Annotated in this window: 104 protein-coding genes, 1 tRNA gene and 2 pseudogenes (2 of these 107 running past the window's edge); 52 read left to right on the forward strand and 55 right to left on the reverse strand. The window is 49.2% G+C overall.

The window, feature by feature from the left end; genetic code table 11:
* Positions 1–310, forward strand: the final stretch of a protein-coding gene (locus OGX91_RS20980) for a phospholipase D family protein (protein WP_137378516.1). It extends 1,178 nt beyond the left edge of the window; 310 of the gene's 1,488 nt are visible here — the last part of the coding sequence; its start codon lies off the left edge, out of view; the stop codon is at positions 308–310.
* A 20-nt stretch (positions 311–330) separates the two neighbouring features.
* Here OGX91_RS20980 and mdoC read toward each other — a convergent pair whose 3' ends face one another.
* The gene (gene mdoC, locus OGX91_RS20985) at positions 331–1,491 is read right to left on the reverse strand and encodes a glucans biosynthesis protein MdoC (RefSeq protein WP_005129107.1); all 1,161 of its coding nucleotides are present in this window, start codon (positions 1,489–1,491) and stop codon (positions 331–333) included.
* 271 nt (positions 1,492–1,762) lie between these two features.
* On the opposite strand from mdoC, the gene mdoG reads away from it, so the two are divergent.
* The 3 genes from mdoG to OGX91_RS21000 all read left to right on the forward strand — a co-directional run bounded on the left by mdoG (position 1,763) and on the right by OGX91_RS21000 (position 6,121).
* Positions 1,763–3,298: a glucans biosynthesis protein MdoG gene (mdoG, locus tag OGX91_RS20990; protein WP_086523802.1), complete on the forward strand. Its 1,536-nt coding sequence runs from the start codon at positions 1,763–1,765 to the stop codon at positions 3,296–3,298.
* Positions 3,291–5,819, forward strand: a complete 2,529-nt coding sequence (mdoH, locus tag OGX91_RS20995) for a glucans biosynthesis glucosyltransferase MdoH (protein WP_286627251.1) — start codon at positions 3,291–3,293, stop codon at positions 5,817–5,819. Before mdoG ends, mdoH begins: the two co-directional genes overlap by 8 nt.
* Positions 5,820–5,881: 62 nt before the next feature.
* Positions 5,882–6,121: a YceK/YidQ family lipoprotein gene (locus OGX91_RS21000; protein WP_223236914.1), complete on the forward strand. Its 240-nt coding sequence runs from the start codon at positions 5,882–5,884 to the stop codon at positions 6,119–6,121.
* Here OGX91_RS21000 and OGX91_RS21005 read toward each other — a convergent pair whose 3' ends face one another.
* Positions 6,122–6,502, reverse strand: coding sequence for a MysB family protein (locus OGX91_RS21005; protein WP_005129101.1), 381 nt, complete (start codon positions 6,500–6,502; stop codon positions 6,122–6,124). It lies immediately after the preceding gene.
* Positions 6,503–7,169: 667 nt separating this feature from the next.
* On the opposite strand from OGX91_RS21005, the gene OGX91_RS21010 reads away from it, so the two are divergent.
* A complete protein-coding gene (locus OGX91_RS21010; protein WP_040230658.1) occupies positions 7,170–8,501 on the forward strand; it encodes a sensor domain-containing diguanylate cyclase in 1,332 nt (443 codons plus the stop codon).
* Between the two features lie 147 nt (positions 8,502–8,648).
* Here OGX91_RS21010 and mdtG read toward each other — a convergent pair whose 3' ends face one another.
* Positions 8,649–9,866, reverse strand: coding sequence for a multidrug efflux MFS transporter MdtG (mdtG, locus tag OGX91_RS21015; protein WP_199946888.1), 1,218 nt, complete (start codon positions 9,864–9,866; stop codon positions 8,649–8,651).
* 154 nt (positions 9,867–10,020) lie between these two features.
* Entirely contained in the window at positions 10,021–10,941 is a 921-nt protein-coding gene (locus tag OGX91_RS21020) for a Kdo(2)-lipid IV(A) acyltransferase (RefSeq protein ID WP_286627252.1), read from the reverse strand.
* 219 nt (positions 10,942–11,160) lie between these two features.
* On the opposite strand from OGX91_RS21020, the gene trhO reads away from it, so the two are divergent.
* Positions 11,161–12,213 (forward strand): oxygen-dependent tRNA uridine(34) hydroxylase TrhO, encoded by a 1,053-nt coding sequence (gene trhO / locus OGX91_RS21025; protein ID WP_005129091.1) that lies wholly within the window; start codon positions 11,161–11,163, stop codon positions 12,211–12,213.
* A 47-nt stretch (positions 12,214–12,260) separates the two neighbouring features.
* Here the strand turns inward: trhO and OGX91_RS21030 are convergent, their stop codons facing one another.
* The 9 genes from OGX91_RS21030 to mdtH all read right to left on the reverse strand — a co-directional run bounded on the left by OGX91_RS21030 (position 12,261) and on the right by mdtH (position 19,156).
* Positions 12,261–12,836, reverse strand: coding sequence for a YceI family protein (locus tag OGX91_RS21030; protein WP_005129089.1), 576 nt, complete (start codon positions 12,834–12,836; stop codon positions 12,261–12,263).
* A 2-nt stretch (positions 12,837–12,838) separates the two neighbouring features.
* Positions 12,839–13,405, reverse strand: a complete 567-nt coding sequence (locus OGX91_RS21035) for a cytochrome b (RefSeq protein ID WP_005129081.1) — start codon at positions 13,403–13,405, stop codon at positions 12,839–12,841.
* A 261-nt stretch (positions 13,406–13,666) separates the two neighbouring features.
* Complete coding sequence (locus OGX91_RS21040) at positions 13,667–13,780, reverse strand: YceO family protein (RefSeq protein ID WP_003846814.1); 114 nt, start codon at positions 13,778–13,780, stop codon at positions 13,667–13,669.
* Positions 13,781–13,832: 52 nt separating this feature from the next.
* Positions 13,833–14,951: an N-methyl-L-tryptophan oxidase gene (solA, locus tag OGX91_RS21045; protein ID WP_005129078.1), complete on the reverse strand. Its 1,119-nt coding sequence runs from the start codon at positions 14,949–14,951 to the stop codon at positions 13,833–13,835.
* A 254-nt stretch (positions 14,952–15,205) separates the two neighbouring features.
* A complete protein-coding gene (bssS, locus tag OGX91_RS21050) occupies positions 15,206–15,460 on the reverse strand; it encodes a biofilm formation regulator BssS (RefSeq protein ID WP_003036154.1) in 255 nt (84 codons plus the stop codon).
* A gap of 339 nt (positions 15,461–15,799) precedes the next feature.
* Positions 15,800–16,045, reverse strand: coding sequence for a DNA damage-inducible protein I (gene dinI, locus OGX91_RS21055; RefSeq protein ID WP_005129073.1), 246 nt, complete (start codon positions 16,043–16,045; stop codon positions 15,800–15,802).
* 74 nt (positions 16,046–16,119) lie between these two features.
* Complete coding sequence (gene pyrC / locus OGX91_RS21060; protein ID WP_040230667.1) at positions 16,120–17,166, reverse strand: dihydroorotase; 1,047 nt, start codon at positions 17,164–17,166, stop codon at positions 16,120–16,122.
* Positions 17,167–17,270: 104 nt separating this feature from the next.
* On the reverse strand, positions 17,271–17,831 hold the full coding sequence (locus OGX91_RS21065; protein ID WP_040230668.1) for a lipoprotein: 561 nt from the start codon (positions 17,829–17,831) through the stop codon (positions 17,271–17,273).
* Between the two features lie 116 nt (positions 17,832–17,947).
* Positions 17,948–19,156, reverse strand: a complete 1,209-nt coding sequence (gene mdtH, locus OGX91_RS21070; RefSeq protein WP_040230669.1) for a multidrug efflux MFS transporter MdtH — start codon at positions 19,154–19,156, stop codon at positions 17,948–17,950.
* 260 nt (positions 19,157–19,416) lie between these two features.
* Here mdtH and rimJ point away from each other — a divergent pair, with 260 nt between their 5' ends.
* The 4 genes from rimJ to murJ all read left to right on the forward strand — a co-directional run bounded on the left by rimJ (position 19,417) and on the right by murJ (position 23,366).
* Positions 19,417–20,001 carry a ribosomal protein S5-alanine N-acetyltransferase gene (gene rimJ / locus OGX91_RS21075; RefSeq protein WP_005129064.1) on the forward strand — a complete coding sequence of 195 codons (585 nt, stop codon included), beginning with the start codon at positions 19,417–19,419 and terminating at the stop codon, positions 19,999–20,001.
* Between the two features lie 35 nt (positions 20,002–20,036).
* On the forward strand, positions 20,037–20,684 hold the full coding sequence (locus tag OGX91_RS21080) for a YceH family protein (protein ID WP_199946891.1): 648 nt from the start codon (positions 20,037–20,039) through the stop codon (positions 20,682–20,684).
* 1 nt (position 20,685) lies between these two features.
* Complete coding sequence (locus OGX91_RS21085; RefSeq protein ID WP_040230670.1) at positions 20,686–21,609, forward strand: Gfo/Idh/MocA family protein; 924 nt, start codon at positions 20,686–20,688, stop codon at positions 21,607–21,609.
* A 221-nt stretch (positions 21,610–21,830) separates the two neighbouring features.
* Positions 21,831–23,366, forward strand: coding sequence for a murein biosynthesis integral membrane protein MurJ (gene murJ, locus OGX91_RS21090; protein ID WP_005129059.1), 1,536 nt, complete (start codon positions 21,831–21,833; stop codon positions 23,364–23,366).
* A gap of 88 nt (positions 23,367–23,454) precedes the next feature.
* On the opposite strand, the gene flgN is transcribed toward murJ, so the two are convergent.
* The 3 genes from flgN to flgA all read right to left on the reverse strand — a co-directional run bounded on the left by flgN (position 23,455) and on the right by flgA (position 24,927).
* Positions 23,455–23,877 (reverse strand): flagella biosynthesis chaperone FlgN, encoded by a 423-nt coding sequence (gene flgN / locus OGX91_RS21095; protein ID WP_040230671.1) that lies wholly within the window; start codon positions 23,875–23,877, stop codon positions 23,455–23,457.
* A 3-nt stretch (positions 23,878–23,880) separates the two neighbouring features.
* Positions 23,881–24,174: a flagellar biosynthesis anti-sigma factor FlgM gene (flgM, locus tag OGX91_RS21100; protein ID WP_005129057.1), complete on the reverse strand. Its 294-nt coding sequence runs from the start codon at positions 24,172–24,174 to the stop codon at positions 23,881–23,883.
* Between the two features lie 93 nt (positions 24,175–24,267).
* Positions 24,268–24,927, reverse strand: coding sequence for a flagellar basal body P-ring formation chaperone FlgA (gene flgA, locus OGX91_RS21105; protein WP_005129055.1), 660 nt, complete (start codon positions 24,925–24,927; stop codon positions 24,268–24,270).
* A gap of 157 nt (positions 24,928–25,084) precedes the next feature.
* Between flgA and flgB the strand changes: the two genes are divergently transcribed.
* From flgB to flgL, 11 genes are all read left to right on the forward strand, one after another.
* Positions 25,085–25,501, forward strand: a complete 417-nt coding sequence (gene flgB / locus OGX91_RS21110) for a flagellar basal body rod protein FlgB (protein WP_003036189.1) — start codon at positions 25,085–25,087, stop codon at positions 25,499–25,501.
* A gap of 3 nt (positions 25,502–25,504) precedes the next feature.
* Positions 25,505–25,909 carry a flagellar basal body rod protein FlgC gene (gene flgC / locus OGX91_RS21115; RefSeq protein ID WP_005129054.1) on the forward strand — a complete coding sequence of 135 codons (405 nt, stop codon included), beginning with the start codon at positions 25,505–25,507 and terminating at the stop codon, positions 25,907–25,909.
* An 11-nt stretch (positions 25,910–25,920) separates the two neighbouring features.
* Positions 25,921–26,619: a flagellar hook assembly protein FlgD gene (flgD, locus tag OGX91_RS21120; protein WP_040230672.1), complete on the forward strand. Its 699-nt coding sequence runs from the start codon at positions 25,921–25,923 to the stop codon at positions 26,617–26,619.
* 26 nt (positions 26,620–26,645) lie between these two features.
* On the forward strand, positions 26,646–27,857 hold the full coding sequence (gene flgE, locus OGX91_RS21125; protein WP_040230673.1) for a flagellar hook protein FlgE: 1,212 nt from the start codon (positions 26,646–26,648) through the stop codon (positions 27,855–27,857).
* A 20-nt stretch (positions 27,858–27,877) separates the two neighbouring features.
* Positions 27,878–28,633 (forward strand): flagellar basal body rod protein FlgF, encoded by a 756-nt coding sequence (locus tag OGX91_RS21130; protein WP_005129046.1) that lies wholly within the window; start codon positions 27,878–27,880, stop codon positions 28,631–28,633.
* 13 nt (positions 28,634–28,646) lie between these two features.
* The gene (flgG, locus tag OGX91_RS21135; RefSeq protein ID WP_005129045.1) at positions 28,647–29,429 is read left to right on the forward strand and encodes a flagellar basal-body rod protein FlgG; all 783 of its coding nucleotides are present in this window, start codon (positions 28,647–28,649) and stop codon (positions 29,427–29,429) included.
* A gap of 57 nt (positions 29,430–29,486) precedes the next feature.
* A complete protein-coding gene (gene flgH, locus OGX91_RS21140) occupies positions 29,487–30,185 on the forward strand; it encodes a flagellar basal body L-ring protein FlgH (protein WP_003836756.1) in 699 nt (232 codons plus the stop codon).
* 33 nt (positions 30,186–30,218) lie between these two features.
* Complete coding sequence (locus OGX91_RS21145; protein WP_005129044.1) at positions 30,219–31,295, forward strand: flagellar basal body P-ring protein FlgI; 1,077 nt, start codon at positions 30,219–30,221, stop codon at positions 31,293–31,295.
* The gene (gene flgJ / locus OGX91_RS21150) at positions 31,295–32,245 is read left to right on the forward strand and encodes a flagellar assembly peptidoglycan hydrolase FlgJ (protein ID WP_121584801.1); all 951 of its coding nucleotides are present in this window, start codon (positions 31,295–31,297) and stop codon (positions 32,243–32,245) included. Before OGX91_RS21145 ends, flgJ begins: the two co-directional genes overlap by 1 nt.
* A gap of 64 nt (positions 32,246–32,309) precedes the next feature.
* Entirely contained in the window at positions 32,310–33,968 is a 1,659-nt protein-coding gene (gene flgK / locus OGX91_RS21155; RefSeq protein WP_155021310.1) for a flagellar hook-associated protein FlgK, read from the forward strand.
* A gap of 14 nt (positions 33,969–33,982) precedes the next feature.
* Complete coding sequence (gene flgL, locus OGX91_RS21160) at positions 33,983–34,936, forward strand: flagellar hook-associated protein FlgL (protein WP_005129037.1); 954 nt, start codon at positions 33,983–33,985, stop codon at positions 34,934–34,936.
* 78 nt (positions 34,937–35,014) lie between these two features.
* On the opposite strand, the gene OGX91_RS21165 is transcribed toward flgL, so the two are convergent.
* Positions 35,015–36,214, reverse strand: coding sequence for an MFS transporter (locus OGX91_RS21165; RefSeq protein WP_286627253.1), 1,200 nt, complete (start codon positions 36,212–36,214; stop codon positions 35,015–35,017).
* A gap of 111 nt (positions 36,215–36,325) precedes the next feature.
* Between OGX91_RS21165 and OGX91_RS21170 the strand changes: the two genes are divergently transcribed.
* The gene (locus tag OGX91_RS21170; protein WP_040230679.1) at positions 36,326–37,261 is read left to right on the forward strand and encodes a LysR family transcriptional regulator; all 936 of its coding nucleotides are present in this window, start codon (positions 36,326–36,328) and stop codon (positions 37,259–37,261) included.
* Positions 37,262–37,301: 40 nt separating this feature from the next.
* Here OGX91_RS21170 and rne read toward each other — a convergent pair whose 3' ends face one another.
* A complete protein-coding gene (gene rne, locus OGX91_RS21175; protein WP_199946893.1) occupies positions 37,302–40,550 on the reverse strand; it encodes a ribonuclease E in 3,249 nt (1,082 codons plus the stop codon).
* A 699-nt stretch (positions 40,551–41,249) separates the two neighbouring features.
* Here rne and rluC point away from each other — a divergent pair.
* Positions 41,250–42,203, forward strand: coding sequence for a 23S rRNA pseudouridine(955/2504/2580) synthase RluC (gene rluC, locus OGX91_RS21180; RefSeq protein WP_005129028.1), 954 nt, complete (start codon positions 41,250–41,252; stop codon positions 42,201–42,203).
* A gap of 132 nt (positions 42,204–42,335) precedes the next feature.
* On the opposite strand, the gene OGX91_RS21185 is transcribed toward rluC, so the two are convergent.
* Positions 42,336–42,920, reverse strand: coding sequence for a Maf family protein (locus OGX91_RS21185; protein WP_040230685.1), 585 nt, complete (start codon positions 42,918–42,920; stop codon positions 42,336–42,338).
* A 197-nt stretch (positions 42,921–43,117) separates the two neighbouring features.
* Here OGX91_RS21185 and yceD point away from each other — a divergent pair, with 197 nt between their 5' ends.
* From yceD to ptsG, 14 genes are all read left to right on the forward strand, one after another.
* The gene (gene yceD / locus OGX91_RS21190) at positions 43,118–43,639 is read left to right on the forward strand and encodes a 23S rRNA accumulation protein YceD (protein ID WP_003036239.1); all 522 of its coding nucleotides are present in this window, start codon (positions 43,118–43,120) and stop codon (positions 43,637–43,639) included.
* A gap of 16 nt (positions 43,640–43,655) precedes the next feature.
* Positions 43,656–43,829 (forward strand): 50S ribosomal protein L32, encoded by a 174-nt coding sequence (gene rpmF / locus OGX91_RS21195; protein ID WP_003036242.1) that lies wholly within the window; start codon positions 43,656–43,658, stop codon positions 43,827–43,829.
* Positions 43,830–43,951: 122 nt separating this feature from the next.
* On the forward strand, positions 43,952–45,031 hold the full coding sequence (plsX, locus tag OGX91_RS21200; protein WP_071887359.1) for a phosphate acyltransferase PlsX: 1,080 nt from the start codon (positions 43,952–43,954) through the stop codon (positions 45,029–45,031).
* Positions 45,032–45,108: 77 nt separating this feature from the next.
* Entirely contained in the window at positions 45,109–46,062 is a 954-nt protein-coding gene (gene fabH, locus OGX91_RS21205; RefSeq protein ID WP_005129019.1) for a beta-ketoacyl-ACP synthase III, read from the forward strand.
* Positions 46,063–46,077: 15 nt separating this feature from the next.
* On the forward strand, positions 46,078–47,007 hold the full coding sequence (gene fabD, locus OGX91_RS21210) for an ACP S-malonyltransferase (protein WP_149691507.1): 930 nt from the start codon (positions 46,078–46,080) through the stop codon (positions 47,005–47,007).
* 12 nt (positions 47,008–47,019) lie between these two features.
* Positions 47,020–47,754, forward strand: a complete 735-nt coding sequence (gene fabG, locus OGX91_RS21215) for a 3-oxoacyl-ACP reductase FabG (RefSeq protein WP_149691508.1) — start codon at positions 47,020–47,022, stop codon at positions 47,752–47,754.
* 155 nt (positions 47,755–47,909) lie between these two features.
* Positions 47,910–48,146, forward strand: a complete 237-nt coding sequence (gene acpP, locus OGX91_RS21220; RefSeq protein ID WP_000103754.1) for an acyl carrier protein — start codon at positions 47,910–47,912, stop codon at positions 48,144–48,146.
* 85 nt (positions 48,147–48,231) lie between these two features.
* Positions 48,232–49,473, forward strand: a complete 1,242-nt coding sequence (gene fabF, locus OGX91_RS21225) for a beta-ketoacyl-ACP synthase II (RefSeq protein WP_005129014.1) — start codon at positions 48,232–48,234, stop codon at positions 49,471–49,473.
* A 130-nt stretch (positions 49,474–49,603) separates the two neighbouring features.
* On the forward strand, positions 49,604–50,413 hold the full coding sequence (gene pabC / locus OGX91_RS21230) for an aminodeoxychorismate lyase (RefSeq protein ID WP_005129012.1): 810 nt from the start codon (positions 49,604–49,606) through the stop codon (positions 50,411–50,413).
* Between the two features lie 2 nt (positions 50,414–50,415).
* Complete coding sequence (gene yceG / locus OGX91_RS21235) at positions 50,416–51,438, forward strand: cell division protein YceG (RefSeq protein ID WP_040230692.1); 1,023 nt, start codon at positions 50,416–50,418, stop codon at positions 51,436–51,438.
* Complete coding sequence (tmk, locus tag OGX91_RS21240) at positions 51,428–52,069, forward strand: dTMP kinase (protein WP_155021303.1); 642 nt, start codon at positions 51,428–51,430, stop codon at positions 52,067–52,069. The genes yceG and tmk overlap by 11 nt, the downstream gene beginning before the upstream one ends.
* Positions 52,066–53,070, forward strand: a complete 1,005-nt coding sequence (gene holB / locus OGX91_RS21245) for a DNA polymerase III subunit delta' (protein WP_286627254.1) — start codon at positions 52,066–52,068, stop codon at positions 53,068–53,070. Before tmk ends, holB begins: the two co-directional genes overlap by 4 nt.
* Positions 53,071–53,080: 10 nt before the next feature.
* Positions 53,081–53,878: a metal-dependent hydrolase gene (locus OGX91_RS21250; protein WP_149691512.1), complete on the forward strand. Its 798-nt coding sequence runs from the start codon at positions 53,081–53,083 to the stop codon at positions 53,876–53,878.
* 293 nt (positions 53,879–54,171) lie between these two features.
* Positions 54,172–55,605 (forward strand): PTS glucose transporter subunit IIBC, encoded by a 1,434-nt coding sequence (gene ptsG, locus OGX91_RS21255; protein WP_005128998.1) that lies wholly within the window; start codon positions 54,172–54,174, stop codon positions 55,603–55,605.
* Positions 55,606–55,660: 55 nt separating this feature from the next.
* Here ptsG and OGX91_RS21260 read toward each other — a convergent pair whose 3' ends face one another.
* The 8 genes from OGX91_RS21260 to OGX91_RS21295 all read right to left on the reverse strand — a co-directional run bounded on the left by OGX91_RS21260 (position 55,661) and on the right by OGX91_RS21295 (position 68,173).
* Complete coding sequence (locus OGX91_RS21260; protein WP_155021302.1) at positions 55,661–57,439, reverse strand: aminopeptidase P family protein; 1,779 nt, start codon at positions 57,437–57,439, stop codon at positions 55,661–55,663.
* Between the two features lie 15 nt (positions 57,440–57,454).
* Complete coding sequence (locus tag OGX91_RS21265) at positions 57,455–58,909, reverse strand: AMP nucleosidase (RefSeq protein ID WP_005128994.1); 1,455 nt, start codon at positions 58,907–58,909, stop codon at positions 57,455–57,457.
* Between the two features lie 118 nt (positions 58,910–59,027).
* Positions 59,028–60,344 carry a shikimate transporter gene (gene shiA / locus OGX91_RS21270; protein WP_286627255.1) on the reverse strand — a complete coding sequence of 439 codons (1,317 nt, stop codon included), beginning with the start codon at positions 60,342–60,344 and terminating at the stop codon, positions 59,028–59,030.
* A gap of 494 nt (positions 60,345–60,838) precedes the next feature.
* Entirely contained in the window at positions 60,839–61,981 is a 1,143-nt protein-coding gene (locus OGX91_RS21275) for a radical SAM/SPASM domain-containing protein (protein WP_353622682.1), read from the reverse strand.
* Between the two features lie 80 nt (positions 61,982–62,061).
* Positions 62,062–63,675: a bifunctional metallophosphatase/5'-nucleotidase gene (locus OGX91_RS21280; protein ID WP_286627257.1), complete on the reverse strand. Its 1,614-nt coding sequence runs from the start codon at positions 63,673–63,675 to the stop codon at positions 62,062–62,064.
* A 134-nt stretch (positions 63,676–63,809) separates the two neighbouring features.
* Positions 63,810–64,694, reverse strand: coding sequence for a nucleoside-specific channel-forming protein Tsx (locus OGX91_RS21285; protein WP_040230701.1), 885 nt, complete (start codon positions 64,692–64,694; stop codon positions 63,810–63,812).
* Between the two features lie 146 nt (positions 64,695–64,840).
* Entirely contained in the window at positions 64,841–66,403 is a 1,563-nt protein-coding gene (locus OGX91_RS21290) for a bifunctional metallophosphatase/5'-nucleotidase (RefSeq protein WP_137379171.1), read from the reverse strand.
* A 213-nt stretch (positions 66,404–66,616) separates the two neighbouring features.
* Positions 66,617–68,173, reverse strand: coding sequence for a bifunctional metallophosphatase/5'-nucleotidase (locus tag OGX91_RS21295; RefSeq protein ID WP_286627258.1), 1,557 nt, complete (start codon positions 68,171–68,173; stop codon positions 66,617–66,619).
* A 156-nt stretch (positions 68,174–68,329) separates the two neighbouring features.
* Here OGX91_RS21295 and OGX91_RS21300 point away from each other — a divergent pair, with 156 nt between their 5' ends.
* Positions 68,330–69,469, forward strand: a complete 1,140-nt coding sequence (locus tag OGX91_RS21300; protein WP_155021299.1) for a cytoplasmic protein — start codon at positions 68,330–68,332, stop codon at positions 69,467–69,469.
* A gap of 147 nt (positions 69,470–69,616) precedes the next feature.
* On the opposite strand, the gene OGX91_RS21305 is transcribed toward OGX91_RS21300, so the two are convergent.
* The 5 genes and pseudogenes from OGX91_RS21305 to OGX91_RS21325 all read right to left on the reverse strand — a co-directional run bounded on the left by OGX91_RS21305 (position 69,617) and on the right by OGX91_RS21325 (position 74,416).
* Positions 69,617–71,146 carry an aryl-sulfate sulfotransferase gene (locus tag OGX91_RS21305; protein WP_286627259.1) on the reverse strand — a complete coding sequence of 510 codons (1,530 nt, stop codon included), beginning with the start codon at positions 71,144–71,146 and terminating at the stop codon, positions 69,617–69,619.
* A gap of 254 nt (positions 71,147–71,400) precedes the next feature.
* Positions 71,401–71,790 carry a M15 family metallopeptidase gene (locus tag OGX91_RS21310; protein ID WP_048211247.1) on the reverse strand — a complete coding sequence of 130 codons (390 nt, stop codon included), beginning with the start codon at positions 71,788–71,790 and terminating at the stop codon, positions 71,401–71,403.
* On the reverse strand, positions 71,777–72,112 hold the full coding sequence (locus tag OGX91_RS21315) for a phage holin family protein (RefSeq protein WP_075551363.1): 336 nt from the start codon (positions 72,110–72,112) through the stop codon (positions 71,777–71,779). The genes OGX91_RS21310 and OGX91_RS21315 overlap by 14 nt, the downstream gene beginning before the upstream one ends.
* Positions 72,113–73,388: 1,276 nt before the next feature.
* Positions 73,389–74,174 (reverse strand): annotated as a pseudogene (locus tag OGX91_RS21320) (tyrosine-type recombinase/integrase).
* 166 nt (positions 74,175–74,340) lie between these two features.
* Positions 74,341–74,416, reverse strand: a tRNA-Asn gene (locus OGX91_RS21325).
* A 327-nt stretch (positions 74,417–74,743) separates the two neighbouring features.
* Between OGX91_RS21325 and nac the strand changes: the two genes are divergently transcribed.
* From nac to OGX91_RS21355, 6 genes are all read left to right on the forward strand, one after another.
* Entirely contained in the window at positions 74,744–75,661 is a 918-nt protein-coding gene (nac, locus tag OGX91_RS21330; protein WP_005127781.1) for a nitrogen assimilation transcriptional regulator NAC, read from the forward strand.
* 101 nt (positions 75,662–75,762) lie between these two features.
* On the forward strand, positions 75,763–76,713 hold the full coding sequence (gene cbl / locus OGX91_RS21335; protein ID WP_005127780.1) for an HTH-type transcriptional regulator Cbl: 951 nt from the start codon (positions 75,763–75,765) through the stop codon (positions 76,711–76,713).
* 749 nt (positions 76,714–77,462) lie between these two features.
* A complete protein-coding gene (locus OGX91_RS21340) occupies positions 77,463–79,277 on the forward strand; it encodes a hypothetical protein (protein ID WP_286627260.1) in 1,815 nt (604 codons plus the stop codon).
* 50 nt (positions 79,278–79,327) lie between these two features.
* A complete protein-coding gene (locus OGX91_RS21345) occupies positions 79,328–80,254 on the forward strand; it encodes a hypothetical protein (protein ID WP_286627261.1) in 927 nt (308 codons plus the stop codon).
* On the forward strand, positions 80,247–80,705 hold the full coding sequence (locus OGX91_RS21350) for a hypothetical protein (RefSeq protein WP_203033942.1): 459 nt from the start codon (positions 80,247–80,249) through the stop codon (positions 80,703–80,705). The genes OGX91_RS21345 and OGX91_RS21350 overlap by 8 nt, the downstream gene beginning before the upstream one ends.
* On the forward strand, positions 80,702–82,756 hold the full coding sequence (locus OGX91_RS21355; RefSeq protein ID WP_286627262.1) for a hypothetical protein: 2,055 nt from the start codon (positions 80,702–80,704) through the stop codon (positions 82,754–82,756). The genes OGX91_RS21350 and OGX91_RS21355 overlap by 4 nt, the downstream gene beginning before the upstream one ends.
* Before the next feature lie 580 nt (positions 82,757–83,336).
* On the opposite strand, the gene OGX91_RS21360 is transcribed toward OGX91_RS21355, so the two are convergent.
* Both OGX91_RS21360 and OGX91_RS21365 read right to left on the reverse strand, forming a co-directional pair.
* Positions 83,337–84,305 (reverse strand): threonine ammonia-lyase, encoded by a 969-nt coding sequence (locus OGX91_RS21360; RefSeq protein WP_177341212.1) that lies wholly within the window; start codon positions 84,303–84,305, stop codon positions 83,337–83,339.
* Positions 84,306–84,421: 116 nt separating this feature from the next.
* Positions 84,422–85,450: a zinc-dependent alcohol dehydrogenase family protein gene (locus tag OGX91_RS21365; protein WP_286627263.1), complete on the reverse strand. Its 1,029-nt coding sequence runs from the start codon at positions 85,448–85,450 to the stop codon at positions 84,422–84,424.
* 102 nt (positions 85,451–85,552) lie between these two features.
* Here OGX91_RS21365 and OGX91_RS21370 point away from each other — a divergent pair, with 102 nt between their 5' ends.
* From OGX91_RS21370 to OGX91_RS21385, 4 genes are all read left to right on the forward strand, one after another.
* On the forward strand, positions 85,553–86,458 hold the full coding sequence (locus OGX91_RS21370) for a LysR family transcriptional regulator (protein WP_203033946.1): 906 nt from the start codon (positions 85,553–85,555) through the stop codon (positions 86,456–86,458).
* Positions 86,459–86,848: 390 nt separating this feature from the next.
* Positions 86,849–87,793, forward strand: a complete 945-nt coding sequence (locus tag OGX91_RS21375) for an ArdC family protein (protein ID WP_286627264.1) — start codon at positions 86,849–86,851, stop codon at positions 87,791–87,793.
* Positions 87,794–88,096: 303 nt separating this feature from the next.
* Complete coding sequence (locus OGX91_RS21380; protein WP_224294409.1) at positions 88,097–88,876, forward strand: Hachiman antiphage defense system protein HamA; 780 nt, start codon at positions 88,097–88,099, stop codon at positions 88,874–88,876.
* Positions 88,860–92,384, forward strand: coding sequence for a DEAD/DEAH box helicase (locus tag OGX91_RS21385; protein WP_286627265.1), 3,525 nt, complete (start codon positions 88,860–88,862; stop codon positions 92,382–92,384). The genes OGX91_RS21380 and OGX91_RS21385 overlap by 17 nt, the downstream gene beginning before the upstream one ends.
* Before the next feature lie 60 nt (positions 92,385–92,444).
* On the opposite strand, the gene mobC is transcribed toward OGX91_RS21385, so the two are convergent.
* From mobC to OGX91_RS21480, 19 genes are all read right to left on the reverse strand, one after another.
* Positions 92,445–93,191 carry a MobC family replication-relaxation protein gene (mobC, locus tag OGX91_RS21390; RefSeq protein WP_286627266.1) on the reverse strand — a complete coding sequence of 249 codons (747 nt, stop codon included), beginning with the start codon at positions 93,189–93,191 and terminating at the stop codon, positions 92,445–92,447.
* Positions 93,192–93,200: 9 nt separating this feature from the next.
* The gene (locus OGX91_RS21395) at positions 93,201–95,060 is read right to left on the reverse strand and encodes a type IV secretory system conjugative DNA transfer family protein (RefSeq protein WP_286627305.1); all 1,860 of its coding nucleotides are present in this window, start codon (positions 95,058–95,060) and stop codon (positions 93,201–93,203) included.
* A 686-nt stretch (positions 95,061–95,746) separates the two neighbouring features.
* A complete protein-coding gene (locus tag OGX91_RS21400; RefSeq protein WP_286627267.1) occupies positions 95,747–96,049 on the reverse strand; it encodes a TrbM/KikA/MpfK family conjugal transfer protein in 303 nt (100 codons plus the stop codon).
* 60 nt (positions 96,050–96,109) lie between these two features.
* Positions 96,110–97,129, reverse strand: a complete 1,020-nt coding sequence (gene virB11 / locus OGX91_RS21405; protein ID WP_286627268.1) for a P-type DNA transfer ATPase VirB11 — start codon at positions 97,127–97,129, stop codon at positions 96,110–96,112.
* Positions 97,119–98,426 carry a VirB10/TraB/TrbI family type IV secretion system protein gene (virB10, locus tag OGX91_RS21410; RefSeq protein ID WP_286627269.1) on the reverse strand — a complete coding sequence of 436 codons (1,308 nt, stop codon included), beginning with the start codon at positions 98,424–98,426 and terminating at the stop codon, positions 97,119–97,121. The genes virB11 and virB10 overlap by 11 nt, the downstream gene beginning before the upstream one ends.
* The gene (virB9, locus tag OGX91_RS21415) at positions 98,423–99,313 is read right to left on the reverse strand and encodes a P-type conjugative transfer protein VirB9 (RefSeq protein WP_286627270.1); all 891 of its coding nucleotides are present in this window, start codon (positions 99,311–99,313) and stop codon (positions 98,423–98,425) included. Before virB9 ends, virB10 begins: the two co-directional genes overlap by 4 nt.
* On the reverse strand, positions 99,310–99,993 hold the full coding sequence (locus tag OGX91_RS21420) for a VirB8 family type IV secretion system protein (protein ID WP_135770558.1): 684 nt from the start codon (positions 99,991–99,993) through the stop codon (positions 99,310–99,312). The genes virB9 and OGX91_RS21420 overlap by 4 nt, the downstream gene beginning before the upstream one ends.
* Positions 99,986–100,126 (reverse strand): hypothetical protein, encoded by a 141-nt coding sequence (locus OGX91_RS21425; protein ID WP_167878706.1) that lies wholly within the window; start codon positions 100,124–100,126, stop codon positions 99,986–99,988. Before OGX91_RS21425 ends, OGX91_RS21420 begins: the two co-directional genes overlap by 8 nt.
* 89 nt (positions 100,127–100,215) lie before the next feature.
* On the reverse strand, positions 100,216–101,247 hold the full coding sequence (locus OGX91_RS21430) for a TrbL/VirB6 family protein (RefSeq protein ID WP_286627271.1): 1,032 nt from the start codon (positions 101,245–101,247) through the stop codon (positions 100,216–100,218).
* A gap of 71 nt (positions 101,248–101,318) precedes the next feature.
* Positions 101,319–101,594: an EexN family lipoprotein gene (locus tag OGX91_RS21435; protein WP_286627272.1), complete on the reverse strand. Its 276-nt coding sequence runs from the start codon at positions 101,592–101,594 to the stop codon at positions 101,319–101,321.
* Between the two features lie 11 nt (positions 101,595–101,605).
* On the reverse strand, positions 101,606–102,334 hold the full coding sequence (locus OGX91_RS21440) for a TrbJ/VirB5 family protein (protein ID WP_286627273.1): 729 nt from the start codon (positions 102,332–102,334) through the stop codon (positions 101,606–101,608).
* A gap of 22 nt (positions 102,335–102,356) precedes the next feature.
* Positions 102,357–105,104, reverse strand: a complete 2,748-nt coding sequence (locus tag OGX91_RS21445) for a VirB4 family type IV secretion/conjugal transfer ATPase (protein WP_286627274.1) — start codon at positions 105,102–105,104, stop codon at positions 102,357–102,359.
* Positions 105,105–105,115: 11 nt separating this feature from the next.
* Positions 105,116–105,394 (reverse strand): TrbC/VirB2 family protein, encoded by a 279-nt coding sequence (locus OGX91_RS21450; protein ID WP_286627275.1) that lies wholly within the window; start codon positions 105,392–105,394, stop codon positions 105,116–105,118.
* The gene (locus tag OGX91_RS21455) at positions 105,391–106,053 is read right to left on the reverse strand and encodes a lytic transglycosylase domain-containing protein (RefSeq protein WP_286627276.1); all 663 of its coding nucleotides are present in this window, start codon (positions 106,051–106,053) and stop codon (positions 105,391–105,393) included. The genes OGX91_RS21450 and OGX91_RS21455 overlap by 4 nt, the downstream gene beginning before the upstream one ends.
* 71 nt (positions 106,054–106,124) lie before the next feature.
* Positions 106,125–106,358 (reverse strand): hypothetical protein, encoded by a 234-nt coding sequence (locus OGX91_RS21460; protein ID WP_032936876.1) that lies wholly within the window; start codon positions 106,356–106,358, stop codon positions 106,125–106,127.
* Between the two features lie 397 nt (positions 106,359–106,755).
* Positions 106,756–106,965, reverse strand: a complete 210-nt coding sequence (locus OGX91_RS21465; protein WP_095032949.1) for a TraR/DksA family transcriptional regulator — start codon at positions 106,963–106,965, stop codon at positions 106,756–106,758.
* Positions 106,955–107,539, reverse strand: coding sequence for a DUF2857 domain-containing protein (locus OGX91_RS21470; RefSeq protein ID WP_032936811.1), 585 nt, complete (start codon positions 107,537–107,539; stop codon positions 106,955–106,957). Before OGX91_RS21470 ends, OGX91_RS21465 begins: the two co-directional genes overlap by 11 nt.
* Before the next feature lie 61 nt (positions 107,540–107,600).
* Positions 107,601–107,786 (reverse strand): AlpA family transcriptional regulator, encoded by a 186-nt coding sequence (locus OGX91_RS21475; RefSeq protein ID WP_032936812.1) that lies wholly within the window; start codon positions 107,784–107,786, stop codon positions 107,601–107,603.
* Between the two features lie 599 nt (positions 107,787–108,385).
* On the reverse strand, positions 108,386–109,192 hold the full coding sequence (locus tag OGX91_RS21480) for an AraC family transcriptional regulator (protein WP_095032951.1): 807 nt from the start codon (positions 109,190–109,192) through the stop codon (positions 108,386–108,388).
* A gap of 76 nt (positions 109,193–109,268) precedes the next feature.
* Between OGX91_RS21480 and OGX91_RS21485 the strand changes: the two genes are divergently transcribed.
* The 4 genes from OGX91_RS21485 (at position 109,269) to OGX91_RS21500 (ending at position 112,842) form a co-directional block, all read left to right on the forward strand.
* Complete coding sequence (locus tag OGX91_RS21485; RefSeq protein WP_502873382.1) at positions 109,269–111,308, forward strand: FUSC family protein; 2,040 nt, start codon at positions 109,269–109,271, stop codon at positions 111,306–111,308.
* Entirely contained in the window at positions 111,298–111,513 is a 216-nt protein-coding gene (locus tag OGX91_RS21490; protein WP_004899298.1) for a DUF1656 domain-containing protein, read from the forward strand. The genes OGX91_RS21485 and OGX91_RS21490 overlap by 11 nt, the downstream gene beginning before the upstream one ends.
* Positions 111,510–112,373: an efflux RND transporter periplasmic adaptor subunit gene (locus OGX91_RS21495; protein WP_004899294.1), complete on the forward strand. Its 864-nt coding sequence runs from the start codon at positions 111,510–111,512 to the stop codon at positions 112,371–112,373. The genes OGX91_RS21490 and OGX91_RS21495 overlap by 4 nt, the downstream gene beginning before the upstream one ends.
* A 112-nt stretch (positions 112,374–112,485) precedes the next feature.
* Positions 112,486–112,842 (forward strand): helix-turn-helix domain-containing protein, encoded by a 357-nt coding sequence (locus OGX91_RS21500; protein WP_059476402.1) that lies wholly within the window; start codon positions 112,486–112,488, stop codon positions 112,840–112,842.
* Between the two features lie 573 nt (positions 112,843–113,415).
* Here OGX91_RS21500 and OGX91_RS21505 read toward each other — a convergent pair.
* Together OGX91_RS21505 and OGX91_RS21510 are read right to left on the reverse strand one after the other, a co-directional pair.
* Positions 113,416–114,334, reverse strand: a pseudogene (locus tag OGX91_RS21505) (hypothetical protein).
* A 232-nt stretch (positions 114,335–114,566) separates the two neighbouring features.
* Positions 114,567–115,343, reverse strand: the 3' portion of a protein-coding gene (locus OGX91_RS21510; protein ID WP_016530710.1) for an SDR family NAD(P)-dependent oxidoreductase. Its footprint extends 30 nt past the window's final position; 777 of the gene's 807 nt are visible here — the last part of the coding sequence; its start codon lies off the right edge, out of view; its stop codon occupies positions 114,567–114,569.

Raw genomic sequence — 115,343 nt, forward strand, 5'->3', positions numbered from 1 at the left:
AACCTTCAGCATTGATGGCCGCAAAGTTTTCATCGGCTCGCTTAATTTCGATCCGCGCTCAACGTTGCTCAATACGGAAATGGGATTTGTGATTGAGAGTGAAGTTCTGGCGTCATTGATTCATAAACGCTTTATGCAAAGCCAGCGTGATGTGGCCTGGCAATTACGCCTGGACCGCTGGGGCCGGATAAACTGGGTAGATTGTCCTGGCAGCAGTGAGCGGGTAGTGAAAAAAGAACCCGCCACAGGATTCTGGAAGCGGGTTCTGGTGAGGCTGGCCTCTGTATTACCGATTGAATGGCTGCTCTGAACCATGCAATGACAGGCCTGCTATCCGGCAATGGCCTTGTTTTTATCCTGCTTAACGATGGGTTTCCCTGAAAAGAGGAACTTCAGCACCGGTATCCGCAAGTGGATTTCGTACAATATTACCGCAATCCCGACAACAAACAGCAGCCCACAGAGAAAACCCAGCAGATTTGATGTAATGTGCGGTGTGATATAGGCACCGAAAAACAGCGTCAACGGATGATGCACCAGATAGATAAACAGTGATGCATTGACAAAATAGGTGACGCGGGCTGACTGGAAATTCAATAAACGGTGGCCGAGCGAGAAAACGACGTTAACCATCCACAGTCCCATCACCATCGTTATTACGTATTCGGTTTCATACATCCAGGCATCGCCGTTTCCATAGCGTTGATTGAGCAGATAAGCCACAAAAGCGAATGCCGCACCTAACGTGCAGCTGCGCGAGGGCGTTGTGAACAGTGCTTTCAGCTGCGGATTGATAAACGCCAGCGCGCCGAGCATAAAGAACGGCACATAGAACAGCGTTTGCATGACGATAAAATTAAACATGCCATCGCTGAGAATAGACGGGTAGACGATAAAAATTGTTCTTCTGACGGCGGCGTATCCGACGCCAAGCAACAAAAAGATCAACGTCAGTTTTGTCATCGATATCGTGGAAGTGCTGACGCCATCGGGGCTCGTCAACCGGTGTTTCATTTGGCTAAACACCCACATACTCACGGTTGTTAAAACGACAAGGACGAGTAAAAACCACAGATGAGAAATCAGCTCCCATGCCAGCGCGTTGTATTTATCGTATCCACTAAGAGTATGCCAACTGTCGGCTTTGCCTTTCACATATTGCAGCATGATAAATTGCGGCAGCGTGAGTAGTGGGATGGCGGTCAGCATAGGGATCCCCACGCGTTCAACACGCACTTTCCACCACCGCTTTAAGGGGTAGCGCAAAAACAGCATGTATGAAAAATAACCCGAAATAACAAAGAAGACCTGCATGCGAAATGCATGTATGAAATCGTTAAACAGGGTCAATATCCATGACGGTTCTACGCTGTTCACATGCCAGGTATGCGTGGAGTAGATCAGCGAGATATGGAAGGGAATCCCCAACAACATCAGCCAGGCACGGATGGAATCCAGAAAATATTCACGCGGTGGAGATACAGAGCTCATAGACAGTTACGTATTCTCAGACTTTTCGTCTTATCCCTAAGACGAATTATGGTTACATTCGAAGGCAACCCTACACGAAGTCCAACAACCTGTCTCCAGGATAAGCACTCAAAGTGAAAACAGGCAGGCGAACCTGCTTAAACCATGAGCCAGCATACGAACAATACAGGGATTCAGTTGTCGGAATACCCGATTATCCATTAAAATGGATCGGATCAATATAAGCACACAAAGGGGGAAGTGCTTACTAATTATGAAACATAAACTACAAATGATGAAAATGCGTTGGTTGGGTGCAGCAGTAATGTTAACGCTGTATACATCATCGAGCTGGGCGTTCAGTATTGATGATGTTGCAAAGCAAGCTCAATCCTTAGCCGATAAAGGCTACGAGGCGCCAAAAAGTAACTTGCCCTCCGTTTTCCGCGACATGAAATATGCGGATTATCAGCAGATCCAGTTTAATCGCGACAAAGCATACTGGAGCAATCTCAAGACCCCATTTAAGCTCGAATTCTACCACCAGGGTATGTACTTCGACACGCCGGTCAAGATCAACGAAGTTACCGCGACTGCGGTAAAAAAAATCAAATACAGCCCGGATTATTTTAATTTTGGCGATGTGCAGCACGATAAAGACACCGTAAAAGATCTCGGGTTCGCCGGGTTTAAGGTGCTGTATCCGCTCAACAGCAAAGACAAAAACGATGAAATCGTCAGCATGCTCGGCGCCAGCTATTTCCGCGTACTTGGTGCAGGCCAGGTCTATGGTCTGTCTGCGCGCGGTCTCGCGATAGATACCGCACTGCCTTCTGGTGAAGAGTTTCCCCGCTTCCGTGAGTTTTGGATCGAACGTCCAAAACCGACTGACAAACGTTTAACCATTTATGCCCTGCTTGACTCCCCGCGTGCAACCGGGGCGTATCGCTTTGTGATTATTCCAGGCCGTGACACGGTTGTGGATGTTCAGTCCAAAGTCTATCTGCGCGATAAAGTGGGCAAACTGGGCGTAGCTCCGTTAACCAGTATGTTCCTGTTCGGCCCGAACCAGCCATCTCCGACGACAAATTATCGTCCGGAACTGCACGACTCAAACGGATTGTCTATCCATGCAGGTAACGGCGAGTGGATTTGGCGTCCGCTGAATAACCCGAAACATCTCGCGGTGAGCAGCTTTGCGATGGAAAACCCGCAAGGATTCGGCCTGTTGCAACGTGGACGTCAGTTCTCCCGTTTCGAAGATATCGACGACCGTTATGACCTGCGCCCAAGTGCCTGGATCACGCCAAAAGGCGACTGGGGTAAAGGCAAAATTGAATTAGTTGAGATCCCTACTAACGACGAAACAAACGATAACATCGTTGCCTACTGGACGCCGGATCAACTGCCGGAAGCAGGTAAAGAGATGAACTTTAAGTACACCCTGACGTTTACGCGTGATGAAGATAAGCTTCATGCGCCAGAAAATGCCTGGGTGCAGCAGACTCGCCGTTCCACAGGGGATGTCAAACAATCCAATCTCATTCGTCAGCCTGACGGCACTATCGCGTTTGTGGTGGATTTCACCGGCACCGAAATGAAAAAGCTGCCGCAGGACACCCCGATTACCGCGCAAACCAGCATTGGTGACAACGGTGAAATCGTGGAAAGCACCGTGCGCTACAACCCGGTTACGAAAGGGTGGCGTTTGATGCTGCGCGTGAAAGTGAAAGATGCGAAGAAAACCACTGAAATGCGTGCTGCGTTGGCCAATGCCGATCAGCCGTTGAGTGAAACCTGGAGCTACCAGTTACCTGCCAATGAATAAGACAACTGAGTATATTGACGCAATGCCGCTTTCGGATATCGAAAAAGCGGCACTGCCGAAAACTGACATTCGCGCCGTTCATCAGGCGCTGGATGCCGAGCACCGTACTTACTCGCGCGAAGATGACTCACCGCAGGGTTCTGTAAAAGCTCGCCTTGAGCAAGCCTGGCCAGACTCTCTGGCCAAAGATCAGTTGATAAAGGATGATGAAGGGCGTGACCAGCTGCAGGCAATGCCGAAAGCGACACGTACTTCAATGTTTCCCGATCCCTGGCGTACTAACCCGGTTGGCCGTTTTTGGGATCGCCTGCGCGGGCGCGATGTCACACCGCGTTATCTTTCTCGTTTGACGAAAGAAGAACAAGAAAGTGAGCAGAAATGGCGTACCGTCGGCACGATCCGCCGTTATACGCTGTTGATCTTAACGCTGGCGCAAACGGTCGTAGCGACCTGGTATATGAAAACGATCCTTCCTTATCAGGGATGGGCATTCATTAATCCAGCAGATATGATGGGGCAGAACCTGTGGGTTTCCTTTATGCAGTTGCTGCCTTATGTGCTGCAGACCGGTATCCTCATTCTGTTTGCCGTGCTTTTTTGTTGGGTATCAGCCGGTTTCTGGACCGCGCTGATGGGCTTCCTGCAGTTGCTGATTGGGCGTGACAAGTACAGTATCTCTGCCTCAACGGTAGGGGATGAGCCGCTGAATCCTGAGCACCGCACTGCGCTAATCATGCCTATCTGTAACGAGGACGTTGACCGCGTATTCGCGGGCCTGCGCGCTACGTGGGAGTCGGTTAAAGCCACGGGGAATGCGGAGCATTTCGATGTTTACATTCTGAGTGACAGCTACAATCCCGATATCTGCGTTGCGGAACAAAAGGCGTGGATGGAGCTGATTGCCGAAGTGCAGGGCGAAGGACAGATTTTCTACCGTCGTCGTCGTCGCCGTGTGAAGCGTAAAAGCGGTAACATTGATGACTTCTGCCGTCGCTGGGGCAACCAGTACAGCTATATGGTGGTGCTGGACGCTGATTCCGTGATGAGCGGAGATTGTCTGACCGGTCTGGTACGCCTGATGGAAGCGAACCCGAATGCCGGGATTATCCAGTCTTCGCCAAAAGCGTCCGGTATGGACACCCTGTACGCGCGCTGCCAGCAGTTTGCTACCCGCGTTTATGGTCCGCTGTTTACCGCCGGACTTCACTTCTGGCAGTTGGGTGAATCGCACTACTGGGGTCATAACGCGATTATTCGTGTGAAACCGTTTATTGAACACTGTGCGCTTGCACCGCTGCCGGGCGAAGGCTCGTTTGCGGGATCGATCCTCTCCCATGACTTCGTGGAAGCGGCATTGATGCGTCGTGCGGGCTGGGGCGTGTGGATTGCTTACGATCTGCCGGGCTCTTATGAAGAGCTGCCACCGAACCTGCTGGATGAGCTCAAGCGTGACCGTCGCTGGTGCCACGGTAACCTGATGAACTTCCGTCTGTTCCTGGTTAAAGGGATGCACCCGGTTCATCGCGCGGTGTTCCTGACCGGTGTGATGTCCTATCTGTCAGCACCGTTATGGTTTATGTTCCTCGCGTTGTCGACCGCATTGCAGGTGGTCCATGCGTTGACGGAACCGCAGTACTTCCTGCAACCACGTCAGCTGTTCCCGGTCTGGCCGCAGTGGCGCCCTGAGCTGGCTATCGCGTTGTTTGCCTCAACGATGGTGCTGTTGTTCCTGCCGAAGCTGCTGAGTATTTTGCTTATCTGGTGCAAAGGCACGAAAGAGTACGGTGGATTTATTCGCGTCACGTTGTCGCTGCTGCTGGAGGTCCTGTTCTCCGTGCTGCTGGCGCCGGTGCGTATGCTGTTCCACACCGTTTTCGTGGTCAGTGCCTTCCTCGGATGGGAAGTGGTGTGGAATTCGCCGCAACGCGATGACGACTCCACTCCGTGGGGCGAGGCGTTTATGCGTCACGGATCTCAGCTGTTGCTGGGCCTGGTGTGGGCAGTAGGGATGGCCTGGCTGGATCTGCGTTTCCTGTTCTGGCTGGCTCCGATTGTCTTTTCACTAATCCTGTCGCCGTTTGTTTCCGTCATTTCCAGTCGTTCAACGGTTGGGTTACGTACCAAACGCTGGAAACTGTTCCTGATCCCGGAAGAGTATTCTCCGCCGAAGGTGCTGGTGGACACGGATAACTATCTGGAGCTGAACCGTAATCGTTCGCTGGATGACGGTTTCATGCACGCTGTGTTTAACCCGTCGTTTAACGCGCTGGCAACGGCAATGGCTACCGCGCGCCATCGTGCGAGTAACGTGCTTGAAATCGCACGTGATCGTCATGTCGAGCAGGCGCTGAATGAAACGCCGGAGAAACTGAATCGCGATCGCCGCCTGGTTCTGTTGAGCGATCCGGTGACTATGGCGCGTTTACATTATCGCGTCTGGAGTTCACCAGATAAGTATTCTTCATGGGTTAATTATTATCAGGGGATCTCCCTGAACCCACTGGCGCTCAGGAAAAAATAAGCGTGTGAAACGTAAAAATACCGGCCTGGAGCCGGTATTTTTTTATACTGAATATAAAAGTCATGAGGTATCCAGTGCGAATACTCGCTGTGGGAATGATGGTCTTTCTTCTGAGCGGATGCGGCAGCATTATTAGCCGGACGATCCCCGGGCAAGGACACGGAAATCAATACTATCCAGGCGTGCAATGGGATGTCCGGGACTCTGCGTGGCGTTATGTCACCCTCCTGGATCTGCCGTTTTCGCTGGTGTTTGATACGTTGCTATTACCGCTCGATATACACCATGGGCCTTACGAGTAACTATCGTTCATCCCATTCATCGGCTGCGGTCTGGCCTTCTTCTGTGTCAAGGGGAGGCTCCAGTTGAAATTCACCCTCATCCCATTCGTGGAGCGTATTTTCCTCCTGCCATTCCTGACGAATATCAATCTCATCATAGTCGCCATCAAAAACGCTTTGTGCCGCTTCACCGCTCAGCATGGGCAAACATTCGCCTTCGCCATCATCTTCGTCGGCAAAAAACTCAGCTTGCCACATGATATCGCCATCCTGTAGCACGTACTTTTGTACGTTCAGCTGCTGGACACTGGCTTCGTCAGATTCAAGGCCTGAATTCTCAGCCAGAAACTCTTCACGGGCTGCATCAATGGCTTCTTCAAGGGTGGGGTATAAGGCATTCATATTCGCATCCTGATCGCATGGGTGATTGGCTTAATAAAAAGATATAGGTGGTGTGGTGAGAACTGTCAAAGCATTCGTTTATCGCGAAGTTTCAGGTATGCAACGGCTTGAAGCATCAGGTGTTTCTTACCATAACCATACGGTTGTGGTGCTTCCTGGAACAACAAAAAAAACGGGGGAACCCTACCGCCAATACGATTCATGAACAGCAAACCTTAAGTTTTTAAGAATCGGTTGGAGTGTATTAAACTCAAGCCGTTATGACAGGAGCACCATGGGTGAGGATGTTATAGTTTAAACGTGGTGATTAAATAGACTGCAAACCATACTTTATGGCGGGTGAAACAATTATAATTCATACAAAATTTTTTATTTTAACTAGTTGAAATTAAAGGGTAAGTATAAAAATGACGCGTGTGAGTATTACGTCTGAAAGTATCGATGTTTGTTTAAGTTAGATATCCATAAATGATATTGTTAATCATTATGCATGTGGTGACTATATTATATATATAGCGAAGTATAAGAGAGCATCCATAATATTTAATGAATAATAACATGCGTTATAAATAAGATTGTCATTATTAAAAAAATGATAAATTATTAATTTGCAAAAAGTAATGACTTAATATATAAAATGCGAAATAGGATTCTGGTCAGGGCTGTTATGGATAATAGTAATTCAAATAATAGCAGGTTGATGAACTTTTACATTACTTGCTTAGTCAGCTATTTTATTGCTGGCATGTGTCTTTCTCAGTATCAGCTAGAAGTGCAGAGTGTACCTCAAACAACATATTTGATAATCATCGTTGGGTTGTTTTTTCTGTACGGCATAATTTTTCTTTTTATGCTTTTTCAATACCTTTGCAGGAAAGATCTAACATACCTGATGATACTAGGAATGGCATTTCTTAGTAATGATATCTATTTTATAGAAACTATATATATCGTTCAGGATTTAATTAATGATAGCGTTTTGATAGAAAAACGCACAAATGATATCGCTATCTTCTATTATTTTAGGCAAGTTAGTTTTATTGCATTGTTTTTTGTATCATTGAAATCTTATAAAGCGACTTCCACAGTTATTGAGACTAAAGAAAGAGAACCATGTTACATAATTATAGCCTTGTTGATTATGCTGGCAATTGCATCCCTTTCGCATAATTTGTCCAGTTATAACGCTGATGTCACGATTGAAATTACCAGTCTCAAAGCTGACAATAAAACGGTGCACTGGCATATTGGCTATATATATTCACTGATTATTGCATGGGGAATGGTTTTGTTGTATCTGGCAGTGAAAACCAAAATGCATGGTATCTTATGGAAAAGCATCGCGTTACTGTGTTGCTCTGCAATCCTGACGAATGTTCTTCTGTTAAGTCTGGATGAATATAGTATGTATATTTGGTATGTCAGTAGGGGAATCGAAGTTATCAGCACCTTATGTATCATATCTATATTAATGTACAACATGTTCATTATTCTTAAGAGAGAGAAGGATTCAGCAATAAAAGATGCGATGACTAAGATATATAACCGGAAGTTATTCTATAAGGCACTGAAATCATCTTTAGTAAAAGGTGCTGTTTGTATAATGATACTGGATATAGATAAATTCAAACGCATCAATGATACTTATGGCCATCAGGAAGGCGACCGCGTTATAAAAAGCATTGTTGATATTGTCAATAAATCGATCAGAGACTCAGACATTTTTGCGAGAATTGGTGGGGAAGAGTTTGGGATCCTGATTAAGTGTAAAGATAACGCTGAAGTAATGTTTGTTGCGGAAAGAATAAGAAAAAATGTTGAAACTGAAACAGCGGTGCCCAATATATATGGCTTGAAAGAGAAAATGACAATCAGCATCGGTGTATATTGTAGTAAATCTGATGATTATTCTGCTGACAAAGTCGTATCATATGCTGATGCTGCGCTGTATGAAGCGAAAAATTCAGGTAGAAATAAAGTAGTTTACTATAACAGCTAGAATAATATTAAGCGTTATTGAGTGTCATGACGTTTAAAAAAGGTGTGTAGCCAGTACGATCAGAATTGTCACGGAGCTCACTCTGCGTATCCCCCTACATTAATCCAATTGATATGTTGGGGGCCCGTTGAGAATGAATACACCAAATCATCCCAGAACCTGAGATCCCCGGCGGCGCAGACTGTTCCATGAGTAGATTGCGTTAAATAACACAACACCAGCGGTGACGCAGAAGACGGCACGGAAGCCATAATTTGCCGATATAGCAGCTCCCATTAACGGCCCTGTAACGTTGCCGATATCACGAAACGACTGGTTGTAACTAAAGATACGCCCGGCGATTTGGTTGGTTGAGTTATACACCAGCAAGGTCTGTACGGCAGGCAGCAATGCGCCATCAGCGGCACCCAGTAAAAAGCGCAGCACGCCTAGCTGCCAGGGCGTCTGGACGAATGACATTGGGATCAGCAGCAGTACGGAGATAACCAATGCAACGATCAGGATCTTCTCCGGACCAATCCTGTCACCCAATTTGCCGAGCTTTGGTGCACTGATTAAGGCCGCAACACCGGGTACAGAGGCAATCATCCCACTGATAAACGCGATATTGCTGACATTACCTGCAAGCTCCCGTACATACAGCGTCAGGATTGGCGCAATGGAGCCGGTTGCAACCTGAATTATCAGGGTAGTGACAAACAAGCTCAGCACCAGCTTTGGATTCTTTAACGACGTCACGACTTCGCGAACGTGCAGCATCTCTTTCTTGCTCACTGGCTGGAAGCGTTCACGGATAAAAAAGAGAGTCAGAATAAAACAGATCAACAGCACCAGGGCTGTGATGAAAAATACAGGGCGCAGACCATACTGATCGGCGAGTAACCCGCCCGCCAGTGGCCCAAGTAAAGCACCGCTGACGCCGCCGGTGGAAAGTGTCCCCAACGCCCAGCCGCTTTTATTGCGTGGCACCTGGGTTGCGATCAGTGCGTTGGCATTAGGAATAAATCCACCGAGCAAACCCAGCAGGGCGCGCAGGATCAAGAATTGCCAGATATTTTGTGCCAGCCCCATCAGCAGCATGACGATGGCCATGCCCAACGCCGAGCGTAACAGCATGATTTTCCGGCCTTTACGATCGGCCAGTCCGCCCCAGAAAGGTGAGGCAATCGCGGAAAACAGGAAGGTGATACTGAATACCAGCCCTGACCACATATTCAGGGCACTGTGACCCGTCACGCCAAGACTCTCGACGTAAAGGGGTAAAAATGGCATGACCAGGCTAAATGCTGCGCCGGTTAAAAAACAGCCCAGCCAGGCAACGGTAAGGTTGCGTTTCCAGTTTATGGGGACATCAGAGGGTGACATAGCGATCCGCAGTGTGATGCGCTGTTTGCGCTATCGAGTAAATATAAATAAGCAGGCTAATTATGCGCCTGGTTGATAGTTGCTGCAATGCGGATAGCAGTTAAACCTAAAAGGGGAGAGAAGGTGTTGCAGCCCACAGGACTGCAACAAAGACTCAGTACAGAGACGGGGAGCCTTCAGGACGTGTCTTGAAGCGGCGATGCAGCCACATGTATTGTTCGGGGGCCATCATGATGCATTTTTCAACGATTTTATTCATCCAGGCCGCCGTTGTTTCAGCATTGTCCAGCGGTGGTGAACACTCAGGTGGCAGCATGATCAATTGATACCCCTTACCGTCAGGTTTGCGGCGGGGAACAAATGGCACCAGGCAGGCATTCGACATTCGTGACAGCATCCATGTTCCGGACGTCGTCGCAGCCTGTTCAACGGCGAACAAAGGCACAAATACGCTGGCGCGAGGGCCGTAGTCGTGATCCGGCGCGTACCAGACCACTTCACCTTTCTTCAACGCTTTAATCATCCCTTTCAGGTCTTTACGATCGAGCATTGATTTATTGGAGCGCATACGCCCCCAGGTTTGTAGCCAGTCGAGCAGAGGATTGTCGTTAGGACGATACACACCAATTCCCGGCTCTTGTAAGCCAAACTGGCGTGCACCCAACTCGAGGGTCAAAAAGTGCAGACCAACTAACAGGATCCCACGCTTTTGTGCCTGAACGTCCCGGATATGCTCCATTCCGATAACTTCAGTCCAGCGTGATATTCGCCTGTCGGACCAAAACCAGGCCATGCCGGTTTCCATTACGCCCATACCGACAGACTCAAAGTTTTTTACCATCATCTGCTGGCGTTCCTGCTCGCTCATTTGCGGGAAGCACAGTTCCAGATTGCGGGAAACAATCTTTGCCCGACGTTTCATCAAACGTAACGCCAGACGGCCTAATGCGCATCCCAATTTATAGATCACTGGGTAGGGTAACTGTACGATTAACCAAAGGATGCCAATTCCCAGCCAGGTTAACCAATAACGCGGATGCAGTAGCGCAGCCGAAAACTTGGGTAAATTCGTCATGTCTATCCTGTCTTCTAACGACCAATTCCCTGTATTGTCGCATTTTTTTGCGCGTATCTAAAATTTACGACGGGAGAACGGTGATTAAACCATCAATTGTTGTTGCATTTTTATCGTGAAGTATGAAATGTAGCGTAAAATGTGTGGATGTAAATTGGCGAAGTTTGCTTTATCATGCCGGCCGATTTTCATTTTTACTGATTGCAGGATACGTACACCATGCCAGTGTTACACAACCGCATTTCGAATGACGCGCTCAAAGCTAAAATGCTGGCGGAATCCGAGCCGCGCACGACGATTTCATTCTATAAATATTTCACCATCGCTGATCCTCAGCAAACGCGTGATGCACTGTATCAACTGTTCACTACGCTGAATGTGTTTGGCCGCGTATATCTTGCACGGGAAGGCATTAACGCACAAATCAGTGTACCGCAAAGTAACGTTGATGCGTTTCGCCAACAGTTATACGCATTTGATCCTGCGTTATCCGGGTTGCGTCTCAATATTGCATTAGATGATGACGGCAAATCTTTCTGGGTTCTGCGCATGAAGGTCCGTGAGCGAATTGTCGCGGATGGCATTGATGATCCTGATTTTGACGCCAGCAACGTGGGTGATTATCTGAAGGCTGCTGAAGTGAATGCCATGCTGGACGATCCGGATGCGGTGTTTATTGATATGCGCAACCACTATGAATATGAAGTGGGTCACTTCGAAAACGCACTGGAGATCCCGGCAGATACCTTCCGCGATCAACTGCCGAAAGCGGTAGAAATGATGCAGGAGCATAAGGATAAAAAAATCGTTATGTATTGTACTGGGGGGATTCGTTGTGAGAAAGCCAGTGCCTGGATGAAACATAACGGGTTTAGCAAAGTCTGGCACATTGAGGGCGGCATTATTGAGTATGCCCGCAAAGCGCGTGAGCAGGGACTGCCTGTGCGTTTTATCGGTAAAAATTTTGTTTTCGATGAACGCATGGGTGAAAGGATCTCTGACGATGTGATTTCGCATTGTCACCAGTGCGGTATCGCATGTGACAGCCATACCAATTGCAAAAACGATGGCTGCCATCTGCTGTTTATACAGTGTCCAGCCTGTGCGCAAAAGTATAAAGGCTGCTGTAGTGAACTGTGTTGTGAAGAGAGCGAACTGCCGGAAGAGGAGCAGCGCCGCCGTCGCGCGGGGCGTGAGAATGGCAATAAGATCTTTAATAAATCGCGTGGTCGTTTAAATACTAAGCTCGGTATTCCCGATCCTGCGCAATAACACGATGCCGGATGGCGGCAAAAGCCTCATCCGGCATCAATAGGACGTTATTTCTGCTGTACGCCTTCCACCGAGATAATTAATTCGACTTCCTGCGAAGCGGGACCAAGATCGGTGGTAATGTTGAAATCCTTCAGCTTTATTTTCCCTTGAGCTTCAAAACCGGCGCGTGTGCCACCCCATGGATCGCCACCCTGGCCCATCAACTTTGCATCCAGAGTTACCGGTTTGGTGACGCCGTTCAGGGTCAGGTTACCGGTGATATCCAAATCATTGCCCTCTTTCTTCACGCTGGTGGACGTAAAGGTAGCCTGCGGGAACTTGCTCACATTGAGGAATTCTGCACTACGCAGGTGTTTGTCACGTTCGGCATGATTGGTATCAACACTGTTGGTGTTGATGGTGACATTGACTTTATCGGCAGCCGGGTTTTTCTCGTCAAAGGTAAATGTGCCGTCGAAGTCTTTAAATGTGCCGTACAGCCAGCTGTATCCCAGATGCTGAATGCGGAAATTAACAAAGGCATGCTGTCCTTCTTTGTCAATTTTGTAATCTGCCGCTACGGCCGACCCGGTGGTGAATAACAGAGAGGCGAGGGTAAGTCCCAGCAGGTTTTTTTTCATTTTTAAGCTCCATAGTCAGATGACGATTTTCCCAACATGCGATTAAGGGTATCGTCGTTATCGATAAAGTGATGTTTCAGGGCCATTAACCCATGCAGAAGTGATAAAACCACCACGGCCCACGCGAGCCACAGGTGCACGCTACCGGCGATGTCGGCTTGTACGCCTGCGTTGGCAAACGTGGCGGGAACATCGAACCAACCAAATACGCTTATTGCTTTACCGTCTGCGGTAGAGATCAGATAGCCACTGATGCCAATAGAAAAAAGTAGGGTATACAGCGTGAGGTGGCCCAATGCCGCTGCAATACGGGTTAAACGGGAATAGCTTTTCAGCGCGGCAGGGGGAGGGGAAACAACCCGCCAGACAATGCGGACAACCAGTCCCATCATCAGCAACACACCGATACTTTTATGCAGTTCAGGCGCCTGGTGATACCAACCATCGTAATAACTGAGTGTTACCATCCATAAACCCAGAGCAAACATGCCATAGACGGCAATAGCGACCAGCCAGTGTAATGCGGCAGACACCACGCCATAGCGCTGTGGACTATTATTGAATTGCATAAATACACCGTTAGATATTTCAGAAGTGAATGAAAATGGCGCGTAAAAGACATTAATGCAACTAATAAATAACAATGGTGATGATATTTGTTTTTATTTCAATAAAATTGATTAATTAAAGGCGCAATCATCAAATCGTTAGTGTGAGTGGCCATTGAGAAGGGCTTGAAAACAAGGAGTGATGAAAGTTATGTTATTCAGTTTATTGCAATGAAATTAAGTAATTATCAGTTTTTGTCAATTAATGTCAGCGCATATAGATTAGAAGAACATAATATATATGACGTCCATAATCGCCAGCAGCGACCATAAAATAATGTAGAGCATGAAATGCTCGCGAATATTATTAACCAGATAGTGAAAGATGCGGCGCATCAATGTTATTCCTGTCATTAAAAATGGCCTCACCAACGAGGCCATTGATCAATTATCGCTTAAAACGGGACAGCCTGAATGGCGTCAGGTCAAAGGCTGACGGTTTACCCTGGGCAAAATCAGCCGCGATTTCGCCCAGTACGGAAGCAAACTTAAAACCGTGTCCGCTGAGTCCGGTAATCACCAGCGTGTTGTCATGGTCTGGCAGCGTATCAATAATGAAGTCTTCATCTGGCGAGTTATCGTAAGTACAGGATGCGCCATGCAGACAACAGCCGATGCCAGGCAAAATAGCGCGCAGGAATGGGAAGGCTTCAGAACCATCGCTGGCGACAGCGGCAAACGGTTTACGTTCCTCAGGTGAATGAATGACCTGTCCGCCGTTATGCCTGCCAATTTTTAACTCGTCATTTTCAGCCGGAAAACCGTAGTATTGATCGCCATTAGGCAGTTCGCCGGTAAATGCCGGGAATTTGTTTTTGACACTGTAGCGCCCGTCAGCCTGATACCATGCGAATACCTTACGCACCGGCTGTATCGGCAGTTCAGGCAATAATGCCTTGACCCAGGTGCCGGCGCTGACGACAACTTTTTTCGCGTGGTAGTCACCATCGGCTGTTGCAACCGTTACGCCATCATTGTGGTGATGAATTGCCGTGACGGGGCATTTAAACAGCTGCGCACAACCTGCCTCTTCAGCCAGGCGGATCCAGGTTTTAATGGCTAGCTCACTGCGTAAAAAACCGGATTCGGCTTCGAACAGCCCGATATAGTTTTCAGGCACGCGAATTTCTGGCCAGCGAGTCATGATGGCAGTTGCATCCAACTGTTCGACATTGAGCTGCCACTGTTTGGCACTTTGCGTCACGGTCGCTAAGAAGGTCGAATCTGCTGGACCCAGGTTGATAACGCCAGAGCGAACAAAAACAGGCTCTTCATTTTGTGCGGAAAGTTCATCCCACAATGTTTGCGCACGTAGCACCAGCGGAACGTATTTTTCACCTTCGCCATACGCATGACGAATTAATCGTGTATCGCCGTGGTGGCTGCCCTGCTGATGTGGTGGCATATGCGTATCGATCATCAGCACCTTCAGACCGGCGCGAGTGGCGTAGTATCCGGCTGCGGCGCCCACGGAACCGCTGCCAATAATGATTAAGTCGTATTTCATCCGCTTCTCTCTGCAATCGCGATAGTATACCTTAAATAATTCGAGTTGCAGGACAAAACGCCCCGGCCGTTTTGAACAGCGCTTGCGCTGGCCCCGAAGGGGCGAGGCCCAGGGATGGGCCGAGTAATAAAGCCAATGCACATGCAACTTGAAGTATGACAGGTATAGCAGAGTAAATAACTGATCCGGAATATTCAACCTGGAAATAAGAAAGGCACCGTGAAGGTGCCTTTTGATGGGGTGATGTATCAGGTTTAATGTCGCTGATACTCATTTACCTGGTAATCGCCTGATTCAATTTTGGCGATTCCGGCTTCTAATATCGAAATAAATTGCCTGGCAACATCAGTGGTTAACCAGAGCGTTTGACCGACTTCAGTCCCATCCGGGTCCGGACGATTCGGGGTCTGGTAGTGCAAACGCAGCATCAGCGCATCGTAGCTATCAACAGTGCTGATGTCCCACCCTACAAGCGGATGAGTCTGAATGACTTCATTATTCTTTTCCATCATGCCCCCTAATTCGTGTTACTAGACAACGGTTTTCGAGGTTCAATGCGTTTTTTTCTGAAGCAACTTCAGTATATCAATAAATAAGGGTATTCATTGAAAATTTAAAGAGGACGGCGCATAAATTTTTTGTTTTCGGTGTTATATGATTAATAAAACAACATGTTATTCATTTTTTTTTAGCATGTTGTGCAATTATTTTGGTGTTTTGATTAAAAGATAATCAAGGTGTTTAATATAAATTATCTGCTAGCGTGGTGAATGCAAGATTGATTTAAAGGACGCATGTGTAAAAAAGCCGGGGCGACCCGGCAAACAAACATCACTGCATATCATTTTTTATTCGTTGATGAACCAGTCATCCGCGCTTTCCCAGGTTTCCTGTAGGATTTCGCTGATGCGTTCTTTGTCCTCTTTTGTTGCGCCAATAACCGACAGATTGTTGGCCGCGGCATAACGAACGGTAACGTTACCTTCGTTATCCGGAAAATGATGATGAATACGGCGGGAGAGTTCATCTGCCAGCGCGTCGATAGCACCGGCAGGTAAAGGTGAAGTTTTGGCAATAGTGACTTCAATACGCATAATAGCCCCCTGTTGTTTATACTGGTTATTTATACAGTTAACTGCGCCAGTTGACAACAGTGGGCTACACTTTTTTAGCGTTTTACTGACCAGCGTACCGTTTCACCGCCAAGGAACGGCACCAGCGTATCGTTTTCCAACGCGATGTTCTCCGGGACCTGGTGCTCCACGCGTTCCAGCTCAATAAAGGTCTCATTCACCGGCAAACCATAGAACTGTGGGCCATTGAGTGAGCAGAAGGCCTCGAAATGGTCCAGCGCGTTCATCTCTTCGAACACAGTGGCATAGCTGCCCAGCGCGGTCGGCGCATTAAAGCAGCCCGCACAGCCGCAACTGGACTCTTTACGATGACGCGCATGCGGTGCGGAGTCGGTACCCAGGAATGCACGACTGAATCCGCTGGCAACCAGTTCACGCAGCGCCTGTTGGTGAACGTTACGTTTGAGTATTGGCAGGCAGTACAGATGCGGGCGAATTCCACCGACCAGCATATGGTTGCGGTTAAACATTAAATGCTGCGGTGTGATGGTTGCTGCAAGAAGCTCATTGCCCTCGCGAACGTATTCGGCGGCATCTTTGGTCGTGATATGTTCAAACACCACTTTTAGCGCGGTTAAACGCTGACGCAAGGGATCCATCACCGTTTCGATGAAACGTGCTTCGCGATCGAAAATGTCGATATCAGCGTGCGTCACTTCACCATGCACCAACAGTGGCATCCCCAATTTTTCCATGCGCTCCAGTACCGGCATAATGGCATCGACTGAGGTTACACCATGTGTAGAGTTGGTTGTTGCATTGGCGGGATAAAGTTTCGCGGCGGTGAAGACGCCTTCGTTGAATCCACGCTCAAGTTCATTAGGATCCAGCGTGTCCGTTAAGTAGCAGGTCATTAACGGAGTAAAGCTATGTCCGGCGGGTACAGCGCCCAGAATGCGCTGACGGTACGCAATGGCCGCATCAACTGTCGTGACCGGCGGAGCGAGGTTTGGCATAACAATCGCGCGACCATAAATTTCACTGGTATAAGGCACGACAGTTTTCAACATGTCGCCATCGCGAAGGTGAAGGTGCCAGTCGTCTGGGCGGCGGATCTTTAAAACCTGGGATGGTGCAGTCATCAATATGCTCCGGCTGAGGATAGTCTTTTTTGCCGGAAACAAAGGATAAGCGGAAACGTTTTCGTTTGCACGAAAAAAAGGACGCATTAGCGCCCTGTTGTTTATTAATCGGTGAACGGGATAATGATTTCGCCCGGTTTAACCTCAATCCCTTTCGCCAGTTTTTTCGCCAACGCTTCGCCTTTGCTGCTATCTTCACGCAAAATATAGGCCGGTTGCTGGTTAAAGTAATTGCGCAGCGACTGATTTAAGTAGGGCATCAGAGTTTGCAGTACAGATTGCATTTTCTCTGGTGTGACGGTCGCATCGACCACTTCCATTTCTTGCAGATAAATCGCGCCTTTTTCTTTATTGAAGACTGGCAATGCTTTTAACTTCAACTTCATGGTCGCTTTCTGACTACCAAAAAGGGAATTCATATCCAGATTGGCATCGCCTGTCAGAGTCACTTTATTCGGTTCTTCTCGACCAATCTGGCTGGCGAGATTGGTCAGTACGATATGGGCTTCAGCAACGCCAGGCAGACCAATATCTCTCGAGAAGTCGTTATGCTTTGCCAGTGCCTGATTAATCTCTTGCTCGCTAACCGTGTATTGTGTGAGTTGATTACAACCAACCAACAGGCCGCTGACAATCAGTGCAGCAGCAAAAAAAAACTTTTTCATGGGGTTCCTCAACATGATGCTTGTGGCGTAATCGTGACACAAAGCAGCATCCAGCACCAGCGGCCCGGACACCAGCAGAAAAAACTGAAATTGAGTCCGGGACGCCTGGTCAGCTATCAGGCATCAGGTTCCAGCATGCCGCGTGACGGGCGTTTATGGCTAAACTGCCAACCCAGCGCGAGGAAGGTGATAAAGCCGATAATGCCGAGCATCATCCACGGGAGCTCTGGCTGTGACAGTGCTTTACCCATGTCAAACAGCCAGCCGCCACCGATATAACCGATGGCACCGCCGATGGCTAACCCGAGGCGGCTAAAGCCCATGTAACTGCCCCGTGCGCGCGCATTTGCCAACGACGCGCTCAACGTCTCGCGTGCCGGTTCGGCGATGATAGAACCGATATAGAAGGTGCAAATCAGGGTGAAAAGCTGCTGTAAATTCCCGACCAGACCGATGGGCATCATGCTAAGAGACATGATCAGCAGGCCTGCCATCAGCCGATGTTCAAGACGAAAACGTTTTTCACTCCAGCGGGCGATAGGGTAGAGCAGCGTTAAAGAGAGACACGCTTCGATGGCATACATCCACTTCACGGCGGCTGGCGAACCGGCAATGTCATTAACCATAATCGGCAGCATCAACATAACCTGTACCGCCAGCATGTAATACCCCGCCAGCGTCAGGACATAGGTGACAAATCGTTTGTCATGCATCACATGACTCATGCCTTCGCGCACGGGAATCTTCACGGTGGATAGCTTCCATGCCGGAAGCAGCCATGCGTTAAACGCGGCGCACAGAACGAACAAAATCGCACCTGTGGCGCAGACCAGGCGGAAATCGTACTGTAACAGCCAACTGCCGAGTAATGCGCCAACAACGGCACCGGCACTGTCCTGCATCATCAGAATAGAAAAAAAACGCCCGCGCTTTTCCGGGCGGATCAGTTTGACCACCAGTGCCGAGCGGGGCGGGTCGAATAACGTACCGCCTAAGCCGGAGAGGAAACAGGAGAACCACAATAGCCAGGGTTCGTGCGCAATCCCCATCGTGGCGAATCCGGCGGCACGCATCAGCATGCCGGTCACAATCATCGGTTTGGCACCAAAGCGGTCAGCAATTGCGCCGCCAAAAATCCCCAGACCTTGCTGGATAAATTGGCGCAATCCAAGTGCGATACCGACCATCACGGCGGCCCAGCCCATTTGGTCGACGAAACGGATAGAGATCAGTGGGAAAACGACAAAGAAACCCAGCACGACCAGCATATTATCGATGAGCAGGAAATATTTACCCAGGCTCCTTGCCTGCGAGACTTGCGACATTTCCCCTCCAGGGAAAAAACTCGTCACTCGGTGGAGAGTTTAAAAGATAAGCACCTTCTATTCTGCGGTGTCGTTTGCGCTTTTCCCACCCTTGGCGGGACAATATTTTTTTATCAAAAGTCAGTCTTGATAGAGAGTTTTCATCAAAATGTGTGAATAATTCAAAAAATGGCATTTTGCTCTTTTCACACGGTGTATTTGCACAGGTATAGTAATGCGAATTGCGTATTGAAGACGTTACGGGAAGGAGTAGGTATAGAATGTTTGGCTATCGCAGTAACGTGCCAAAAGTGCGCTTAACCACGGATCGTCTGGTCGTGCGTTTGGTGCATGAGCGTGATGCCTGGCGTCTGGCAGATTATTACGCAGAGAATCGTCATTTCTTAAAGCCCTGGGAACCTATCCGCGATGAAAGCCACTGCTACCCCTCTGGCTGGCAGGCGCGTCTGAGCATGATCTCTGAATTTCATAAACAAGGCACGGCCTGGTATTTCGCGCTGCTCGATCCTGATGAAAAAGAAATTATCGGCGTAGCGAACTTCTCGAACGTGGTGCGCGGATCTTTCCACGCTTGCTATCTCGGTTATTCCATTGCGCAGAAGTGGCAAGGGCAGGGGCTGATGTACGAAGCCCTGACCGCCGCTATTCGTTATGTGCAGCGGACGCAACATATTCACCGCATTATGGCGAACTACATGCCACACAATAAGCGTAGCGGCGATTTGCTGGCGCGACTCGGCTTTGAGAAAGAAGGGTATGCAAAAGACTATCTGCTGATTGATGGACAGTGGCGCGATCATGTGCTGACGGCGTTGACCACATCAGAATGGACCCCCGGTCGCTAAGTTTCAGGCGCACGGCCTGAATAATGGAGAAGACGATGAAATACGAATTAACCGCCACCGAAGCCCGTGTGATTGGCTGCTTATTAGAAAAGCAGGTTACTACACCGGAACAATATCCCCTTTCCGTGAATGGTGTGGTGACCGCGTGTAATCAAAAAACCAACCGTGAACCGGTGATGAATCTATCGGAAGCCGACGTGCAGGATCAGCTTGATAACCTGGTAAAAAGGCATTTTCTGCGTACGGTGAGCGGCTTTGGTAATCGCGTGACCAAATACGAACAGCGGTTCTGTAATTCAGAGTTTGGCGATCTTAAGCTTAGCGCGGGTGAAGTGGCACTGATTACCACGCTGTTACTCCGTGGCGCTCAGACACCGGGTGAATTGCGTAGCCGCGCATCCCGAATGTATGAGTTCAGCGATATGGCGGAAGTGGAGTCGACGCTGGAGAAGCTGGCGACCCGGGAAGACGGTCCTTATGTGATTCGCCTGGCGCGTGAACCTGGGAAACGAGAAAGTCGTTATATGCACCTGTTTTGTGGCGAGGTTGATGAGTTACTCGCCGCGGCAGATGAACCGCAGGCGGCGCCTGGAGATTTGCAGGCGCGTGTTGAAGCGCTGGAAACCGAAGTGGCAGAGTTGAAACAGCGGCTCGATTCGTTATTGGCACACCTGGGAGACTGACGTGGGAAAATTGCGTATTGGCGTAGTCGGGTTAGGAGGCATCGCGCAAAAGGCATGGTTGCCTGTGTTGGGTGCATCTGTGGACTGGACGCTGCAGGGCGCATGGTCCCCCTCGCGGGAAAAAGCGCAGCGTATTTGTGAAACCTGGCGAATGCCATACGTTGATTCCGTACAGAATTTAGCGGCAACCTGCGATGCTGTTTTCGTTCATTCCAGTACCGCCACTCACTACGCCGTAGTGAGTGAGTTGTTGAATGCCGGCGTTCATGTTTGCGTGGACAAGCCGCTGGCAGAAAATCTGCGCGAAGCTGAACAACTGGTGGAGCTAGCGGCGCGGAAAAAACTGACGCTAATGGTTGGATTTAATCGCCGCTTTGCGCCGCTGTATCAGGATCTAAAGGCGCAGTTGGTCAATGCGGCGTCTGTCCGTATGGACAAGCACCGTACGAACAGCGTCGGGCCGCACGATCTGCGTTTTACGCTGCTGGATGATTACCTGCATGTGGTAGACACCGCGCTGTGGCTGGCAGGAGGAAAGGTTCAACTTAATGGCGGCACGCTGTTAACAAATGACATCGGTGAAATGCTTTATGCTGAACATCATTTTTCTGCCGATCAGCTACAGATAACCACCAGTATGCACCGCCGTGCTGGTAGCCAGCGCGAGTGTATCCAGGCCGTGACGGAGGGTGGCTTGATTGATGTAACGGATATGCGGGAATGGCGCGAAGAGCGCGGGCAGGGGGTGGTACATAAGCCCATTGCTGGATGGCAAACTACGCTAGAACAACGTGGGTTTGCCGGATGCGCACGCCATTTTATAGCCTGTGTACAAAATCAGACGGTTCCTGAGACGGCGGGCGAGCAGGCGATTCTGGCGCAGCGTGTGGTTGATAAACTGTGGCGGGAGGCGATGGCGGAATAACCCCCTGTAACATCTGGCGGTAGTAATTCACGGTAATCCAGGTACTATATGCCCACTCAAAAAACACCTCTTTTCAAGCTATAGACCAGTTTGTCAGCCTGATAAGACGCTTTAGCGTCGGCATCAGGCCCTGCGACATTGCCGGATGAGGGCTCAACGCCTTCTCCGGCCAATGGACTGGCTATGCGGGGTTCTGCCTCAGAGTCTGGAATACAACATAGATGAATTTATTAAAATCGCTGGCAGCCGTCAGCTCGATGACGATGTTCTCACGTGTGCTGGGTTTTGCGCGTGACGCGATTGTCGCCAGAATCTTTGGCGCAGGGATGGCGACCGACGCCTTTTTTGTGGCATTCAAACTTCCTAACCTGCTGCGCCGCATTTTTGCTGAGGGAGCGTTCTCTCAGGCGTTTGTACCGATTCTTGCCGAATACAAAAGTAAGCAGGGCGAAGACGCCACCCGCGTGTTTGTCGCCTATGTTTCTGGTCTATTGACGCTGGCGCTGGCCGTCGTCACGGTGGCCGGGATGCTTGCTGCGCCGTGGGTGATAATGGTCACCGCGCCAGGGTTTGCTGATACTGCAGATAAGTTCACACTGACCACCCAACTGCTGCGAATAACCTTTCCTTATATTTTGCTGATTTCGCTGGCCTCACTGGCTGGTGCAATCCTTAACACATGGAATCGCTTCTCCATTCCAGCGTTTGCGCCGACGTTTCTGAATATCAGCATGATTGGTTTTGCGCTGTTTGCCGCGCCTTATTTCCATCCGCCGGTGCTGGCGCTGGCGTGGGCTGTCACCGTGGGCGGTGTGCTGCAACTGGTTTATCAGCTTCCACATTTGAAGAAAATTGGCATGCTGGTACTGCCGCGTGTCAACTTCCGCGATGAAGGTGCGATGCGCGTCGTGAAGCAAATGGGGCCGGCGATCCTTGGGGTCTCTGTCAGCCAGATTTCTCTCATCATCAATACGATTTTTGCCTCGTTTCTGGCCTCCGGCTCGGTGTCATGGATGTACTATGCCGACCGCCTGATGGAGTTTCCGTCCGGTGTTTTGGGGGTGGCGCTGGGGACAATCCTGCTGCCGTCACTGTCCAAAAGTTTTTCCAGCGGTAATCATGATGAGTATTGCCGCCTGATGGACTGGGGGCTGCGCCTGTGCTTTCTGCTGGCGTTACCCAGTGCCGTGGCATTGGGGATCCTGGCGAAACCGCTGACGGTGTCGCTGTTCCAGTACGGAAAATTTACCGCGTTTGATGCGGCGATGACCCAGCGCGCGCTGGTGGCGTATTCGGTCGGGCTGATTGGTATTATCGTCGTGAAAGTATTGGCGCCTGGTTTTTACTCGCGTCAGGATATTAAAACGCCGGTAAAAATTGCCATTGTAACGCTGATTCTGACCCAGGTGATGAACCTGGCGTTTATCGGGCCGTTGAAGCATGCCGGACTGTCGTTGTCGATCGGTTTGGCGGCGTGTCTGAATGCTTCGCTGCTCTACTGGCAACTGCGCAAACAGAAAATATTCACCCCACAGCCGGGCTGGGCCTGGTTCCTGACGCGTCTGCTGATTTCAGTGCTGGTGATGTCTGCTGCGCTGGTAGGGATGCTTTACATGATGCCGGACTGGTCACAGGGGACAATGGTGTGGCGTGTGATGCGTCTGATGGCGGTGGTGGTCGTGGGAATCGTTGCCTACTTTGCCGCTCTTGCTGTGCTGGGCTTTAAAGTGAAAGAGTTTGTTCGCCGGACGGCGTAATGGACATCCTATGCCGGATGGCGGCGCAACGCCGCATCCGGCCAACAGAATAGCGTTGCCTGATAAGCACAATGCCATCAGGCAATGATCAAATAGAGAATTTTTTCCCGCCGCGATGTGCCGCAGAGGTCTGGCCGTTTGCGCCATACAGCGTCGGCTCCTGGTGCGGTTTCAGCACTTGAATTGCCTGTTGATTGCGTTCGATCTGCCCTTCGAGCAGCCAACCATTGTGTTGGTTGAGATCGCGCAAATGCTGTGTCTTCTTCGTGATTGTCTGCCAGCGCTCGGCAATCTCATCATTGGCGCTGCGCGAGGCATCATTTTCCAGGCGGCGCTGCTGTTCCAGATAATCGAGGGTGGCCAGCAAAGAACTTTTTTCTTCTGTAATTCGCTGTAGCTGGCTACCGTTGATCTGCCCTGCAGAAAGCTGATGCTGCTCAGCATCCATCACCGTTTTCAGGTCATTGAGGACGGCCGTCATCTGATCAAGTATTTCTGACAAACGAGTCATACTTTATTTACTCTGTAGGTAGCTCTGTGCCTCGCGGATCAGCGAGTCGGCAATTTTTCCGGTATCCATTTTCAGCTCGCCGTTACGGATCGCGGTTTTCAGCGCTTCGACACGTTCCATGTTGATGTCATTGGTGCCGGGCTGCATCAGTTTGGCCTGAGCGTCACTCAGCATTACGCTGGTGCTGTTTGTCGTCGCTGTTTTTTCCTTCCGCGCTTTTTGTACCGGCGAGTCGCTGGTTTCGCGTGGCTGGACAGTGCTTACTGGCTTCAATGGTGAGGTACGATCAATACTCATTTTTTCTATCCTCATCGAGGGGTTACGCTATAGCGACCCGCTTTAATCATTGGTTGATTATCTATCGGCACTCGCTAAAAAATCTTTAACCTATTATAGGTTAATAAGAATATTCCCATCAGAATCGACGATTCCACTCACCACCTGACCAGAAATCATCCGCACCCGTGCGTTTTGCGCGACGGCTGCATTGTTGAGCGCTTTACCTTCGGCATTGACCCGAAAGCCGTCTCCGTTGGCGATAACCATCACGCGTTGACCCGCTTTTATCCGCCACGCCTGGCGCAACATTGTGAGCTGGATTGGCTGACCGGGAACCAGGTCGCGCAGGCTCACGGCATCCTGAACCTGATTAACGTCCAGTACGGCGCGTGGCGGCAGTTGATCCAAACGACCACGTTTTAGCGTTACGCTGGCCGCGTTCAGTGCGCTTCCTCGGGCAACAGGGGCCGCTGCGACAACATAGTTGCCGGTGGCTTGCACCGTGACCTGCAGGTAGCGCTTTTCATTGGCGCAGCGGGCCAGTACGTTCACGTTACCCCACAGTTTCGCACTGCCGGACACGCTCAGCGCAGGCTGGTCACAGCTGGGCTGCAAGTTTGGCGGCGTACGGACAGTGACGACCACCTCATCGCTAAACCCGGCCAGGCGCTGGGAAAACCACGCGGTTAACTGCGAATTCAGGTCTTGTGCCAGCGTCATAGGGCTGAACAGCAGTGCTGCCACAACTATTCCACGTTTAAACGTTTGCATCAAAACCTCGCGCTTTTTCAGGTAGTGGCAGGATTCTACCTGTGTGACGCAGTCATCAACGCAACAAATAGCGACGCATTTTGCGTTTATTCCGGCGATAACGCGCGCGTGATGGGATTTAAGCTGTCGGCTGAATTTTGTCATTTGCGGAGGAGATATGCTCGATAAGCTCGACGCCGCCTTACGTTTTCAACAGGAAGCGCTGAATTTGCGCGCCCAACGCCAGGAAATATTAGCGGCCAACATTGCCAATGCCGACACGCCAGGGTATCAGGCGCGCGACCTGGATTTCGCCAGTGAATTAAAAAAAGTCATGGTGCGCGGGCGGGAAGAAACGGGCGGTGTTTCGTTGACGCTGACCTCTGCACAACACATTCCTGCCCAGACTGTCTCGGCTCCTTCTACGGAGTTGCTCTATCGCATTCCTGACCAGCCGTCTCTGGATGGCAACACGGTGGATATGGACAGGGAGCGTACGCAGTTTGCGGATAACAGCCTGAAGTACCAGATGGGGCTTACCGCGTTAGGTGGGCAAATCAAGGGCATGATGAACGTGCTGCAAGGAGGGAACTAACCCGTGGCGTTGCTCAATATTTTTGATATCGCAGGTTCTGCGCTGACGGCTCAGTCTCAGCGTCTGAACGTGGCTGCCAGCAACATGGCGAACGCCGATAGCGTGACCGGACCTGATGGTCAGCCGTATCGCGCAAAGCAGGTTGTTTTTCAGGTCGATGCAGCGCCAGGCGCAGCAACCGGTGGCGTAAAAGTTTCTGACGTCATTGAAAGTCAGGCGCCGGACAAGCTGGTTTATGAGCCGGGCAATCCGCTGGCGGATGCGAATGGCTACGTAAAAATGCCGAATGTCGACGTGGTCGGCGAGATGGTTAACACCATGTCTGCTTCACGCAGCTATCAGGCAAACGTTGAAGTGCTCAATACCGTAAAAAGCTTGATGCTTAAAACGCTGACGCTGGGCCAGTAAAGGAGGCGCACATGTCCGTTGCTGTAAAAATGAATGACCCGAGTACGTCGGGTGTTAATGCTGCCACTGGCAAAAGTTCGCTGACAGGGAGCAACGCGGCCGATCTGCAAAGCAGCTTTCTGACGCTTCTGGTCGCGCAGTTGAAAAACCAGGATCCGACCAACCCGTTGCAAAACAATGAGTTGACTACCCAGTTAGCGCAAATCAGTACCGTAAGCGGCATTGAAAAATTGAATACCACGCTGGGATCGATCTCCGGGCAGATCGATAGCAGCCAGTCGTTGCAGGCCAGTACTCTGATTGGTCATGGCGTCATGATCCCGGGAACCACCATTCTGACCGGTAAAGGTGCGGAAGAAGGGGCAACGACGACCACGACACCGTTTGGCGTTGAGCTGCAGCAACCGGCAGATAAGGTTACCGCAACCATTACCGATAAAGACGGCAAGGTGGTACGCACCATTGATATTGGCGGGTTGAAAGCGGGCGTTCACACCTTTACCTGGGATGGCACCATGACGGACGGCACGGATGCGCCGAGCGGTTCGTATAACGTTTCGATTGCGGCCAGCAACGCCGGAACGCAACTTGTGGCGCAGCCTCTACAGTTTGCGCTGGTGCAGGGTGTTATCCGCAGTAACGGCGGTAATACGCTGGACCTGGGCACCTATGGAACCACCACCCTCGACGAAGTACGGCAGATAATTTAAGCCTTCACACTTATCAGGAGTAAGTCATGGCCTTTTCACAAGCGGTCAGCGGTCTGAACGCTGCAGCGACCAACCTCGATGTCATTGGTAACAACATCGCCAACTCCGCCACCTACGGTTTTAAATCCGGCACGGCATCCTTTGCCGACATGTTCGCCGGTTCTAAAGTGGGTCTGGGCGTTAAAGTTGCGGGTATTACCCAGGACTTTACCGATGGTACCACCACCAACACTGGACGTGGCCTGGATGTGGCTATCAGCCAGAACGGTTTTTTCCGTATGGTTGACAGCAATGGTTCTGTTTTCTTCAGCCGTAACGGTCAGTTCAAGCTCGATGAAAACCGCAATATCGTTAACATGCAGGGACTGAAACTGACGGGCTATCCGGCGACCGGTACGCCGCCGACAGTTCAGCAAGGTGCGAACCCAGGGCCGATCACGATCCCTAATACATTGATGGCGGCACAGGCAACCAGCAAGGCCTCAATGCAGATCAACCTGAACTCATCGGATAAAATCCCGACAACGACAAAGTTCGATCCGAAAGATGCTGACAGCTATAACAAAAAAGGCCCTGTTACCGTTTATGACAGCCTGGGCAATGCCCACGAAGTTAACGCCTATTTTGTAAAACAGCCTGATAACAAATGGGCTGTCTATACCATTGATAGCAGCGATCCGAAGGCTGCTGTACCAACCGCACCAACGTCCACGCTGGAATTTGATACCAATGGGGCGCTAACCGGCGGCGGTACATTCAATATCACCACAGCTGCGCTCAATGGCGCACCTGCCGTCACCTTCGCAATGAGTTTCCAGAACTCCATGCAGCAGAACACCGGTGCAAACAACATTGTTGCCACTAACCAGGACGGCTACAAACCAGGCGATCTGGTGAGCTACCAGATTAACAATGACGGTACCGTAGTCGGTAACTACTCCAACGAACAGAAACAGGTTTTGGGACAGATCGTGCTGGCAAACTTTGCCAACAACGAAGGTCTGGCATCTCAGGGCGATAACGTCTGGGCGGCAACGCAGGCCTCCGGTGTGGCACTGCTGGGTACCGCGGGTACGGGGAACTTCGGCAAACTGACCAACGGTGCGTTGGAAGCCTCTAACGTGGATTTGAGTAAAGAACTGGTGAATATGATCGTCGCTCAGCGTAACTATCAGTCGAATGCGCAGACCATCAAAACCCAGGATCAGATCCTTAACACACTGGTCAACCTGCGCTAAGCGCCTGACGGGATGGCTTAATGGATCACGCAATATATACCGCCATGGGCGCGGCCAGTCAGACGCTGAATCAACAGGCGGTGACGGCCAGCAACCTGGCAAATGCCTCCACACCGGGTTTTCGTGCTCAGCTCAACGCGCTGCGTGCGGTTCCCGTAGAAGGGCTTTCGCTGCCAACGCGTACGCTGGTGGTCGCCTCCACGCCTGGAGCTGACATGACGCCAGGCCAGATGGATTATACCTCCCGTCCGCTGGATGTGGCTTTGCAGCAGGATGGCTGGTTGGCTGTGCAGACCGCTGATGGCCGCGAAGGATACACCCGCAATGGCGCAATTCAGGTGAGTCCAACCGGTGAACTGACCATTCAGGGACATCCGGTGATTGGCGAAGCTGGGCCGATAGCGGTACCGGAAGGGTCGGAAGTGACTATCGCCGCTGACGGAACGATTTCGGCGCTCAACCCAGGCGATCCCGCGAATACGGTGGCGCCAGTAGGACGTCTGAAGCTGGTTAAAGCGACGGGAAGTGAAGTGCAACGTGGTGATGACGGTATGTTCCGTCTGAGTGCGGCAGCGCAGGCTACCCGGGGACCGACACTGCAAGCCGACCCCAGCATCCGCGTGATGTCGGGCGTACTGGAAGGCAGTAACGTCAAACCGGTTGCGGCGATGAGCGATATGATCGCCAGCGCTCGCCGTTTCGAAATGCAGATGAAGATTATCAGTAGCGTGGATGATAACGCGGGCCGCGCCAACCAACTGCTGTCGATGAGTTAATACAGGACATTTTATGATCAATTCATTATGGATCGCCAAAACCGGCCTGGACGCGCAGCAAACCAACATGGATGTGATTGCCAACAACCTGGCAAACGTCAGTACTAATGGTTTTAAACGCCAGCGTGCGGTGTTTGAAGATCTGCTGTACCAGACGATTCGCCAGCCTGGCGCTCAGTCTTCTGAACAGACAACGCTGCCGTCTGGTTTGCAGATTGGTACCGGTGTGCGTCCGGTTGCGACCGAACGTTTACATAGCCAGGGTAACCTGTCGCAGACCAACAACAGTAAAGATGTGGCGATTAAAGGCCAGGGGTTTTTCCAGGTCATGCTGCCAGATGGCACGTCAGCCTATACCCGTGATGGCTCTTTCCAGGTGGATCAGAACGGTCAGTTGGTAACGGCGGGTGGTTTTCAGGTGCAGCCTGCAATCACTATCCCGGCTAACTCGCTCAGTATCACTATTGGGCGCGACGGGATTGTCAGTGTCACCCAGCAGGGTCAGGCTGCTCCAGTTCAGGTAGGGCAGCTCAACCTGACGACCTTCATGAATGATACCGGTCTGGAAAGTATTGGTGAGAATCTGTACACCGAAACGCAATCGTCCGGTGCACCGAACGAAAGCACGCCGGGGCTGAACGGTGCGGGCCTGTTGTACCAGGGTTATGTGGAAACCTCTAACGTCAACGTGGCGGAAGAACTGGTCAACATGATCCAGGTTCAACGTGCTTATGAAATCAACAGTAAAGCGGTATCGACCACCGATCAGATGCTGCAGAAACTGACGCAACTCTAAAGTGACGTCCGGTGGGGTGAAAGCCTCACCGGCGTACTGATTTTGAAGATGAAGGCAATGCGAAAATACGCGCTTCACCCATACCCGATTTTGGCCCTGCTGGTGGTTTCACTGACAGGATGCGCCTGGATCCCGGCCACTCCGCTCGTGCAGGGCGCGACGACTGCCCAGCCAGTTCCAGGCCCGACGCCGGTGGCGAATGGATCAATATTTCAGTCTGCGCAGCCGATTAATTATGGCTACCAGCCGTTATTTGAAGACCGCCGTCCGCGCAATATTGGCGATACGTTGACTATCGTATTGCAGGAAAACGTCAGCGCGAGCAAAAGCTCCTCGGCGAATGCCAGTCGTGATGGCAAAACTAACTTTGGGTTTGACACGGTACCACGTTATCTGCAGGGGTTATTTGGCAACGAGCGTGCCGACGTAGAGGCTTCTGGTGGCAACTCGTTTAACGGTAAAGGCGGCGCGAACGCCAGAAATACCTTCAGCGGTACGCTGACCGTAACGGTCGATCAGGTACTGGTGAATGGCAACTTACATGTCGTGGGTGAAAAACAGATCGCCATTAATCAGGGCACTGAATTCATTCGCTTCTCCGGGGTGGTTAACCCGCGCACCATCAGTGGCAGTAACTCCGTACCGTCAACGCAGGTTGCGGACGCGCGGATTGAGTACGTCGGCAACGGCTACATCAATGAAGCGCAAAATATGGGCTGGTTGCAGCGTTTCTTCCTTAACTTGTCGCCGATGTAAGCGAGGTCTCCAGTGTTTAAAACTTTTGTTGGAATGGTACTGGTGTTGGTAACCGCCTTCGCGCATGCCGACCGTATTCGAGACCTGACCAGCGTGCAGGGCGTGCGGGAAAACTCGCTGATTGGTTATGGGCTGGTGGTCGGGCTGGATGGTACGGGTGACCAGACTACCCAGACGCCATTTACGACACAAACGCTCAACAACATGCTGTCGCAGTTGGGGATCACCGTGCCCACCGGCACCAATATGCAGCTGAAAAACGTGGCAGCGGTAATGGTCACCGCGCAGTTCCCGGCCTTTGGTCGTCAGGGGCAAACCATTGACGTGGTGGTCTCTTCCATGGGGAACGCTAAAAGCCTGCGCGGCGGTACGCTGCTGATGACTCCGCTGAAAGGGGTCGATAGCCAGGTATATGCGTTGGCGCAGGGGAATATTCTGGTTGGCGGTGCAGGCGCGGCTGCGGGTGGCAGCAGCGTGCAGGTAAACCAGCTCAATGGCGGACGTATTACCAACGGCGCGACCATCGAACGCGAATTACCCAGCCAGTTCGGCGGTGGTAACACCATTAATTTGCAGCTGAATAATGAAGATTTCACCATGGCGCAGCAAATTACCGACACCATTAACCGCTCGCGCGGTTTTGGCAGCGCAACGGCGCTGGATGCCCGGACGATCCAGGTGCGGGTGCCAAGCGGCAACAGTTCGCAGGTGCGCTTCCTCGCCGACATTCAGAATATGGAGGTGAACGTCACGCCGCAGGACGCGAAGGTAATTATTAACTCGCGTACGGGATCGGTGGTCATGAACCGCGAGGTAACGCTGGACAGCTGTGCCGTGGCGCAAGGCAACCTGTCGATTACGGTTAACCGCCAGGCGAATGTTAGCCAGCCGGATACACCGTTTGGCGGTGGGCAAACTGTAGTGACGCCACAAACGCAGATCGATCTGCGCCAGAGCGGTGGTTCGTTGCAGAGCGTGCGTTCCAGCGCCAACCTGAACAACGTCGTACGTGCATTGAATGCGCTGGGGGCAACACCGATGGACCTGATGTCTATCCTGCAATCCATGCAAAGTGCGGGTTGTCTGCGCGCCAAACTGGAAATCATCTGATGATTGGTGATAGCAAACTGCTGACCAGCGCAGCCTGGGATGCACAATCACTGAACGAACTGAAAGCGAAAGCGGGTCAGGATCCGGCGGCAAATATCCGCCCGGTCGCCCGCCAGGTTGAAGGGATGTTCGTGCAGATGATGCTGAAAAGTATGCGCGAGGCGTTGCCAAAAGACGGTGTCTTTAGCAGCGACTCCACGCGTTTATACACCAGCATGTATGACCAACAGATCGCCCAGCAGATGACCGCAGGAAAAGGTCTGGGGCTGGCAGAAATGATGGTCAAGCAGATGACGCAAGGACAGGGGCAACCTGCGGATGATGCGCCGCAGGTACCGATGAAATTCTCGCTGGAAACGGTGACCAGCTATCAAAATCAGACGCTGACGCAACTGGTGCGTAAAGCGATGCCCAGAACCACAGAAAGCAATGATGAGCCACTGTCGGGTGACAGCAAAGACTTCCTGGCTCAACTTTCGCTGCCGGCAAAACTGGCCAGTCAGCAGAGTGGGGTTCCTCATCATCTGATTCTGGCGCAGGCTGCGCTGGAGTCCGGGTGGGGGCAACGACAAATTCGACGGGAGAATGGCGAGCCGAGCTTTAACATTTTTGGTGTGAAAGCCTCGGGAAGCTGGAAAGGGCCGACCACTGAAATCACCACCACCGAATACGAAAACGGTGAGGCGAAAAAAGTGAAAGCGAAATTCCGTGTTTATAGCTCTTATCTTGAAGCACTGTCGGATTATGTCGGTCTGATATCCCGCAATCCGCGTTACGCCGCGGTGACCGGTGCCGCGACCGCTGAGCAGGGTGCCCAGGCATTGCAGAATGCGGGTTACGCCACTGACCCTAACTATGCGCGCAAATTAACCAGCATGATCCAGCAGCTAAAATCGATGAGCGAAAAGGTGAGTAAAACCTACAGCACGAACCTCGATAATCTCTTTTAAATAGCTCAAGTCTGCTGACCTGCTGCCGATAATACCGAGTATTGAAGGATTACAAGGAACCTCCATGTCCAGCTTGATTAATAACGCGATGAGTGGACTCAGCGCAGCGCAGGCCGCGTTGAACACTGCCAGTAATAACATCTCCAGCTATAACGTTGCCGGCTATACCCGACAAACGACAATTATGGCGCAAGCGAACAGCACGCTGGGTGCGGGGGGCTGGGTCGGCAATGGTGTCTATGTTTCTGGCGTACAGCGTGAGTATGACTCATTTATCACTAATCAGTTACGTGCGGCGCAGAACCAGAGCAGCGGCCTGACGACACGTTACGAGCAAATGTCAAAAATCGACAACCTGCTCGCCAGCAAAACCAGTTCGATCTCAACGTCGATGCAGGGCTTTTTTACCAGCCTGCAGACGTTGGTGAGTAACGCAGAAGATCCGGCGGCGCGTCAGGCACTTATCGGTAAAGCTGATGGCTTAGTCAATCAGTTCAGAACGACGGACCAATATCTACGCGATCAGGATAAGCAGGTCAATATTGCGATTAAGGCCAGCGTCGATCAAATCAACAACTATTCGAAGCAAATTGCCAGCCTTAACGACCAAATCTCCCGTTTGACCGGCGTTGGCGCGGGTGCATCACCGAACGATCTGCTCGATCAGCGCGATCAACTGGTGAGTGAGCTGAACAAGATTGTCGGCGTGGAAGTCAGCATTCAGGACGGCGGCACCTATAACGTGACTATGGCGAATGGCTATTCGCTGGTGCAGGGCAGCAATGCTCGCCAACTGGCCGCTGTACCTTCCAGCGATGATCCCTCTCGCACGACTGTCGCTTATGTTGACGGCGTGGCCGGAGAAGTTGCCATCCCGGAAAAGCTGATCACGACCGGTTCGCTGGGCGGGCTGTTGACGTTCCGTTCGCAGGAACTCGACCAGACGCGTAATACCCTTGGTCAGTTGGCCCTCGCTTTTGCTGATGCGTTTAACACGCAGCACAAAAAAGGTTTTGATGCCAACGGCGACCCGGGCAAAAACTTTTTCGATATTGGTGGCCCGGCAGTCCTTAGCAATACGAAAAATAAAGGGACCGGTGCGCTGGACGTTAAAATGACCGACAGCTCGTCGGTGCAGGCCACAGACTATAAAATTACGTTTGATGGCGTTGACTGGCAGGTGACCCGTCTGGCTGACAATACCAGCTTTAAGCCGACGGTCACTGACGGAAAAATGTCGTTTGATGGGCTGGAAATCACCGTCAAAAATGGTGCGCTGGCGAATGATAGCTTTACGGTGAAACCCGTGGGTGACGCCATTATTAATATGAAAGTGGCGGTGACCGACGAGTCGAAAATCGCCATGGCTGAAGTGTCCAAAAATGACACTGACCCCAATGTTGATAAAGGAAAAAGCGATAACCGTAACGGTCAGAAATTGCTGGATCTGCAGACCAAGGCAACTATCGGGAATAAAACCTTTAACGATGCTTATGCTACGCTGGTGAGCGATGTCGGCAACAAAACGGCGACCTTAAAAACCAGTAGTACCACGCAAAACAACGTGGTCACGCAGCTTTCAAATCAGCAACAGTCTATTTCCGGGGTTAACCTCGACGAAGAGTACGGGAATTTGCAGCGTTATCAGCAGTATTACCTGGCCAACGCTCAGGTACTGCAAACGGCGAATTCACTCTTTGATGCACTGCTGAATATTCGTTAAGGGAGAGGAATTCAATGCGTATCAGTACTCAGATGATGTACCAGCAGAATATGCGCGGCATCACCAACTCTCAGGCTGAATGGTTGAAATTTGGCGAGCAGATGTCAACGGGGAAACGCGTGAACAACCCGTCTGACGATCCGATTGCCGCATCACAGGCCGTGGTACTTTCACAGGCCCAGGCGCAGAACAGCCAATATACGCTGGCGCGCACTTTCGCGACGCAAAAAGTGTCACTGGAAGAGAACGTGTTAAGCCGGGCGACGACCGCTATTACCGCGGCACAGGAAAAAATTGTCAATGCTGGCAACGGTACATTGAGTGATGATAACCGGGCATCGTTGGCAACTGATTTGCAAGGGATCCGCGATCAGTTAATGAATCTGGCGAACAGTACCGACGGTAATGGTCGTTATATCTTTGGCGGCTACAAAACGGAAGCCCCGCCATTTGCCCAGACTGATGGTACCTATAGTGGTGGAACTCAAAATATCACCCAACAGGTCGATGCCGCTCGGTCAATGGTGATTGGTCATACCGGGGATAAGATTTTTGACTCGGTGACCAGCAACGCGGTTCCAGAGCCAGATGGAAGCAAGTCAGAAACGAACTTATTCGTCATGTTGGATACCGCTATTGCAGCCCTGAATAAGCCGATTGAAGGCGATGATGCGGCTAAAGAGGCAGCCAAAGCCGCCATCGATAAATCCAACCGTGGTCTGAAGAACTCACTGAATAATGTGCTGTCTGTTCGTGCTGAACTCGGTACGCAACTCAGTGAACTTAGCGCTCTGGACTCGTTGGGGGCCGATCGCGCGTTGGGTCAAACACAACAGATGAGCAATCTGGTTGATGTTGACTGGAATGCGGCGATTTCTTCGTATGTTATGCAGCAGGCTGCGCTACAGGCATCGTATAAAACGTTTACCGATATGCAGGGAATGTCACTATTCCAGCTCAACCGGTAACAATCCTTTTTGAAACATATCATGAAACTGGATATGTTTGTCTGCCCGCTCCACATACACCCCGGAGCGGGCATTTTTTTAGGCTGCAGTTGTCTGGCTAACAGGTAATTTACCGGTCAGTCTAATTACCAGCGCAACAACGCCGCTGAAAGTGGTCAGTGTCACCACGCCTTCCCAGTTTGCCAGCGCATAGACCTGACTTCCGAGTACAGAACCCAGCGCCATGCCGATAAACACCAGGGTAAATAGCAACGCATTCAGACGACCTCTTGCCTGAGGCTCCAGGCTATAAACCAGGTTCTGGTGGGCGACCAGGCTGGATTGCAGTCCGAGATCAAAGCCTATCGCTGACAGGGCAATCAGCAGCCACTGCCCCTGTACTGGCAGGGCCGGAAGCAAGAACATCAGTGCAAATGAAAGCGTGACTAACAGCGCGCCCAACTGTGTTACCCGTCCGGCACCTACTTTATCTGCCAGATGACCTGCCATAGGGGCTGCCAGCGCCCCGGCTGCCCCTGCAATACCAAATGCTCCCGCTATCGCACTGCCCATGTGGTAATGCTCAGAGAGCATAACCGCCAGTGTTGACCAGAAGGCGCTAAAGGCAATGGACAGGAAGCCCTGTGCCAACGCCGCCCGGCGTAGTGCAGGATAACGCTGCCACAGTTGCGCCATGGAGAACATTAATGCCGGATAACTCAGCGTGGAATGGACCGTAAAGCGGGGCAGCATTTTCCACATCAGTACGGCAATCACGGCAATACTGACAGCGGCAAGTTGATACATTTCCCGCCAGCCATAGGCTTCACCTACCAGCCCGCTGATGGTCCGCGAGAGTAAGATCCCCAGCAGAAGACCGGTCATGACGGTACCCACTGTCTTTCCCTGCTTGCCTTCAGGCGCAAGGATGGCTGCGGCCGGCACGATATCCTGAGCCATGGTCGCTGTCATCCCCATCAATAAGCTAACCAGCAGTAGCGAATGCAACTGACCGGTAAAGCTGCAGGCCAACAGCAGCGCGGCAAGAGAGACGCTTTTTAGCAGGATCAATGTCCGGCGGTCATAACGGTCGCCCAGCGGCAACAAAAACAAAATGCCCAGCGCGTATCCTGCCTGGGTGAGCGTTGGCACCAGCCCCATGCCGGTGACGTCTAAGGCCAGGTCCTGACCCATCAAAGGTAAAAGAGGCTGGGCATAATAGATTGCGGCAACGCTGAACCCAGCGCCCAGTGCCAGAACAAAAATAACCCAACGGGAAAGTGCGGTGTGTGTGTTCACAAATGATTCCTCAATCACGGGATGTGCGGTTATTTTTATCCTTCAACAGGTAGCACGGTAGCGAGCGCAGTGGTAAAACAGTTATACGTTACACGTATGAATAATGACTAAATGATAAAAACTGAACGTATAGATAGGGTGGAATTGATGCGCACGTTTGTGCGCATCGTCGAGGCCGGTTCGCTTTCAGCGGCGGCAAAGCAAATGGGCACCACCCAGGCAACCGTCAGTCGGCGGTTACAATCCCTTGAGACGCTGTTGGGCGTTAAGCTGATTATGCGTACCACCCATGCAATGAAGCTGACTGATGATGGTGAGCGAGGGTATCAGCATGCCAAACACATCATTGATGCCTGGCTGGCGCTGGAGGACGGACTGAACATCACGGAGGATGAGCCGGTGGGGACGTTGCGGGTTCGGGCACCACATGCGTTCGGCCAACAACAACTCCTTGAACCGCTTCTGCAGTTCCTTTCCCGCTATCCACAGTTATCCGTTGAGTGGATGCTGAATGATAAGACCGTTGATTTTCTCAGCGACAATATCGACTGCGCTATCCGGGTTGGGGCTGAGGTTGATCCTGCTACGGTCTCGGTTTTACTGGCTGAAGTTCCCCGTAGTATGGTGGTGAGTCCCGCATTGCTGAAACAGTATGGTGAGCCTTCGCATCCGGAGCAGTTATCCGCGCTGCCGTGGATTGCCGTGAACACGTTTTACCAACACAGCGTTTCGTTACTGAATCAATCGCGTAATGAACCGGTCACTCTGAATATTTCACCCAGATTAAGCACCGACAGTATTTATGTTGCAAGAAATGCCGCCCTGGCAGGATTAGGTGTGACGATTGTGTCGAGCTGGATGGTCGAGGAAGATATTGCCAGCGGACGCCTGGTTGCGCTGCTACCCGAGTGGCATGCGGCATCGTTGCCTGTACATTTGGTCTACCCCTGGGCGCGCTACTATCCGACCCGATTACGCAAATTTTTAGCCTTAATGAAGGATGTCATGCCGCAGCTGACGGGGATGAAAGGCGTAGAACAGATATAAAAAAGCCGACCCGAAGGTCGGCTGTGATGTTGATTATGATTTACTCAACGGGCTGCGGGCGCGTTGCAGGCGCGGTCGCCTGGTGTGTGGCGCTGTGTCCGCCTGCAGCACCTTTGCCTTCAAAGGCGAATGCCGGGCGCTGCCACTCGCTATGACGCGGCGCTTCAGGCACATATTCCGGAGCCGGAGCGCGGGTCATCGGTGCGGTCGCATGGCTGTGAAGATGTTCTGCGTCAACGCGGGTTGCGACAGCGTCAGATTCAACGACTGCAGTTTCGACGACAGGTGCTGCAACAACTTCCTGCGGCGCAGCAATCTCTTCAACAACTGGCGCTGTTTCCACAACTTCGGCAATCTCTTCAACCACTTCTGGCTGGGAAATAACAACCTCTGCAGGCTCTTCAACAACCGGCGCAGTCACAACTTCAGCCACAGGTTCGGCTTTCGCAGCGATCTCTTCGGCAACCGGTGCGTCAGACTCAGCGATAATTTGCGGTTGCTGCTCGACCGGAGTAGCAATAACTTCCGGATGCGTGGTTTCAACAACGACGGCCTGCGTTTCCGCTACGCTAACATCAGGTTGCACGACGTTTTGCTGTACAGGGACATCCGCAATGTGCTCAACGACAGCGGCGGCGGCTTGAGGCTCTACTGCCACAGACGCATTTTGTTCCTGATCCAGTTTCTGTTCGCGCTGTTCTTCAACCTGCATGTCCTGAGTGCGGGCAACAGGGTAGCTAATCCAGACTTTGCCGGACGCTAATTCCGGAGAAGCACAGGCAACCGTTAACGGCATCGGCGACTGAACCGGATAGCGTTCGTCACGATAGCGACGACGACGCTGCCCGCTTACGCGCAGATGGCGAGGAGAACGACGCGAGCGACGGGGCATACCGTTATTATCGCGTGCTTCGTTGTTGTCCTCTTGCTCTGGTGCAACGACTACGGGTAAATCGACTTTAGCCAGTTCGGTACGTTGAGCCGGGGCGGACTGTTCAACAGGTTGAGCAACGGCGGTTTCAGCAACAATCGCTGCAGTCGCCACTTCGGCTTCAACCGGCGCGCTGTCGGTGAATCGAACTTTCTGATTCAACTGACGCTGTTTACGACGAGTTTGCGGCTGACGCACGCGTTCTTCCTGCTCGGAATCCTGCGCAGGCTGTTCAGCCAGGTTCAGTTCTTTAACTTCCTGCTGTGCCTGACGTTTGTCATCGTTGCGACGACGGTTGCGTTCGCGACGCGGGGCCTGCTGCTCATCACCAGATTTCGCTTTGTCTGCGACGTCAGTGGATTGCTGGCGGTTATCGCGTGCTTCCGCATTTTGCTGCTGTGACTGACGACGGTTACGGCGGTTATCTTCACGGTTTTCGCCGTTTTCTGAACGCTCATTACGGTTGTCACGGTCACCACGGTTGTCACGATTATCACGACGCTCGTTACGATCGCGACGATTGTTCTGACGCGGTTTGCGACGATCCTGCTGGCGTTCCGTTTTCTCTTCAGCTTTCGGGGCCGGTTGTTCAACCGGTTTCACTTCTTCACTGCTGCCAAAGATGGACTTCAGCGCGCCGAAGAAACGGCTAATCAAACCCGGCTGTGCAGCGACAGGTGCGGTCGCAGCAGCAGCTTTAGGCGCGGCAGCTTTCACTGCTGGTTCCTGCAGTGCAGGGGCCGGCGGAACATCAGGCATCGCGAAAGTGGCGAGTGCCGGTTGTTCAGGTTGCTTACGCTCGACGTATTCTTCTTCCGTCGGCAACGCCATCGCTTCTTCGTGCAGTTTCGGCAGCAGATAGCTCAGAGTTGGCGTCTCTTCCCCTTTGCGTACACGCAGTACGGAATAGTGCGGCGTTTCCATCTGATCGTTTGGCACGATCACACAGCGCACACCGTTCTGACGCGTCTCAATGGCATTGACCGCAGTACGTTTTTCGTTGAGCAGATAAGACGCAATGGGTACCGGGACGATCGCGTGAACTTCCTGGGTATTCTCTTTCAGCGCTTCTTCTTCGATCAGGCGCAGAATGGAGAGCGACAGCGATTCGTTGTCACGCACGGTACCGGTGCCGGAGCAACGCGGGCAGACGTGGTGACTGGATTCACCCAGTGACGGGCTCAGACGCTGGCGGGACATTTCCAGCAGACCGAAGCGAGAAATATGGCTGATCTGAATACGCGCTCTGTCCTGACGAACGGCTTCACGCAGACGGTTTTCTACCGCTCGCTGGTGGCGAACCGGGGTCATATCGATAAAATCGATGACGATCAGGCCACCAAGGTCACGTAAACGCAGCTGACGCGCAATTTCATCGGCAGCTTCAAGGTTAGTGTTAAACGCCGTTTCTTCAATATCGCCGCCGCGAGTTGCGCGTGCGGAGTTGATATCGATAGCTGTCAGCGCTTCAGTGCTGTCGATAACGATTGAGCCGCCGGAAGGCAGACGCACTTCACGTTGGAAGGCGGATTCAATCTGGGATTCAATCTGGTAGTGGCTGAACAGCGGGATTTCACCGGTGTACAGTTTGATTTTGCTGCTGAAATCCGGACGACCCAGCGCAGCGATGTGCTGACGCGCCATCTCCATCACTTTCGGGTTATCGATAAGGATTTCACCAATATCCTGACGTAAATAGTCACGGAAAGCACGAACGATGACGTTGCTTTCCTGGTGGATCAGGAACGGGGCAGGGCGGCTTTCAGCCGCTTTTTGAATGGCTTCCCAGTGTTTCAGACGGAAGCTCAGGTCCCACTGCAGTGCTTCGGCCGATTTGCCGACACCTGCGGTACGCACGATAAGCCCCATGCCATCAGGCAGTTCGAGGCTTGCCAGCGCTTCTTTTAATTCGGTACGGTCGTCGCCTTCAATGCGACGAGAGATGCCGCCCGCACGCGGATTGTTCGGCATCAAAACCAGATAGCTGCCTGCCAGACTGATAAAGGTTGTCAGTGCTGCGCCTTTATTTCCGCGCTCTTCTTTATCTATCTGAACGATAACTTCCTGACCTTCACGCAACACATCTTTAATGTTGGGGCGGCCGTGGGAACTGTAGTTTGCGGGGAAATATTCGCGGGCGATTTCTTTTAACGGGAGGAAACCGTGACGTTCAGCTCCGTAATCAACAAAAGCAGCTTCCAGACTCGGTTCAATACGGGTAATTTTACCTTTATAGATGTTGGCTTTTTTCTGCTCGTGTCCAGGACTTTCGATATCCAGATCGTACAGACGCTGCCCATCTACAAGGGCGACACGCAACTCTTCCTGCTGAGTCGCGTTAATTAACATTCTTTTCATCGTAACTTACTCATTATTCTTACATTGACGACTAAGCTGCGGGCAGAGAAATGCCTTTCCGGGTGTGAACCGATGGCCTCGTGTCTATTCGCGTCGCCAACCTCACGGTTATCGTCAGCTCAAAGAGGCGCAGAGTGTCGGTTGCCTGTATTTCATGCGGAAACACAGCGCAATTATCAGGGGAACAGTCTGGGTATTACTCTCCAGAGAAGCTTCCATTGTGCTTGTCGTCTTTCACGCTGTTGGTGCGTTGGCTTCATCTTCTCACCCCAGACACTTACAGGAGTAAGCTTCTGGTGGTTCCCAGACTTGCCGCCTTCCTACAACGCGAAATCCATAGAGCACTTACCGGTAAGGACTGCAACCCGCAGCCCGCTAACTGCCTGAAAGATCAATACGTCTTACGCCATTGCTGCGTTGATGATCGGTCGGGCAAAATTGGGTCATTCCGGAAAAGTTCTTGTTTTAACAAGATTCAACACGGAAACAAGACCATTATTCCACTGCTAACCTTGTTATAGCAAGATGACTTTTGCCATTTATCACCCGGTTACTCACAGTTTTTACACTTCCGCCTGGTGATTGCTTTAATAACCACCAAATCGGTTATGTCAAACTTAAGTAATCGGGTATAGCAGTTAATATAAGCATAGAAAAATGTGTGGCGCGAATCTTGATGGCTATTTAAAATCGGCCCCCATGAAAACAGAGACTCCAGCCGTAAAAATAGTTGCCATTACTGCCGATGAAGCAGGGCAACGCATCGACAACTTTTTGCGCACCCAGCTCAAAGGCGTGCCGAAGAGTATGATTTATCGCATTTTGCGTAAAGGCGAAGTGCGGGTGAATAAAAAACGCATCAAACCCGAGTACAAACTTGAAGACGGGGATATTGTGCGTATTCCGCCAGTGCGTGTCGCTGAGCGTGAAGAAGAAGCGATTTCTCCGAATTTGCAGAAGGTCGCTGCGCTGACTGATGTCATTTTGTATGAAGATGACCATATTCTGGTGCTTAACAAACCTTCTGGCACCGCCGTCCATGGTGGCAGCGGATTAAGCTTCGGCGTGATCGAAGGTTTACGTGCCTTACGTCCGGAAGCGCGTTTCCTTGAACTGGTGCATCGTCTGGACCGTGATACCTCCGGTGTGTTGCTGGTCGCCAAAAAGCGCTCGGCGCTGCGTTCACTGCATGAACAATTGCGTGAAAAAGGGATGCAAAAAGACTATCTGGCACTGGTAAGAGGTCAGTGGCAATCGCATGTCAAAGCTGTGCAGGCACCTTTGTTAAAGAACATTCTGCAAAGCGGCGAACGTATCGTGCGGGTAAATCAGGAAGGAAAACCGTCGGAAACCCGTTTTAAAGTGGAGGAGCGCTATGCGTTTGCCACGCTGGTACGTTGTAGCCCGGTAACCGGTCGTACTCACCAGATCCGTGTGCATACGCAATTTGCCGGACATCCGATTGCTTTTGATGACCGCTATGGCGACCGTGAGTTCGATAAGCAACTGACGGGTACGGGGTTGAACCGTCTGTTTCTGCACGCTGCTGCGTTGAAGTTTACTCATCCTGGTACGGGTGAGGTTATGCGGGTTGAAGCGCCGATGGATAATCAGCTGAAACGCTGCCTTGAGGTATTACGCAGCAAAGCCTGATGCGCGTTGCGATTTTATCGCGTTAAACCCGTAGGCCGGATAAGACGTTTACGTCGCCATCCGGCATCTTTCCGCCTGATGGCGCTGCGCTTATCAGGCCTACTTGATTACGCCTGTACAGCAGTTCTTTAATCAGGCGTTCAGCGGGTTCATCTCTTCCCGGCGCAGCATCTGACACAAGGCGATCAGCGGCAAGCCAATCAGTGTGTTAGGATCGCGGCCCTCCAGACGCTCGAAGAGTGCGATACCTAATCCTTCACTTTTAAAACTACCTGCGCAGTGTAACGGGCGTTCTTTACGCACGTAATCTTCAATCTCCATTTCACTTAAATGGCGGAAATGGACATCGAACGGTTCAACTTCGGTTTGTAGATGACCGTTAGCTGAATTATAAAGCGCCAGTCCGGTGTAAAAAGTGACAATATTTCCACTGGCTTTGGTTAATTGTTGTCTGGCGTTTTCTTCCGTTAACGGCTTGCCGGTTATTTCACCATCAAGAACACAAATTTGATCAGACCCAATTATCAAATGTGATGGAAACCGATGGGCAAGGGATTGCGCTTTTTCCTGTGCCAGGCGTAACACTAAATGCCGGGGTGTTTCGCCGGGTAAGGGGGTTTCATCAACCTCTGGGGCTGCGCATTCAAACGGGATGGCCAATTTTTCGAGCAAAGCGCGACGCCAGGGAGAGGTAGACGCAAGAATAAGTTGAGGCATATTTTTTCTCCCGCATATAGCGTAATGATGAGAGCCATTTTAAACTATGAACTTCGTCCTTCAAGCTGGCTGCGATGGCTTGTCGTGATCGATTTTAAGTCGATGACCCGCAATGTGTGCGAATTATTGGCAAAAGGCAACCACAGGCTGCCTTTTTCTTTGACTATATGACGTTACAAAGTTAATATGCGCGCCCTATGCAAAAGGTAAAATTACCCCTGACTCTTGATCCGGTTCGTACGGCTCAAAAACGCCTCGATTATGAAGGTATCTATACTTCTGATCTGGTTGAGCGCGTCGCCGATTCTGTAGTCAGTGTGGACAGTGATGTGGAATGCTCCATGTCGTTCGCTATCGATAACCAGCGCCTTGCCGTTATAACCGGTGATGCAAAGGTTTCGGTTACGCTCGAGTGTCAGCGTTGCGGGAAACCGTTCCCACTTCATGTTCACACAACATATTGTTTTAGTCCTGTCCGTTCTGACGAGCAGGCTGAAGCACTCCCGGAAGCGTATGAGCCGATTGAGGTTAACGAATTCGGTGAAATCGATCTGCTTGCAATGGTTGAAGATGAGATTATCCTCTCCTTGCCGGTAGTTCCGGTGCATGATTCTGAACACTGTGAAGTGTCCGAGGCGGACATGGTCTTTGGCGAATTGCCTGATGAAGCGCAAAAACCAAACCCATTTGCCGTATTAGCCAGCTTAAAGCGTAAGTAATTGAGGAGTAAGGTCCATGGCCGTACAACAGAATAAACCAACCCGTTCCAAACGTGGCATGCGTCGTTCTCATGACGCTCTGACCGCAGTCACCAGCCTGTCTGTAGACAAAACTTCTGGTGAACAACACCTGCGTCACCACATCACTGCCGACGGTTTCTACCGTGGCCGTAAGGTAATCGCTAAGTAATCACGCATGACTCAATGGGTTTCCCACTTCGGTGAGAAACACAGAGAGTACAAGCGTGATGAAGCTTAGTGAGGCTTTCCCCGGGTAACTGGGGAAATACCTAACCGGGCAGCGACGATACCTTGACACGTCTAACCCTGGCGTTAGATGTCATGGGGGGAGATTTTGGCCCTACCGTGACAGTGCCTGCAGCATTGCAGGCACTGAATTCTAATTCGCAACTCACTCTTCTTTTAGTCGGGGATCCCGATACAATCACGCCATTACTTGCCAAAGCTGACTTCGAACAACGTTCACGTCTGCAGATTATCCCTGCTCAGTCAGTTATTGCCAGTGATGCCCGGCCCTCGCAAGCTATTCGCGCCAGTCGTGGAAGCTCAATGCGTGTTGCCCTGGAGCTCGTGAAAGAAGGTCGAGCGCAAGCCTGTGTCAGCGCGGGTAATACGGGCGCACTAATGGGGCTTGCGAAACTCTTGCTCAAACCCCTTGAGGGTATTGAGCGTCCTGCGCTGGTCACGGTTTTACCGCATCAGCAAAAGGGCAAAACGGTGGTGCTGGATTTAGGCGCCAACGTGGATTGTGATAGCACGATGTTGGTGCAATTTGCCGTCATGGGTTCCGTGCTGGCAGAAGAGGTGGTTGGCATTGCCAGGCCTCGCGTTGCGTTACTCAATATCGGCGAAGAAGAAACTAAGGGTCTCGACAGTATTCGGGATGCTTCTGCTGTGCTAAAAACAATCCCTTCTATCAATTATATCGGCTATCTTGAAGCCAATGAGTTGCTGACTGGCAAAACTGATGTGTTGGTCTGTGACGGCTTTACAGGTAATGTCACATTAAAGACGATGGAAGGTGTTGTCAGAATGTTCCTTTCACTGCTGAAATCTCAGGGTGAGGGCAAAAAACGGTCGTGGTGGCTGCTGTTATTAAAACGTTGGTTACAAAAAAGCCTGACAAGGCGATTTAGTCACCTCAACCCCGACCAGTATAATGGCGCCTGTCTGTTAGGATTGCGCGGCACGGTGATTAAGAGTCATGGTGCGGCCAATCAGCGAGCATTTGAAGTCGCGATTGAACAGGCAGTGCAGGCGGTGCAGCGACAAGTTCCTCAGCGAATTGCCGCTCGCCTGGAATCTGTATACCCAGCTGGATTCGAACTGCTGGACGGTGGCGAAAGTATCAACTCACGAGTGCACAGGTAACAGTGCGACTGAGGGTGCTGTCAACGTACCAGTGATTTGCTCGTGGCGGTATATAACCAAAAAGTGACTGAGCGTACATGTATACGAAGATTATTGGTACTGGCAGCTATCTGCCTGAACAAGTGCGTACTAACGCCGATTTGGAAAAAATGGTCGAGACATCTGATGAGTGGATCGTCTCTCGTACAGGTATCCGCGAACGCCATATTGCTGGGCCAAATGAAACCGTTGCGACGATGGGCTTTGCCGCCGCGAACCGTGCACTTGAAATGGCCGGTATCGACAAAGAACAAATTGGTCTGATTGTGGTTGCTACCACGTCATCAACCCACGCATTTCCAAGCGCGGCATGCCAGATCCAAAGTATGCTGGGGATTAAAGGCTGTCCGGCATTTGATGTTGCTGCAGCCTGTGCGGGTTTTACCTATGCACTTAGCGTTGCCGATCAGTATGTAAAATCCGGCGCCGTCAAACATGCGCTGGTTGTCGGGTCGGATGTGCTGGCGCGCACGTGCGATCCAACCGACCGTGGAACGATCATTATTTTTGGTGATGGCGCGGGTGCGGTTGTACTGAGTGCATCAGAAGAGCCGGGTATTATCTCCACCCATTTGCACGCTGACGGTAGCTATGGCGAACTGCTGACGCTGCCTAATGCCGATCGCGTGAATCCGGAAAACCCGATTCACCTGACGATGGCGGGTAACGAAGTATTTAAAGTTGCGGTTACCGAACTTGCTCATATCGTTGATGAAACGCTGGAAGCAAATAATCTCGACCGTTCTGCGCTGGACTGGCTGGTGCCACATCAGGCAAACCTGCGCATTATCAGCGCAACAGCGAAAAAGCTGGGTATGTCGATGGATAATGTCGTCGTCACGCTGGACAGACACGGCAATACGTCCGCTGCCTCCGTACCGTGCGCGTTGGACGAAGCCGTCCGGGACGGGCGAATTAAAGCAGGGCAGTTGGTATTGCTTGAAGCCTTCGGAGGTGGATTCACCTGGGGCTCCGCGCTGGTTCGTTTCTAGTATAAGGATTTTAACATGACGCAATTTGCATTTGTGTTCCCCGGTCAGGGCTCTCAAACCGTTGGAATGTTGTCTGATATGGCAGCAAGCTACCCAATTGTTGAAGAAACTTTTGCTGAAGCCTCAGCGGCGCTGGGCTATGATCTGTGGGTTCTGACTCAGCAAGGTCCGGCAGAAGAACTGAATAAAACCTGGCAGACGCAGCCAGCGCTGTTGACGGCATCTGTCGCGCTGTATCGCGTATGGCAGCAGCAGGGTGGTAAAACACCTGCGCTGATGGCAGGTCACAGTCTGGGTGAATACTCTGCGCTGGTGTGTGCAGGTGTTATCAGTTTTGCTGATGCCGTGCGCCTTGTTGAACTGCGTGGCAAATTTATGCAGGAAGCGGTTCCGGAAGGCACTGGTGGCATGTCTGCTATCATTGGTCTGGATGATGCTGCTATCGCGAAAGCGTGCGAAGAATCTGCTGAAGGTCAGGTGGTTTCACCGGTAAACTTTAACTCACCGGGTCAGGTGGTTATTGCCGGGCACAAAGAAGCTGTAGAGCGTGCAGGTGCAGCCTGTAAAGCTGCTGGCGCTAAGCGTGCTCTGCCGTTACCGGTTAGCGTTCCATCTCACTGTGCGCTAATGAAGCCTGCAGCCGAGAAACTGGCTGTTGAACTGCAGAAAATTACCTTTAACACGCCGACTGTTTCCGTTGTGAACAACGTTGACGTGAAGTGCGAAACCACTGCCGATGCTATCCGCGATGCGCTGGTTCGTCAACTTTACAGCCCGGTTCAGTGGACTAAGACCGTTGAATTTATGGCATCTCAGGGCGTAGAGCACCTGTATGAAGTCGGTCCGGGTAAAGTCCTCACCGGTTTGACGAAACGTATTGTTGACACCCTGACTGCTTCGGCACTGAATGAGCCGGCGGCGATGTCTGCGGCGCTAGAGCAATAAAAGAGGAAAACCATGAGTTTTGAAGGAAAAATCGCGCTGGTTACCGGTGCAAGCCGTGGCATTGGCCGCGCAATTGCTGAGACACTCGTTGCCCGTGGCGCGAAAGTTATCGGTACTGCAACCAGCGAAAGCGGCGCGCAGGCCATTAGCGATTACTTAGGTGCAAGTGGCAAAGGTCTGATGTTGAATGTGACCGATCCTGCATCTATCGAATCAGTTCTGGGAAATATTCGTGCAGAATTTGGTGAAGTCGATATCCTGGTCAATAATGCCGGGATTACTCGTGATAACCTGTTAATGCGCATGAAAGATGACGAGTGGAACGATATCATCGAAACCAACCTGTCATCTGTTTTCCGTCTGTCAAAAGCGGTAATGCGAGCTATGATGAAAAAGCGTCATGGGCGTATTATCACTATCGGTTCTGTGGTTGGTACCATGGGAAATGCGGGTCAGGCTAACTACGCTGCGGCGAAAGCGGGTCTGATCGGCTTCAGTAAATCACTGGCGCGCGAAGTTGCGTCTCGTGGCATTACTGTAAACGTTGTTGCTCCGGGCTTTATTGAAACGGACATGACGCGTGCGCTGTCTGATGATCAGCGTGCGGGTATTCTGGCGCAGGTTCCTGCGGGTCGCCTTGGCGGCGCTCAGGAAATCGCCAGTGCGGTTGCATTTTTAGCTTCTGACGAAGCAAGTTACATCACAGGTGAGACTTTGCACGTCAACGGCGGGATGTACATGGTTTAACCACGATTGAAAAATATTTGCGTTATTAGGGTGAATGGCCTCAAAATAGCGCAAAATCGTGGTAAGACCTGCCGGGATTTAGTTGCAAATTTTTCAACATTTTATACACTACGAAAACCATCGCGAAAGCGAGTTTTGATAGGAAATTTAAGAGTATGAGCACTATCGAAGAACGCGTTAAGAAAATTATCGGCGAACAGCTGGGCGTTAAGCAGGAAGAAGTAACCAACAATGCTTCCTTCGTTGAAGACCTGGGCGCAGATTCTCTTGACACCGTTGAGCTGGTAATGGCTCTGGAAGAAGAGTTTGATACTGAGATTCCGGACGAAGAAGCTGAGAAAATCACTACCGTTCAGGCTGCCATTGATTACATCAACGGCCACCAGGCGTAAGTGAACATCTCCAGGCGGTCATTCGACCGCCTGAGTTTTATCTTTTTTCCCACTTGAATTATTTTTCCCTCCCTGGAGGACAACCGTGTCTAAGCGTCGTGTAGTTGTGACCGGACTGGGCATGTTGTCTCCTGTCGGCAATACCGTAGAGTCTACCTGGAAAGCTCTCCTTGCCGGTCAGAGTGGCATCAGCCTGATCGACCATTTCGATACTAGCGCCTATGCAACGAAATTTGCTGGCTTAGTAAAGGATTTTAACTGTGACGACATTATCTCGCGCAAAGAACAGCGTAAGATGGATGCCTTCATTCAATATGGAATTGTCGCTGGCGTTCAGGCCATGCAGGATTCTGGCCTCGAAATTACGGAAGAGAACGCTCACCGTGTTGGCGCCGCTATCGGCTCCGGTATTGGCGGTCTCGGTCTTATCGAAGAAAACCATACCTCTCTGGTAAATGGTGGACCGCGTAAGATCAGCCCGTTCTTCGTTCCGTCGACGATTGTTAACATGGTGGCGGGTCATCTGACCATCATGTACGGCCTGCAAGGGCCAAGCATCTCCATCGCCACGGCCTGTACTTCAGGCGTGCACAACATCGGTCATGCTGCGCGTATCATTGCATACGGCGATGCGGATGCGATGGTTGCGGGTGGAGCAGAAAAAGCCAGTACACCGCTGGGTGTGGGTGGTTTTGGCGCAGCACGTGCGCTGTCTACGCGTAATGATAACCCGCAAGCGGCAAGTCGTCCGTGGGATAAAGAGCGTGACGGTTTTGTGCTGGGCGACGGCGCAGGTATGGTGGTACTGGAAGAGTACGAGCATGCGAAAGCACGTGGCGCAAAAATCTATGCTGAAGTGGTTGGTTTTGGTATGAGCAGCGATGCTTACCATATGACATCACCTCCGGAAAATGGTGCAGGTGCTGCACTGGCGATGGTCAATGCGCTGCGTGATGCGGCGATTGAGCCTGGTCGTATTGGCTATGTCAATGCGCATGGTACGTCCACACCAGCAGGTGATAAAGCAGAAACCCAGGCCGTGAAATCGGTGTTTGGGGATGCTGCACGTAGTGTGATGGTCAGTTCAACCAAATCCATGACCGGTCACCTGTTGGGTGCAGCGGGTGCGGTAGAGTCTATTTTCTCTATTCTGGCGCTGCGCGATCAGGCTGTTCCGCCAACCATCAACCTGGACAACCCGGATGAAGGTTGTGACCTGGATTTCGTTCCGCACGAGGCGCGCCAGGTTAGCGGTATGGAATACGCACTGTGTAACTCCTTCGGCTTCGGTGGCACCAACGGTTCTGTGATCTTCAAAAAGATCTAAGCGCCAGCAGGTGACTTACCAGGCTCTAAGAGAAAAGGCCCGCTTGTCGGGTCTTTTTTTATTCAGTTTTCAGTCCTTGTCCTGGGTGACTCATCCTGCCAAACTAGCGAACCACGAATAAGGAGCCACTATGTTCTTAATTAATGGCCGTGAGCAGGATATGCTGGCTGCAAGCGATCGGGCGATGCAGTTTGGTGATGGCTGCTTTACCACTGCGCGTATTACCGACGGCGAAATTTGCTTTTTTGCAGCGCATCTCCAGCGTTTACAGGACGCATGCCAAACATTGTTTATCCCCTTCGATAAGTGGTCAGAACTGCAAGCTGAAATGGAAAAACTGGCTGCAGGGCATGCACGTGGCGTACTGAAAGTGATTATCAGTCGTGGCAGTGGCGGTCGTGGTTACAGTGGAGCAAGCTGTCATGAGCCGACACGTATCCTCTCCGTCTCTGTTTACCCTGCACATTATGATAGCTGGCGAAAGCAAGGTATCGTGCTGACGTTAAGTCCTGTTCGCCTGGGGCGCAATCCGATGCTTGCCGGGCTTAAACATCTGAATCGACTTGAGCAGGTGTTGATTCGCTCTCATCTTGAGCAGACGGACGCCGATGAGGCGCTGGTTCTTGACAGCGAGGGATGGGTTACGGAATGCTGTGCGGCTAATTTGTTCTGGCGAAAAGACAGCGTGGTTTATACGCCGCGGCTGGATCAGGCCGGCGTGAATGGCATTATGCGACAATTCTGTATCCGGATGCTGGCACAATCGACGTTCAGTATTGTCGAAAAGTATGCCGGATTGGAAGAGGTTATGCGGGCCGATGAAATCGTCGTCTGTAATGCGTTAATGCCTGTTATTCCCGTGCGTGCTTGTGGTAACACGCTGCTGTCTTCGCGTTTGTTATTCGATTTTTTAGCCCCACTTTGTGAGCACCCGAATTAGTCATGAAAAAACTGTTACTCGTTGTCCTGTTATTGCTGGTTGTGCTGGGCATTGCCGCGGGAGTGGGAATGTGGAAAGTTCGCCATCTGGCGGACAGTAAGTTATTGATCAAAGAAGAGACGATTTTTACGCTGAAAGCGGGGACGGGCCGTCTGGCGCTAGGGGAACAGTTGTATACGGACAAGGTTATCAATCGCCCGCGCGTGTTCCAGTGGCTGCTGCGTGTGGAACCCGACCTGTCGCATTTTAAAGCCGGAACCTACCGTTTTACGCCCGACATGACGGTGCGGGACATGCTACAACTGCTGGAAAGCGGTAAAGAGGCGCAGTTCCCGTTACGCCTGGTTGAAGGGATGCGCCTGAGCGATTACCTGAAACAGCTGCGCGATGCGCCGTATATCAAACATACGCTGAGTGATGATAACTATGAGACCGTCGCCCAGGCGCTGAAGCTGGAAAACCCGCAATGGGTGGAAGGCTGGTTCTGGCCAGATACCTGGATGTATACCGCGAATACCACCGACGTGGCGTTGCTAAAACGTGCGCATCAGAAAATGGTTAAAGCGGTGGACACCGTCTGGGAAGGGCGTGCTGACGGCTTGCCTTATCAGGATAAAAATCAGTTGGTCACCATGGCCTCTATCATTGAAAAAGAAACCGCGGTTGCCAGTGAGCGCGACCAGGTGGCTTCAGTCTTCATTAACCGCTTGCGTATTGGCATGCGTTTGCAAACCGATCCAACGGTGATTTACGGGATGGGGACACGGTATAATGGCAAATTATCGCGTGCGGATCTGGAAATGCCGACTGCCTATAACACTTATACCATCACAGGTTTGCCGCCGGGTCCGATTGCCATGCCTGGCGAGGCTTCGTTACAGGCCGCAGCGCATCCGGCCAAAACGCCGTATCTCTATTTCGTCGCTGACGGTAAAGGCGGCCACACGTTTAACACTAATCTTGTCAGCCACAACCGCTCCGTGCAGGATTATCTGAAAGTGCTTAAGGAAAAAAATGGGCAGTAACTATATCGTCATCGAGGGCCTGGAAGGCGCCGGAAAAACTACTGCGCGTAATGTGGTGGTTGAGACACTTGAGCAACTCGGGATTCGCGACATGGTATTTACCCGCGAACCCGGTGGGACGCAGCTTGCGGAGAAATTAAGAAGTCTGGTGCTGGACATTAAATCGGTCGGCGACGAGGTGATTACCGACAAAGCCGAAGTCCTGATGTTTTATGCCGCGCGCGTCCAACTGGTTGAAACGGTGATTAAGCCGGCGCTGGCAAAAGGCCGCTGGGTTATTGGCGATCGTCACGATCTGTCGACCCAGGCCTATCAGGGCGGCGGCCGTGGCATCGATCAACACATGCTGGCAACCCTGCGCGATGCGGTGCTCGGCGATTTTCGCCCGGACCTGACGCTCTATCTGGATGTAACTCCAGAAGTCGGCTTAAAACGTGCCCGTGCCCGTGGCGAGCTGGATCGTATCGAGCAGGAATCTTTTGATTTCTTTAATCGCACCCGCGCACGCTATCTCGAACTCGCCGCTAAAGACGCCAGCATTCGTACTATTGATGCTACGCAGCCGCTGGAGGCTGTAATGGCTGATATCCGTAATACCATCACCGAGTGGGTGAAGGAGCAGGGCGCATGAAATGGTATCCATGGTTACGACCGGATTTTGAAAAACTGGTAGCCAGCTACCAGGCGGGTCGTGGTCACCATGCGTTACTGATTCAGGCGTTACCCGGCATGGGTGACGACGCGTTGATTTACGCGCTCAGCCGCTATTTAATGTGCCAGCAGCCGGAAGGACATAAAAGCTGCGGGCACTGCCGTGGCTGTCAGTTGATGCAGGCAGGTACACACCCGGACTACTATTCGTTGCTGCCGGAAAAAGGCAAAAGCACGCTGGGTATTGATGCGGTACGTGAAGTCAGCGAGAAGCTGTATGAGCATTCACGCCTTGGCGGTGCGAAAGTGGTGTGGATCCCGGATGCCGCTCAGTTAACCGATGCCGCCGCCAATGCCTTGCTGAAAACGCTGGAAGAACCGCCCGCGCTGACCTGGTTTTTCCTCGCCAGCACAGAGCCGGCAAGATTGTTAGCGACGCTACGTAGCCGCTGTCGGTTACATCATCTTGCTCCTCCGGCAGAATCGTATGCCATATCCTGGCTTGCCCGCGAAGTGACGGCATCTCAGGAGGCGCTACTGAGCGCATTGCGGCTGAGTGCCGGATCGCCCGGTGCGGCATTAACGTTGCTACAAGCCGAAAGCTGGGCGCACCGGACCGACTTCTGTGCGGCACTGGCGAACACATTGCAGTCCGACGACTGGTATATCCTGTTGGCGGCACTCAATCATGAGCAAGCTGCGACCCGTTTACACTGGCTGGCAACGTTGTTTACAGATGCCCTCAAACGCCCGTATGGTGTGGCACATTTAACTAATCCTGATGCTCTGGCGTTGATATCGTCAATCGCTGAGCGGTTATCCGTCGCGCAGATACAGGCGATACTTGGTGATGTTTGTCACTGTCGTCAGCAATTGCTTAACGTGACGGGCGTAAACCGTGAACTGGTATTAACCGATCTTATTCTCCGTACTGAGCATTATCTGCAACCAGGCACCACGCTGCCTGTTCCCCATCTTTGAGAGAGACATTATGTTTTTAGTCGACTCGCACTGTCATCTTGATGGCCTGGATTATCAATCTCTGCATAAGGACGTGGATGACGTGCTGGCGAAAGCGGCCGCACGCGATGTGAAGTTCTGTCTTGCCGTTGCCACCACGCTACCGGGATACCGCAGTATGCGTGAACTGGTTGGTGAACGTGACAATGTGGTTTTCTCCTGCGGGGTGCATCCGTTAAATCAGGACGAAACCTATGACGTTGAAGACCTGCGCCGTTATGCCGCTGAAGAAGGCGTTGTCGCGATGGGGGAGACCGGACTGGACTATTTCTATACGCCAGAAACCAAGGTGCGCCAGCAGGAATCATTCATCCACCACATTCAGATTGGCCGTGAGTTACACAAGCCTGTTATCGTACATACCCGCGATGCGCGTGCTGATACGCTGTCGATTCTGCGCGAAGAAAAAGTGACGGATTGTGGCGGCGTACTACACTGTTTTACAGAGGACAGGGAAACTGCGGGTAAATTGCTGGATCTCGGATTTTATATCTCGTTTTCTGGCATCGTCACGTTCCGTAATGCTGAACAGCTTCGTGATGCTGCGCGTTATGTTCCGCTGGATCGTTTGTTAGTTGAGACTGATTCCCCATACCTTGCGCCCGTACCGCATCGTGGAAAAGAGAATCAGCCAGCCATGGTTCGTGATGTCGCAGAGTACATGGCCGTATTGAAAGGTGTTGCCGTTGAAGAACTGGCGCAAATCACCACAGATAACTTTGCCCGCCTGTTTCACATCGACGCCTCTCGCCTGCAATCAGTCCGCTAACTGAGTTTTTTTAAAGCTCGTAATTAATAAATAAAGCGAGTAAAGTTCACCGCCATTAAATGGGCGGTGAATAACCAGTTGGAAACATTCAGATACTCAATTTATCGGAATGTGCGAGTTTTTCGGCCATCCAAAGCTGAATTGTGATAGCCGTCAAACAAAAACGAACTGAATTATTTTACTCTGTGTAATAAATAAAGGGTACTTAGATACCCTGTCCACGGCGAGGTTCTCCCCCCTCGCCAATGCGTGAGAACGTAGAAAAGCACAAATACTCAGGAGCACTCCTAATTATGTTTAAGAATGCATTTGCTAACCTGCAAAAGGTCGGTAAATCGCTGATGCTGCCGGTATCCGTACTCCCGATCGCAGGTATCCTGCTGGGTGTCGGTTCCGCTAACTTCAGCTGGCTGCCAGCCGTTGTATCGCACGTAATGGCAGAAGCAGGCGGTTCTGTTTTTGCGAACATGCCGCTGATTTTCGCTATCGGTGTTGCGTTAGGCTTCACCAACAACGACGGCGTATCCGCTCTGGCATCCGTTGTTGCTTACGGCATCATGGTCAAGACCATGGCTGTTGTTGCGCCGCTGGTTCTGCATTTACCTGCTGAAGAGATCGCCGCTAAACACCTTGCTGATACGGGTGTTCTCGGGGGGATTATCTCCGGTGCGATCGCAGCGTATATGTTCAACCGCTTCTACCGTATCAAATTGCCTGAGTATCTGGGCTTCTTTGCCGGTAAGCGCTTCGTTCCTATTATTTCTGGTCTGGCTGCCATCTTCACGGGTGTGGTCCTGTCCTTCATTTGGCCGCCGATCGGTACTGCTATTCAGACGTTCTCCCAGTGGGCTGCATACCAGAACCCGGTCGTGGCGTTCGGTATCTACGGCTTCATTGAACGCTGCCTCGTGCCGTTTGGTCTGCACCATATCTGGAACGTTCCATTCCAGATGCAGATCGGTGAATACACCAACGCTGCAGGCCAGGTTTTCCACGGCGACATCCCTCGCTATATGGCAGGTGACCCGACTGCGGGCAAACTGTCCGGTGGCTTCCTGTTCAAAATGTACGGTCTGCCGGCTGCCGCTATCGCTATCTGGCATTCTGCAAAACCAGAAAACCGTGCGAAAGTGGGCGGTATCATGATCTCCGCGGCGTTGACCTCGTTCCTGACCGGTATCACCGAGCCGATCGAGTTCTCCTTCATGTTCGTGGCACCGATTCTGTACATCATCCACGCGATTCTGGCTGGCCTGGCATTCCCAATCTGTATTCTACTGGGTATGCGCGACGGTACATCATTCTCCCACGGTCTGATCGACTTTATCGTTCTGTCCGGTAACAGCAGCAAACTGTGGCTGTTCCCGATTGTCGGTATCGGTTATGCGATCGTGTACTACACCATTTTCCGTGTGTTGATCAAAGCGCTGGACCTGAAAACGCCGGGTCGTGAAGATGCGACTGAAGACAACAAAGCGGGCGCGACTGGCGAAATGGCACCGGCCCTGGTTGCTGCGTTCGGCGGTAAAGAAAACATCACTAACCTCGATGCGTGCATCACACGTCTGCGCGTCAGCGTTGCTGACGTTGCCAAAGTGGATCAGGCTGGCCTGAAGAAACTGGGTGCGGCGGGCGTTGTGGTCGCGGGTTCTGGTGTTCAGGCTATTTTCGGTACCAAGTCCGATAACCTGAAAACTGAAATGGATGAGTACATCCGTAACAGCTAAGCAGTAAGACGTTGGGGAGAACTAAGGCAGCCTGCGGGCTGCCTTTTTTATTGCATTAATTGGCCTGAACGCGTATCGGCGCCGTCGCCGCGAACAGCCACGGGCGCGCGTCGCTGCCCACGCGTGGCGATAGCGTTTCTCTGACCTGTTGATGGTAATCATCAATCCACTGCTTTTCAGCCTCACTCAGCAGATGCAGCTCAACCAGATTCAAATCAATCGGCACCAGCGTCAGCGTTGAGAAACGACAGAAGCCAGGGCGACTGTTGATAATCTCCACCTGATTCTCAATGCGGATGCCATATTGTCCAGCCAGATAATAGCCCGGTTCGATGGTGATAATGTTACCTGCCACCAGCGGCCAGGGATTTACTTTTTTTGCAATACGATGAGGCTGCTCATGGATCAGTAGCTGGTGGCCAACGCCGTGTCCTGTGCCGTGGTCAAAATCCAGACCCAACTCCCAAAGCGCCCGACGGCTAAACGCATCCAGTTGATGACCCTGCGTGCCGCTGGGGAATTGCAATGAGATCAGTGATAAAAACCCTTTCAGCACGGCGGTGTAATGCAGTCGCCGCTGCGGTTCCTGTGGACCAAAGGCGAGTGTTCTTGTTGTATCCGTAGTGCCATTTTGATACTGGCCGCCGGAATCATTCAGGTACATTGCCTGTGTGGTGATGGGCGTGTTTGTTTTCTCGCTGGAATGGTAATGACACATCGCCGCATTGCTGGCAGAGGCGGAAATCGTGCTGAAACTTTGCTCGATAAATCCTGGCTGCTGCTGGCGAAACGCCAGCTGTTTGGCTTGTGCTTCCAGTTCAGTGACAGGATTACCTGCTGCCTCGCGCAGAGGGACCTCATGCGCCAGCCAGGCCAGAAAGTTTACCCATGCGGCGCCATCCTGTTCATGGCATTCCCGATACCCTGCCAGCTCAACATCATTTTTATGCGCTTTCATTAAGGTAATGGGGTCAGGGGCCCATAAGACGTCACCGCCGTGTCCTTCAATAGCAAAGCGCAGCGCGACCGGGGCGTAGTCTTTATCAACGAGGAAGCGTTTTCCTTCCGCCAACTGCTGGCAGCGCGCAAGGAAACTCTCTTGCGGGGCCAGCGTGACCGTCTCCAGCAATGATGCGGGCAGTTGCTGCGTCTTATTATTATCAACAAACCACTCCAGTTCGCCGCTGCGATGGAGCAGGGCAAACGAAAAAGGAACCGGAACCATCGCAAGATCGGCTCCACGGACATTGAGTAGCCAGGCGATGTTATCCGGCAGCGTAATCGCCAGCACGTCGGCCTGATACTGAGTCAGTTGCTCTACTATTCGTTCGCGCTTATGTGTGCTGCTTTCGCCGCTTATCTCAACGGGCATTTCACGAATAACACCACTGGGGGCGGCTGGACGGTCGAGCCAGATCTGGTCGAAGGGATCGCGTTCCATCGGAACCAGTTTGCAGTGGGTGGCCGACAGTGCTTCAAATTGGCTGTTGACCATCAGCAGAGGTTCAAAGCCGATACGCGCACCAGAGGTGACGTAAGCCTGCAAGTAGTCGGCCAGAGGTTCATCGTGTAAATGATGGATTTCAAAATCATCGAGAGAGACTTCGTTACGCACCTGGACCTGATAGCGCCCATCGACAAACATCAGCGCGCGATCGCGAAGTACCAATGCAAGACCCGCGGAACCGCTAAAACCAGTGAGCCAGGCTAGTTTATTGTCGTGCGGTGTGCAATCTTCGCTCTGATGAGCATCGGCGCGGGGAACAATCATGCCATCCAGTCCCTGCGCTAACAGCAGACTGCGCAGGGCGGAAAGGGGAGTTGAATTGTGCATAGTTACCTTCAGGCCTTAACGGAACGGCGGTTCGTTGAATGTACGTAATTTGCGGGAGTGCAGCCGGTCGCCTTCGGCACGCAGCCGGTCGATAGCCCGGATGCCAATTTGCAGGTGCTCAGAAATGGCCCCTTCATAAAAACGGTTGGCCTGACCAGGCAGTTTGATCTCACCGTGGAGCGGTTTATCGGAAACACACAGCAGCGTGCCATAAGGGACGCGGAAACGATAGCCCTGGGCTGCAATGGTGGCACTCTCCATATCAATAGCGACGGCACGACTGAGGTTAAAACGCAGTGCAGAAGCGGAATAGCGTAATTCCCAGTTACGGTCGTCGGTGGTGACGACGGTGCCGGTACGCAGCCGCTGTTTAACCTCTTCACCCGGCATGCCGCTGACTTCTTTGGTCGCGTCATACAGGGCGCGTTGTACTTCCGCAATGCTCGGAATCGGAATATCCGGCGGCAGTACGGCATCCAGTACATGGTCGTCACGCAGATAAGCGTGGGCCAGAACATAGTCGCCAATCGCCTGGCTTTCTCGCAGGCCGCCGCAGTGACCAATCATCAACCAGACGTCAGGACGCAGCACGGCCAGATGGTCGCAAATGGTTTTGGCGTTAGAGGGGCCGACGCCGATATTAACCAGCGTGATCCCCTGACCGTCGGCGGTGATTAAATGCCAGGCGGGCATCTGGTGTTTTTTCCACGCCAGATCGGAGATGGCCTCTTCCGGTGCTTCGGTTTCCGCGGTGATCCAGATCCCGCCCGCGCATGACAGCGCGATATAGGGGCTGTCCGGGTCAAGGATTTGGCTGCAGCCCCAGCGCACGAACTCATCGACGTAGCGGGTGTAGTTAGTGAACAGCACAAACGGCTGGAAGTGTTCAACCGGCGTTCCCGTGTAGTGACGCAGTCGCGCCAGCGAGAAATCGACTCGTCGCGCGTCGAAGTGCGACAACGGGGAGAACTCCGCCGGATGATAGGTACCGTCGGCTGTTTCATCACCAATCTGTGAAAGCTCGGTGGTTGGGAAATGGCGCGTCAATCCGGCACTCATCGAGCGGTCAAGCGTGAGTTCAGAACCGTCAATTACATACGGATAGGGAATTTCATGTTGCGACGGCTCGACGGAAATATGCGCATCATAATCCTGATACAGCAGCGTCAGTTGTTCTTCAAGATAAGGGCGAAAAAGCGACGGGCGGGTGATGGTCGTGGTATAGCAGCCTGCATGGGTAAAACGGCCATATGCGCGCGTTTTCGGTGGGTTTGTGGCACTGCCATCCCAGGTGACACAAAGCGATGGGTAAACAAAAAGACCGTTTTGGCGGGCGATGTCGTCAGGGAGCGTCCCTGTTTCAATATACTTACCAATGGCGCTACGCAGAGCCTTCACCGACTGTTCGTACAGCGCGTCCAGTTTATCCAGTGCCTGAGCAGGTGTCAGGCTGGAGCCCTTATTGTTCATGTCTGTCTCCTTGTTCCACAGATGTACTGCTCTCCCGATAGTATGTCACAGGAATGTGAAACAAAAGTCAGACGTTGAGGAAGATTATGCGAAGACCCGATGGCCTTCGCACAAAGGTTTACGCGTGTTGCTTATCTCTCATCAGCATTGCGGTGACGGCCGAAATAAGGCATCCGGCCATCAGGTAAATGGCCACGCTGTGCCAGTCGCCACCGGAGAAAGTCACTAATGCAGCGGCAATAAAAGGCGTAAAACCACCGCCGACAACGCTGGCAACCTGATAACCCACGCCCGCGCCACTGTAGCGATAGCTTGCGCCAAACAGGCCGGTAAACATAGGCTGCTGTACGCAGACCACCATATCGTGCGCAATGTTGGCCAGCATAATCGCGAAGAACACTATCCAGAAGAGGGACTGCGCTTCCAGGGCCATGAAAAACGGGAAGGCGCTCAGCGTACCGACCAGGGCACCGATAATGTAGACCCGGCGGCGGCCAAATCGGTCGGCAAGCCAGGCGAAGCAGGGGATGGTCAGGCAACTCAATCCACCGACTAGCAGCCCGATATTGAGAAAAAGTTCGCGCGGTAGCCCCAGATTTTGCGTGGAATAATTCAGGGCAAACGCGGTGACGATGTACATGGTCAACAGTTCACACAGGCGCAGGGCGATAATTTTCAAAAATGCCCCTGGGTGCCGGGCCAGCGCTTCGACAACCGGCAGGCGTTTTTTGGTTTGCGTCTGCTGTTGTTTTTGCTGTTCAAACTCTGCCGACTCTTCCATTCGGTTACGCATCCATAATGCGCCCAGAACCAGCACAATGCTGAACAGGAACGGGATGCGCCAGCCCCAACACAGAAACTGCTCATCGGTCGTTTGCGAACTGATTAGCGAAACCAGTCCTGTCGAGAGCAGCAGGCCGACGCCATAACCCACCTGAACGCCGCTGCTGTAGAATGCTTTTTTGTTTTTTGGTGCACTTTCGACGGAGAGTAGCGCCGCGCCGCCCCATTCACCGCCAACGGCGAATCCCTGAATGGCGCGCAGCGTCACCAGCAGAACCGGGGCCCACCAGCCGATGGTGTCAAAAGAGGGAATAATACCAATCAACGCTGTGGCAATGCCCATCATCCAGACGGTGAGCATCAGCATTCGTTTGCGACCCAGGCGATCGCCGAAGTGACCGAAGATCACCCCGCCTAACGGACGGAACAAAAATCCGACGCCAAAGGTGGCAAATGCGGCAAGTGTACCCATCGCCGGGCTGACCTGCGGGAAGAACTCGCGATTAAAAACCAGCGCGGCGGTGATGCCATAAAGCAGAAAATCATACCAGTCGACCACGGCACCCGCGAAGCTGCCGAGTGCGGCACGTCGGGCACGGTTAAGCGATGAGGTGTCCTGCTGGGGACCCGTGGAGGTGAGGGTGGAATCCATAGTTATCCTGTCTGTACTGTTTTTTAATTATTAGTCTTGGAGTTAGGTTACGCACATTGCAGTCGAGATATAAACGACTGTAATGAGACTACCGCGACAGACGAGAAGATAAAACGATTTTATCCCTTACAAGAGGGCAAGATGAAAAATAAGACGATTGAAGAAATTAATAAGCAAAAAGCCCGCTTAAGTTTCCTTAAACGGGCCTCTTAAATTTGGATCCTCTGACTGGGATCGCCTTAGTCATTAACTGGCTGGGAACTAGATCAGAAATCTTGTTTTGTCAAGACCATCAGAATGACCACCATTTGTTTGTGGGGATGCAGGGTGTTGTGAAGTAGCGGATGAATTACATTGATTTATGTTAGCAGTTCCGCGAACACTAAAACGCCTACTTCCGGGATTAATCAAATCCCGGACGCTAAAATAGCCCTGGTATTGCAAAATACTGTCGGTGCGGCTGTTTCATCCATCACCACGTATTGAGAATCATGTCAGGACAAATACTGACGAATATCGGAAGGTGCATAGTTTTGTTCCCACAAAGCTTTCATCATTAACATATAGGGCTCAATATAAGTGAAAAAAACCTGATAGCTTTCGCAAAAATAATTGAGCTCCGGGATGCCGCGTTCAGAAAGCACAACGCGATCTTTTGGGCAACCGCCATGGCAGGCAAATTTCACTTTGCAACTCATACACTCTGCTACCAGTAGCGGCTTGTTCTGCTCAATTATTTGATTTTCAGTGCTTTTTAGCATCGTAGTTATAACAGGTTGATGGTTGTTACTCAGCAAAGTTTTTGGATTAACCAGGCAATCGCACTCGTACAAATCATCGTTTATTTTCGATGCTAACACGCTATCACCAAAGAGCGCAAAAGCACAGGTCGGTGCAGGCAACCCACACCACGCAGCGAAAGCGTGCTCAAAAATGGGGATTTTAATTGTTCCGATATCCAGACGTACCCAGCTGTAAAAAAGCGTTTTTAAAAAAGTCCCTAATGCCGCGGGCGTAAGGCTTCGTGCATCCACACCACCTTGCGTAAGAGGTTCAAGTAAGGGGATAAACTGCATGTGGCGACTGCCAAGATTCTTCAGATAATGATAGAGTCGCAACGGGTTCTGGCTATTCATGGCGTTAATGACAGTCCGCGTACTAAATTCAAGATCGTGTTTTTGCAGCAACCTCACGGCCTCTTCAATCAGATGATATAGAGGTTTACCAGAAGTCGTTTTGCAGACACTGTCTTGCAACGAAATATCGTCATCCACTGCAATACTAATCAGAAACTGATTTTTCTTGAATAGCTCACACCAGCTATCATCCAGCAGAATGCCGTCGATTAGCAATGTGTTGATAATGTTTTTACCTTGTGCAAATTGCTGTTGCAGCTCGATAACTCGTTTAAAAAAGTTAAATCTGTCAAGCGTTGGTTCATTTCCCTGCCAGGTAAAAATCACATCGCCAGTTTCCTGGGTATCAATTTGCTGGCGAATAAATAGTTGAAGCGTCACATCATCTATATCCATACCGTTCGGGCAAGGTTGCGCCTTGAAGCAGTACGTACAACGTGAATTGCAGGATGCACTGGTGGGGGGTGTCATCACATGGCAATTTTTCATTATCGTTTTCATCACTTTATTTTTATTTGTTTTGTAATATGCAAGGAAGTGATGCAATCCATAAAATGGATTGCATCATCAATATTTATCTTTTATTGCTTAATAACTTCGACTCGCATTTCATTAACTTGTGCAGGAACGATTTTGTGCCCTGATTTCAGATAGTCAATCACGACATCGGACATATTATGCCCGGCACGAACTTGCACATTTTTACCTTCTTTAAAGGCCAGAAAACCATCCCCTCCCAGCGCAAGGAATGTTGTCGTTGCTACATGATAAGTCTCCGTGTCCACAATCGCTTTGCCATTGATAGTGAGAGATGCTATTCGCTGGCCGACTGGTTTTTGCGGGATATAATGCATTTCAGCACCCTTTGACATTTGTAGTATGCCATTCGTGAGTGATGCTCCATGTTCCATCAGATTACGTAAATCCTTGCCACTGAGATCCATCTCTGTAAGCTCATTCTTGAAGGGGAATGTACTGGTAATGTCGCCAAAGGTAATCGAGCCAGCATTTATATCCGCGCGTAAACTGCCGGAATTAATCAGTGCGATCTGTGCTTTCGGTGCAGCAACCAGCATTGCATCCGTAAACAAGTTACCAAGTTGTGAGGATTCACCATAGGCACGGGTTAACATGATAGGTGACTCACCTACTGGTTGGCGCACGATATCTGTAAGTTTTTTATTCCAGCCATCGATAACTTTCTGGGTTGTTGGATCAGGTACCCATTCATCAGCATAAATTGTTTTCAGTTCGAAGCTTTTTACTTCATGAGTATTAGTTGCTGGGTTAACATCGAGTACCAGTTTACCAATGTCAATACCGCCACTGTCAGTAGAAAGAATTAACGTGTTCCCAACTTTGATCGGTTCTGGTGTCCCTACGTGAGCGTGTCCGGTGATGAGGATATCAAGCCCTTTCACTTGGCTTGCTGTCTGAATATCCTTATCCAGCGCACGTCTGACATCTGTATTACCAATATTGGACTGGCGTGCCGGGACACCTTCGTGAACGAGAGCAACGGTGATATCAACTTTATCACGTAACTCATCCAGGTAGTGCTGCAGATATTTTACCTCATCACGCGCTTCTATCCCCTGGTTTTTAAGGGCTGCGGCTGATTTATCAAAACGATTGTTATTATTGTTATCGAGGCCCTGTATTGAGAGTTCTGAAATCGTGTCATTAAATGCAAACACACCGTGCAGCCCAATAACACCAATTTTGACACCATCTTTTTCCAGTATAGTATAGGGCTTGTTCCAGAAAGGTATCTCGCTGTCTTTATGGAACACATTCCCTAACAGAACAGGGAAGTTCGCCTTACTTAACTGGCGCAAGAGGTTATCCCAGCCATGGTCAAACTCATGATTACCGATGGATACCGCATCAAAGGGCATAGTCCTCATAATATCAATTATTGCCTCCCCCTTGGTTAAACTGCTGATATATGGTCCGGTAAAATAGTCTCCAGCATCAAAATAAAAAGTGGATTTATTTTTTGCTTTTTCCTGTTTAACCATGGTAGTGATATTTGCCCAGCCGCCGATATCTCGTTTACCATCTGCGATATACGGGAGTTTGTAGCTATCAACATGAGCATGGAGATCATTGGTGTAAATAATAGTGACATCTTTGGCATTCGCCCAGAGCGAGAGTGTCGATAGAATACCCGCAGCAATTATTTTCATCTTCATAATTAGTTCCTTTTAGGTATATAAAGTATGACATTTAGATAAAAGGTTCATGCATGCCCATGAACCTTTTACCATTTGCAGTCGAATCAACTATCTCTTAAAAAATCGATGACCAACCACTTTATTTGTTTTAATTAAAACGTGTAGCCCACGGATAAATAATATGCCCATCCTGTTGAATCTATAGAGACTGCTCCTCCATTGGTATTAAATGCTTTACTACCTTCTTCAAATTGTCCACCATGATAGAAATAACGGAAGCTCGCACTGTAACTCCAGTGAGGATAAACTAATGCCAATACATTAGTGGTTACTATCGAGCTATTGGTTCGAGAGTAAAATTGTTGCTTGCCACCTGATTTTTCTTTTAAATCCGAACCGAAATCAAAATTAGTAAAACCTACATAATTTAACTTTCCGCCCCAAAACTGAGTAATTGGAATAACATATTTTAATTTAAAACGATATCCATCCCACTCGTTTTCATTGGCAGCGTTATAATTATTTCCCTGATATTTCGCATAGATATCTGCAGATAAAGACATCGGCAATCCAGTGTCAATATCAGTACCTAATCCCATGTACCAGGTACTCTGACGTTGTCCTTCATTACTACCTGCATCATAGATATAGTTGTGGGCAAAATACCATTCTTTAAATGGACCAAAACTTAAGTCGAGTCCTGTTAATTTATCGATGCTAAAACGAGGTTCTATTTCCATAAAAAATGGAGAACCATTATCCCAAATACCTTTGTCGTTAACATTTCCTAAACCGAAAAACTTAGGTAAATCTGCATAACCATAGAAATCGAACCAATCCTTATGCGCCCATGCTCGATATTCTGGATATAAATCAGCTCGTTTTTGTGGCCCAAAGCGTGTAGAGTTGCTTCCCACCAGGTTAATACTTTGATGCCACCAGTCTGACAGATATTCATCATTTCCTGTCTCTGCAAGTGTTACCATTGGTAATGATAAAAGTGTTCCCAATAAAAATACTTCATTCTTCTTTAACATAAACAGAATCCTTCTGTTGAGGTTTTTTTAAAATGCCATCTTTAAAAAGAAAATGTAAATAATTCCCAGTATAAAAATAGCATTATATGTTTTATATATTTAAAATGCAGTTGGGCAAAAATATATCTGTCGCTAATTAATTGAGATTATTTAGCCGAGCTTACATCAACCACCCTCATTTCCAGATCCGGTTTTAATGGGCTACTGGACTTAATGTAATCAATGATTGACTCTGAAGAACTGGTGCTGTTAATAGTTTTGACATTCGTGCCGTTTAAGAAAGCTTCAAACCCATCACCACCGGTCGCACAAAATGAATGTGTAACAACCCGATATGTTTTGGCAGGCTCTACAGGTTGGTTATTAATGGTGAATTTAACAACCCGCTCACCCAACGGTTTTTTACTGTCATATACAACATGGACACTTTTTGACACCTGCAAAACCCCGTTGGTAAGGTTAGTGGCGTGGGTCATTAAATTAATAAGATCCTTTCCGGTAAGATCCATTTCGACAAGATCGTTATTAAACGGGAAGGTCGTAATTACATCACCATATTTCAATTTTCCCTGTGGAAAATCGGCACGCAACCCACCGCTGTTTTGTAATCCCAGGACGGCATCTGGTGCTTTGGCCATCATGGCGTCGAGAACTAAATTACCCATCGGTGAGGATTCACCGTAAGCACGGGTGAACGGTGCCGTTGTCGATCCAATAACCTGGTCGGTGATGCTTTTCAGTTTAGTATTCCACACATCAATCCTGGCCTGGACCTTTGGATCGGGCTTATATTCATCAGCAAATACAGTGATTAACTTGCCGTTATAGCCATCAATTTTTTTAGTCCTGGGGTTAAAGTCCAGGACTAACTTACCAATATCGGTACCATACGCATCTGTTGAAACAACAAGTGTGTCATTGACTTTAATCGGCTCTGGTGTACCCACATGCGCATGTCCAGTGATAAGTACATCAATACCTTTAAATTTCTTTGCGGTATCGATATCGGCCTGCAGCATTCTGGCAACATCTTTATTTCCATAGCTTGACTGACGCGCTGGTGTCCCTTCGTGGATGAGTAGCACGATGATGTCGACTTTACCCTTTAATGCATCAAGCCCTTTTTGAATGTAAGGCACTTCATCACGAGCCTCTGAGCCAGCGTAAGCCTTAGCTGCAATAGTGTCATAAAACGCAAATTTTCCATGTACTCCGATTACGCCAATTTTTATGCCGTCTTTTTCGACAATTGTCCAGGGTTTATTCCAGACAGGTTTATCACTATCAGTATAAAAAACGTTGCCCAGTAAAACTGGGAAGTTCGCTTTTGATAGCTGCTTAACCATATTTTCGACGCCATGGTCAAATTCATGGTTCCCCACCGACACAGCATCAAAAGGCATGGTATTCATAATATCAATAATTGCTTCGCCTTTGGTTAAGGTGCTTATATATGGACCAGTAAAATAATCACCCGCATCAAAGAAAAATACATCTTTGCTTTTTTTCTTGGCATCATTAACGATGGTTGCAATGTTAGCAAAACCACCTACGGCTCGGTTTTTATCAACGGCGGGGATTTTTCCCGGGGAAACATGGGCATGTAAATCGTTGGTGTAATAAATAGTCACATCCTTTGCACTAATTGGTGCAGCTAACGTTGCGGATAAGCACAATGTAATCAGACTAAGTTTTGTTATTATTTGCATAACTAGTTTTCATTTGGTTATATAAAATTTAGTGGTGCTTTCAAAAGGATTCATGTGAACACATGAATCCTTTTTCATCTGCGGTTGAATCAATAATGCTCAAATAACTAATGTTCTAGCGCTTTATTTGATCTTTGCTTGTTAATTTACAGGCATCGATGCCGTTGTGATTAAGCCAGATAATTCTGTTTCACTAAATAATCTAAAAGGAGATTATTTTTTCACATCAGCAACGCGCATACCTTTGATCTGTTCATCCGTGATGGTGTTGCCTGCTTTGAAATAATCAATCACCGCGTTAGAAACATAGTAACCGCCTGTTGTATTACGCGATTTACCCTCAGTAAATGTGGTAAAACCATCGCCACCATCAGCAAGGAAGCTCTGGGTGGCAATATGGTAAACCGTCGCATCCTCAATTGGTTTGCCATTAAGAGTCAGTTCGGCGACCCGTTGGCCGATTGGTTTACTACTGTCGTACTTCATTTCCAGGCCTTTAGATACCTGCAAAACGCCATTAGTTAAACTTGCGCCATGTTCCATCAAGCTACGCAATTGTTTACCGGTGAGATCCATCGTTGCCAGCTCGTTGGGGAACGGGTACACACTGATGACTCCACCCATAGTAATCGCGCCCGCCGGTAACTCAGTGCGGATGCCACCTGAATTAGTTAAAGCCAGTTGTGTATTTTTACCTGCTGCCGCCAGCAAAGCATCCGCAGCCAGATTCCCTAGCGGAGCCGATTCGCCATAGGCGCGTGTCAATTCAACCGACGACTGTCCCACTGTTTGTTGCACCACTTCATCAAGTTTCTTATTCCAGTTGTCGATCACCGATTTCGTTTGTGGATCGGGCTTCCATTCATCTGCGTAAATGGTTTTAAGCTCGAAATTTTTCACCGTGAAGTTATGCGGCTTATTTTGGTAATCCAGCACAAGTTTACCCACATCAATACCGCCGCTATCGGTCGAGAGGATAAGTGTATTACCTACTTTAATCGGTTCCGGCGTACCGACATGTGCGTGTCCGGTAATCAGAATGTCCAGTCCTTTAACTTGGCTTGCGGTCTTGATGTCTTTATCCAGAGCACGACGTACATCGGTGCCCCCTATACTGGACTGACGGGCTGGTGTTCCCTCATGGACAAGCAGCACGGTCAAATCGACTTTACCTTTCAGTTCGTCGAGATAGCGCTGCAACCACTTAATTTCATCCCTGGCTTCAATACCTACGCGCGTCGCCGCAGAAACGGTATCATTGAAGGCAAACACGCCGTGCAAACCAATGACGCCAATTTTCACGCCATCTTTTTCGATGATGGTATAAGGCTTATCCCAGAATGCTTTGTCGCTGTTCTGATAAAATATATTGCCCTGTACAATTGGGAATTTCGCCTGGCTAAGCTGTAATAATGTATTATCCCAGCCATGATCGAATTCGTGATTTCCCATTGTAACTGCATCAAATGGCATTGTATTCATAATATCAATTATTGCCTTTCCCTTCGTCAGGCTACTGATATATGGACCGGTAAAATAATCTCCAGCATCAAAAAACCATGTTGCTTTACTTTTTGCTTTTTCCTGTTTAACCAGGGTTGTGATATTTGCCCAGCCACCGATATCGCGTTTTCCGTCCGCAATATAGGGAATCTTATAAGGTTCTACATGAGCATGCAGATCATTGGTATAAATGATGGTTATATCCTTGGCGCAAGCCCAAAGCGGTAGCGTCAACAGAATGCTTGCTGCAATTACTTTCACCTTCACAATCAGTCACCTTTAGTTAGTTAAAAAATTATCAAATTACGTTTAGGATTGTTTTTATATGTGAAAATATTTACATGATGTGTGATTTTTTTCACAAAAGTAGTCTGGAGTTACTCGCTAAAATCAACGACCTGTTTAAATCGTTGGTGACTTAAATTGACTCAGTTTACGATCAATACCTGTAAATCGTATGGTTGCCGCAATTTAGGGCAACCCATATGGGCATGTGCAGATTTCAGTTGGCCAGACTACAGACTGGGATTTCCTGCATTACACTGTCGAGCATGCGGGAGTTATCCCCCGCTGTTTGATGAACAGCAATTTAATGAATGGCTGTCTGTTCACTTAAGTGCCTATGCTTCAGAAAACGGTCATTTTTGTCCTGAATGTTATCGCAAAGAAATTATTTGTTATGGTCATAACCCACAGGGAACACAGCGCGTTCAATGCCGAGTCTGCAGAAAAGTCTGGACGCCCAAACAGCAAGAACAAAGAAAAATAGTCCCCCCAGAACGAATTGAAACTGTTTCACTAGTTGTGCCGTTCCAGGGGGGCAGTGCAGAACAGAAACTGTATGTTCTACTCAGTTTTGATGCCGTCTGCGGTAATGTTCTGCATATCTCCACAAATTTTACTCAGCATTATGTTGGTGAGACTTTACGGTATCGCTGGCACGGGAATGCTGAGCCTGATTTGCATCATAGTGATATCGTAAATCGCGTTGATATGCGCGAGACGCAATTCCTACGTAGGAGTCAGTTTGATGAAATTCAATATGGAAGTGCGATTCTCAAACGCAACGCCAGAGGTGCTATTCTGCGTCCTGTTATCACGGCTCACGGGCATTTTCGAGTACTGAACATCTTTTTTCCTAAGGTAAAGAAGCATGTTATTTCACACGAATGCTTTCTTCGGGGAGCCGTCATTACTGTTTGGGCAGAACTGTTTCGCCAACGGCAAGGTGAGCTTTGGTTTATAGAAGAGGAAATAAATGATAGTGATATTTATGTACCCTGGAGTTTTCAGAGAACAACACAGCATGGCTGGTGGCAGAATCAGTGGCAGCTTTGGGAGCAGGGAAAAAACCGTAAGATGGTTTGCCCGTTAACAGGTGGTGATAGCCGTAATGCTAAAATGCTCTCTTTGACGGCCAGCAGACATTTTATTCACTGGTTATATAAACAAGCGGATTTTATCCATAGCACCAAATTATCAGCAGGGAGCGTAACGCAAACGTTACTTTCTCTGGCGCATGAATATAACGGTAAACTTACAATAGCGCCTTCTGACGATTAGTATCATCGACAGTTTTCAATAGCAAAGGTGTTGTATATATTGTCAAGGGTTCATGTAGATACATGAACCCTTTTAACATATGCAGTTGGAACAAATAGTTTTTAAAACATGATGTTCAATTGCTTCTGTTTTTATGATTACATCATTTTACAGATTAACAGTAACTGATGCTGTAGTGATTAATTCAGATAGCTCCGTATCTTTAAATAATCTTGTACGATAGCCCTCACCTGGGAATTGAGGTGCGCCATCAGGAAGCGCGATGACATCGTAGATACTGGCAATCATATTGCCGTTCACATCGGAGATAAAGAATGAACGGGCATGGTTGGTGAAAATAGAGAAGTAATCATCATGGTCAAAAACATTACCCATAAAATCAGTCCACTGGACGATAGGGGTTGTTGGTGGTTCGATAGGTGCTTGAATTTCCAAAGCTGTTTTTGCCGCCATGTCTACAGCATAGAATAGAATACGAGCCGGAGGCGTTGAATAGGCATCGGTTGTTGCATTGTCATTAATCGGGCGAACAACAGAATTTCCATCAGCATCAAGACAAGATCTATTATCAAAGACAGATAAAACAAATTTACCTACGGTAGGGTCGATATATTCTGCAAAGGCACTATTGTTCGTGATACACACAGTATGAGCACCATTCTCAAAGTGAGTAATACCGGAGTTATCAATATGAATAGTGTCTGGATTTACCGGAAACTGAGGGTTGAAATTACCGGTGTCGAGCGCCCACAAGATACTACCATCAACAATAGAGATGCCAAAGGTCGTGCTCGTTGAACGGGAATGCACAATAACTGCTTCCTCATTATTTGGACTACTGGTAATCCATGACAGCGAGTTTAAATGAATATCATTAGGGGTGCTGTTATTTAAGATTTGAGAGCCGCTATACTCGCTAGTATAATTTTTTGCCCAAATCATTTTCCCAGTCTGATCGTTGAATTTCATGACTAGGGAATCCTGGCCCCGCGTATTGGTTATCCGATTAGGAATGTCGTTACCAAACATATAGACATCGCCTGCGGAGTCCCAGACTAAATCGTGAGTGTTTGAGTAGTGATTGCCATCAGAATCACGCATATCGAATTCAAAGATGACATTACCAAGAATGTCAATTTTGAAAAAGCGGCGACCGTACCACGACATATCTTCATCAGTACCAGTGTAGATGTAACCATTGTGAATTCTCAACGGCTGGAGATGATAAAGCGATACAAAGTTAAAGCGCAGGTCACCATTTTGGTCGTAACCACGGCCAGTAGATTGCATTAACCAACTATTGCCCCATACAGATGTAAATAACACAGGATCTGTTTGTTCAATATCGAGATGGAAGATAACCGACTTGTCATAAACCTGATCTACCGTGCTAATAGAGAATGGTTGATTGAAAACTTCAGCTCCAGTTTCATCCTTAAACACAACCTGGACGTTGTTTGCATATTGTGCATAAAGGCCAATAACAGGGATTTTTATGGTTTGAGAGACACCATAAATCAGATCCGATGTATACGTAAAATCTACGCTGGTTGAACTGGTTGTCCTTTTTGATACAGTGTAAGAATAGCTTACTGGTGTATCTGAGGTAAAATAAATATATGCAGCGAGCTGATTATCGGCTGGTGCAAGTTCAGTTTTAACATAAGTAATTGTCATGATTTTATTCCTTTTGGGTTGATTCAATAAAATATAGATGCGATTTTCTATCAGGGCATAAATGTGTCGATAATAAAAACAGCGAGAAAATAAATGCCTGATTTATAACTTAGTGTTGTGGTAATTAAAAACTGATTTTTATTATAACCCTCCTTTTGTAAAATAGCTGTCTAAACGGGAGTGAGGTTAATCACCCTGCCAATGTTGGTATGTCGTATTATCCGTTTGAGTAGGTCTGCTAAACACGGTAGATGCTATTCTGGGTACATTTTTCGTGAGAGTTGAAAATGAACGCCATCCTTAATTTCCGCCCAGTTACCCCCCCATTCAACGTCAATAGCTAGCTCTTTGGCTGCCTGAAACACAGCCGTTGCAATTGTCTGGTAATGCTTAAACTCCCATGATGCTGTACCGTTTATGACTGCGAATATATCGACGGCGTGTCCCGTTAAATGCCTGCTTTTTGACGTTAATGATTTTCCTGATGCCAATAACTCAAGCTGCCTCTTTTGGTTTCTTAACCCTTCTGAAATACCAAAATCGATAGGTGATAATTTCAATGCTCTTCTCATCACATCAGAAAGATCCTTATGTACGCCTTTAAGATTCTTTTCAGATGTTTTACTGAATTCATGATTTATCATTGCTATCTCCAGAAATTTTTTTCCAGTAATAATTAAGGGCAACAACGCCCATTGCACCTGATATACCGCTGATTGCAAGCGTAGTATGAAATACTGTTCCAAGACTTTGTGACATCAATCCAGAAAGCACGCCGGTAAATCCTGATACTATAATTTGTGCTAACGCCGAAAATAAATTTCTTCCCGACCGGCCAGATTTAACGTCAAGGAGATATCTAACAAAACCTCCCCACGCGCCGAATAATATTATGTAAATCCAGCTAAAAAATGCATTTGATGATGGGTCTTTCCATGGCAAAATAATTACCTCCAAAGATTGCATAAGTAAAAAAATTTATCGCATGATGAGATCATTCTCTTGCAATAAAACTATATGCTTTGCTATGCAGTAAATAATAAACATTGAGTACCCCAGTTTTGTGATTAATGTCACACGGAATGCAATTAATAGTCTTTACCGATCGATTTTTGATAAACGATAGTTCTATGTTATTTATATTGATGATTATATTTATTAACGGAATGCATAAGAGGGGCAAGCGGGAGAAGGGGCAACGTATCCTTCAAAAGGCGTGTCAGATGCGGGAATGAGTGCTGGAACCCCGAAAGCAGGGGCTGTGTGTGAAAGATCGCGGATTCTGGTGCAGGTTTACGGTCACGCGGCAGCAAATGCCTTACGGTAAATGCAGGCCGCAGCCCATAAAGTAAAAGGCGCTGAAATTCAGCAGGTATAAACTTGCCGGAAAATCGTAGAATTTTCAGTTGTGTGAAATGAGTGCTGGTGAACTGGCGCGGTTAAAAAATCTATTGAGTGTGAACTTCGAGCCTCCGCCGCGGTGTCCTGCGACCCAGTGTTTGCAGAGGCCTGCACCGGTAAAGGGATCAACCGTCCTGACGGAACAGGTGCTTCTTTCAGGTTGTGAAGCAACGGGAGCTGTCTACGACAGCATAGGGCAAGAGGGTGATTACAACCGTTTTACACGGATGAAAAGAGGAAACCTTTTTTTCGGGAATTGAGTTGTTTGTAGATTTTTTCGCAATTTTATGAATGACAGTCTGCCGCGCTTCGCTTGTCTTTTCCCGATCTTCCGCCAGCAAAGCTGACAGAAGATCGGGCGAGTCGGTTTAGCTCTGGCTATATTCCGGCTTACGATAACGGGACGGCCAGATTTGTTCTGGCGTAACACCTAACCAGGTACCCGGTTTTGCAGGTACAGCTAAAAGATACCGCGATTAGCCGCCAACATAAAGAGACACTCTGGAAGGCCGATCGCAGAAAATAAAAAACCCTGCTGGTGAGGCAGGGTTCTCTATTTTTCGCTCTCAGGCTGCGGATGGCGACCTAAGCGGCGTTGCGTGATAATACAATCCTGGCAGATGTAATCCTGCACTGACAGGCAGTGTAAGGGTAAGATGCAGGCGTTGCGCTCCTTTCAAAAGGAGAGCGAATGGACACACTAACGCGTAAGCTGGTTGTGCTCATTGCCGTACTGGAGCTGTTACTGGCTCTGCTGCGGTTGATTGATCTGCTGAAATAATTCACGGATTGAAACGTACTTAAGGGGAGACACCCGTTTACCCTTTAATAACCCGTTGTATTACGACACTTTTTTCAGCCTACTGGCAAACTGATAGGGTGAAATATATCCGCCAGTATTTGCATCAAGATAATCAGCCCACCACTGCATCATCGCGATCCGTTCTTCCAGATATTCAGCCTTATGAATATAGGCCGCCCGCACGCTGTTTCTTTCCTGATGGCTCATCTGCTTTTCAATGGCTTCTTTGCTCCACAACCCCGACTCACTCAGCGCACTGCACGCCATCGTCCGGTTTGATTTGATTAACTCCTTTTCACCGCATAGCGCATGATCTCGGTGACGTAGTTTTTCAGCTGCGCGGCTTTCTCCAGAAAGCCCTTGTTTTCCACTTTGTGCAGGGTAAATAACAGCGTTTCCGTGGTGATATGATCGATGAGGCTGTCCTCCGATATCCGGGAAAACATACATTTCCAGCCTGCGCTGGATGGTGTTCGCATAATGTTCAGACCAGCGCCTGTGTTCACCGTGCCAGTTCATGGCGATCTGGCGGAACGTATGACCGTTTTTCTTTTTCTGCTGTGCGATTTTCTTGTCAGCGGAGGGATCGACCCCCTCACGTATTTTCGCCCGCGCGGCATCACGTAACTGTCGCGCTTTAAACAGGGACACATCCGGGTAGGGGCCAAAGGCGAGTTTTTTCTCTTTGCAGTCGATGCGATACTTCATATACCAGAGTTTCGAGCCGTTAGGTTTGATCAGCAGGTACAGTCCTGAACTGTCTGCCAGTTTGAAGGGTTTTTCTGTGGGTTTAGTCTTGCGGATAGCGGTATCTGTTAATGCCATAGCGGGCGGCTCTATTTTCTCACCGAACCGTGAGGCACCCGATTAAGCCCCAAAAAAACTATGGGTGTCAAGAAACCCGGCAATCCTTCTCAGGGCAGCCGGGTAAAGATAAGTTCTTGTTTTTTATGCGTTTCAGGACGTATAGGAACGTCATGAAACTAAAATTTGGCTCCTCTGACTGGACTCGAACCAGTGACATACGGATTAACAGTCCGCCGTTCTACCGACTGAACTACAGAGGAATCGTTTGAACGAGGCGCATATTAGCGGGGGCGATGGGGGTTGTCAAAGGGGGAAATGAAATTGTGTGTTCGTTTGCTGACAAATTCAACAAAGCGGCGATCTTTCATGCTTTTTTAGACATTTGCCCCATTCTGGTGCGTGTCTACCTCTTGTGGGGCAGCCCGGATAAAGGCGGAATCAATAGAAGCGATCACTTTCCTGCGCCATCCCTTACTTAACGGGAGCTTAACATTAAATAATCGTCTACAGATGAAACTGGCAAGCATCTTGCAACCCTGAGTTTCATGACTGCCAGCATGGGTTCTGGTATTCCGACAGGAGGCAAAATGAACTTCAGACGACTGAAATACTTCGTAAAAATCGTCGATATTGGTAGCCTGACCCAGGCAGCGGAAGTATTGCATATCGCTCAACCCGCGCTGAGCCAGCAGGTTGCTACGCTGGAGGGGGAATTGGATCAACAGTTGTTGATCCGCACCAAACGCGGGGTGACGCCGACGGAAGCTGGGAAAGTACTGTACACGCACGCCCGGACAATATTACGTCAGTGTGAACAGGCGCAGCTTGCGGTTAATAATGTAGGGCAGACCCTGAGTGGACACGTCTCTATTGGCCTGGCACCTGGCACTGCGGCATCATCAATTACCATGCCGTTATTACAGACCGTCCGCGCCGAGCTGCCCGATGTACTGGTCTATTTGCATGAAAACAGCGGGGCGGTGCTGAACGATAAACTGCTCAGTGGTCAATTAGATATGGCGGTGCTCTACGAGCGTTCGCCGATTGCGGGTATTTCCAGTCAACCGTTACTCAAAGAGGATCTTTTCCTGGTGGGGACGCGCGAATGTCCAGGGCCAAGTGTCGATTTAACGGCAGTTGCGCAGATGAATTTGTTTCTGCCACGGGATTACAGTGCGGTTCGCCTCCGTGTTGACGAAGCCTTCTCACTGCGCCGCTTAACGGCCAAAGTAATAGGTGAAATTGATTCTATCTCCACCCTAACGGCCGCGATTGCCAGTGGTATGGGGGTGACGGTTTTGCCTGAATCGGCAGCCCGGGCATTATGTCATGCAGCGAATGGCTGGATGGCGCGGATTACAACGCCCTCCATGAATCTGCCCCTCTCGCTTAACATGTCAGCCAGGGGCAGTTTGACACCACAGGCTCAGGCGGTGAAAGAGATCCTGTTGTCGCTGGTTAGCCGTCCGGCACTGGAAAACCGGGAGCTACAGCTGGTGAGTTAGACCTTATTCCAGCCAGGAATAAGATGCAGGTTTTTATTATTTGTTATGCCGGGCATCAGACTTTAACAATAGCGTAATGTTTGATGTACCCGGAGCGAAAAGTGAATTTCCAGCAACTTAAAATAATCCGCGAGGCGGCCCGTCAGGATTACAACCTGACGGAAGTCGCGAATATTCTTTATACCTCGCAGTCGGGGGTAAGTCGGCATATTCGCGAACTTGAAGATGAACTTGGTATCGAAATTTTTATTCGCCGTGGTAAACGTTTACTTGGCATGACCGAACCGGGGAAGGCGTTGCTGGTGATCGCTGAGCGTATTCTTAATGAAGCCAGTAATGTTCGCCGACTGGCGGACCTGTTTACCAATGACACGTCTGGCGTGCTGACCATTGCGACCACACACACGCAGGCACGCTATAGTCTGCCTGCGGTGATCAAAGCATTTCGTGAGCTCTTCCCGGAGGTTCGCCTGGAGCTTATCCAGGGGACGCCGCAAGAAATTGACGTTCTCCTGCAAAATGGTGGCGCTGACATTGGTATTGCCAGTGAACGACTCAGCAGCGATCCGCTGTTGGTGGCGTTTCCCTGGTTTCGTTGGCAGCACAGCCTGCTTGTTCCACACGATCATCCATTAGTTAAGGCTTCCCCGCTTACGCTTGAGTCTATTGCTCACTGGCCACTCATTACCTATCGGCAGGGTATTACGGGGCGCTCACGTATTGATGAGGCATTTGCGCGTAAAGGGTTGGTGCCGGATATTATCCTCAGTGCACAGGACTCGGATGTAATTAAAACGTATGTAGCGCTGGGGCTGGGAATCGGACTGGTGGCGGAGCAATCCAGTGGCGAGCAGGAGGAGGGGACGTTAACCCGCCTTGATACCCGGCATTTATTTGATGCGAACACCGTTTGGCTGGGGCTCAAACGCGGTCAGTTGCAGCGCAATTACGTCTGGCGATTCATCGAGCTATGCAACGCAGGTTTATCTGTGGAAGAGATTAAACGCCAGGCGATGGAGCCTGATGAAGTGATGATTGATTATCAGATATAAAGCAAAAAGCCTGCTTAGTTTCCTAAGCAGGCTTCTTAAATTTGGCTCCTCTGACTGGGATCGCCTTTGCCAGTAAGTTGCTAATTAAAAAGCTAATCCTAGATTCCCTTCTTGTCAAGACCACCAGAATGACCACCAATCGAAGCTCGTTAAATAAAACTGATTTGAGTGGTCTTGATACGCTCCTTGCCCATACCTGCCAATGGCAGTTGAGATGGGCGTCTTGGCGTCAGAAGGGGCTATTGCTCACATTTTAATGTGATGCGCTAAAGGGGCAGGAAATTTACAAATGTAAATCGCAGATTGCGATTTGCTTGTTAGAGCACGTCTGGAAACCGCGACTTTTACGTTAATCTGAAAATTTGTGGCTATGCTGGCAGATAATTATTCAGAATCACTGCTCATCTGAATGAGAAGGATGAGTTGCTTTATGTTAATGATTTTAAAGTAAAAATATTATTTTTTGAAAAGAACACTAGGTTACCCACCATAATAGCCATGCCTAGATATGGCAAGTTAGGAAAAGGTGACTTATGATTATCGATTCATGTCAAGAGGAAAAATCTTAAAACACCCATTTATACAGAAGGAAGTATCATTTATTTTTATTTGATAGAGTTTTAATATGATTGCAAAATTTGTTCAATTGTTATAATTGATTAAGAAGCTTATATGGTATAGCCTAAAATTTGACTTTTAAGGAGTAGTCGCTACATCTCACATCAGTAACTTATCAGGAAGGTATTTTCATGATTGAACGGTTAGAACTTACAAAAAACGTCCAATTTTATGATCTGATAATCCCTCAAGATAATGAGGAAAGAGTCATAACAGATAATGAAATAATTAATATTCTGAATTCTGCTGATGATAATATTGAACCTGGTAGCGATTATTTGATCAATAGCTTTCGAGTTTCTGATATTTTAATTGATTCTAATTTAGAATTTATTTATTCTTTGAGGGTATTCCCAACACTTAAACCTGTTTATTTTATGGGGGAGGTTGAGGGAGGAGAACGATATTATGATAAGATATATGCCTTTATATTAATATTGGAGTTTGGGAATAGTTTAGCGATAATTAGAAAGAGTTGTGCAAATATATCCGATAAATTAGATAAAGATTTCAACTTGATAACTAATCATTCCTTAATTGGAACGTTTAATGATTCAGATGTTTCTTTTCAGAAAATATCAACAAGAAACATTACTATCTCAGACAAAGCGATAAGGAGCCGTTCATTTGAGTCTTCAGATCTCAAAGGTTCTTTTTCAACCCATGCTGCTGGTAGAGCTATACCCTATTATTTAAAGCTGCGTCAAGGCTCAACTATTAAAACCATTTCAGGTAGTGGAAGATTGGTTGAATCTTCACAAAGAATCAGGTTCGATGAAATTGCATCTTGGTCCTATAATCAACTCTGTCTTATAAGACAAGGTGGTGGCATTAAGGATTTCTTAAGCAATTTTGCTCAACAAAAAGATCTTAATGAAGTGATGGGGTTGACTCAACCTAATGCACTTCTAATTGAAAGTACGGCTTTATACGAAAAGATACAATCTGAAGATTTAAAAATTAAATATAAGTTACCTAACGGAGAAGATTACTTTCTTTCACAAAGGAAACTTAATAAGCTTTTTTACGAGCTAGAAAAAGTTTATGAAATAAATGATGACTTGACTCTTCGCTCGACAATTGGCGATGCCAGAATAAAAAGAAATAATAAAACTCTTACAATAGAGTCAAATATTCTTAGGAAATTGAAGGTTCAATCGAAAGGCAAAGAAGTCACAATGCAAAACTTTATCTTCAAAAATGGTTTTTATAGTATAACATTTAAAAACCCTAACTATATGTACTTTATGGGGAATTGTTTTGAAGATACATCAGGGATTTCAGAAATAAATAGTATTCTAGATCTTCTTGTTCCTGTGAAGAATATGGAGACAGTTAGTAGTGAGAAGGGTAAATTTACAGCTATGAGTGATAAGTTCTCAACTGATTCAATGTTTGATTTAGTTGAGAATGTCCATAAAGATGATGATTATATTTTTTGTGACGACTTAGGAAATGAGTGGGCAGATCATATTACATTTAATAAGCAAGATTCCTGCATTAGTTTTATACATTCAAAACACGGCTCAAAAACCACCTCTGCAAGCAAATTACATGATGTAGTAGGTCAAGCGATAAAAAACTTAGGCTATATGTACTTTAGTACCTCAGATTTTTTACAAAAATTTAGAGTTAAGCTAAAGAAGAATTATGTGAGTAATAGTAAAAATGGGTCAACTAGGACAAGAATAAAAAAAATAAGAAAGGGCGATCCTAAAAATATTAAAATTTACCTCGATGATTTATCGAAAGATGTTAAGTTGCATAGAAAATGTATATTAAGTTGCTCATTCATATCTAAAAAAGAGATTGAATATGAGTTAAAAAAATTGAAGCGTAAGCAAGCAGTTAAGCCACATGTAATACAACTCTTATGGATATTATCCTCGTTCTCACATGCTGTCAAAGAAGTGAATGCCGTACCATTAATATATTGTTTGGATTGATTTTTTATTACTGGAACTGAACAAACTATCTGAGATAGTGAGAATATATAATGTTTAATAGTAGATTCGGGCCTTTTGATGGAAGTAGTTGGGAAGCTCTTTGTCAGCAAATATTTAAACGTAAATATCAGGAAGACGATTATCAACCAATACCTGCTTCGCCTGGAGATTTTGGCCTTGAAGGATTTACCCTCAAAACAGGTTGGGGATTTCAATGTTATTGTCCGGATAAACATTATGAGAGAAGTGAACTTTATGAGAAGCAACGCGACAAGATTACAGCAGATTTAGGTAAGCTAAAAACTTATCAAACTGAACTCTTGGCCCGTCTTGGCTCTACCCAACTCACTCACTGGGTTTTTGTTACGCCAGAATTTGATAGAAATAGCTTAATTTCTCATGCTCGAACGAAGGAAGAACTAGTTCGCAGCTGGAATCTACCTTTTATTTCTGATGATTTCACGATTCTATTATATGACGGAGATAATTATATAATAGAAATTAATGAAATCCGATCTGCTTTGGGTGAGTCATTGATATTTGATGATGTTATTCCTGTTTTAGCTGAACTTGAAAGCACTGAGGAAGAATATGAAAAAAACATCAAGAGAAAATCTATTAAAAGACTTTCTATAAAAAGCGAAGCTTCAAACTTCACTAATAGAGTTAATGCTCTCAGTCAACACACATTAGAAAGCTTTTTATCATGTGATGGTTATTTTAGACGCATTGAGTCAACAGCTCCGGCAATATACGTAAGGTTGGTAAGATTAATTAACGAGTTTGAGAATTACGTTGTTGAAACATCTTATACTTGGACAGGAACTGCAGAAGAGTTAACTTTAAAGGTTCGAGATTCCCTTGAGAAAAAAATCAAGGCCGATCTTTCTCCCGAATTTGATGAAACAAATGCAAGTAAGGTCTCTCGCCTGATGACTGCTCGATGGCTTGCAATCTGTGAGCTTGATTATGACTAATGAAAAAACACAGTTAAATTTTATACGCCGTTCATCTCCTGTTTTAGTAGAACATCGGCCATTATATAAGATCGGACTATTGGTACTGATATTATATGTTTCTTCTAGAGGTGGGAAATCTAGTCTCTTAAGATTGCATTTATTTAACTGGGCTTTAAAACAAGAAGAAAGGCAACAGTTATTATATACTGCCTCCGAAATAAAAGATTTGAAGGTCTCTGCTTGGGGGTTTGATCCAGCATTTGCAATAGCAATTAGATATGCGGTTGCTGAAGGGCTTATTAGTGAAATTCCTTCAGGCTACAAAATTACAAATATTGGTATTTCTCTTGTTAAGGATATTCTTACAAAGAATGATCTATTAGAAAAAGAGAAACTTTTTTTTATGAAAGTAGGAAAGAATATTACTGAAGCAATGGTGACAGCTGTAGCGAATAGTTGGGAGGCATGATGATTTTTAGAGGATTGAAATTAAGAGCAATCACGGCCAAAGGAGACTTTGGTTTTGACGTGATTTTTGGGAGAAATTTAAATATTGTAAAAGGAGGAAACTCAAGCGGTAAGAGTACATTAGTTAATACTTTATTATATGGTTTTGGTATGGAAGAGCTTATTGGAGGAAAAGGCATTCGTACACTCCCTTATGCCGTCAAAGATTATGTAGAGTATGACGGTGGAAAAGTTCAGATAATTTCATCAGAAGTTCTTCTCGAAATAGAGAACAAAAATGGAGATGTAGTAACTTTACGGAGAGCAATAAAAGATCAGGTTCGTGATAGCAAGTTAATAGAAATTTTTCCTTGCTCGCATCTGATAAAAAATGAAGAATTAAATAACGCATTAGCGACTTATATTCATGATGCAGGTGGAGCCAAGTATAAAGAGGGGTATCATTATTTCTTGGAAAAATTTATTGGTTTTTCACTGCCAGAGGTCTCGACTACTGGTGGTGGGGAATCTAAGTTGTATATTCAAACTATTTTCTCTGCATTGCTGGTTGAACAAAAAAGAGGTTGGACTGATTATATTGCTAATATTCCATTCTATGGGATTCGTGATGTAAAAATCCGTGTTGTGGAGTTTTTACTTGGACTTGATGTGTTCAAAACCAGCTCCATAAGAAATAGGCTTAATGCAGAATTTTCTGAAATATCAAGTGAATGGAGGAAAATAACTGACGAATTAAACTGGGATGCTTCAAAACTTGGTTTCTTTCTTGATGGAATACATCGAACTCCGTCAGGTCTATTCAATGCTGACTCGGTATTAATTAAGCGAGTTATTGGTAACAGTAATATCACTATTGATGAATATATGGTTCAATTACGTGATGAGCATACAAGATTATCGAATTACATAAAAAGAGGAAATTCTGAGTCAGGTAAGGAGTTATTGAATGAAATAAATAAAGTTAGCGAAGAGTTACAGGATGTTAGCGTTCTTTATGAACGAACTAAAACAAGTATTAATACTAATCGTGCCTCTTTAAGAGAATATGAAAGGTTGCTTTCGGAAACAGTCGAGGATCTTGAACGCAACAAAGCTGCTGCAAAATTAAAAGCACTTGGAGCACAGCATGGTCTAAAAGTTGCGAGAGATCATTGCCCAACATGCAACCAAGAGATAGAGGATAACTTACTGACGAGTATTATTAGTGGTCCACAGATGGACTTGGCTACAAATATTAATTATTTAGATAGTCAAGGGCGAATGCTCAAACGTCAGATTGATGGAATAAAAGATATTATTCGGAATTTAGAGGGGCGATATAAAGAGTTATCATCAAAAATTTCTGAAAAATATGAATATTTGCACGCTTTGAGGAATGACGTTAGAACCGGCGACTCAGATGCTAAGGCTGCAATTCGCAGGCAGGTCCAGATAGAGGTTGAAGTGGAATCAATTGATAAATATAAACTTAAAGCTACTTCATTACTCACGAAACTTGAAGTGGTTTTAGGTGAGTTTATAGTAAATGAAAATGCTCGTAAAAATCTACCTAAAAGTTCATATTCATTGGAAGATGAGAAACGCATTAGAATTTTTGAAAGGCAATTCCGAGAAAATGCAGGTTCATTTGGTTACGAAAGTGCTCCAATTGAAGATATTGAATTGAGTCGTGACAATTTGGTGCCATGTCTTTCACAGCTTGAATTGAGAGAAATCAGAAGGTCAGATATTAAAGCGGATTCCAGTGCGAGTGATTTTGTTCGCCTTATATGGAGTTACCTCCTTGCACTCTATCAAACGTCAAATCTTTCATATGTATTGGGGAATCATCCTGGAGTTTTAATGTTTGATGAGCCGGGACAGCATTCTATGGCCGTAAGTAGTCAACATGCTCTTTTACAGAAATTAGCAAGTCTATCGAACTTGCAAAGTATTATTGCTGCTTCCTTTGATGAGTCTGAAGCGATTTTTAACGAGGCAACTATTAACGTTAGCTTCAACCTTATTGAATGGGATGGTAAATTAATAGGCCCTGTTGGTAGTCATGTCTAGGTTTAAATTTAATATTTATATGCTTATATGGCAATCGTTATTTCCCTTTAGTCACCAAAGAGTAATGATTTCTGGGTGACTATTTTAATATGTTTGAAGAATATGTTGTTGTTAAACCAGATTGTAGCTGATAGCATTATTATTTGAATGGATGCATATGTGGTGCTCTTGGTGTCCGTTTTATTTAACTTGTGTATATTCAATGTGTGCTAAAGACATCCGATTGATATGATAAATATTGTATGGGTTTTTATTTTATCAGTTAAAGTTCCGGAAAGAGACCATAAAAGAAGTTAGAATGAAAATTTATTCCAGCAGGTAATCATATTACTACCTACGAAATCTGGCAACCCTCCTGACCCTTTTCACTGATTCAGAGAAAGGGGCGTTATGCAGGGGCAAGTTTTTCCTCCTGTGCGCTTTTCGTTCCTGTATCGGCTTCCGGTTAATCGTTTCCCGGCCCAACCTGTTCCGCAAGCAACTGTATTAAAGAAGGCAGGGTAAATATTATCTGCGGGTTGTTTTTTTATCCGGCAAAGATGAATTACAAGATAGAGCTGACTGTTTTAATACGCAAGATTTAATTAACATCTGTATTTTTTACCCAGCCATTCATCTCTTGGAGTGTAACGTTACCACCACATATGATGAGTCCCATGACTGCATCGCTAGGCATGTCGGGTATGACAGAGAGTACTGCTGGAATGAGTGTCCCTGCAGCGGGTTCAACCCATTGCCTGGCTTTCTCGCCAAATAAAATCATTCCTTGTATGGCGTCGCTATCGGACACCGTGATGACCTTTTCAATGTAGCGCTGCGCGTGTTCCAGCATGAGTAGGTCAATCACAGGGACGCCAAGGGTTGAAATGGCAGAAGTGATATCCACGTTGACGGGGTTTCCTGCATTCAATGCCTGGTACATCGAACTGGCTCCCTCCGTTTCCACTCCCCATATCCGGATGTCTGGGTTACGGGATTTGAGTACCGTCGCAATGCCTGCCAGCATTGCACCGCCACCCACCGCAACAAATACATCGGTCAATGAAGGACAATCTTCCATCAGTTCGAGTGCAAGGGTTCCATATCCTTCCGCGACCAGTGTGTCGCTACAGTCATCGATTATATGGTATCCCTGCTCTGCAAGTTTTCTGGCTCGTTCAAATGCGGAACTGACATCTTCTTCAAGAATAACGGTGCTACCGGAATGGCGTATTTTTTCAATGGATGAGGCCGGGGCGTTTTTTGGCATAATCACGGTCACGTTTATATCAAGCGCTTTGCCCGCTTTTGCCACTGCGATACCAAAGTTCCCGCCACTGACGGCAGCGAAACGGTAATCTTTCAGATTACCGGAAAAAGCGGAAAGCAGGTTCAGCACTCCTCTGGCTTTAAACGAGCCGCCAGTCTGCAAATTCTCCAGTTTGAGAAAAACCGTTCTTCCCAGCATATCCGACAATCCCGGAGACAAGACTGTGGGGGTTCGAATGACCGATTTTTTAATCCTTTCGGCAGCGGCGATAATCGAAGACAGAGTAATGTACGCGGTCATCAGTATGTCTCTCATTGAAAGCGAATGGGTAAAAAGACCATTGGAAAATGAGGAGGACAATGTCCCCCTGCATGTCATACGTGATAGTAAACTTTTTCTATTTACATCCCAAATGCCTAACCTATTCGGATGACGATTTTCCCGAACGGGCCTCTCTCCAGGTGCGTGAAGGCTGCTCCCGCGTCAGAGAAATTATATATTTTATCAATCACCGGTTTAATCTGATAGCGGTCTACAGCCTGACATAAATCTTCAAGAGACCGTCGGTGACCCACAGTAATCCCCTGAATAACCGCTCTTTTAAGCATCAGGGGAACGGCAGGAAGAATGATCTCATTGCCTTTAAGGAAACCAATCTGAGTAATCCTGCCTCCCGGCGCAAGGGCATCCGCAGACTGGCGCAAATTATCCCCGCCGATAAGCTCCAGAATATGGTCAAATCCACGCCCTCTGGTTAGTTCAGCAGCCCGCAATGACCATTCCGGTGTCAGACTGGTGTTGATTAAACCTGATGCCCCAAGCGCCTTTGCACGCTGTAGCTTTTCTTCACTCCGGGAGAGAACGGTCACTTCCGCGCCCAGAGCCCGCGCCAGCTGGAGCCCTGCCAGCGCTACGCCGCCGGTTCCCTGGACCAGCACCCGCTGTCCCTTTCTGAGATTTCCTGTTTCCACCAGCGCGAACCAGGCCGTCAGGGCCGCAACCGGCAGAGTGGATACCTCCACATCACTCAGTGAGTCAGGAGAGGCGACAGCCACATCTTCGTGGAGTATGACATATTCAGCCAGCATTCCGGGTAGCGGACCGCCCAGTGAACGGCCATGATGGACCATGTCCTCCGGCGCATCGCCGTCCAGCCACTGCGTCCAGAAATTTCCTGTGACCCGGTCTCCGGTACGAAAACGGGTCACGCCGGGTCCTGCTGCGAGAACAACCCCCGCCATATCTGAAACGGGTGTGAAAGGCATTTCCGGCAGGTCAGGCAACAGTTTCCCCTCCAGCACCAGTTTATCCCGGTAGTTAAGGGAGACCGCAGAGACTTTAACCAGCAACTCGTTATGCTCTGGTTCCGGCAAAGGCACGTCTGTCAGGTGGAGGTTTTCAGTGCCGGAAGACGACAACTGCCAGCGTTTCATCATTTGAGCCATAGTGTTTTCTCCAGTAAGTTGGAAAAATCATCTTATTAACAACAATACGGCGTGTATCACGATATAAAGGAATGATATTTCCTCCCCAATGGAGACAATTGAATGGCATTCATCCTGCATTCTCAGTTACTCAGCATGGCCGCTTTTGTGCATACGGTGGAGACAGGCAGTTTCACCGCTGCCGCAATCCGGATGGGCGTATCAAAATCGGCTACTGGTAAACATGTCGCCCGTCTTGAACAACGGCTCGGCGTTAAACTGCTGAACCGTACCACCAGAAGCATCAGCCTTACCGAAGAGGGTGAGCTGTATTACCGGAGCTGCCTCAGGGTTATGGACGAGCTTGATGAAACTGAATCTCTTCTGGCGTCCCGTAAAAAGGTGGTGTCAGGTACGCTGCGCATCAGTCTCCCCGTCTCATATGGCCGGATTTGTGTCATGCCTGTCCTTGCAACGCTATGTTCTGAATACCCGGAGCTTAAACTGGATATCACGTTCACCGATCGCCGGGTGGACCTCATCGAGGAAAATATCGATCTTGCTGTGCGACTGGGTGACACAGGAAACTCTGCCAGTATTGCCGGGCGAAAAATTGCCACTCAGCGTTCTGTTATTTGCGCTTCTCCTGCATACATTAATCGTCACGGCCTGCCTGGCAGCGCAGAAGAGCTGCTTTCTCATACCTGCCTGGGCTTTTCAAGGGATGGCAGAGTATTGCCCTGGAAAGTGCTGGATGAAAATGGCCGCATGGTCCTGCTTGAACCCACTGTCCGTCACATTGTCAGCCACGGGGAAGCATTGCGGGATGCGGCTGTCGGAGGGATGGGGATTGCTTTCCTGTCAACATGGCTGGCCGGAGACGAAATCGCTAAAGGGGAACTGATGATTATACCCGTTACGGCCCCCAAGCATGATGCTCCGGTTACGGCGCTGTGGCCTGTTTCAAGAAACCTCTCACCCAGGATCCGGGTGGTGGTGGATAAGCTGTACGCGGAGCTCAATAAATAGACAGTCGGGGCCCGGTTGTGATTGATGCCGGAACGAGACAATTTAAGAACAAACCGCCCCCCGGTTAGCAGGATCGTCTCGTCCGGCAGCAAAGCATGCTAACACCTACATGAAGTTCCTCTCAGTGCCAGTTTCCGACTCAACACCACCAGTCTGCTTTTCACCACTGCGAAGTAAGGGGCTCTACGTCCGGCTATGCAGAGTCAGATTTTTTCTCCCGCGTGCTTTCCGTTCCCCGTATCTACTTCCTGTTAATCGTTTCCCAACACAACCCGTCCCGCAAGGGTGAAGTGCACGCATTCTGCGCCCTTGCGGGCCGGAACGATGCCGGGAAAGCGAACCGTCAGGCGATACGAAGACGAAAATCACACCACTGACGGAGAAAAAGCCATGACGATTTCCCTGCATAACCAGACTACCGCCCCTAACACCGCAGCGGCGACCAGCGTATCCCCGCTGGACCCGTCAGGCTCCTCAAAAACGAAATTTTCTAGAACCAGAACAGATATTTATCAGACCGTAACCGACAGTATCATTGCGGCGCTTGAAGCGGGTGTTAAACCGTGGTTCTGCCCGTGGCAGCGCGTACCGGGTATGTCTGGTCTGCCTTCCAATTACGCCACCGGCGTAGCCTACAGTGGCATGAATATCATGTTGCTGTGGAGCAGTGCATCAAAACAGGGGTTTAGCGATTCACGCTGGTTGACCTACAAACAGGCACAGGCAGCAGGTGGACAGGTTCGCACGCGTGAACTTGGCACAACAGCCATTTTCTACACCACACTGGAGAAGGAAAACGACGCCGGAGAAGTTGAACATATCCCGATGCTGAAAACCTTCACCGTGTTTAACGTTCAGCAAATCGACGGCCTGGCCCTGACAACGGAAACCGTCAGCCCGGAAGCAATCTTTGACCCGTTGCCGCAGGCTGAAAACCTGTTCAGGAAGAGCGGCGCAAACATCATTGAGAAAGGACAGAACGCATTTTTCAGCCCTTCAACTGATGAAGTATGGCTACCGGAGCGCCGTCTGTTTTCAGATGCGGCTAACTTCTATGCTACCGGCCTGCATGAGCTTGTCCATTGGAGTGGGGGTAAAAAACGCCTGAACCGTGAAATGAAAGGGAAGTTTGGCAGTGCGGATTATGCAGAGGAAGAACTTGTCGCGGAGCTGGGAAGTGCCTTTCTGATGGCGGATCTTGGCATTGAGGGAGAGGTACAACATGAAAGCTATATTGCTTCCTGGCTGAAAGCGCTGAAAAACGACAAGCGTTATATTTTCAAAGCGGTCAGCGCAGCCTCTAAAGCACATCGTTATTTGATGGACAAAATCTGAGCCGCAAGGTCTCAGGGCCGCAAAGGAGTGTGGCTTTCCGTGCTGGGATAGGCTTAACCGGTAATGCTGTAGAGGTATGAGTGAGACGGAGCGGAGTCGGAACGAGCACCGAACAATCATACCTCTACAGCGGAATAGTGCATTCTATGCGTTGGTTATGGTGTCTGGCATTAGAACTTCTTTTAAATCTGAGAGTTGAAGCTCTGAAGTTATGTTGATCGGACGGTTGACAATAAGATATTCTGGTGTTTCTCCCTCCTTGGTTCCGTACTTCCAAAAAGAAGACCATATAGAGGAATTAGTATGGCAAATTTCGAGGACTGGTGTGATTCGACAGAGCGTAATATCAGCGACCATTATTTGCAGTCAATAACGGCCAGGGATGCCGAGTTTATGTTCGGCGTTCAGGTTATGGCCGCGCTAATACCTGAACACTATGCGTCACCAAGAAATATTGCTAACGCATTTGAAGCTCTAGGTAAACCGGGGCTGGCGGCATACATTGCTGGAAAATTGCCTGAAACGAAACAGATTCGTTCCGGTGATTTGGGTGAGATATTTGCAACTGAATGGATAAATGCACGTAGCAATGGCTATAAAACGCCTATAAAAAGATTGCGCTGGAAAGATCATCGCAATATGTCGATGCGTGGTGAGGACGTCATTGGTATCTACATAGATCAGTCTTCTCAACAACTTTTTTTCCTTAAAACCGAAGCGAAAAGTCGCGCCAAAATGACGGGAGAGGTGGTTTCTGAAGCCCGCGATAACTTGAATAAAGAGCAAGGGCTGCCATCTTCACATGCCCTAATGTTCATAGCAGATCGCCTGAATGAACAGGGTGAGGAGCTTTTGGCTAAAGCGATCTTAAATGCAACGCTTCGGCAAGGAATTGTTCCTGGATGCGTCCGGCATCTTATCTTTCTGTTATCGGGCAACTCTTCAGAAACTATGCTGACCACTTCAATTGAAAAGTATACAGATCAAAATAATCAGTGGGGTGTTTGTCTAAGAATTGCTCGCCATGGTGAGTTTATTGCCGCAACTTTTGAAAAGGTGATTAGCGATGCCAGCAACAGCTGATGAAATTATCGAAGCTATTAAGGAAGCTTCAGCTGTAGGTTTTCGCGGGCGCCTGATTGCACGCGGGCAAGCCCGGTCGGTGATCTGGCGAGACGGTGACTTGCCGCCGGATGCACCGGAGTTTAGCGCACTGCTCAGTCAGGACCTTCAAGGCTATGCTTATGCTCTAATCGATCTCGGCCTTCGTCTTCGAGAACTTAATGGAGACGACGCCTATGTGCGAATTGCTTTTGAACAGGCCGGAACCGCACTCGAGTCGGCTATTGCTAAAGGAAAACGCGACAGCCGGGATACGGATTTTCACTTCGTAATGGCTGCTGCAAGCTATCACCTTGCGCATCTTTCAGCACGAGCCTATTCGTTACTCGCAATGGTTGGTCAGGATGATAATTTTTCACCAATAGAAAGGGCTCTTACACAACTTATCCGGCGTGATTTGCGTACTCTGCGCGATAATGCGTTGGGCTTTCGGCTCAGAGGTGATGGCAGTGATGTGAAAATTACTGAAATCCTCCAGGCTCGCCTAAACTTGCCGCAAGACGAGAACGGTGCCAGTGAGTCAGAGGAGGACATCCTTTTTGATGGGCTTGATTTGGCACTGACTGACGCCTATATGTCGGCCATTTCTCTCTACCTTCTCGCTGTAGAAAGGGGAGAATCACGTTTGCTTTCCAAGGCTATTGAAAAATTAAGAATTAGTCTAAGTATATGTGCTCAGTTTAATATGCTACCCCAGTGGTGGCTAAACTTTATTACCATTCATCTGTTATCTGACCTTTGGTCAGATACATTCCATGAAAGATTGCCACCGGTTCCAGTTGGTGGTGACGCTGCTGAATGGCCCGCGCTTCGGGAACTGTTTATTGCACTGCTTCAAAGACGACCTCGAGCCGAAATTGATCTCTGGCCATCGCAGAGAGAGGCCGCCGGACGCTCTGTTAATGACAATGACGATTTGGTTGTTTCGTTGCCAACCAGCGCTGGAAAAACTCGTATTGCTGAATTGTGTATTCTTCGCTGTCTGGCGGGTGGCAAGCGTGTTGTTTTCATCACCCCGCTTCGTGCGCTTTCTGCACAAACAGAAGCCACTCTCTCCAGAACATTTGGGCCGCTTGGGAAAACAATATCAATGCTGTATGGCAGCATTGGCGTAAGTGGTATGGATGAGGATGCAATTCGCCAGCGTGACATCGTCGTCGCCACGCCTGAAAAACTTGACTTTGCTCTCCGGAATGACCCGTCAATTATTAATGATGTAGGACTTTTTATTTTTGATGAGGGGCACATGATTGGGGCCGATGAACGAGAGGTTCGCTATGAAGTTCAAATTCAACGGCTGTTGCGCAGACAGGATGCCGATACGCGCAGAATTGTCTGCCTCTCGGCAATTCTACCTGATGGTGAGCAACTCGATGATTTTGCCGGTTGGCTCCGTCGTGACAAGCCCGGAGGACCAATCAAAAATAATTGGCGACCGACCCGCTTGCAGTTTGGCGAGGTCATATGGTCCGCTCCAGCAGGTCGGCTTAATCTCAGTGTCGGTTATGAGGCGGCTTGGGTATCGCGTTTTATCGTCAGCAGACAACCGCCAAAGGTTAAATTACCTAATAAAAAGCAGCGAACAAAAATGTTTCCCTCTGATAACAAGGAGCTCTGCTTAGCGACAGCCTGGCGTCTAATTGAAGATGGACAGACCGTACTTATCTACTGCCCACTTCGCCGGAGCGTCGAACCGTTTGCCGAGACAATTGTCGATTTGCATCAGCGCGGACTACTGCCATCTTTATTTGATGCTGCCCCGGACATTCTGGATACGGCTATCTCGCTGGGAGAAGAATGGTTGGGGGCACACAGCCCGATACTTGCCTGCCTACGGTTGGGCGTGGCTCTTCATCATGGCGCATTGCCTACGGCTTACCGCAAAGAAATCGAACGTTTGCTGCGAGATGGGGTACTTAAAGTGACGATCTCATCACCGACGCTAGCACAAGGTCTTAATCTTTCGGCAACGGCTATCGTCATGCATTCTCTTCATCGGAATCGCGAGCTTATCAAAGTGTCCGAGTTCAGAAACGTCATAGGCAGAGCAGGGCGCGCATATGTAGATGTTGAAGGGCTGGTGATTTATCCAATATTCGATAAAGTAAATAAACGCCAGACTAACTGGCATACCCTCACATCTGACACGGGGGCCCGTGAGATGGAGAGCGGACTAATACAGCTTGTCTGTGTGTTATTGATTCGCATGCATACACGGCTTGGTGGGGATTTAAAAGCACTCACTGAATATGTGACCAACAACGCCGTAGCGTGGGAATTTCCAGAAATTATGACCGAATCTCCGCAAGAAAGAGATATTGCGCAGGCCATCTGGGAAAAACAACTTTCAACGCTTGATACTGCTATTCTGAGCCTTCTTGGTGAGAATGATATCCCGGATGACCAGATTGAAACTGCTCTTGATGACATTCTTCAGTCTTCACTTTGGCAACGCAGTTTGCAGCGTTATAGGGATGAGAATGAACGGATTTTGCTGAAATCGGGACTCCTGTCCCGCAGCCGCTACATCTGGCAGCGCTCAACGGCAGCAGGGCGCCGGGGGTATTTCCTGTCGGGGGTAGGACTTACAACCGGGCTACGACTTGATGCTATTGCCGCTAAGGCCAACCAACTATTGATTGATGCGAATGCGGCTATAATGGGCGGTGATGCCGAAGAGGCAATTGCTGCTATCACTGCGCTCGCTGAAGAGGTCTTTACCTTCTATCCGTTTATACCCGATCCATTGCCTGGCGACTGGAGAGGTATTTTACGTTCCTGGCTATTGGGTGAAACCATGACTAACGTCGCGAATACGCAGGCGTCTGAAACGCTTCAATTCGTCGAGAATGGGCTGGTGTATCGACTTCCGTGGGCAATGGAGGCTATTAGGGTACGTGCAACAGCTAATGGAGACCTCATAGGTGATACAGATACCACGCTAGACGATTATGAGTTAGGTTTTGCGGTTGCTGCCGTTGAAACAGGTACCTTGAGCCGTTCGTCTTCACTGCTTATTCAGGCGGGTTTTAGCTCCAGGCTTGCAGCCATAAAAGTGGTTACAGACACTACTGCAGATTTTCAATCCAGCCAGGAGCTTAGAAGGTGGCTGAACTCTGAAGAAGTGATAAGCCACACGGATAATCATGACTGGCCTACACCTGAAACCAGAGTGATGTGGCTGGAATTCTTGGGTAGTCTCAGCCCCAAAGGCAGCCAGGTTTGGAGTCGTCATCGTTATAACGGAATGGTGGACTGGAGAGCTACTCCGGCAGTGATCGGCACACCATTGCAGCTTTACACTGTTGATGGTATTCATCACGTACTGGCTGATGATGGCACTCCTCTGGGAAGTATAAATGGCAGAATTAACACAAACAGAAGAGGTCTTCTTAGAGTTGAGGTGGATGATGAGAATGGTCGTGCCATGTTCGACTATTTAGGACCGGACGACTTTATTTCTACCTGATTTCTGGTTAGAGCGACTTGTGATTGGTGCATGCATCTGGCGTAATCGGTGAGACCGTAGCTATATATTGTTATCCAAATTGAGCCGTTGCAACTCGTCGAGCGTGTAGACGCGGAAGACATTCCGGTGGCGGGTTTCCAGCGGGATGTGCTGATGGTTAACGATAACGTGTCTGATGCTGTCAAACAGCCGTTCAAGGCCGCGCTTTTTCTGCGGGTCCGGCACGATATAAAAAACGTAAATCCAGTCTTTCCGGGTCCGGGCCAGTAAATGGCTTGCGATGATTGACTGGTAGCGAGCTCTGGTTTTCAGACGGCGCTCGGTCTCAATGGCGATCACGGTTCCGCAGGGGAGAGTGATCAGCCCGTCTGGCCGGTGATTGACCTGATAACGGCTGAGGAAGGTCGTGCGATCGCCGTTTATCCAGCCGGACGCGCCTTTTTGCTCAAGGATGATCCGTGCCGCCTGATTATCAAGGTGATGTTCCAGTGTCCAGCCGGTAATCTTTGAAGGCTCAAACCGTGCGGGGAAAAGCGCATCGTCGGGGGTTAACACAACGGCCAGTCCGTCACTGGTTATGCCCCACAATGAAATTTTTATCGTGCGTGATACCAGGACATGCTTTTGTATTAACCCCATTCTCTCGACTTTTGAAAGAAGGGTATAAAGCGATTTATGATCCCGGAAACCAAATAGCAGCATCAGCGTTTTAAAATCGCTGTAGGTCTCTTCTTTCAGGAAGTTCAGCAGTTGTTTTATTTTTTCTCTGTTTCGCGTCTGACGCTCTTGATATGTCGAAATCAGCATAAGCGCTCCTTAAAAATCCAGCGGGGACAGGTGTTCTTCCTCATCAGGTTGGGGCTTTGCCGGTTTGACTTCGCTTCCGTTGAAGAAAAGATCCGGGTGCGTTGTCATTACATCTGGTATGGCTGGTTTATCATCCTCGTCAAAATCCAGTGCGATTTTCACCGGTGCCGCCGCTGCGGCAATGTCAGGGGAAACCGAAAAGATTTTTAGCTGACGCTTTCTGACCTTGATTGGCGAAATCAGTGAAGCAGAAGGAAGCGTTTTTGTCGTAAAGATAAAGCTGACAAAATCAGGCAGGTTCAGGATCATATTGCTGTCAATAAAAAAACGCTCGGCCTGGCGAATGGTACGCTCACTGTCGATGGTTTCCGTCAGCATATTATCCGTTTTAGCCTTGCGGAGTTCGTCATCCACCAGAATAGTGCCTGACATTCTTGCCACCCATTCCGCCGTATCCGGATCCATAACCCGATAAACCAGTTTGAATTTGGCATTTTCAACGACCGCACCGACAACGGCATCGCCTTTCAAATCTGCCGGGCAGTCTTTTAAATCGGCAATGGACTGGTGATCCATAATAATATGCACGCCTTTATCCCGCGCCGCGCCTAAACCTTCCAGCGCTGGCCTGGATAAATGGTATTTCAGTTCGGAAAGATAAACAGCAATGGGGTGGGGTACGTCTGTTACACGGTCGCGCCTTTCTGCCAGCTGGTACAGACGTACCAGTAGCATGCGCTGTGCGGTAATAATTTTGCTGTTTCGCATGGAGCCGATAACATAACAGCAGCCACCTTCATCAAATATTTTTTTGAGTGAAAAACCCTCCGGTGAATTAATGGCATTGAGTAATGCCAGTTCCTCAATTTTCCCAAAGAATGCTTTGATTTTTTCGGCAATACCTTGCACGTAATCACTGTTATAAACATCCCGGATTGTTGCCGATGGATTATCGCTGAAAAATTGTGCGGCCATACGGGCGGCTTTCCGGTCATCGATCCGATAAAAGTCAGATTCCTGACCTTTTTCCGCCAGACTGAAACCTGCAACGAACAATTCTTCCAGTTCATCAGGCGTAATATCTTCAATCAGGTTTAGCTGGTATTGCTGTTTTCTCAGGTCAATTAAGGCAAAGGGTTTTCCTGCATCCTCGCAGGCTTTCCGGTAAAGGTGTGGAGCCCATTCATCATCCTTGGGGTCCATAACAAACACACCTTCACCGGCCAGAATACTTTGATAAAGCAATATCCCTGCAGCTACCCCTTTACCAGCTCCGGTGGTGCCGATAATATCCGCGTGCTGTTTCTGCCAGTCATTTAACGGGAGATACATTGGTTCGTTTTCCCTGTCCATGCCAGTAAAAATACCTTTATTCAGGTCGATATAATCCAGCGGATCATAATGCAGTGTTTCCGGCAGCAGGGACTTTACTGTGCGGACATCGGTGCGCAATTCCCGTTCAAGGGTGGTTTTTTTAACAAGGCGTTTCTTTATTTTGTCCAGTTCCGGCGTGAATCCCCGGCGAAGCATGATATGAAAAATAATCCCGGTCACAGTGAAAGCAATCCGTACTGACCAGGCCAGTACCGTATTATCACTGGTGAGTCTGGTCTTATACAGCCACTGGAAGGACCCGATAACTATCGGAGCCAGTGTGCCGGAGAGAAAACACAGCAGGGAAAAAGCGATAATCAACCTTTTCCATAACGGGGCTTTCTGCCGTTCATCGCTTTTCATCGACGCAAAAAACGGCATCGTCAGCCCCGCTAATAACGCCAGTATCAGTTGTTGCTGTTGCATAAAAGCGAGCAGCGCCAGCATCCCGTTCACTATCGGCGACAGTGAAGCGGCAAGCTTATTTAAAATCATCATGCCTCCTTCGTCAGCGATTCGCCCCATCAATTCGCCCCACGGTGTCGGGCGAAAAGGCGGGGCGAGCGTATGGGGTAAAGAAGGTGGCCGCAGTGCGGCCATGTGCCGGTAAGCATGCTTCCCGGTACGAAACGGCGTGCGCCTGTACATGCGGGCAGGACGCCCTTATTGCCCGTCGCATGGGGGTAATGTCGTGGCTGAACGCTGCGCCAAAACCCCCAGGGTCAAAGGCGGCACACCGTCGCCCGCTACGCGCGACCACCCCCTTTAAGACGGTCGCTTTCGCCTTTTTCTTCCCTTTACTCGTTCCTCGTAGCGGGAATAAAAGGGAAGCTGACCTTTAAAGAGGGTGGTCGCACCACGCTACCGGCTTTTGGCCGGAGACTTAGCTGCGACGGTGTGCGGGGCGATGCCCCCCAAATAAATCGCTGTCGTGGGCGACAGCTTTTCGCTCGCTGGGGCGGCGAAATTTATCCGGCTCCCCCCGGCCTGCAAAATCCGCGTGGGCGCGGCTGTTTGCAGGTGAGGCGCGGTGCCTGAATTATTTTCGCTCCTTAACCCGCGAAAATATTTCTGTCCGCTGCCTCATTTTTACGGCCCCTGTTTCTTCGCTCCTTAATCCGCGAAAAACAGAAGCCGTAAAAACCTGAAAACCGTCACGCTCTTTGCCGGTCTCGCCAGTATTAACCACGAACGCGGCCATATTTACTGATGATCTGATCGATAGTCGCCGGGTCTGCCGAATCACATTTAAGTAAAAACGATTTTCTGGCATCGGCCGTATGGTCAGGAAGAAAGCCGTGTTTATTCTTTTTCATGATATTAAAGAATGCCCGTTCAGCGGAGTGACATTCACTGCCGCCGCTGTTTCCCGTTGTTTTACCGTACATGCATAAAACCACTTCGCATGCATCAGCGGCCATTGCGGATGTTGTACATGACGCAATAACGCAGAACAATAATACGGAGGATATTGCTTTTTTCATTTCAGTTACCATTATGATTAATGAAAGGTTACGTATCCTGGGTAATGTTATTTGCCGGAGTTATTTTCTGAATGTTTCTTTCATGCTGTTTAAATGAACTGGTTTGAAGTAAATGTCGCGCATCCGGCGCACATCGCCGTGTATATCAATACTGACGATGACATCAATGCTTTTAAGTACCTTGCGTAACAGCACATCGAAAGGAATGTTCCGACAGTCCGGGTTTTCATAGCAGCGGTCAATGATCCCTTCAATGCATTCTTCCGGGCTGCCCGCATGCAGGGAGGTAATTAATCCCTCATGCCCGGAGCCGACAATTTTCAGCGCGTCCCACGCCTCCCTTCCACGAATTTCCGCCAGTAATATCCGGTCAGGGTTCATACGATAATTAGCCCGGATCAGCCTGCCGGGCGTGACAATGGCGTTGTCCCCGGCATCCGCAGGGTAAAAAAGATGAACATAATTGGCGTGGTGATAAAAGCGGATTTCGGGATTGTCCTCAATTGTAACCAGCCGGAGATGCGGCGGAATATAATGCAGTAGTGTTTTCATATAGGTGGTTTTACCGGAGCCGGTTTCACCCACAATAAAAATTGTTTTGCCGTATTCCACCGCCTTTTCCATAAAGCAGGGAATATCTCCGCTGTGGTATAACCGGATCAGTGCATTATCCTGACTTTCCGTATTTTCCTGACCGGCCACGCGCTGATAAAATCCCGCATCAATCCATGACTGATGTGTTTTCCGCTCAAACGAGGGTTTGCGTAACGTAATGGACACCGTGTTACGCTCACAGGCCGGGGGTATAATCGTCTGAATACGCTCGCCGGATTCGAGCGTGGCCGACAGTATCGGTGACGTATCGTCAATATTATCGTCATGCCAGGACGCCAGCGCTCTGGCAAAGGCGTAACACTGACGCAGCGTGACCGGGGATTCACGCTGCTGCCATGCCCCCTTTATTTTGGTGTGCAGTTCCCCCGGTCGGTTAATCGCGATTTCGGTCAGCCCTTCGACTGGCAGATAATCACCGAACAGCTGATTTTTCATAAAATCCAGTGACAGGTTTTCAGCGCTCATACCATTTCTTTTTCAGCCGTAGTTGATAAACAGAGGAAAAATCAATATCCGTGCCGGTCATGATGCCGATCACGTCACCCTGGTTCAGGTACATCGTGGGCGGGATACTGATGCTGTTTTCCAGCGTCGTTTTCGCCATTTCCGCCGTGGCGGCGCGGGTGTTTTCGGTATAGTCGGTATTGCGGTCTTTACCCGGCGCGGCCTCTGATGCCGCTGCCGCCACGTCCTGCACGGTACTGAGCATCAGGGCGTTGCCGAAACGCTCCCAGAAATGGCTGTCGATCCAGCCTGCGATCCCTGCCTCACCGAGCGGGCCGGTGGCCTGCGTATCGGTGAGCGGGATTTGCAGGCTGCCGGGCTCCGGCGTGCGCAGCTCCGTCCACAGCACAAACATCCGGCTGCGCCCGTGTTGCAGTGCGCCTGTGCGGTAGACGCCACGGGCGACTGTTCCTGCCGGGATCAGCTTCACATGGTTACTGGCGCTCCAGACATTCTCACCGATCAGGCAGGAGATATGACCGCCAACATCGGATACGAAGCGCCGCATCATCGAACACGGAATATAGCGGTCCACTGGGATATAGAGATCGGGATCGAGGCCCAGCCGTCTGACACCGGTGACGCGGGCAACGCCCGGATTGTCGTTGTTATTGCTGCCTGCCGGTGCTGTCGTATCCGGGCAGCGCAGGCGTCCATCTTCGCCACTGACCAGTACTGACTGACAGGATGTGTACGCCGTGGAGGCTGACGGTCTGCCCGACGTTTCCGTGTTGCTGCGCACTCCGCTTCGGGACGTGCGTGTATTGTCGCCTGACCCTGTACTACCGCTGTTCAGCCCGTCTGCCAGTGCTGCCGCCTTGTTCAGGGCGGGCGGCCCGGGCGGCAGATCTGGAGTGGCCGGAGCGCTCTGACTGGCAGGGCCTGCGCTTTCCTGCCTCCCTGGCCCGTACAGGCCAAAGGGGTTACTGTCCATGCCCAGATTCTTACGTTCCTGCTGCACCGTCCCGGAGGAGGGCGACGGCGCGGTGTCAGATTCTTTCTCATCACCCCTTTTCAGGGCGCTGAGAAGGCGATCGCCGCCGGATGCCAGCGCGATGACCAGGACCAGACTCAGCAGGCTGACGATCAGTGTGCGGCGATCGGACGCTTTACGGAAACGGGTCACTTCCGGCTGGCCGGGCGGCGTTTTCTGCTCCGGCTCCTGATATGCCATTGCCGCGCGGGCGCGTTCGCGGGCTTCTGCTTCCCGTTCTGCGGTGGTTTTTTCCGGTTCGTCCGGGAAAGATTTGTCGGTCATTTTGCCTCCAGCGTAACGGACGGCGAAACGGTGTCACTGCTGGTCAGTGGGATACGCCCGAATCCGTTGTTTTCGATCCCCACCACCGAGGTACCGTAACGCAGAACCAGCTGCGGCGATGCCGGAACCGCCATCACGGTGTAGTTGCCCTGTTTAATGGTCCGGGGCGTGACCGCCTGCTCCTGACCATTAACCACCCGGAAAACTGAAGGCAGGGTTTTTGTGGGGGAAAAACCGATATACGCAAAACGACCGTCATCCCAGGTAAAGTCCGGGGCGATGGCGGCGGAACCGGCGGCCACCCGTTTTGTATAGCGCCAGTTGCGCGGCGTGGTGGTCTGCCCGAATGCCGCCGCTATCCGCTGCCGGTCCAGTGTTTCCTGCTGATGTTGCTGACGGGCGGCGCTGGCGGCGGCTGACTTTTTCCGCAGTTCGTCGGGATAGCGGTAGCGGATAACAAAGGCCTGAGCGGGCGAATCTTTATCCAGCACGTTCAGCTCCAGGCTGTAATCGCGCTTCGATGTCACCACGAACAGATTGGTTTTCCAGTCTTTTGCCGTCGGCAGAAACACCTGGCTGACGTTGTTGCCGCTGGCATCCGTGACCGGCTGGGTAATCGGGTTCGGGCTGACGCCCACCCGGTTATCGCTTTTCGTCACGGTCCAGCCTCTGGGAAAACCCGCCTGCGCATCGATAACGGTTTCATCATCGTCAAACACCAGCATGGTGACGTAGCCGGGGCGGGTACTGACGACCGTGGCGTTCTGGTTGTTGTATGTGACGTTCTGCATCCGGCTGTCATACGCGCTGCCGCGCGGTGTCGCTGCGCTCCATGCCACGCATGACATCATTAAGCCAGAGAGGAGCAGGGTATGTTTCAGCATCATTCCCCCCTCAGCTCTTTGTCGCGCTGGTAGCTCGTGACGATAAAGCCCAGCGGGTTCACTTCGCGCTGGCTGTCGGTCAGTTGCCGGTGCGGGACGTAGCGGTAGGTGAGGCGGATATTCCAGACATCCGTTTTCACGGAATTATCAGCAATACGGCGGATAGCGCGCTTGATACGCAGGGTTGCCAGATTATCCGGCCCGGTGGCAGGCGCATGTACATTGGAAATAATGTCGATATCAACAACATATTCCGCCTTGTTAAAAATCACGTCCGGTGCCTGGTCGCCGTTAAACCCGTCCAGATAGTCCCGGTTCACGCTGTCGCTGTTAAATAACTGCACGTCGTCATAATCACGCTGGAGGGAGAAATAATTATATCCCTCGCGGAGTCTGACATAGTGTGCTGCCAGTGAATGCGCCAGCGCTTTTTCAGATGAAATATCCCGCTCCTTCACGCGGGTCATATATTCATAGCGACCGGTCTGTTTATCCACTGACCATAATTCAGTGTCGGTGGTTTTAAGCGGCAGCAGGATAATAATGGCCGCAATCGCCATTGCGGCCAGAATCAGTCCGGCAGCAGCCACCCGCCAGGCGGTTTTTCGGGAACGCTCTTCCTTTTCCAGCAGGATGGATTCAAAAGAGCGGGAAACATTAACAATGTTTTGAATATCAGACATGGTGAGTCAGCTCCTGAATGATGGCGGGGGAATTCACTGGCTCGGGTTCGCCGGATACCGACGGGAGGTCGCCCTGATGCCGTGCGCAGCCCGTGAGCGCGCACAGCATCAGAAGGATGATGCTGAATTTCATGGAAGCCCCTTATCGTATGGATGCAGGAATGCCCCACCGGTGGCGCAGGCCACGGCGTGACGGGGAAAGGAAATTAAGGATCGGGAGGATTAACGGTGACGCTGCCGGTTCAGGCGTTTCATACTTTCGATGGCGGCGGCGCGTTTCTGCCAGGCACTCACGGTTTTAACCGCGCCTGCGCCGGTGAGTCTGCCGGTCGCCGCGGCGACGGCCATGCCGCCTTTCGCAGCCAGGCGGGCACCACCCTTTACACCCGGACCGGTGAGGTCGGCGGATTTCTTTGCCAGTCCGCTCAGGCCACTCATGGCTGCACCCTGCAGCACCGCCTGTACGGCGGCCCCGCTGAGTGCGCTGGCGAGCTTCGCGGAGAACCAGACCACCACACCTGCCGCTATCCCGGCCAGCAGGCACTGCGCCGCCAGCGTGACCATATTGGTTTCAGCGGATGTTTTTGTTGCAGCATCCAGTATCTTATTCAGGTAATTAATGGCAATACGGATGGATAAGGCAGAAAACATGATCGTTAATATTGCCGCGAAAATTGTTTTCAGCCAGTTATCAAACATCGGTTTAAGAAAACCGTACAACAGGCAGAAAATAAAGAGCGGCGCGGTGGTTGTCATTAACAGGATGGTGATTTCAGCGAGCAGGTTCACAAAGGTGGCAGCCAGTAACAGAACGATCGCGCCGCCCCATACCAGCACTTCGGCAAAGCCACCATTCAGTTTGACGTAAGTCGAGGTGTCCATACTGAACAGTGTCTGCCCCAGTGTCTGTGCCTTTTCCCAGACGGTATCAAGCAGCGCCCAGACGTTATCATTGCCGCTGACACCGTCTTTGAGTCCCTGGATAGCCGCTACCGCCATATCCAGCCAGCCATCCCGGTTTAACGCAAAGGTGGTGATCAGCAACATTCGCCCCACATCCCAGACGACATCTTCAACCGGGGCCCGGAGTTTGCCAGCCAGTGTCTGATAACCGCGATACAGTATAAATAAGGTAAAAGAGCTGACGATGATGACGCTGATCATCGTACCGTAAGTGGAAGACTGACCTTCCAGTACGGCATTCAGTCCATCCATGATGTTTTTGTCCATACCCACAAAAATACCACCGGACATGGTGCCTCACCTGATATATAAAGAAAGGAAATAAAAAACAGGGAGAATTCCCTGTTTTGGCGGAGGAGATATTACTGTGTGACGGATTTTCTCTTTTCGGCTTCCTGTTGAAAGAGTGTCTCAAATTTTTCTTTTATTCCGGGCTTGCCAATTTGAGCGAACGTAATGGCAGCCCGTTGAGCAAACTCGCAGTTATCGCTTGCCTCGCCATCCTTAAGGCATTGCGTATAAACCGCATAAGTTTCGTCAGGATGCTGCTTATACCAGGCCTCGGATTTGGTTTCCTTGCAGCCGGACAGTAATATCACGCCTGAGAGTGTGCATAAGGTGAATAAGGATCTGAGCACGGATAACCTCCTTATAAATTATTAAGGTCAGCAACAGGAGCCGTTAGCTGCTGCTGTTCAAAGGCTTTCTGTCTTTGCTGTTCCAGCAATGTCGTTCGCTGTTCAGCCTGTCTGACAGACATCTCCCACTGATTCGTCAGCGCATTTAACTGTACGCTTTTCGCCGCGATGGCGTTAGCCAGATCCTGAGACTCTTTCGAGTCCTGCGCATTCGATATACGGTCAGATAAGTCTGATATATCGCTGAGTGTGTTGTTTATCCTGTTTTCAACCTCAGTGGTATTCTCAATCACCATTGCCTGATTGAGGATCATTTGTTTGCAACTGTCGGCCAGGGCCTGAGACTTTATTCCTTCCTGTTCCTCGCTGCATACGCTGAATGATTTGTATTTATTGTAAAGGTTTTGCAGTTCAGCAGAATATGAGCTGTTTTGCGTGGTCAGCAGATCATCCAGTGAAATACCGCTCTTACGGAGATTATCAATATCGGTTTTCAGGCTTCGGGCATCGCTGAGAAAGCCCTGAATATCCCGCACGCCAGTTGCAGTAGCTAACTGTTTTTTATACGCATCAAGTTCACTTTTATAATGGGTAACCGTATCCTCCCATTGCTGTAATTTCTGCATCCACTGGTTAATGGATTCGGTATTTTGCACGGCGTCGAAAACCGGTATTCCGGCGCTGAACGCCTGCGTCGAGAAAAATAACGATAATGCCAGAAAGGTATATCTGGTACGCATATCAATGACCTCCGTATGAATATCAGATTGCCCGCTCAAGGAAGGTTTCTTTCCATTCATCAGGTCGCATGCCGTCCTGATAAATGGCATCGAATATTTTCAGGTTGTCCTCACTGCCGCTGAGGAGCCGGGTGAGTTTACCCAGCCCGGACAGATCCATTTTTGCCATCGCCACAAACGGGCGGGTTTCCCCGGCCCGCAGCGGTGTTTTCAGGATGACCATATAATGCTCGCCCGGATCCAGGTTTCTGACCGCCTCATAAACGCTGTCCGGCACTTTCATTTTCTCCACGTAATCTGCATAGCTGGCTTTCGGATTGGCGAGGAAAATCTGGGTACCGCACTGCTCAATAATCGCCGGGGCGATGGGGTGTTTGACGATTTCATCCGGTGACTGTGTTGCCGGGATGAAGATACCGTTCAGCTTGCGGATGACTTTCAGCATATTGAGCGAGAATCGGGAAAATTCGACATCGGCCAGCCAGCGCCAGAACTCATCCATAAACATCACCAGGCGGCGACCGTCCAGCAGGCTGGTCACACGGTATAGCAGGTAAAAGGTCACGGGGCCGCGTATATCGTCATCATCCAGAAATTCGGTGCCGTCGATACCAAAGTTATCGACATCGCTGATGGTGAAAGTATCAGCCTCGTTATCAAACACCCAGCCGAACTCGCCCCCCTGTGCCCACTGTTTCAGGCGAATACGCAGCCCGTTGGTGCGGGCGTCTGTGGTCGGCGGCTCCGGCAGCACTTCCAGCAGCCGGGTGATCCCGAACCGGCGGTACTCCGGCGGATAGTCCAGCATGATGGCGTCAACGGCGGCACTGATCCGCTCCTCATCGCGCGGATCGAGCGGCTTACCGTTGCGGCGGCACAGCATGCGCACCAGCCGTTTGATGAAACGGATGTTCCGGCGGGTTGGCTCCAGCGCAAACGGGTTGAATCCGGTGGGCTCGCCGGTACGGATGCGGAAATAACGCCCGCCCGCCTGGCGGATCGCCATCTCCGCCGCCCGATCCTTATCGAAATACACCGTGGTCAGCCGTTTGAGGGTGGCAGAAGGCGCAAATGTCGCCGGGTTGCGGTACTTCTGCATCAGTTGTTGCATGACCGTCATCAGCAGGGTTTTGCCGGAGCCGGTTTTCCCGATAATCGCCGTATTCCCCGGCGTTTTCTCACCGGTGTCATCCCGCCCGGCCTGGCTGTCGTGAAGGTTCAGGTAATACCCGCCACCGCCGGGCGATGTGAGGATGGCGATGGATTCCCCCCACGGATTGCCGCTGCGTTTGTGAGGATGGAAGTTATGCAGGCAGGCCATATCGGCAAAATTCTGGCTGCTGACGGCCACCAGTCGGGGACGCATCGTATAGACCCCCGGCAGTTGCGCCAGATATGCGGCGGGCAGTGACAGGGTGGAGAGCGTCGTCATAATACCCAGATCGGCGAAGGGCTGAGCCAGAACGTTAGTGTCCTTCACCACCTGTCCGGCACTGTCTGAGGAGATCAGCAGGGAAAAATGGAATTTCCCGCACGACACATGCCCGGACTGGAGCAGGTCGCGCAGGACAATCAGCTCTTCGCGCTGGGAAATCGCGTCATCGTCCGCTGAGTTCAGCCGTTTTTCCGCCAGGCGGATATGATGCTGCGCCTCATCCCGAGCCATGCAGGTAAAGGACTGCGTCAGAACATACTCGCTTTCGGCGTACAGCAGCGAATCCAGCATGCCGGTGTGGGTTTCCGGGGAATAATCCTTAATCTCCAGACTGCGGAAGAAGCGGGAACCGCTGACCGTCTGGCATTCACCGGTGTCGGTGGTGAAAAACACGTCCGGCGTGCTTAACGTTTCATAAAACGGCGAGCGCGTTACGGCCACTTTCTGCCACTGGCCGGTGATCAGGCGGTGGAAGAACGCCAGTTGTGAGGAATATACCCGCCCGTTTTCTTCATATATCCCCAGCGGCGTTGCCATATAGCGGGATAATGAAGATCCCAGTGCTTCACAGTATTCCTGCATGATTTTGAGCGCGTCATCCAGAGCTGGCTGGCGTTTACCGTGCGATTGCGCTTTCATGGTTTTTTTCTCAATCGCAGAGAACGGCGCGTAGCAGACGGTGAAAAACAGCCGGTGCCGCCAGAACGGTTTTTCTTTTACCGGCTGGTAATACCGCCGGGTCACGTCATCAGAAAAGGGTATGCCCGAACAGGCTTCAAAAGCATCATGGTATTTTTCACGGAGCCGGTGAATATAAAATGTTACCGGCAGACCTTCATACGAGCGGATAATATTGTTCAGATGCGTGGCCATCAGGGTCAGGTGATGTTCTTCTTCACATTCAAAGACTGTACCGCCCAGTTCCCAGGTGGCAACCAAATCACGGTGACGGTTTCTGATGACGTAAGGGTGAATATGGGAGGAATACGGAATATATTTATCCAGCGTAATACGCTCGTTTAATTTCATTTTCTGAATAAACTCCGACACATCAACATTATCGTACTGGTTTGCCAGAAGGGCATTCGCGCCAAAATGGGTATTGGTGAAAAGTCGCCCACGGGTTTTAAATGCCAGCCAGAGCAGACTGAAATAATGAATATCCTTCCGGGCTTTATTTTTCATTTCCGCCCAGGCCGGGATCAGCAACAGTGCCAGGTAATAGCTGACATAGACCGCCAGCAGGACGATGGCCCCGCTGACGAGAACGAACGGCACAAGAGGAATACCCATAATGGCGGCAGGCCGCGTGAGCGCTTTATTCAGCGTAGCCATCGTTACCTCGCTTATGACGCCCAGTAGGCACCGAAGCCGGACGCGCCGACAATCAGGATCGCGCCGATGATGACGTTACGCATGTCGTGCAGGCTCTTGCCGTCGAAAAGTACCTTGTAGCCCACCCACATGGTCGCCAGCGTGATGGTGACGGCGGCCAGTCCCAGCAGGCCGGTCGAAGTATTGCTCAGTGTCTCACTGGCCTTGTTAAATCCGCTGTCCGCCGCCAGCAGCGGGGCAGGCAGCAGCACGGAAGCAACAACGGAGTAACGGCGTTTACGCATGATCATTTATCCTCATCAGGGATAACAGGGATAGCGCCGCGAATGACGGCACCGGGATAATGTAGAGAAGTCAGGACCGGCGCAGTGGCACCGACAGGCTCGCCGCGCAGCACAACGGCGGGATAACGGACAGAGGGCTGTACACTCCGGTCAGGGGCACGGTGCCGGTCTTCCCGCGTGGACGGGACGACATAGCCAATGCGCTGTACGTAGCTGGTCTGGTTAAAGGCGGATTCCCGTCGCTGTCCGGTTTCAAAGTTGCCGGAGTAGTAACAACTGAGTGCTCGTTTCAGGGTGCCGCCGCGCCGGTAACAGTCGGCGAGAATGCGCTCAAATACCGACAGATTGACGCAAGGGTTAAGCAGGTCGCTGGCCGTGACGCCGTAATGGCGGAAATTGGTGCTGGTGATTTGCATCAGTCCAACAGAGTAACGGCGGCCCTGAGCCATCAGGCGGCGAAGAATATGCTCTGCCTCTCCCCGACTGGCTGGCTGGTGAGAATTAACGTGTTTATCGCCGGAAGATTCTCCGGAGTTCGGAACAATCTCGGCAATGGCATACGGGTTAAAACCGGATTCCACCCGCGCCACGTCGAGTGCCGTGGACGGATGAATGCTGGCGGCGCACTGCATGGCCGCCGCCAGAAAGGCAGTGGTGGAAAGCATGATGGCCTCAGAAAGCAGACAGCATGCAGGGTCTGCAGACGCTGCATGCTGTGGAGTCAGAATCAAAGGGATTACTGCGCGGTTTCGACAGGAGCCGTACTCTGCTGCGGACTGTTTTCCTCGCGGGGTTCCAGCAGGACTAGTTTGCCGGAGACGGCAATACCGGGCGTCAGGACAATATTCAGACCGGCTTTACCGTGGTGAGCAAAGGCAACGCCGACTTTTGTCCAGTATGTATTTTTCTCGCCCTGAGTATCCGGCTGACTTTCCTGGGTAACATATGCATAATAATCGGGTTTTCTCATGATGAGCCCCTTTAATAAAATGGTAGAAAATAATATTTTTTCGATCACGTCCCGATTCTGCATTCCGGTTTTAACGGGTCAGCGAGAACATTCAGCGGCACCCTGAATTGTGGTTTTGTGACAGCCCGTCCCGTATTATTAAAGAGCAATACCCGGCCCGGACGAATTAACGTCCATTAGGGCAACCATTCTGTAATGGCGTGTTCAGCATGAGGGGTCTGGATCGAGTCATAAACGATAAACTCAAAAAAAAAATGAAAGACTTAGTCGGATGGATAAATAAAGAAATTGGAGAGCAGGAAAGGAAGTTGAAGTAAATTATGGGGATTAATTTTTATTTTCTGATACAGATAAAGACGTATGAGCATTTATTACTCATACGTCTTTTGGTTCACATTTAACAACGATGGCGTTCAAGTTTATCCTGACATTCCGTACAGGTTGTTACGCCTGGTAGTGCCTGCCGTCGTTTTTCAGGAATAGGTTTACCGCATAAACGGCAGTGGAATAATGATGGTGTTGTTCCTGGTTTGAAACGGCTCTGTTCAATCATCTCTTCCAGTCGTTGTTCATTGAACTCCTGATCGCGGTCGATCTCATCCGGCATTTGATGCCCTCCTGTTGGCGGCCTCCTTTTCGCAGAGTGTGATGCGCTTCCAGATGGTGGTGAGAGACAGACCTTCGGCGTCCGGCAATAGCTTTTCCGTCACCTGCATCATCGCGGCCAGCGCGTCGGAGGATTCAAGGTTATCCACCCGACATTTTTGCCATTGCCTCCAGATTTCGGCATCTGTCTCTTCATCTGGTTCAGGCGTCCGCCCATACGGCACGCTGACACTCAGCAACCGGCGACGAAGGCAGACTTCATTTGATGTCAGGCCAAAATAGTGGTTGAGCAACGAGATAGAGCCACCCAGGCGGATAGCACGGTTAATCTCCTGTTGATGCTGGTATTCCTGGCGGGCCTGCGCCAGTAAATGATGCAGAACATCATGGCGGACACTGACCGAAACAAAGGGAACTGCCGCCCGGCTGACCGTAAACAGTTCATCGAGTGATAACTGATTAAGAGCATTCATTTCGTCGAAAGTAAATCCGAGGGATTTACAGTGACGAATATTGCCTTCTTTCAGAGCGTGCAATGCATCAGTTAAGATGGTGTAATTAATTAATGGAATCATTCTGTTATCTCCTCAATCCATATGGAAAAGTTGAGCAAATAAACGGACATTTTTAACTGATCTAACGTCCGGCTAACTTAAGGTTGATCCATTCATCAATTTCCGATTCGAGCCAGGCCACACTGGCCGGGCCAATTTTTATTGAACGTGGGAACGAACCATTTTTCATATACAAGTAAATTTGAGAGCGTTTCAAACCGGTTTTTTCTTCGACCTGTTTTAAACGTAATAACTGATGTGATGTCATTGTATTCTCCTATTGTGGAATGACTGGTGCATGTCCAGAGAAAATAAAAGAACACAGCAGTAAGCTTAGGAAAAGCCGATAGCACCTTATTACTGATGGGAAGATCCTTAGTACGGTTTTGTATTGAATAAATAATAAGTTATTAGTCGTATAAGGATGTGGAGAAGGATAGTTGTGCTGCTGTGTAGTTTTCAGCGTTTCGCTGGTGCAATGGTGTCATGACTTAGCGTGATAATGAGGACAATAAAAAGATGCGGTTAAATACATTCATTGTGAATTTCAGTCAGGGGGGCGTTACCACTCTAGCGGTAATGCGCTATGAAGCATCGCCATAGAAGTGTTCTGTGTGGTCGAAACATATATGCTCAACTACTTCCTTAACACAATGCTGAATTGATTGTGCTTCCCGATCATGTATAGACCGATCCAACAGATATAATAAAGTCCTTTGATTCTTGTTATCGTTAAGGCGGCTGAGGCAATATAGTCTTGGCTGGAGGTTCCATGCCGTAAAGATTCTGTAGTGTGATCCCCCGCACAGGGAGACGGATATGGCAGCTCTATGACTCACCTCTGGTTTCTTGGAAAACCTGATGTCGCTAAATATCGGTTAAGTGTGCGCTTGTTTTCCGTTCGGCAAAATAGTGTGCGGGTGTACTGCCCATGGTTTTTTTGAACATGGTGATAAACGCATTAACCGATTCATACCCCAGATTAGCCGCAACATTCTGAACCGAAACGCCGCTAGCCAGTTCCCGGAGAGCAATTATCAGTTGCAGTTGCTGACGCCAGCGTCCGAACGTCAACCCGGTTTCGCGCAGCATTAAACGCGCGAGAGAACGCTCGCTAAGCGCCAGTCTTTTTGCCCATGTTTTGAATGTGCTTCGGTCATCAGGTTGACTGACCAGAGCATCGGCCATGGCGCGGATTTTAGGATGCGACGACACAGGGAGGCTCAGTTTCTGCTGAGGCATGGTGGCTAATTCATCAAGTGTTACTCTGGTCAGTCTGGCTAGATGGCTTTCTGGTGGGTATCCGATGCCCTCGTGGGTTAAACGGGCAATGAGTTCTTTGATCAGACCAGAAATGGCCAGAGTGCAGCATCGCTCCGGCAGCTCGGCGGCTCCAGGCTCGATAAAAAGATAGTTGAGATGCGCATTCCAAGTAGCTTTTGCGCTGTGCGGCACTCCCCCAGGGATCCAGACGGCACAATCAGGCGGCACGATCCAGATATCATTTTCGGCGCGACAAATGACCGCTCCATAGAGGGCAATAATCAATTGCCCTTTGCGGTGCGTATGCACAGGCACTTCGGCCGCGTAATCGACAAAATCTAAATGACGCGCGACTGCGGGGCAGGAGGTGGTATCCGGATCGAACAGCGTATTGGCAAGTGGGGGTAACATAGATTGGCAACATTTAGGTATTTTTTGACAGAATAGAGTATTTAAGTGGGTATGCAAGCCGGTAATAATTTCCGGCATGAAAAAATTAACGCGAGTTACTTTCATTTTTTTACACACGATATGCCATCGTCTTCACGGTATGGCTTCTCCTTCACTACTGAATGATGCGAACGCTCTGCTCTATTCGGCGAAGAGTTTTACCGCTGCGATGCTCGCATACTATATTGCATTATCAATTGGCCTGGAGCGGCCTTCCTGGGCAATTATCACCGTATATATTGTTTCCCAAACCTCCGTCGGAGCATCGCTAAGCAGAAGTTTGTATCGTCTGGTGGGAACGGTTATTGGCGCTGGCATGACGGTATTAATTGTACCCACGTTCGTGAATTCCCCCGTATCTTGCAGCGTGATACTGGCAGGCTGGATTACATTCTGCCTCTATTTGTCCTTGCTGGAACGTACGCCCCGGGCCTATGGTTTTGTCCTTGCTGGTTACACTGCGAGTCTGATTGGCTTCCCTGCTGTATCCGATCCTGGCGCGATTTTTGACATCGCTATCACTCGGGTACAGGAAATCATGATCGGTATCTTCTGCGCGGCACTTATTCATCGCTATGTATTGCCCGCGCGCATCTCAGGCCAGTTCAACAGTAAATTATCGCAGACGCTGCTCGCGGCGCGACAGCGTATCGCAGAGACTTTAACAGGCAAACCCGATCCTGTTTCCTCGCCGCTGCATATGGCACTGGCATTGCAGTTCCTGCAGGGCATCAGCCATCATATCCCTTATGATTTTGCGTTCTCTGTACCGGTCCGGCAAGCGAGAAAAAGGCTTCATGACAGGCTTGCGCGATTAGTCATTGTTAACTGTGAGTTACGTGACCGTTTAGCGCTGATAGCGAAGATACCTTTCGATGTGCAAATTTTAATGGATGATGTTGAGGTCTGGCTGGCCTGCAAAGATGAAGGAAAATTTAAAAGCGAGGGGGAAGCGCTCAAAAAACGCAGTGAAAAATTACTGCAGCGCTATGTCGTACATGAGTTGACGTTTGTAGAAGCACTGCATGTAAGTTTTATGCGCTACCTGACAGAGGCCATTGTCCTCGTGCAGCAGTGCTATCGTCTTTCGGATGCCATTCATCACGCGAATCAGATGCCTGCGCACTCAGAAATGAATACCGTGAAAGGGTATGTATTCCACCGCGATCCTCTTACTGCTGCCCGCACCGCATTGGGCGCTTTCACCATCATTTTGAGCGGCTGCATGGTGTGGATTTTCTCGGCATGGCCTGATGGCGGTACGGCAGTATCTATCCTTGGCGTTTGTTGCACACTGTTTGGCAGCTTCGATACGCCTGCCCCGCATATTGTGAAATACATCATTGGTTCCCTCTGGGGAGTTGTGATAAGCCTGATTTACAGCTTCGTTCTCCTACCGCAAGTCAGTGATTTTATCGTGCTGGTAGTAGTTCTAGCTCCGGTATATCTGCTTGCCGGATCGCTCCAGGCAAGGCCGCCCACCACGTTTATGGCGATGGGGATCACACTGACGCTGCCTATTTTGTGCGAGCTGGGTGCTCATTACAGCGGGGATTTTGCCCTGGCGGTGAATACCTCTATCGCATTATTTTCTGCAACTGGCTTTGCGGTATTCAGCATGGGCTTTCTGCAGACTGTGCAGGCAGATGCGGCAATAAATCGCCTGCTTAAATTATGCCAGCGCGATATTAACCGCAGCGTGAAAGGTGTGTTGAATACTGATGAAACTCTCTGGATCAACCTGATGATCGATCGGGCTGCGTTGATACTGCCACGTTTGCCGCGCAGCGGACAGTCATCAGAACAGGCATTGAATCATCTTTTGCACACCCTGCGTATAGGCCTGTGTGTAATGCGATTACGCCGATGGGATGCGCATGCAGACAAAGAAATAAAAGAGGTTCTCAATTGTCTTACACACTCGACAGATATTAACACCTTACTTGAACGGATTGTCAGCCTGACTGAGCGTAGCCTGTCCGTAGCAGATGAACTATCGCGGCATCATGTTAATCAACTGGTTGATCTGTACTGCGCATTAAGCACTCAGGAAATGGAGCCTGTCGATGATCAATGATTTCAATATTGAGGGCGTTTTTGTACCCGGTCTACTGTTAATTTCCCTCGTCGCGCTCACCTGTACGCTATTACTCGTGCAGCTTTTCTCGCTAAGCAAGGGTTACCGTCGCTTGCCGTTTCGCCCGATGATCGATTTTTCCATCTTTATTATTACTTTTTACCTGTTGTTGCAGGGACTGACCGAACTGGGGTTTTTAAAATGAAATCGTTACTTTCTCTACTGGGCCGCTATTTGCTGACGCTCAGCGCTGTGGCGGTTGCTACGCTTTTGGCTTTTATTCTCTGGAAACATTATGTGCAAACCCCCTGGACCCGCGATGGTCGGGTTCGTGCGGATGTGGTCCAGATTGCGCCGGATGTCTCTGGACCGGTTCTGAATGTGGCCGTCCGCGATAATCAGTGGGTTAATCGGGGCGATGTGCTCTATTCCATTGACCCGCACTGGTTGAGGTTGGCAGTGGTCAGCGCCCAGGCTGATGTTGAGGCGAAACGTCATGAAATGCTGATGCGCCAGGATGCGGCGAGGCGACGCTCTCAGATTAAAGGGGTGATTTCCAGCGAGGATTTACAACAAACAGCCAGCGCAGCCAGCGTCGCTGCGGCTAATTACCACGGTGCACTGGCTGCGCTGGACCTTGCAGAGCTTAACTTATCGCATGCTATTGTTCGGTCACCGGTTACGGGCTATGTCACACATTTGCGGCTTCGCCCTGGTGACTATGCCACAGCGGGAGAAACTAAAGTTTCCATCATTGATGCCAATAGTTTTTGGGTGGTTGGCTATTTTGAAGAGACTAAGTTGCAACATATCCGCACGGGAAATACTGCACACATTACGCTGATGGGATTTAAGCCGGTGATCACGGGTCATGTTGAGAGTATCGGACGCGGAATAGATGATAACAATGACGAGACCGGGGGGCTTGGCCTGCCTAATGTCGAGCCAACCTTTAGCTGGGTGCGGCTCGCGCAGCGTATCCCGGTTCGGATTCATATTGACAGATTGCCGGAGGGAGTTGAATTGGTGGCTGGACTGTCTGCGAGTATATCCATCACACCATAATAAAAAGTATGGTTTCTATTGAGGATTTATGCAGAACTTAGGGATTGTCAGCTCTTGATCTATATGCCTGATGAAAATGTATTTCTAGTAGAGTAATTCTAAGGTTTCGGTTATGAAAAACAGAAAAGATTTTGTAAATAACTTAATTATCTGGATAAACAAAAATATAGAGATGCCACTAAAAATTGATGATGTGGCTATCAGGTCCGGATATTCAAAATGGCATTTGCAGAGACTGTTTTTTTCTGAAACAGGGCAGAGCCTGGGAGGTTTTATCAGAGAGAAAAAATTATGTCTTATTTTAGAGGCTGTTATCACAACAAATGAACCTTTGATAAACATCGCGATGCGATTTGGCTTTGACTCTCAGCAATCATTAACTCGGGCATTCCGAAAAAGATATAATGTCCCACCACACCGGTATAGAAAAAATGCCGTCAATATTAAAAATAACTCTTCCTGGGGGTAAGGTAATTACCCGTATCATAAGGATGAGTTTTTAAATCCTTAGTAAGTATCTGGATTATGGGTGGGGTTCATCTTGTAATAATGGTCTTAGTACCTCTGTTATAGATTTTTGAAGAAAATAAAAATTCTCATTTATTTCATTGTAAATGAACTTAAGGCTTTCTGTGCAATATGTTTTTTTCATGCTTTTGCATGTGTAAGGTATCGGTAAGTACAGTCTGATTCATTAATTGGAATATAATTACGAACCCATGTATGTATTTAATAGTTGGATGAGCTAAGGTTAATCTATTTTGTGGATTTTGGATTCGAGCGAACCTATGCAATTCGACTAAACCCTCCTTTAATAAGGAGTGGCTTTAATGTATATGCGTGGTTGCGAGCATTTAAGTACTGTTTTGCTTTTACTTTTCTAATGCTTGATAATTGATGATATGTATTGATACCAGTAGTACAGAAATACAATGTCCCTTGAGGTGACAAGGAAAAAAGAGTCAAAAAAACTAATTATGTCCGTATTACTGATTTTAGAGTCCTTAATACGGACATTTGGGTTTGGTAAAATTCACTTGCGTCAATCAGACATTGATGTGGGGGAACCGCGTACGAGTGCAGTTTTTAACGTATCACCACTGAGCTTGTCGGTAATGCCTTCGTCAGATGCCCATTGTTCGAAAATAGATAGTAGTTTGTACGGTTTACTAATTAATGGACGGATGACTTCATTGTTTTTACAGGCCAGCCAGAAAAAACGAGATAGTGGTGTTGATATTCGCGTTGCAGATAATGGGGGCACTCTGCTATTGGTTATGATGTCAATGACTTTATCAAGTTCAGCATGTCGAATAACAAACCAGGCATCCCGAGGTAAAATATGAGCCGGGAAATACTCTTTCCCCAGGTAATTATTTATCCTCTTTGAGAATATCTCTTTATGTACATATGGTGAAATGTTTTTAGGGAGTTGCATAATTTTTTGTGTTATTCTTTCTTCCCATGTCATTTTATCGAATAGTTGAAATGGTTCTCCTTGTAAGCTAACTGTTATGCCATGATTAAAATCAATAGCTCCTGTTACAGGTAATGGTATTTTAAGAGATTGGGAAAGTAATTTTTGTACTAGAACATATTCATATCCAATCAATAGAGTGTCAATCACTCTCTCTGTGGGAATGATATATTTGCCAGTAGTGCTAACAATAAAATTATGTCCTTCAATAAACGCTTTTTTGTCAAGAAGACATAAACGATTTATTGATGACATATCACATGGTCTGAGCCTTACTTTGTAGCTCGATCTCTGTATTTTTCGTAATGTAATTGGCGACTGAAAGTAAATAGAGAGATGAATGCTGCCATGTAATGCATGCCTGTAAATGTCACTTTTTTTTAATTTTCAGTCCTTTTTTATTTATCACTTCGACTGCTTCACGGATAGTCAGCCAGTCAGGCGAACTATAGTTTGTATTTGATAGTGTTTGTTTTTTTGACATAGTGGTTTGCCTCTATTTCTATTTTTTAAAAAATACCATGAATTTTCCAGTGAAATTAATTTCATGGTGCGGGATCTATTACGTTATAATATTTGGATTATATTGATACGGGGCTTCTTAGCGTTTCAGCCCCCCATATCCGGCCTCATATTTCGCAGTGATTGAAAAGAAGAACAAATATCAGGTTAAACTAATTCAATTCTCAAACATTATTTAAGTTGAATGGAAGACATTACATAAATCTGTCTGCTCCGCCTGATGCTTCAATTGTCTGTCCAGTAACAAACTGATTCCTCCCAGAAAGTAGGAACGTAGCAATTGCAGCAATATCTTCAGGAAGTCCAAAGCGGCCCACAGGCGTTTTCTCTTTACCCAGTAATGCCATTACCTCTTCGTCTGTTCTGTCAGCCAGTTCAGGACGACGATTGCGAACATTCGGTAGCATGTTCTGCGCCCAGTTATCCGTCGCGACAGCACCCACTCCGATCGCATTGACCAGAATGCCATCCGGAGCCACGCTAAGTGCTAAACTACGGGTCAGGTTGTTGATAGCGGCGCTCAGTGCGTGTGAGACGGTAAGTTGCGGATTAGGGTAGATACCGCCAATGGATGAGATATTGACAATACGCCCCCAGTTTCGTCTCTGCATCCCGGGGATGATTACCTTACAAAAACGTCGCATGGCGGAGAATTTGGTCTCAGTCATTATCTGCCAGTCTTCTTCCGAAGTGGTTAACAGCGTGCCCGCATGGGCTCTTCCGGCATTGTTCACCAGTAAATCAATACGCTGAAAAACTTTTTCCGCTTGTTCAACCACTAAAGAAGGTAGTTTGGGATCAGTCACATCCCCGGCAATAGGCAGCACCGAAACACCGTATTTCTCTGAAATTTTTTTCGCAGCAAGAATCAGCTCAGGTTCTCGTCTGGCCACCATGACTAAATGCACACCATTCACGGCCAATTCTTCACAAATGCTGAAACCAATTCCGGTATGGGCTCCAGTTACCAG

This window comes from Citrobacter sp. Cpa228, from assembly GCF_030333085.1.
In the GTDB taxonomy this organism is placed as follows: Bacteria; Pseudomonadota; Gammaproteobacteria; order Enterobacterales; family Enterobacteriaceae; genus Citrobacter; species Citrobacter pasteurii.

Bases quoted from the DNA above. Each gene is read 5' to 3' on its own strand.
- mdoC (WP_005129107.1), bottom strand. From the start codon at position 1,491: ATGAGCTCTGTATCTCCACCGCGTGAATATTTTCTGGATTCCATCCGT.
- mdoG (WP_086523802.1), top strand. From the start codon at position 1,763: ATGATGAAAATGCGTTGGTTGGGTGCAGCAGTAATGTTAACGCTGTAT.
- mdoH (WP_286627251.1), top strand. From the start codon at position 3,291: ATGAATAAGACAACTGAGTATATTGACGCAATGCCGCTTTCGGATATC.
- OGX91_RS21000 (WP_223236914.1), top strand. From the start codon at position 5,882: ATGAGGTATCCAGTGCGAATACTCGCTGTGGGAATGATGGTCTTTCTT.
- OGX91_RS21005 (WP_005129101.1), bottom strand. From the start codon at position 6,502: ATGAATGCCTTATACCCCACCCTTGAAGAAGCCATTGATGCAGCCCGT.
- OGX91_RS21010 (WP_040230658.1), top strand. From the start codon at position 7,170: ATGGATAATAGTAATTCAAATAATAGCAGGTTGATGAACTTTTACATT.
- mdtG (WP_199946888.1), bottom strand. From the start codon at position 9,866: ATGTCACCCTCTGATGTCCCCATAAACTGGAAACGCAACCTTACCGTT.
- OGX91_RS21020 (WP_286627252.1), bottom strand. From the start codon at position 10,941: ATGACGAATTTACCCAAGTTTTCGGCTGCGCTACTGCATCCGCGTTAT.
- trhO (WP_005129091.1), top strand. From the start codon at position 11,161: ATGCCAGTGTTACACAACCGCATTTCGAATGACGCGCTCAAAGCTAAA.
- OGX91_RS21030 (WP_005129089.1), bottom strand. From the start codon at position 12,836: ATGAAAAAAAACCTGCTGGGACTTACCCTCGCCTCTCTGTTATTCACC.
- OGX91_RS21035 (WP_005129081.1), bottom strand. From the start codon at position 13,405: ATGCAATTCAATAATAGTCCACAGCGCTATGGCGTGGTGTCTGCCGCA.
- OGX91_RS21040 (WP_003846814.1), bottom strand. From the start codon at position 13,780: ATGCGCCGCATCTTTCACTATCTGGTTAATAATATTCGCGAGCATTTC.
- solA (WP_005129078.1), bottom strand. From the start codon at position 14,951: ATGAAATACGACTTAATCATTATTGGCAGCGGTTCCGTGGGCGCCGCA.
- bssS (WP_003036154.1), bottom strand. From the start codon at position 15,460: ATGGAAAAGAATAATGAAGTCATTCAGACTCATCCGCTTGTAGGGTGG.
- dinI (WP_005129073.1), bottom strand. From the start codon at position 16,045: ATGCGTATTGAAGTCACTATTGCCAAAACTTCACCTTTACCTGCCGGT.
- pyrC (WP_040230667.1), bottom strand. From the start codon at position 17,166: ATGACTGCACCATCCCAGGTTTTAAAGATCCGCCGCCCAGACGACTGG.
- OGX91_RS21065 (WP_040230668.1), bottom strand. From the start codon at position 17,831: ATGAAAAAGTTTTTTTTTGCTGCTGCACTGATTGTCAGCGGCCTGTTG.
- mdtH (WP_040230669.1), bottom strand. From the start codon at position 19,156: ATGTCGCAAGTCTCGCAGGCAAGGAGCCTGGGTAAATATTTCCTGCTC.
- rimJ (WP_005129064.1), top strand. From the start codon at position 19,417: ATGTTTGGCTATCGCAGTAACGTGCCAAAAGTGCGCTTAACCACGGAT.
- OGX91_RS21080 (WP_199946891.1), top strand. From the start codon at position 20,037: ATGAAATACGAATTAACCGCCACCGAAGCCCGTGTGATTGGCTGCTTA.
- murJ (WP_005129059.1), top strand. From the start codon at position 21,831: ATGAATTTATTAAAATCGCTGGCAGCCGTCAGCTCGATGACGATGTTC.
- flgN (WP_040230671.1), bottom strand. From the start codon at position 23,877: ATGACTCGTTTGTCAGAAATACTTGATCAGATGACGGCCGTCCTCAAT.
- flgM (WP_005129057.1), bottom strand. From the start codon at position 24,174: ATGAGTATTGATCGTACCTCACCATTGAAGCCAGTAAGCACTGTCCAG.
- flgA (WP_005129055.1), bottom strand. From the start codon at position 24,927: ATGCAAACGTTTAAACGTGGAATAGTTGTGGCAGCACTGCTGTTCAGC.
- flgB (WP_003036189.1), top strand. From the start codon at position 25,085: ATGCTCGATAAGCTCGACGCCGCCTTACGTTTTCAACAGGAAGCGCTG.
- flgD (WP_040230672.1), top strand. From the start codon at position 25,921: ATGTCCGTTGCTGTAAAAATGAATGACCCGAGTACGTCGGGTGTTAAT.
- flgE (WP_040230673.1), top strand. From the start codon at position 26,646: ATGGCCTTTTCACAAGCGGTCAGCGGTCTGAACGCTGCAGCGACCAAC.
- OGX91_RS21130 (WP_005129046.1), top strand. From the start codon at position 27,878: ATGGATCACGCAATATATACCGCCATGGGCGCGGCCAGTCAGACGCTG.
- flgG (WP_005129045.1), top strand. From the start codon at position 28,647: ATGATCAATTCATTATGGATCGCCAAAACCGGCCTGGACGCGCAGCAA.
- flgH (WP_003836756.1), top strand. From the start codon at position 29,487: ATGCGAAAATACGCGCTTCACCCATACCCGATTTTGGCCCTGCTGGTG.
- OGX91_RS21145 (WP_005129044.1), top strand. From the start codon at position 30,219: ATGGTACTGGTGTTGGTAACCGCCTTCGCGCATGCCGACCGTATTCGA.
- flgJ (WP_121584801.1), top strand. From the start codon at position 31,295: ATGATTGGTGATAGCAAACTGCTGACCAGCGCAGCCTGGGATGCACAA.
- flgK (WP_155021310.1), top strand. From the start codon at position 32,310: ATGTCCAGCTTGATTAATAACGCGATGAGTGGACTCAGCGCAGCGCAG.
- flgL (WP_005129037.1), top strand. From the start codon at position 33,983: ATGCGTATCAGTACTCAGATGATGTACCAGCAGAATATGCGCGGCATC.
- OGX91_RS21170 (WP_040230679.1), top strand. From the start codon at position 36,326: ATGATAAAAACTGAACGTATAGATAGGGTGGAATTGATGCGCACGTTT.
- rne (WP_199946893.1), bottom strand. From the start codon at position 40,550: ATGAAAAGAATGTTAATTAACGCGACTCAGCAGGAAGAGTTGCGTGTC.
- rluC (WP_005129028.1), top strand. From the start codon at position 41,250: ATGAAAACAGAGACTCCAGCCGTAAAAATAGTTGCCATTACTGCCGAT.
- OGX91_RS21185 (WP_040230685.1), bottom strand. From the start codon at position 42,920: ATGCCTCAACTTATTCTTGCGTCTACCTCTCCCTGGCGTCGCGCTTTG.
- yceD (WP_003036239.1), top strand. From the start codon at position 43,118: ATGCAAAAGGTAAAATTACCCCTGACTCTTGATCCGGTTCGTACGGCT.
- rpmF (WP_003036242.1), top strand. From the start codon at position 43,656: ATGGCCGTACAACAGAATAAACCAACCCGTTCCAAACGTGGCATGCGT.
- fabH (WP_005129019.1), top strand. From the start codon at position 45,109: ATGTATACGAAGATTATTGGTACTGGCAGCTATCTGCCTGAACAAGTG.
- fabD (WP_149691507.1), top strand. From the start codon at position 46,078: ATGACGCAATTTGCATTTGTGTTCCCCGGTCAGGGCTCTCAAACCGTT.
- fabG (WP_149691508.1), top strand. From the start codon at position 47,020: ATGAGTTTTGAAGGAAAAATCGCGCTGGTTACCGGTGCAAGCCGTGGC.
- acpP (WP_000103754.1), top strand. From the start codon at position 47,910: ATGAGCACTATCGAAGAACGCGTTAAGAAAATTATCGGCGAACAGCTG.
- pabC (WP_005129012.1), top strand. From the start codon at position 49,604: ATGTTCTTAATTAATGGCCGTGAGCAGGATATGCTGGCTGCAAGCGAT.
- yceG (WP_040230692.1), top strand. From the start codon at position 50,416: ATGAAAAAACTGTTACTCGTTGTCCTGTTATTGCTGGTTGTGCTGGGC.
- tmk (WP_155021303.1), top strand. From the start codon at position 51,428: ATGGGCAGTAACTATATCGTCATCGAGGGCCTGGAAGGCGCCGGAAAA.
- holB (WP_286627254.1), top strand. From the start codon at position 52,066: ATGAAATGGTATCCATGGTTACGACCGGATTTTGAAAAACTGGTAGCC.
- OGX91_RS21250 (WP_149691512.1), top strand. From the start codon at position 53,081: ATGTTTTTAGTCGACTCGCACTGTCATCTTGATGGCCTGGATTATCAA.
- ptsG (WP_005128998.1), top strand. From the start codon at position 54,172: ATGTTTAAGAATGCATTTGCTAACCTGCAAAAGGTCGGTAAATCGCTG.
- OGX91_RS21260 (WP_155021302.1), bottom strand. From the start codon at position 57,439: ATGCACAATTCAACTCCCCTTTCCGCCCTGCGCAGTCTGCTGTTAGCG.
- OGX91_RS21265 (WP_005128994.1), bottom strand. From the start codon at position 58,909: ATGAACAATAAGGGCTCCAGCCTGACACCTGCTCAGGCACTGGATAAA.
- shiA (WP_286627255.1), bottom strand. From the start codon at position 60,344: ATGGATTCCACCCTCACCTCCACGGGTCCCCAGCAGGACACCTCATCG.
- OGX91_RS21275 (WP_353622682.1), bottom strand. From the start codon at position 61,981: ATGAAAACGATAATGAAAAATTGCCATGTGATGACACCCCCCACCAGT.
- OGX91_RS21280 (WP_286627257.1), bottom strand. From the start codon at position 63,675: ATGAAGATGAAAATAATTGCTGCGGGTATTCTATCGACACTCTCGCTC.
- OGX91_RS21285 (WP_040230701.1), bottom strand. From the start codon at position 64,694: ATGTTAAAGAAGAATGAAGTATTTTTATTGGGAACACTTTTATCATTA.
- OGX91_RS21290 (WP_137379171.1), bottom strand. From the start codon at position 66,403: ATGCAAATAATAACAAAACTTAGTCTGATTACATTGTGCTTATCCGCA.
- OGX91_RS21305 (WP_286627259.1), bottom strand. From the start codon at position 71,146: ATGACAATTACTTATGTTAAAACTGAACTTGCACCAGCCGATAATCAG.
- OGX91_RS21310 (WP_048211247.1), bottom strand. From the start codon at position 71,790: ATGATAAATCATGAATTCAGTAAAACATCTGAAAAGAATCTTAAAGGC.
- OGX91_RS21315 (WP_075551363.1), bottom strand. From the start codon at position 72,112: ATGCAATCTTTGGAGGTAATTATTTTGCCATGGAAAGACCCATCATCA.
- nac (WP_005127781.1), top strand. From the start codon at position 74,744: ATGAACTTCAGACGACTGAAATACTTCGTAAAAATCGTCGATATTGGT.
- OGX91_RS21340 (WP_286627260.1), top strand. From the start codon at position 77,463: ATGATTGAACGGTTAGAACTTACAAAAAACGTCCAATTTTATGATCTG.
- OGX91_RS21345 (WP_286627261.1), top strand. From the start codon at position 79,328: ATGTTTAATAGTAGATTCGGGCCTTTTGATGGAAGTAGTTGGGAAGCT.
- OGX91_RS21350 (WP_203033942.1), top strand. From the start codon at position 80,247: ATGACTAATGAAAAAACACAGTTAAATTTTATACGCCGTTCATCTCCT.
- OGX91_RS21355 (WP_286627262.1), top strand. From the start codon at position 80,702: ATGATGATTTTTAGAGGATTGAAATTAAGAGCAATCACGGCCAAAGGA.
- OGX91_RS21360 (WP_177341212.1), bottom strand. From the start codon at position 84,305: ATGACCGCGTACATTACTCTGTCTTCGATTATCGCCGCTGCCGAAAGG.
- OGX91_RS21365 (WP_286627263.1), bottom strand. From the start codon at position 85,450: ATGGCTCAAATGATGAAACGCTGGCAGTTGTCGTCTTCCGGCACTGAA.
- OGX91_RS21370 (WP_203033946.1), top strand. From the start codon at position 85,553: ATGGCATTCATCCTGCATTCTCAGTTACTCAGCATGGCCGCTTTTGTG.
- OGX91_RS21375 (WP_286627264.1), top strand. From the start codon at position 86,849: ATGACGATTTCCCTGCATAACCAGACTACCGCCCCTAACACCGCAGCG.
- OGX91_RS21380 (WP_224294409.1), top strand. From the start codon at position 88,097: ATGGCAAATTTCGAGGACTGGTGTGATTCGACAGAGCGTAATATCAGC.
- OGX91_RS21385 (WP_286627265.1), top strand. From the start codon at position 88,860: ATGCCAGCAACAGCTGATGAAATTATCGAAGCTATTAAGGAAGCTTCA.
- mobC (WP_286627266.1), bottom strand. From the start codon at position 93,191: ATGCTGATTTCGACATATCAAGAGCGTCAGACGCGAAACAGAGAAAAA.
- OGX91_RS21395 (WP_286627305.1), bottom strand. From the start codon at position 95,060: ATGATTTTAAATAAGCTTGCCGCTTCACTGTCGCCGATAGTGAACGGG.
- OGX91_RS21400 (WP_286627267.1), bottom strand. From the start codon at position 96,049: ATGAAAAAAGCAATATCCTCCGTATTATTGTTCTGCGTTATTGCGTCA.
- virB11 (WP_286627268.1), bottom strand. From the start codon at position 97,129: ATGAGCGCTGAAAACCTGTCACTGGATTTTATGAAAAATCAGCTGTTC.
- virB10 (WP_286627269.1), bottom strand. From the start codon at position 98,426: ATGACCGACAAATCTTTCCCGGACGAACCGGAAAAAACCACCGCAGAA.
- virB9 (WP_286627270.1), bottom strand. From the start codon at position 99,313: ATGATGCTGAAACATACCCTGCTCCTCTCTGGCTTAATGATGTCATGC.
- OGX91_RS21420 (WP_135770558.1), bottom strand. From the start codon at position 99,993: ATGTCTGATATTCAAAACATTGTTAATGTTTCCCGCTCTTTTGAATCC.
- OGX91_RS21425 (WP_167878706.1), bottom strand. From the start codon at position 100,126: ATGAAATTCAGCATCATCCTTCTGATGCTGTGCGCGCTCACGGGCTGC.
- OGX91_RS21430 (WP_286627271.1), bottom strand. From the start codon at position 101,247: ATGTCCGGTGGTATTTTTGTGGGTATGGACAAAAACATCATGGATGGA.
- OGX91_RS21440 (WP_286627273.1), bottom strand. From the start codon at position 102,334: ATGCGTACCAGATATACCTTTCTGGCATTATCGTTATTTTTCTCGACG.
- OGX91_RS21445 (WP_286627274.1), bottom strand. From the start codon at position 105,104: ATGGCTACGCTGAATAAAGCGCTCACGCGGCCTGCCGCCATTATGGGT.
- OGX91_RS21450 (WP_286627275.1), bottom strand. From the start codon at position 105,394: ATGATCATGCGTAAACGCCGTTACTCCGTTGTTGCTTCCGTGCTGCTG.
- OGX91_RS21455 (WP_286627276.1), bottom strand. From the start codon at position 106,053: ATGCTTTCCACCACTGCCTTTCTGGCGGCGGCCATGCAGTGCGCCGCC.
- OGX91_RS21460 (WP_032936876.1), bottom strand. From the start codon at position 106,358: ATGAGAAAACCCGATTATTATGCATATGTTACCCAGGAAAGTCAGCCG.
- OGX91_RS21465 (WP_095032949.1), bottom strand. From the start codon at position 106,965: ATGCCGGATGAGATCGACCGCGATCAGGAGTTCAATGAACAACGACTG.
- OGX91_RS21470 (WP_032936811.1), bottom strand. From the start codon at position 107,539: ATGATTCCATTAATTAATTACACCATCTTAACTGATGCATTGCACGCT.
- OGX91_RS21475 (WP_032936812.1), bottom strand. From the start codon at position 107,786: ATGACATCACATCAGTTATTACGTTTAAAACAGGTCGAAGAAAAAACC.
- OGX91_RS21480 (WP_095032951.1), bottom strand. From the start codon at position 109,192: ATGTTACCCCCACTTGCCAATACGCTGTTCGATCCGGATACCACCTCC.
- OGX91_RS21485 (WP_502873382.1), top strand. From the start codon at position 109,269: ATGAAAAAATTAACGCGAGTTACTTTCATTTTTTTACACACGATATGC.
- OGX91_RS21490 (WP_004899298.1), top strand. From the start codon at position 111,298: ATGATCAATGATTTCAATATTGAGGGCGTTTTTGTACCCGGTCTACTG.
- OGX91_RS21495 (WP_004899294.1), top strand. From the start codon at position 111,510: ATGAAATCGTTACTTTCTCTACTGGGCCGCTATTTGCTGACGCTCAGC.
- OGX91_RS21500 (WP_059476402.1), top strand. From the start codon at position 112,486: ATGAAAAACAGAAAAGATTTTGTAAATAACTTAATTATCTGGATAAAC.